The 111,484-nt window shown below is 60.2% G+C and carries 109 protein-coding genes, 2 tRNA genes and 2 pseudogenes (2 of these 113 cut by a window edge); 64 read left to right on the top strand and 49 right to left on the bottom strand.

Features of this window, described 5'->3' with window-relative positions; translation table 11 throughout:
* A protein-coding gene (locus LIY45_RS05995) for a TonB-dependent siderophore receptor (RefSeq protein ID WP_226475659.1) crosses the window boundary here: on the bottom strand, positions 1-1,139 show its 5' portion. 1,117 nt of this gene lie to the left of the window's left edge; only the first 1,139 of its 2,256 coding nucleotides appear in the window; the start codon lies at positions 1,137-1,139; the stop codon falls past the left edge of the window.
* Positions 1,140-1,333: 194 nt separating this feature from the next.
* On the opposite strand from LIY45_RS05995, the gene LIY45_RS05990 reads away from it, so the two are divergent.
* Positions 1,334-2,056, top strand: coding sequence for a tetratricopeptide repeat protein (locus tag LIY45_RS05990; RefSeq protein ID WP_226475658.1), 723 nt, complete (start codon positions 1,334-1,336; stop codon positions 2,054-2,056).
* A gap of 48 nt (positions 2,057-2,104) precedes the next feature.
* On the opposite strand, the gene glpD is transcribed toward LIY45_RS05990, so the two are convergent.
* The 4 genes from glpD to LIY45_RS05970 form a co-directional block, all read right to left on the bottom strand.
* Complete coding sequence (gene glpD / locus LIY45_RS05985) at positions 2,105-3,643, bottom strand: glycerol-3-phosphate dehydrogenase (protein ID WP_226475657.1); 1,539 nt, start codon at positions 3,641-3,643, stop codon at positions 2,105-2,107.
* 173 nt (positions 3,644-3,816) lie between these two features.
* Complete coding sequence (locus LIY45_RS05980; protein ID WP_003208723.1) at positions 3,817-4,572, bottom strand: DeoR/GlpR family transcriptional regulator; 756 nt, start codon at positions 4,570-4,572, stop codon at positions 3,817-3,819.
* Between the two features lie 94 nt (positions 4,573-4,666).
* Positions 4,667-6,172, bottom strand: coding sequence for a glycerol kinase GlpK (gene glpK / locus LIY45_RS05975; RefSeq protein WP_226475656.1), 1,506 nt, complete (start codon positions 6,170-6,172; stop codon positions 4,667-4,669).
* Between the two features lie 81 nt (positions 6,173-6,253).
* Positions 6,254-7,108, bottom strand: coding sequence for an MIP/aquaporin family protein (locus LIY45_RS05970; RefSeq protein ID WP_026078302.1), 855 nt, complete (start codon positions 7,106-7,108; stop codon positions 6,254-6,256).
* 359 nt (positions 7,109-7,467) lie between these two features.
* On the opposite strand from LIY45_RS05970, the gene ybaK reads away from it, so the two are divergent.
* A complete protein-coding gene (gene ybaK / locus LIY45_RS05965) occupies positions 7,468-7,938 on the top strand; it encodes a Cys-tRNA(Pro) deacylase (RefSeq protein WP_017480119.1) in 471 nt (156 codons plus the stop codon).
* A gap of 10 nt (positions 7,939-7,948) precedes the next feature.
* Here ybaK and LIY45_RS05960 read toward each other — a convergent pair whose 3' ends face one another.
* Together LIY45_RS05960 and argF are read right to left on the bottom strand one after the other, a co-directional pair.
* Complete coding sequence (locus LIY45_RS05960; RefSeq protein WP_226475655.1) at positions 7,949-9,058, bottom strand: ABC transporter ATP-binding protein; 1,110 nt, start codon at positions 9,056-9,058, stop codon at positions 7,949-7,951.
* On the bottom strand, positions 9,055-9,975 hold the full coding sequence (gene argF, locus LIY45_RS05955; RefSeq protein WP_226475654.1) for an ornithine carbamoyltransferase: 921 nt from the start codon (positions 9,973-9,975) through the stop codon (positions 9,055-9,057). Before argF ends, LIY45_RS05960 begins: the two co-directional genes overlap by 4 nt.
* Before the next feature lie 444 nt (positions 9,976-10,419).
* On the opposite strand from argF, the gene LIY45_RS05950 reads away from it, so the two are divergent.
* Positions 10,420-12,516, top strand: a complete 2,097-nt coding sequence (locus LIY45_RS05950; RefSeq protein WP_226475653.1) for a molybdopterin oxidoreductase family protein — start codon at positions 10,420-10,422, stop codon at positions 12,514-12,516.
* Between the two features lie 99 nt (positions 12,517-12,615).
* Positions 12,616-12,954, top strand: coding sequence for a Grx4 family monothiol glutaredoxin (gene grxD / locus LIY45_RS05945; RefSeq protein WP_003208710.1), 339 nt, complete (start codon positions 12,616-12,618; stop codon positions 12,952-12,954).
* A gap of 77 nt (positions 12,955-13,031) precedes the next feature.
* On the opposite strand, the gene bfr is transcribed toward grxD, so the two are convergent.
* Positions 13,032-13,502 (bottom strand): bacterioferritin, encoded by a 471-nt coding sequence (bfr, locus tag LIY45_RS05940; protein ID WP_017480123.1) that lies wholly within the window; start codon positions 13,500-13,502, stop codon positions 13,032-13,034.
* A 200-nt stretch (positions 13,503-13,702) separates the two neighbouring features.
* Complete coding sequence (locus LIY45_RS05935; protein ID WP_003208706.1) at positions 13,703-13,921, bottom strand: bacterioferritin-associated ferredoxin; 219 nt, start codon at positions 13,919-13,921, stop codon at positions 13,703-13,705.
* A 244-nt stretch (positions 13,922-14,165) separates the two neighbouring features.
* Here LIY45_RS05935 and LIY45_RS05930 point away from each other — a divergent pair, with 244 nt between their 5' ends.
* Complete coding sequence (locus LIY45_RS05930) at positions 14,166-14,768, top strand: peroxiredoxin (protein ID WP_003172097.1); 603 nt, start codon at positions 14,166-14,168, stop codon at positions 14,766-14,768.
* A 64-nt stretch (positions 14,769-14,832) separates the two neighbouring features.
* On the opposite strand, the gene rnt is transcribed toward LIY45_RS05930, so the two are convergent.
* Together rnt and pyrC are read right to left on the bottom strand one after the other, a co-directional pair.
* Complete coding sequence (gene rnt / locus LIY45_RS05925) at positions 14,833-15,510, bottom strand: ribonuclease T (RefSeq protein ID WP_003208704.1); 678 nt, start codon at positions 15,508-15,510, stop codon at positions 14,833-14,835.
* Positions 15,507-16,553: a dihydroorotase gene (gene pyrC / locus LIY45_RS05920; protein ID WP_226475652.1), complete on the bottom strand. Its 1,047-nt coding sequence runs from the start codon at positions 16,551-16,553 to the stop codon at positions 15,507-15,509. Before pyrC ends, rnt begins: the two co-directional genes overlap by 4 nt.
* A 156-nt stretch (positions 16,554-16,709) precedes the next feature.
* Between pyrC and LIY45_RS05915 the strand changes: the two genes are divergently transcribed.
* The 3 genes from LIY45_RS05915 to LIY45_RS05905 all read left to right on the top strand — a co-directional run bounded on the left by LIY45_RS05915 (position 16,710) and on the right by LIY45_RS05905 (position 20,254).
* Positions 16,710-17,618, top strand: a complete 909-nt coding sequence (locus LIY45_RS05915; protein ID WP_226475651.1) for an OmpA family protein — start codon at positions 16,710-16,712, stop codon at positions 17,616-17,618.
* A 129-nt stretch (positions 17,619-17,747) separates the two neighbouring features.
* Positions 17,748-18,965 carry an argininosuccinate synthase gene (locus LIY45_RS05910; protein ID WP_003208700.1) on the top strand — a complete coding sequence of 406 codons (1,218 nt, stop codon included), beginning with the start codon at positions 17,748-17,750 and terminating at the stop codon, positions 18,963-18,965.
* Positions 18,966-19,621: 656 nt separating this feature from the next.
* Positions 19,622-20,254, top strand: coding sequence for a response regulator transcription factor (locus LIY45_RS05905; protein ID WP_003208698.1), 633 nt, complete (start codon positions 19,622-19,624; stop codon positions 20,252-20,254).
* 71 nt (positions 20,255-20,325) lie between these two features.
* Here the strand turns inward: LIY45_RS05905 and LIY45_RS05900 are convergent, their stop codons facing one another.
* The 4 genes and pseudogenes from LIY45_RS05900 to metG form a co-directional block, all read right to left on the bottom strand.
* On the bottom strand, positions 20,326-20,511 hold the full coding sequence (locus tag LIY45_RS05900) for a hypothetical protein (RefSeq protein ID WP_226475650.1): 186 nt from the start codon (positions 20,509-20,511) through the stop codon (positions 20,326-20,328).
* A gap of 107 nt (positions 20,512-20,618) precedes the next feature.
* Complete coding sequence (gene nth, locus LIY45_RS05895; RefSeq protein ID WP_010170146.1) at positions 20,619-21,257, bottom strand: endonuclease III; 639 nt, start codon at positions 21,255-21,257, stop codon at positions 20,619-20,621.
* 129 nt (positions 21,258-21,386) lie between these two features.
* Positions 21,387-22,226 (bottom strand): annotated as a pseudogene (gene rsxB / locus LIY45_RS05890) (electron transport complex subunit RsxB); the annotation flags it as partial.
* 124 nt (positions 22,227-22,350) lie between these two features.
* A complete protein-coding gene (gene metG, locus LIY45_RS05885; protein ID WP_226475649.1) occupies positions 22,351-24,402 on the bottom strand; it encodes a methionine--tRNA ligase in 2,052 nt (683 codons plus the stop codon).
* Between the two features lie 173 nt (positions 24,403-24,575).
* Between metG and apbC the strand changes: the two genes are divergently transcribed.
* On the top strand, positions 24,576-25,670 hold the full coding sequence (apbC, locus tag LIY45_RS05880) for an iron-sulfur cluster carrier protein ApbC (RefSeq protein ID WP_226475648.1): 1,095 nt from the start codon (positions 24,576-24,578) through the stop codon (positions 25,668-25,670).
* Between the two features lie 496 nt (positions 25,671-26,166).
* On the opposite strand, the gene fdxA is transcribed toward apbC, so the two are convergent.
* Together fdxA and mutS are read right to left on the bottom strand one after the other, a co-directional pair.
* Positions 26,167-26,490: a ferredoxin FdxA gene (gene fdxA / locus LIY45_RS05875; protein WP_226475647.1), complete on the bottom strand. Its 324-nt coding sequence runs from the start codon at positions 26,488-26,490 to the stop codon at positions 26,167-26,169.
* Positions 26,491-26,632: 142 nt separating this feature from the next.
* Entirely contained in the window at positions 26,633-29,224 is a 2,592-nt protein-coding gene (mutS, locus tag LIY45_RS05870) for a DNA mismatch repair protein MutS (RefSeq protein ID WP_226475646.1), read from the bottom strand.
* 197 nt (positions 29,225-29,421) lie between these two features.
* On the opposite strand from mutS, the gene LIY45_RS05865 reads away from it, so the two are divergent.
* From LIY45_RS05865 to recX, 37 genes are all read left to right on the top strand, one after another.
* Positions 29,422-30,156, top strand: coding sequence for an XRE family transcriptional regulator (locus LIY45_RS05865; RefSeq protein WP_226475645.1), 735 nt, complete (start codon positions 29,422-29,424; stop codon positions 30,154-30,156).
* A 595-nt stretch (positions 30,157-30,751) separates the two neighbouring features.
* The gene (locus tag LIY45_RS05860; protein WP_226475644.1) at positions 30,752-31,090 is read left to right on the top strand and encodes a phage holin family protein; all 339 of its coding nucleotides are present in this window, start codon (positions 30,752-30,754) and stop codon (positions 31,088-31,090) included.
* Positions 31,091-31,112: 22 nt separating this feature from the next.
* Entirely contained in the window at positions 31,113-31,628 is a 516-nt protein-coding gene (locus LIY45_RS05855; protein WP_226475643.1) for a hypothetical protein, read from the top strand.
* Between the two features lie 3 nt (positions 31,629-31,631).
* Positions 31,632-32,240, top strand: a complete 609-nt coding sequence (locus LIY45_RS05850) for a phage baseplate assembly protein V (protein ID WP_226475642.1) — start codon at positions 31,632-31,634, stop codon at positions 32,238-32,240.
* A 12-nt stretch (positions 32,241-32,252) separates the two neighbouring features.
* Complete coding sequence (locus tag LIY45_RS05845) at positions 32,253-32,585, top strand: phage baseplate protein (RefSeq protein ID WP_010170122.1); 333 nt, start codon at positions 32,253-32,255, stop codon at positions 32,583-32,585.
* Complete coding sequence (locus LIY45_RS05840; protein WP_226475641.1) at positions 32,582-33,577, top strand: baseplate J/gp47 family protein; 996 nt, start codon at positions 32,582-32,584, stop codon at positions 33,575-33,577. Before LIY45_RS05845 ends, LIY45_RS05840 begins: the two co-directional genes overlap by 4 nt.
* Entirely contained in the window at positions 33,574-34,302 is a 729-nt protein-coding gene (locus LIY45_RS05835; RefSeq protein WP_226475640.1) for a phage tail protein I, read from the top strand. The genes LIY45_RS05840 and LIY45_RS05835 overlap by 4 nt, the downstream gene beginning before the upstream one ends.
* On the top strand, positions 34,299-34,841 hold the full coding sequence (locus tag LIY45_RS05830) for a hypothetical protein (RefSeq protein WP_017480141.1): 543 nt from the start codon (positions 34,299-34,301) through the stop codon (positions 34,839-34,841). The genes LIY45_RS05835 and LIY45_RS05830 overlap by 4 nt, the downstream gene beginning before the upstream one ends.
* Positions 34,842-34,911: 70 nt before the next feature.
* Complete coding sequence (locus LIY45_RS05825) at positions 34,912-35,664, top strand: hypothetical protein (RefSeq protein ID WP_017480142.1); 753 nt, start codon at positions 34,912-34,914, stop codon at positions 35,662-35,664.
* Positions 35,665-35,673: 9 nt separating this feature from the next.
* Complete coding sequence (locus LIY45_RS05820; protein WP_026078306.1) at positions 35,674-35,910, top strand: tail fiber assembly protein; 237 nt, start codon at positions 35,674-35,676, stop codon at positions 35,908-35,910.
* Positions 35,911-35,994: 84 nt separating this feature from the next.
* Complete coding sequence (locus LIY45_RS05815; RefSeq protein WP_003208665.1) at positions 35,995-36,168, top strand: hypothetical protein; 174 nt, start codon at positions 35,995-35,997, stop codon at positions 36,166-36,168.
* Between the two features lie 2 nt (positions 36,169-36,170).
* A complete protein-coding gene (locus LIY45_RS05810) occupies positions 36,171-37,337 on the top strand; it encodes a tail protein (RefSeq protein ID WP_010170109.1) in 1,167 nt (388 codons plus the stop codon).
* Positions 37,337-37,843: a phage major tail tube protein gene (locus LIY45_RS05805; protein WP_093205539.1), complete on the top strand. Its 507-nt coding sequence runs from the start codon at positions 37,337-37,339 to the stop codon at positions 37,841-37,843. Before LIY45_RS05810 ends, LIY45_RS05805 begins: the two co-directional genes overlap by 1 nt.
* A 51-nt stretch (positions 37,844-37,894) precedes the next feature.
* Positions 37,895-38,476, top strand: a complete 582-nt coding sequence (locus tag LIY45_RS05800; protein WP_226475639.1) for a phage tail assembly protein — start codon at positions 37,895-37,897, stop codon at positions 38,474-38,476.
* 128 nt (positions 38,477-38,604) lie between these two features.
* A complete protein-coding gene (locus LIY45_RS05795; RefSeq protein WP_226475638.1) occupies positions 38,605-40,032 on the top strand; it encodes a tail tape measure protein in 1,428 nt (475 codons plus the stop codon).
* Positions 40,032-40,415 carry a phage tail protein gene (locus LIY45_RS05790; RefSeq protein ID WP_017480149.1) on the top strand — a complete coding sequence of 128 codons (384 nt, stop codon included), beginning with the start codon at positions 40,032-40,034 and terminating at the stop codon, positions 40,413-40,415. The genes LIY45_RS05795 and LIY45_RS05790 overlap by 1 nt, the downstream gene beginning before the upstream one ends.
* Positions 40,408-40,620: a tail protein X gene (locus LIY45_RS05785; protein ID WP_063027474.1), complete on the top strand. Its 213-nt coding sequence runs from the start codon at positions 40,408-40,410 to the stop codon at positions 40,618-40,620. Before LIY45_RS05790 ends, LIY45_RS05785 begins: the two co-directional genes overlap by 8 nt.
* A 9-nt stretch (positions 40,621-40,629) precedes the next feature.
* Positions 40,630-41,640, top strand: a complete 1,011-nt coding sequence (locus tag LIY45_RS05780; RefSeq protein ID WP_226475637.1) for a contractile injection system protein, VgrG/Pvc8 family — start codon at positions 40,630-40,632, stop codon at positions 41,638-41,640.
* A gap of 59 nt (positions 41,641-41,699) precedes the next feature.
* Positions 41,700-42,284: a hypothetical protein gene (locus LIY45_RS05775; RefSeq protein ID WP_226475636.1), complete on the top strand. Its 585-nt coding sequence runs from the start codon at positions 41,700-41,702 to the stop codon at positions 42,282-42,284.
* A complete protein-coding gene (locus tag LIY45_RS05770) occupies positions 42,281-42,463 on the top strand; it encodes a DUF2635 domain-containing protein (protein ID WP_017480153.1) in 183 nt (60 codons plus the stop codon). The genes LIY45_RS05775 and LIY45_RS05770 overlap by 4 nt, the downstream gene beginning before the upstream one ends.
* Positions 42,463-43,959, top strand: a complete 1,497-nt coding sequence (locus tag LIY45_RS05765; RefSeq protein ID WP_226475635.1) for a phage tail sheath subtilisin-like domain-containing protein — start codon at positions 42,463-42,465, stop codon at positions 43,957-43,959. Before LIY45_RS05770 ends, LIY45_RS05765 begins: the two co-directional genes overlap by 1 nt.
* A gap of 64 nt (positions 43,960-44,023) precedes the next feature.
* Positions 44,024-44,371, top strand: coding sequence for a phage tail tube protein (locus tag LIY45_RS05760; protein ID WP_010170089.1), 348 nt, complete (start codon positions 44,024-44,026; stop codon positions 44,369-44,371).
* Positions 44,368-44,664: a phage tail assembly protein gene (locus LIY45_RS05755; RefSeq protein ID WP_017480155.1), complete on the top strand. Its 297-nt coding sequence runs from the start codon at positions 44,368-44,370 to the stop codon at positions 44,662-44,664. Before LIY45_RS05760 ends, LIY45_RS05755 begins: the two co-directional genes overlap by 4 nt.
* A 130-nt stretch (positions 44,665-44,794) precedes the next feature.
* Positions 44,795-46,411 (top strand): hypothetical protein, encoded by a 1,617-nt coding sequence (locus LIY45_RS05750; RefSeq protein WP_226475634.1) that lies wholly within the window; start codon positions 44,795-44,797, stop codon positions 46,409-46,411.
* Entirely contained in the window at positions 46,398-47,636 is a 1,239-nt protein-coding gene (locus LIY45_RS05745) for a DNA circularization N-terminal domain-containing protein (RefSeq protein ID WP_093205558.1), read from the top strand. Before LIY45_RS05750 ends, LIY45_RS05745 begins: the two co-directional genes overlap by 14 nt.
* A 3-nt stretch (positions 47,637-47,639) precedes the next feature.
* Positions 47,640-48,677: a phage baseplate assembly protein gene (locus LIY45_RS05740; protein ID WP_226475633.1), complete on the top strand. Its 1,038-nt coding sequence runs from the start codon at positions 47,640-47,642 to the stop codon at positions 48,675-48,677.
* 16 nt (positions 48,678-48,693) lie between these two features.
* Positions 48,694-49,203, top strand: a complete 510-nt coding sequence (locus tag LIY45_RS05735; RefSeq protein WP_226475632.1) for a phage baseplate assembly protein — start codon at positions 48,694-48,696, stop codon at positions 49,201-49,203.
* Positions 49,203-49,601, top strand: coding sequence for a phage GP46 family protein (locus LIY45_RS05730; protein WP_226475631.1), 399 nt, complete (start codon positions 49,203-49,205; stop codon positions 49,599-49,601). Before LIY45_RS05735 ends, LIY45_RS05730 begins: the two co-directional genes overlap by 1 nt.
* Positions 49,591-50,631 (top strand): baseplate J/gp47 family protein, encoded by a 1,041-nt coding sequence (locus LIY45_RS05725; protein ID WP_226475630.1) that lies wholly within the window; start codon positions 49,591-49,593, stop codon positions 50,629-50,631. The genes LIY45_RS05730 and LIY45_RS05725 overlap by 11 nt, the downstream gene beginning before the upstream one ends.
* Positions 50,619-51,218 carry a putative phage tail protein gene (locus LIY45_RS05720; RefSeq protein WP_017480161.1) on the top strand — a complete coding sequence of 200 codons (600 nt, stop codon included), beginning with the start codon at positions 50,619-50,621 and terminating at the stop codon, positions 51,216-51,218. Before LIY45_RS05725 ends, LIY45_RS05720 begins: the two co-directional genes overlap by 13 nt.
* An 11-nt stretch (positions 51,219-51,229) precedes the next feature.
* Positions 51,230-52,444 (top strand): carbohydrate binding domain-containing protein, encoded by a 1,215-nt coding sequence (locus LIY45_RS05715; RefSeq protein ID WP_226475629.1) that lies wholly within the window; start codon positions 51,230-51,232, stop codon positions 52,442-52,444.
* An 8-nt stretch (positions 52,445-52,452) separates the two neighbouring features.
* The gene (locus LIY45_RS05710; protein WP_226475628.1) at positions 52,453-52,830 is read left to right on the top strand and encodes a phage tail protein; all 378 of its coding nucleotides are present in this window, start codon (positions 52,453-52,455) and stop codon (positions 52,828-52,830) included.
* A gap of 17 nt (positions 52,831-52,847) precedes the next feature.
* A complete protein-coding gene (locus LIY45_RS05705) occupies positions 52,848-53,399 on the top strand; it encodes a glycoside hydrolase family 19 protein (protein WP_226475627.1) in 552 nt (183 codons plus the stop codon).
* Positions 53,387-53,899, top strand: coding sequence for a lysis system i-spanin subunit Rz (locus tag LIY45_RS05700; protein WP_226475626.1), 513 nt, complete (start codon positions 53,387-53,389; stop codon positions 53,897-53,899). Before LIY45_RS05705 ends, LIY45_RS05700 begins: the two co-directional genes overlap by 13 nt.
* A gap of 71 nt (positions 53,900-53,970) precedes the next feature.
* Positions 53,971-54,471: a CinA family protein gene (locus LIY45_RS05695; protein WP_003208648.1), complete on the top strand. Its 501-nt coding sequence runs from the start codon at positions 53,971-53,973 to the stop codon at positions 54,469-54,471.
* An 83-nt stretch (positions 54,472-54,554) separates the two neighbouring features.
* A complete protein-coding gene (gene recA / locus LIY45_RS05690) occupies positions 54,555-55,613 on the top strand; it encodes a recombinase RecA (protein ID WP_003208645.1) in 1,059 nt (352 codons plus the stop codon).
* Positions 55,614-55,621: 8 nt separating this feature from the next.
* Positions 55,622-56,089 carry a recombination regulator RecX gene (gene recX, locus LIY45_RS05685; protein ID WP_226475625.1) on the top strand — a complete coding sequence of 156 codons (468 nt, stop codon included), beginning with the start codon at positions 55,622-55,624 and terminating at the stop codon, positions 56,087-56,089.
* A gap of 272 nt (positions 56,090-56,361) precedes the next feature.
* Here the strand turns inward: recX and LIY45_RS05680 are convergent, their stop codons facing one another.
* Both LIY45_RS05680 and LIY45_RS05675 read right to left on the bottom strand, forming a co-directional pair.
* Positions 56,362-57,471, bottom strand: a complete 1,110-nt coding sequence (locus LIY45_RS05680; protein ID WP_226475624.1) for a TIGR00730 family Rossman fold protein — start codon at positions 57,469-57,471, stop codon at positions 56,362-56,364.
* Between the two features lie 375 nt (positions 57,472-57,846).
* Positions 57,847-58,287 carry a PA3611 family quorum-sensing-regulated virulence factor gene (locus tag LIY45_RS05675; protein ID WP_226475623.1) on the bottom strand — a complete coding sequence of 147 codons (441 nt, stop codon included), beginning with the start codon at positions 58,285-58,287 and terminating at the stop codon, positions 57,847-57,849.
* A 206-nt stretch (positions 58,288-58,493) separates the two neighbouring features.
* Here LIY45_RS05675 and LIY45_RS05670 point away from each other — a divergent pair, with 206 nt between their 5' ends.
* The 3 genes from LIY45_RS05670 to LIY45_RS05660 all read left to right on the top strand — a co-directional run bounded on the left by LIY45_RS05670 (position 58,494) and on the right by LIY45_RS05660 (position 60,547).
* Positions 58,494-59,204: a tRNA-uridine aminocarboxypropyltransferase gene (locus LIY45_RS05670; protein ID WP_226475622.1), complete on the top strand. Its 711-nt coding sequence runs from the start codon at positions 58,494-58,496 to the stop codon at positions 59,202-59,204.
* A gap of 254 nt (positions 59,205-59,458) precedes the next feature.
* Positions 59,459-60,109 carry a response regulator transcription factor ErdR gene (erdR, locus tag LIY45_RS05665; RefSeq protein ID WP_003208636.1) on the top strand — a complete coding sequence of 217 codons (651 nt, stop codon included), beginning with the start codon at positions 59,459-59,461 and terminating at the stop codon, positions 60,107-60,109.
* Between the two features lie 75 nt (positions 60,110-60,184).
* On the top strand, positions 60,185-60,547 hold the full coding sequence (locus LIY45_RS05660; protein ID WP_003208635.1) for a diacylglycerol kinase: 363 nt from the start codon (positions 60,185-60,187) through the stop codon (positions 60,545-60,547).
* Here LIY45_RS05660 and LIY45_RS05655 read toward each other — a convergent pair.
* Positions 60,544-61,470, bottom strand: coding sequence for a LysR family transcriptional regulator (locus tag LIY45_RS05655; RefSeq protein WP_226475621.1), 927 nt, complete (start codon positions 61,468-61,470; stop codon positions 60,544-60,546). The genes LIY45_RS05660 and LIY45_RS05655 overlap by 4 nt on opposite strands.
* Before the next feature lie 124 nt (positions 61,471-61,594).
* Between LIY45_RS05655 and fpr the strand changes: the two genes are divergently transcribed.
* Positions 61,595-62,374 (top strand): ferredoxin-NADP reductase, encoded by a 780-nt coding sequence (fpr, locus tag LIY45_RS05650; RefSeq protein ID WP_003189055.1) that lies wholly within the window; start codon positions 61,595-61,597, stop codon positions 62,372-62,374.
* Positions 62,375-62,591: 217 nt separating this feature from the next.
* On the opposite strand, the gene tsaA is transcribed toward fpr, so the two are convergent.
* From tsaA to rimO, 5 genes are all read right to left on the bottom strand, one after another.
* A complete protein-coding gene (gene tsaA, locus LIY45_RS05645; protein WP_226475620.1) occupies positions 62,592-63,287 on the bottom strand; it encodes a tRNA (N6-threonylcarbamoyladenosine(37)-N6)-methyltransferase TrmO in 696 nt (231 codons plus the stop codon).
* 4 nt (positions 63,288-63,291) lie between these two features.
* Positions 63,292-63,753, bottom strand: a complete 462-nt coding sequence (locus LIY45_RS05640; protein WP_226475619.1) for a DUF1456 family protein — start codon at positions 63,751-63,753, stop codon at positions 63,292-63,294.
* 77 nt (positions 63,754-63,830) lie between these two features.
* Positions 63,831-64,541: an rRNA pseudouridine synthase gene (locus LIY45_RS05635; RefSeq protein ID WP_003208627.1), complete on the bottom strand. Its 711-nt coding sequence runs from the start codon at positions 64,539-64,541 to the stop codon at positions 63,831-63,833.
* A gap of 71 nt (positions 64,542-64,612) precedes the next feature.
* Positions 64,613-65,086, bottom strand: coding sequence for a GNAT family N-acetyltransferase (locus LIY45_RS05630; RefSeq protein ID WP_226475618.1), 474 nt, complete (start codon positions 65,084-65,086; stop codon positions 64,613-64,615).
* Positions 65,087-65,189: 103 nt separating this feature from the next.
* Positions 65,190-66,518 (bottom strand): 30S ribosomal protein S12 methylthiotransferase RimO, encoded by a 1,329-nt coding sequence (gene rimO / locus LIY45_RS05625; RefSeq protein ID WP_172834603.1) that lies wholly within the window; start codon positions 66,516-66,518, stop codon positions 65,190-65,192.
* A 313-nt stretch (positions 66,519-66,831) separates the two neighbouring features.
* On the opposite strand from rimO, the gene LIY45_RS05620 reads away from it, so the two are divergent.
* On the top strand, positions 66,832-68,733 hold the full coding sequence (locus tag LIY45_RS05620) for a potassium transporter Kup (RefSeq protein ID WP_017480175.1): 1,902 nt from the start codon (positions 66,832-66,834) through the stop codon (positions 68,731-68,733).
* A gap of 54 nt (positions 68,734-68,787) precedes the next feature.
* Here the strand turns inward: LIY45_RS05620 and LIY45_RS05615 are convergent, their stop codons facing one another.
* The 4 genes from LIY45_RS05615 to LIY45_RS05600 form a co-directional block, all read right to left on the bottom strand.
* Positions 68,788-70,074, bottom strand: coding sequence for an AcvB/VirJ family lysyl-phosphatidylglycerol hydrolase (locus LIY45_RS05615; RefSeq protein WP_226475617.1), 1,287 nt, complete (start codon positions 70,072-70,074; stop codon positions 68,788-68,790).
* The gene (gene mprF / locus LIY45_RS05610) at positions 70,074-72,716 is read right to left on the bottom strand and encodes a bifunctional lysylphosphatidylglycerol flippase/synthetase MprF (RefSeq protein WP_226475616.1); all 2,643 of its coding nucleotides are present in this window, start codon (positions 72,714-72,716) and stop codon (positions 70,074-70,076) included. Before mprF ends, LIY45_RS05615 begins: the two co-directional genes overlap by 1 nt.
* A gap of 280 nt (positions 72,717-72,996) precedes the next feature.
* A tRNA-Met gene (locus tag LIY45_RS05605) sits at positions 72,997-73,073 on the bottom strand.
* A 206-nt stretch (positions 73,074-73,279) separates the two neighbouring features.
* Positions 73,280-73,356 (bottom strand) — tRNA-Met (locus LIY45_RS05600).
* 291 nt (positions 73,357-73,647) lie between these two features.
* Here LIY45_RS05600 and dinB point away from each other — a divergent pair.
* Complete coding sequence (dinB, locus tag LIY45_RS05595) at positions 73,648-74,706, top strand: DNA polymerase IV (RefSeq protein WP_076015374.1); 1,059 nt, start codon at positions 73,648-73,650, stop codon at positions 74,704-74,706.
* A gap of 115 nt (positions 74,707-74,821) precedes the next feature.
* Here the strand turns inward: dinB and LIY45_RS05590 are convergent, their stop codons facing one another.
* From LIY45_RS05590 to LIY45_RS05575, 4 genes are all read right to left on the bottom strand, one after another.
* Complete coding sequence (locus LIY45_RS05590) at positions 74,822-75,775, bottom strand: hypothetical protein (protein ID WP_226475615.1); 954 nt, start codon at positions 75,773-75,775, stop codon at positions 74,822-74,824.
* 20 nt (positions 75,776-75,795) lie between these two features.
* A complete protein-coding gene (locus tag LIY45_RS05585; protein WP_003208614.1) occupies positions 75,796-77,511 on the bottom strand; it encodes a proline--tRNA ligase in 1,716 nt (571 codons plus the stop codon).
* 198 nt (positions 77,512-77,709) lie between these two features.
* Complete coding sequence (locus LIY45_RS05580; protein WP_226475614.1) at positions 77,710-79,242, bottom strand: AmpG family muropeptide MFS transporter; 1,533 nt, start codon at positions 79,240-79,242, stop codon at positions 77,710-77,712.
* A 43-nt stretch (positions 79,243-79,285) separates the two neighbouring features.
* Entirely contained in the window at positions 79,286-79,648 is a 363-nt protein-coding gene (locus tag LIY45_RS05575; protein WP_226475613.1) for an MGMT family protein, read from the bottom strand.
* A gap of 154 nt (positions 79,649-79,802) precedes the next feature.
* Here LIY45_RS05575 and LIY45_RS05570 point away from each other — a divergent pair, with 154 nt between their 5' ends.
* Positions 79,803-80,810, top strand: coding sequence for a DUF481 domain-containing protein (locus tag LIY45_RS05570; protein WP_226475612.1), 1,008 nt, complete (start codon positions 79,803-79,805; stop codon positions 80,808-80,810).
* Here the strand turns inward: LIY45_RS05570 and LIY45_RS05565 are convergent, their stop codons facing one another.
* On the bottom strand, positions 80,811-81,569 hold the full coding sequence (locus tag LIY45_RS05565; RefSeq protein ID WP_226475611.1) for an SDR family oxidoreductase: 759 nt from the start codon (positions 81,567-81,569) through the stop codon (positions 80,811-80,813).
* Positions 81,570-81,644: 75 nt separating this feature from the next.
* Between LIY45_RS05565 and LIY45_RS05560 the strand changes: the two genes are divergently transcribed.
* The 4 genes from LIY45_RS05560 (at position 81,645) to groL (ending at position 85,158) form a co-directional block, all read left to right on the top strand.
* Positions 81,645-82,376 carry a HugZ family protein gene (locus tag LIY45_RS05560; protein WP_226475610.1) on the top strand — a complete coding sequence of 244 codons (732 nt, stop codon included), beginning with the start codon at positions 81,645-81,647 and terminating at the stop codon, positions 82,374-82,376.
* A 66-nt stretch (positions 82,377-82,442) separates the two neighbouring features.
* Entirely contained in the window at positions 82,443-82,919 is a 477-nt protein-coding gene (locus LIY45_RS05555) for an FxsA family protein (protein ID WP_226475609.1), read from the top strand.
* Between the two features lie 248 nt (positions 82,920-83,167).
* Positions 83,168-83,464, top strand: coding sequence for a co-chaperone GroES (locus LIY45_RS05550; RefSeq protein ID WP_003208599.1), 297 nt, complete (start codon positions 83,168-83,170; stop codon positions 83,462-83,464).
* 50 nt (positions 83,465-83,514) lie between these two features.
* Positions 83,515-85,158 carry a chaperonin GroEL gene (groL, locus tag LIY45_RS05545; RefSeq protein WP_003208597.1) on the top strand — a complete coding sequence of 548 codons (1,644 nt, stop codon included), beginning with the start codon at positions 83,515-83,517 and terminating at the stop codon, positions 85,156-85,158.
* 131 nt (positions 85,159-85,289) lie between these two features.
* Here the strand turns inward: groL and LIY45_RS05540 are convergent, their stop codons facing one another.
* The 5 genes and pseudogenes from LIY45_RS05540 to LIY45_RS05520 form a co-directional block, all read right to left on the bottom strand.
* The gene (locus LIY45_RS05540) at positions 85,290-86,717 is read right to left on the bottom strand and encodes a glycosyl hydrolase family 8 (protein ID WP_226475608.1); all 1,428 of its coding nucleotides are present in this window, start codon (positions 86,715-86,717) and stop codon (positions 85,290-85,292) included.
* Positions 86,718-86,802: 85 nt separating this feature from the next.
* The gene (locus LIY45_RS05535; RefSeq protein WP_226475607.1) at positions 86,803-88,098 is read right to left on the bottom strand and encodes an ATP-binding protein; all 1,296 of its coding nucleotides are present in this window, start codon (positions 88,096-88,098) and stop codon (positions 86,803-86,805) included.
* On the bottom strand, positions 88,088-88,786 hold the full coding sequence (locus LIY45_RS05530) for a response regulator transcription factor (RefSeq protein WP_226475606.1): 699 nt from the start codon (positions 88,784-88,786) through the stop codon (positions 88,088-88,090). The genes LIY45_RS05535 and LIY45_RS05530 overlap by 11 nt, the downstream gene beginning before the upstream one ends.
* 74 nt (positions 88,787-88,860) lie before the next feature.
* A pseudogene (locus LIY45_RS05525) lies at positions 88,861-89,126 on the bottom strand (hypothetical protein).
* 63 nt (positions 89,127-89,189) lie between these two features.
* Positions 89,190-91,139, bottom strand: coding sequence for an LTA synthase family protein (locus LIY45_RS05520; RefSeq protein WP_226475605.1), 1,950 nt, complete (start codon positions 91,137-91,139; stop codon positions 89,190-89,192).
* 201 nt (positions 91,140-91,340) lie between these two features.
* Between LIY45_RS05520 and colR the strand changes: the two genes are divergently transcribed.
* The 5 genes from colR to LIY45_RS05495 all read left to right on the top strand — a co-directional run bounded on the left by colR (position 91,341) and on the right by LIY45_RS05495 (position 95,114).
* Entirely contained in the window at positions 91,341-92,024 is a 684-nt protein-coding gene (gene colR, locus LIY45_RS05515) for a two-component system response regulator ColR (RefSeq protein WP_017480190.1), read from the top strand.
* Complete coding sequence (locus tag LIY45_RS05510) at positions 92,014-93,294, top strand: HAMP domain-containing sensor histidine kinase (protein ID WP_017480191.1); 1,281 nt, start codon at positions 92,014-92,016, stop codon at positions 93,292-93,294. Before colR ends, LIY45_RS05510 begins: the two co-directional genes overlap by 11 nt.
* 188 nt (positions 93,295-93,482) lie before the next feature.
* Complete coding sequence (locus LIY45_RS05505; RefSeq protein WP_017480192.1) at positions 93,483-94,163, top strand: class I SAM-dependent methyltransferase; 681 nt, start codon at positions 93,483-93,485, stop codon at positions 94,161-94,163.
* A 4-nt stretch (positions 94,164-94,167) separates the two neighbouring features.
* Entirely contained in the window at positions 94,168-94,884 is a 717-nt protein-coding gene (locus LIY45_RS05500; protein ID WP_026078314.1) for a lipopolysaccharide kinase InaA family protein, read from the top strand.
* Positions 94,884-95,114 carry a hypothetical protein gene (locus LIY45_RS05495; protein WP_008433604.1) on the top strand — a complete coding sequence of 77 codons (231 nt, stop codon included), beginning with the start codon at positions 94,884-94,886 and terminating at the stop codon, positions 95,112-95,114. Before LIY45_RS05500 ends, LIY45_RS05495 begins: the two co-directional genes overlap by 1 nt.
* An 899-nt stretch (positions 95,115-96,013) precedes the next feature.
* Here LIY45_RS05495 and LIY45_RS05490 read toward each other — a convergent pair.
* The 3 genes from LIY45_RS05490 to LIY45_RS05480 are packed head-to-tail and all read right to left on the bottom strand — an operon-like array spanning position 96,014 to position 99,637.
* Positions 96,014-97,111, bottom strand: coding sequence for a DUF1513 domain-containing protein (locus LIY45_RS05490; RefSeq protein ID WP_226475726.1), 1,098 nt, complete (start codon positions 97,109-97,111; stop codon positions 96,014-96,016).
* 2 nt (positions 97,112-97,113) lie between these two features.
* Positions 97,114-98,178 (bottom strand): imelysin family protein, encoded by a 1,065-nt coding sequence (locus LIY45_RS05485; RefSeq protein ID WP_017475628.1) that lies wholly within the window; start codon positions 98,176-98,178, stop codon positions 97,114-97,116.
* 31 nt (positions 98,179-98,209) lie between these two features.
* Positions 98,210-99,637 (bottom strand): di-heme oxidoredictase family protein, encoded by a 1,428-nt coding sequence (locus tag LIY45_RS05480; protein ID WP_226475604.1) that lies wholly within the window; start codon positions 99,635-99,637, stop codon positions 98,210-98,212.
* Positions 99,638-99,776: 139 nt separating this feature from the next.
* Here LIY45_RS05480 and LIY45_RS05475 point away from each other — a divergent pair, with 139 nt between their 5' ends.
* Positions 99,777-100,340 carry an NAD(P)H nitroreductase gene (locus LIY45_RS05475; RefSeq protein ID WP_226475603.1) on the top strand — a complete coding sequence of 188 codons (564 nt, stop codon included), beginning with the start codon at positions 99,777-99,779 and terminating at the stop codon, positions 100,338-100,340.
* A 148-nt stretch (positions 100,341-100,488) separates the two neighbouring features.
* On the opposite strand, the gene LIY45_RS05470 is transcribed toward LIY45_RS05475, so the two are convergent.
* The 7 genes from LIY45_RS05470 to gap form a co-directional block, all read right to left on the bottom strand.
* The gene (locus LIY45_RS05470; RefSeq protein ID WP_226475602.1) at positions 100,489-102,627 is read right to left on the bottom strand and encodes a methyl-accepting chemotaxis protein; all 2,139 of its coding nucleotides are present in this window, start codon (positions 102,625-102,627) and stop codon (positions 100,489-100,491) included.
* A gap of 122 nt (positions 102,628-102,749) precedes the next feature.
* Positions 102,750-103,151, bottom strand: a complete 402-nt coding sequence (locus LIY45_RS05465) for a YbaN family protein (RefSeq protein WP_226475601.1) — start codon at positions 103,149-103,151, stop codon at positions 102,750-102,752.
* Between the two features lie 169 nt (positions 103,152-103,320).
* Positions 103,321-103,929 (bottom strand): biliverdin-producing heme oxygenase, encoded by a 609-nt coding sequence (locus LIY45_RS05460; protein ID WP_226475600.1) that lies wholly within the window; start codon positions 103,927-103,929, stop codon positions 103,321-103,323.
* A 129-nt stretch (positions 103,930-104,058) separates the two neighbouring features.
* Positions 104,059-106,638: a TonB-dependent receptor gene (locus LIY45_RS05455; RefSeq protein WP_226475599.1), complete on the bottom strand. Its 2,580-nt coding sequence runs from the start codon at positions 106,636-106,638 to the stop codon at positions 104,059-104,061.
* 118 nt (positions 106,639-106,756) lie between these two features.
* Positions 106,757-107,725 carry a FecR domain-containing protein gene (locus tag LIY45_RS05450; RefSeq protein ID WP_026077751.1) on the bottom strand — a complete coding sequence of 323 codons (969 nt, stop codon included), beginning with the start codon at positions 107,723-107,725 and terminating at the stop codon, positions 106,757-106,759.
* Positions 107,726-107,786: 61 nt separating this feature from the next.
* Positions 107,787-108,305, bottom strand: coding sequence for an RNA polymerase sigma factor (locus tag LIY45_RS05445; RefSeq protein ID WP_226475598.1), 519 nt, complete (start codon positions 108,303-108,305; stop codon positions 107,787-107,789).
* Between the two features lie 197 nt (positions 108,306-108,502).
* Positions 108,503-109,504, bottom strand: coding sequence for a type I glyceraldehyde-3-phosphate dehydrogenase (gene gap / locus LIY45_RS05440; RefSeq protein WP_003214117.1), 1,002 nt, complete (start codon positions 109,502-109,504; stop codon positions 108,503-108,505).
* Between the two features lie 221 nt (positions 109,505-109,725).
* Between gap and edd the strand changes: the two genes are divergently transcribed.
* Positions 109,726-111,484: the 5' portion of a phosphogluconate dehydratase gene (edd, locus tag LIY45_RS05435; RefSeq protein WP_093205618.1), read on the top strand. Its footprint extends 68 nt past the window's final position; only the first 1,759 of its 1,827 coding nucleotides appear in the window; it begins with the start codon at positions 109,726-109,728; its stop codon lies beyond the right edge, outside the window.

Genomic DNA, 111,484 nt, shown 5'->3' with positions numbered 1-111,484 from the left:
ACCAGCGTGTGGTCGATAAATCCGGTGCTGAAGTGGCTGGTGACGTCGGTCTGGTTGGTGAACATTTTGTTCTGGGTGTTGCGCTCGTTGCCCAATGAGCCACCGCTTGGCTGGAAGTAGCCCGGTTGCAGGCCCGCGGTGCAAGGGGCGCCTGTGATCTGGGTGCCGCTGGCGAGGCAGCCGGTCAGTGCACCCTCGGGGCCCGAGGCACGCAGGTCCTGGCGAACCCGCTCGACGCGGGTGAAGTTGCGCACGGACACGGCATCGTTGAAGTCGTGTTCGAGCTTCAGGCTGAACGAGTCCGAGGTGATTTGTTGGTCATTGATGTTGTGGTAGCCGTAGTAGTCGCTCCAGCCCACCCCCGGCATGGGCTTGCCGTTGTAGATGGGGATGCCGTATTGCGGTGTGTTGTTGTCTTTCTGGTGCTCGAAACTGACGGTGACGCGAGTTGGCGTGCCCATGCCAAAGGCGATAGACGGCGCGATGCCCCAGCGTTCGTAATCTTCATAGTCGCGCCCCGGGACATCGTTGCCGTGGGCCATCAGGTTCAGGCGGAACGCCGTGGTGTCGTTGAGCGTCTGGTTGGTGTCCAGGGTGGTGCGTTTGTAGTGATCGGTGCCGATGCCTGCGCTGATGGTGGTCTTGTCGCGCAATTCCGGCTGCTTGCTCACCAGGTTGATGGTGCCACCGACCGCACCGGAACCGGAGTACACCGAGCTCGCCCCGCTGACGACTTCGACCTGTTCCAGGTTGAACGGGTCGGTGCGGCTGTATTGCGCGCTGTCACGCACGCCGTCCACGTAGATGTCGCCGCTGGCGGAGAAGCCGCGCAGGTTGATGCTGTCGCCATACCCGCTGCCGCCTTCACCGGCGCCGAACGTGATGCCTGGCACGGTGCTGAGCACGTCGCGCAGGGTCAGCAGGTTCTGGTCATGAATGACTTCCTTGGGCACCACCGTGATGGTCTGCGGCGTGTCGCGCAGGGCCTCGGTGTACTTGGGGGATGAAGGAGCCACAGGGTTGTAGACGCTCTGGCTCGGGGCCTGACCTTCGATGCTGGTCGCGCCGAGCTGAATGACACCTGTGTTGTCATCTGGTGCGGTCTCCGCCGCATAACTGAATCCTCCTTGCGCAGCCACTGCCAAACCCACTGCCGACGCGAGCCAATGCCGCGATGAAAGGGGGGCAGAACTGATCCCGGTAGCCATTGAGTAATCTCTTGTGGGTGTTAGTGAGATGCGATCGTAATTGATAAGAGATCTCAAATGTAATACTTTGTAACCAAATAAATCATGAAACTTTTTGCGGTCGTTGATCGCTACTCGGGGCAGTAATGCAGATTGCACAGCCAGGCAGCGAGCCGTCCGACCTCGGTGAAAATCCGCGCGCCTATGTGCGGTGGGTGATGCATGCCGCGCAACTGGGTGATGCCGATGCACAGGCGACCCTGGCCCAGTTGCTGCTTGACGGTCGTGGCGTGCAGAAGGATGAGGCGCTGGCGCTGAGCTGGTTTCGCATTGCCGCACGGCAGCGCCACCCCATGGCGATCAACATGATCGGGCGCTGCCTGGAGAATGGCTGGGGCTGCGAAATTGACGTGGTCGACGCCGCGCAGCATTACCGCAAGGCGGCCGATCTGGGGCTGGATTGGGGCTTGTATAACTATGGCCAGTTGCTGACCCGCGGTCGGGGTGTAGGGCAGGACCTTGTCGCGGCGTATGAGTTGTTCTGCCTGGCAGCGGCAAAGGGGCACGCCAAGTCGATGAACTTGCTGGGGCGGTTCCACCATGAAGGCGTCGTGGTGCCCAAGGATATTCAACTGGCCCGGCAGTGGTATCAGCGTTCCGCCGAGGCCGGGGATTTCCGTGGGCAATACAACCACGCCGCGGAGCTGGCGGAAGACGGCGAAGAGGAGCAGGCCTGCCTATGGCTGGAGCGGGCACTCGCGACGGCTACCCCGGGTTTTCTGCAGGCGGCCTATCCGGTGCTGGTGAGCTCTGTCTTCTCCGGTATTCGTGAAATGGGCCTGCGGTATCAGCGCCATCTCCAGGCATGAAAAAGCCCCTGGACCTTTCGGTGCAGGGGCTTTTTTACAGCGGGGCGATCAAGCGGCTTCGATTTTGCCGCGATTGTGCTCAACCTTGGACAGGTAGCGTTGTACGTTTTCCTGTTCTTCCGGCGTAGTGAACAGGCCCAGCTTGCTGCGGCGCCACAGGATGTCCTGGGGCTGCGTGGCCCATTCTTCAGCGCACAGGTAGTCGACTTCGCGGGTGTACAGGCCGCCACCGAGGTGGTCGCCCATGTCTGCCAGCGATTGCACGCCTTCCAGCAGACGCCAGGTGCGGCTGCCGTACGTGGTGGACCAACGGCGGGCAATCTCGCTTGGCACCCAGTCGTACTTGCTGCGAATCGCATCGGCCAGGGCTTCTGGCGTGCTCATGTTTTCGCCGCCGGGCAGGGTGGCCGTGGCTGTCCAGCTTGGACGCATCTGCGTGAAGTACGGTGCCAATTGCGCCATGGCCGATTCAGCCAGTTTGCGGTAGGTGGTCAGCTTGCCGCCGAACACCGAGAGCAACGGCGCCTCACCCGAGGTGCCGGACAGCGCCAGGGTGTAGTCGCGGGTCACGGCCGACGGGTTGTCGGATTCATCGTTGCACAGCGGGCGCACGCCGGAATAGGTGTGCACGATGTCATCGCGGCTCAGTTGCTTCTTGAAGTGCGCGTTGACCACGTTGAGCATGTAGTCGGTTTCACCTTCGGTAATCGCCACTTTCGCCGGGTCGCCGGTGTATTCGCGGTCGGTGGTGCCGATGATGGTCAGGTGATTCAGGTACGGAATGGTGAAGACAATGCGCTGGTCTTCGTTCTGCAGGATGTGCGCGTGGGCGCCTTCATACAGCTTCGGCACGATCAGGTGGCTGCCCTGGATCAGGCGGATGCCGTAAGGCGAATCCAGCTTCAAGTCATCCTTGATGAACTTGGCGACCCACGGGCCGGCTGCGTTCACCAGTGCTCGGGCGCGGATCGAGAACAGGCTGCCGTCGGCGCGTTCCATGTTCATTTCCCACAGGCCTTTGCTGCGTTGCGCGCTGACGCAACGGGTCTGAGTGTGGATATGTGCACCCTTTTCCCGCGCGGCCATGGCGTTGAGTACTACGAGGCGGGCGTCGTCGACCCAGCAATCGGAGTATTCGAAGCCCTTGGTGATTTCGCTTTTCAGCGGGCTGTCGGGACCGAACTTGAGGCTCTTGGAGCCTTCGAGTTTTTCCCGCTTGCCCAGGTGGTCATACAGGAACAGGCCGGCACGAATCATCCACGCCGGACGCAGGTGCGGGCGGTGTGGCAATACAAAGCGCATCTGCTTGACGATGTGCGGGGCCTTGGCCAACAGCACCTCACGTTCAGCCAGGGCTTCGCGCACCAGGCGGAATTCGTAATGTTCGAGGTAACGCAGGCCGCCGTGGATCAGCTTGCTGCTGGCGGAGGAGGTGTGGCTGGCCAAGTCGTCCTTTTCGCAAAGGAATACCGACAAACCGCGCCCGGCTGCGTCTGCTGCAATGCCGACGCCATTGATTCCGCCACCGATAACGGCGACGTCATAGACTTCGGCAAGCGGTGGGGCAGGCAAGGTAGAAGGGTTCATCGGCTGGCCTCGCAATCTTTTTCGTATTGGAATTCGAACATAAATGTTCATTTGCGAAAATGGTAGCGCATAAACGCAGGCACAGCCACCCCGCTTCGATTGAAAATACTGATCGAAGGGCGAAGAAAGGAAAATTTGTGAACATCAGGGGGCAGGACTCCCCCTGTATAGGCTTACACCACTTCCAGCCGAATCTTGTGCTGATTCAGCAACTGCACCAGTGCCGGGACTGGCTGCTGATCGGTGACTAAACAATCAATCAAGCTGATCGGTCCCAGGCGAATCATGGCGTTGCGCCCGAATTTGCTGGAGTCCGCCGCCAGAATCACCTTGCGCGCATTGGCAATAATCGCCTGGGAAACCCGTACTTCCTGATAATCGAAGTCCAGCAGGCTGCCGTCTTCATCGATACCGCTGATGCCCACCAAGGCAAAATCGACCTTGAACTGGTTGATAAAGTCGACGCTGGCCTGGCCTACCACGCCGCCGTCACGGCGCACGTTGCCGCCGGTCAGGAGTACGTCGAAGTCGTCTTTGGCACTCAGCATCATGGCGACGTTGAGGTTATTGGTGATGATTTTCAGGTGGCTGTGGTTAAGCAGCGCCCGGGCAATGGATTCGGTGGTGGTACCGATGTTGATAAACAGCGAGGCATGATCGGGGATTTGCGCGGCGATGGCTTCGCCGATGCGCTGTTTCTCGTCGCGCATCTGGTCGGCACGCATGGCGTACGCGGTGTTTTCAACGCTGGAATCATAGGCTGCGCCGCCGTGATAGCGGCGCAACAGATTGGCTTCCGCCAGTTGATTGATATCGCGGCGGATGGTTTGCGGGGTGACAACAAAGAGCTGCGCCATTTCCTCGATACTCACATAGCCGCGTTCGCGAACCAGTTCGAGGATTTGTTGCTGGCGGGGAGGCAGATTCATGGTGCGTCCTTTGGGCTGCCGTAAAAAGTGGCCCATGATGACGCAGGAATCTGCTCCCTGCCAGTTACAACCCTATGTGGGTCCAGCGCTTGGCTTATTCAGCGCCTTCGTGGGGTTCCCAGTCGCGGGTGCGGCTGACCGCTTTCTGCCAGCCAGCGTAGAGTTTTTCCTTCGTCGCTTCTTCCAGTTGCGGTTCGAATTGGCGCTCGATCACGGCCTTGCCACGCAATTCGTCCAGGCTGCCCCAGAAGCCGCACGCCAGGCCAGCCAGGTAGGCGGCGCCCAATGCGGTGGTTTCGCGCATTTGCGGGCGCTCAACCTGGGTGCCGAGGATGTCGGCCTGGAACTGCATCAGGAAGTTGTTGGCGACTGCGCCACCGTCTACCCGCAGGGATTTGAGGCGTTCGCCGGAATCCTGCTGCATTGCGTCGAGTACGTCGCGGGTCTGGTAGGCAATCGACTCCAGGGCGGCACGGATGATGTGATCCACATGTACGCCACGGGTCAGGCCGAACAGCGCGCCACGGGCATACGGGTCCCAGTAGGGCGCACCCAGGCCGGTGAAGGCTGGTACCAGGTACACGCCGTTGCTGTCCTTGACCTTGCCGGCGAAGTATTCGGTATCGGTAGCGTCGGCGATGATCTTCAGCTCGTCACGCAGCCACTGCACGGTGGACCCACCGTTGAATACGGCACCTTCCAGGGCGTAGGCCACTTCGCCACGGGGGCCGCAAGCGATGGTGGTGAGCATGCCGTGCTTGGACTTCACGGCCTTGTCGCCGGTGTTCATCAGCAGGAAGCAGCCGGTGCCGTAGGTGTTTTTCGCCTGGCCCGGTTCTACGCACATTTGGCCGAACAGCGCCGCCTGCTGGTCACCGGCAATACCGCCGATGGCGATACCGCTTTTGGTGCGACCGTAGATTTCCGAGGACGACTTCACTTCCGGCAGCATTTCCCGCGGCACGTCGAGAATCTCCAGCATCTTCGAATCCCACTCGAGGGTGTGGATGTTGAAGAGCATGGTGCGCGAGGCGTTGGTGTAGTCGGTGACGTGGGTTTTGCCGCCGGTAAATTTCCAGATCAGCCAGCTGTCGATGGTGCCGAACAGCAGTTCGCCGTTACGCGCACGTTCGCGGCTGCCTTCGACGTTGTCGAGGATCCACTTGAGCTTGGTGCCGGAGAAGTACGGGTCGGTGACCAGGCCAGTGGTGTCATTGATGTATTGCTCGTGGCCGTCGCGCTTGAGCTGCTGGCAGATCTCGGTGCTGCGGCGGCATTGCCAGACGATCGCGTTGTAGATCGGGCGGCCGGTGACTTTGTCCCAGACCACAGTGGTTTCACGCTGGTTGGTGATACCGATGGCCGCGACCTGGTCATGGTGCAGGCCGGCTTGTGCCAGGGCCTCGACCATCACCGCGCTCTGGGTGGCGAAAATCTCCATCGGGTCATGCTCAACCCAACCGGCTTGCGGGTAATGCTGGGTGAATTCACGCTGGGCGGTGCAGACCACGTTGGCGTCACGATCAAAGATGATCGCCCGGGAACTGGTGGTGCCCTGATCGAGGGCAATGATGTAGTTCTTATTCTGAATGTCGGTCATGTCGATTGCCTTGGACGGAGAATAGGGGAGTCAAGTAAACAGCCTGGACCGCAAAAGGGCAGTGCGGCCCAGGCTATCGCATCAGGAAGTACGGGTTTTGCCGCTGGCGGCCGCTTCGGTTGCATCAGTTGTAGCAGGTGCTGCGGTGGGCAGATGACGGGCAATCAGCCCGCGATACGCGGCAGCACCGAGGCAGGCACCGACAATCGGTGCAAAAATCGGAATCAGGAAGTAAGGAATGTCGCGCCCGCCGGTGAAGGCCATTTCACCCCAACCGGCGAAAAAGGTCATCAGCTTGGGACCGAAGTCACGGGCCGGGTTCATCGCAAAGCCGGTCAGCGGGCCCATGGCGCTGCCGATCACGGCGATCAGCAAACCAATCAGCAGCGGCGCCAATGGGCCACGGGGCAGGCCGTTGTTGTCATCGGTCAGTGCCATGATCACGCCCATCAGGATCGCGGTGATGACCACTTCCACCAGGAACGCCTGGGCTGTGCCCAGCAGCGGATGTGGGTAGGTGGAGAACACTGACGCCAATTCCAGGCTGGCCTGGGTGCCACGAATCATGTGGTGGGTTTGTTCGTAATCGAAAAACAGGTTGCTGTAGAGCGTGTAAACCAACGCTGCCGAGCAGAAGGCGCCGGCGACCTGGGCGATGATGTAGAACGGGAGTTTGCGCTTTTCGAAATCGGCAAAAATGCACAGGGCGATACTGACGGCTGGATTGAGGTGCGCTCCGGAAATACCGGCGCTCAGGTAGATCGCCATGCTGACGCCGATCCCCCAGATGATACTGATTTCCCACAAGCCAAAGCTGGCGCCCGCGACCTTGAGGGCAGCAACACATCCGGTACCGAAGAAGATCAACAACGCAGTGCCCAGGAATTCGGCCATGCATTGACTTGAGAGTGAAGGCTGTTGAAGAGCAGTTGTCATGGAAAACCTCTGTTTTTGTTGTTGTCTGGCGTTTTGCCGCAACGGCAAGCTGCGATTTTCACCGTGGCGAGGATCCCCATCCTCTTCGCGGCTTACTGCTGCGAATCCGTAGCGCTATTCCTACAGTATTCGTAAACGAAAAAATATAGACAAGAATGACGGCTGTCAAAGGTCGAAAGTGAACGATCGGTCATTTTGTAATTATTGGTGTGGTGAATGATCGCGCCGTGGGCGCGAGGAGTTGCAGGAAAGGAGCGCGCGGGCTCGTGGCAAAGGGCTTCGGACTAGAGCCTTTTACCTTCTGTTGGCCTAGAATTGGCCGTCTGTTTTTTCACCGTTTTGCCAAGCCTGGAGCCCTCATGACGCCCGCATTGGACCTGTTGAAAAAAGTTCGTGCCGAACATCGAATCCACAGTTACGAACATGACCCCAAGGCAGCCTCTTATGGTCTGGAGGCCGCGGAAAAGTTGGGGCTTGATCCCGCGCAGGTGTTCAAGACCTTGCTGGCCAGCAGTGAAAAAGCTGAACTGCTGGTGGCCGTTGTGCCGGTCGTCGGAAGTTTGGATTTAAAGGCGTTGGCACACGCGGCGGGGGTGAAAAAGGTCGAGATGGCGGACCCGGCTGCGGCGCAGCGGGCCACCGGTTACTTGCTGGGCGGCATCAGCCCGCTGGGGCAGAAGAAACGCCTGCGCACCTTTGTCGATGTGACGGCGCAGTCGTTTCCGACAATTTTTATCAGTGCGGGAAGAAGGGGGCTTGAGGTGGAGTTGGCAGCAGCGGTGCTGGCCGAGCACACCCAGGCCAAGTTCGCGGAAATTGGCCGGGTGTGATGTGCTGAGGTCAGGTGGCGGTGCTGTAGCGGCGAACGCCTGATTCGACGTGGGGAATGTGCGCCGCTGTGCTGCCCGAGGCCTGGAACAACACCAGGTGTTCGGCTGCCACGCGAATGCCCACATCGGCACCGACCAAGTGATCGGCGTGGCTGGGGAAGATCGATTCCAGCTGCGCACCTGTAGGCAGTTGCAAGCGATACAGGGTCGATGCCCCGAGGAACGTCTTGCCGACAATCCGCGCTTTCAAGGCGCTGTCCGGCGCATAAACGATGTCGTCCGGGCGCAACAACACATCCACCGCGCCGCCGGTGGGCCAGCTGTAGGCACGATTGCCGCGCAACTCGCCCAGTTCGGTGGTGACCGATTCCGGCGTGTTCAACTGCCCGCGAATGAAGTAACCCTGGCCAATAAAGCTGGCGACAAAGGGGGTCAGTGGCTCGTGGTACAGGTTGTAGGGCGTATCCCACTGCTCCAGGCGACCCTCCTTGAACACGCCGACATGGTCACTCACCGCGAAGGCTTCTTCCTGGTCATGGGTCACCAGAATTACACTGGTGCCCCGGGCCTTGAGGATGTCGCGCACTTCATGGCTGAGCTTGCGCCGCAGTTCGCCGTCGAGGTTGGAGAAGGGTTCGTCCAGCAGCAACAGTTGTGGTTCCGGCGCCAAGGCGCGGGCCAGGGCGACGCGCTGTTGCTGGCCGCCGGAAAGCTCATGGGGGAAGCGCTTGCCCAGGTTCTTCAGGTTCACCAGCTCCAGCAATTCGGCGACCACCCGCTCTTTTTGCGGGTGCTTGCGAATACCGAAGGCGATGTTGTCGGCCACGCTGAGGTGTGGAAACAGCGCGTAGTCCTGGAACACCATGCCGATCCGACGTTTCTCCGGGGCCAGTGTGAAACCAGCGCTGGAGATGACTTCGCCCGCCAGGCTGATCTCGCCTTCGTGCACCGGCTCAAAGCCGGCAATCGCTCGCAGGGTGGTGGTCTTGCCGCAGCCCGAGGAGCCCAGCAAGCAACCGATGTCACCGGCGTTGAGGTGCAGGTTAAGGTTCTGCACCACCCGTTGGTCCTGATAACCGCATGCCAGATTGCGTAGGTTCAGCAGTAAAGGCTGGCTCATGCAGGGCGGTACGCCGGCGCAACTAAAAACTCCAGCAGGGCTTTTTGCGCGTGCAGGCGGTTTTCTGCCTGGGCCCAGGCCACCGAACGTGGGTCGTCCAGCAGGTCGAGGCTGATTTCTTCGCCACGGTGGGCTGGTAGGCAGTGCATGAACAGCACGTCCGGCGCGGCCAGGTCGAGCAGTGCGCGGTTGACCTGGAACGGTGCGAACAGCTTGAGGCGCTTGGCGGTTTCTTCTTCCTGGCCCATGGAGGTCCAGACGTCGGTGCTCACCAGGTGCGCGCCGATGACGGCCTCACGCGGGTCGCGGACGATGGTCACGCGGTCGCCGGCCTGGGCCAGGAATTTTGCGTCCGGCTCATAGCCTTCGGGGCAGGCAACGCGCAATTGGAAGTCGAACTGGATCGCCGCCTCTATATAGCTGTTGCACATGTTGTTGCCATCACCGATCCAGGCCACGGTCTTGCCCTGGATCGAGCCGCGCTGTTCGAGGAAGGTTTGCATGTCGGCCAGCAACTGGCACGGGTGCAGGTCATCGGACAGGCCGTTGATCACGGGCACTCGGGAGTTGGCGGCAAATTCGGTCAGGGTGCTGTGGGCGAAGGTACGGATCATCACCGCATCCAGCATGCTCGACATCACGATCGCGCAGTCGCTGATCGGCTCGCCACGGCCCAGTTGAGTATCGCGAGGTGACAGGAAGATAGCCTGGCCGCCGAGCTGAATCATGCCGGCCTCGAAAGACACACGGGTGCGGGTGGACGACTTCTCGAAAATCATCCCGAGCACGCGGTTTTTCAAAGGCTCGAACAGTACGCCGCGGTTACGCAGGTCTTTAAGCTCAATGCCTCGACGGAGCACGCTGACCAGCTCTTCGGGCGTGCAATCCATCAGGGAGAGAAAGTGCCTTGCGCTCATCATTAACTACCTTTTTGCAACAGACCGCAGATACTCAAAGCCTTGTTTATTTTGAAAACGGGCGAGACCTGCGGCGAAAGCCGCACGGGGCGACGAAATAGGGGAAGGCGCGATCTTATAATTAAATGTCGCGTCTTACCAATAGGGCTACAGTTTTTAGGGGAGTTCAAGGACGCGGGGAGGGCGCTTTTGAAGCCTGTTTCCTGACAGCAGCGGGTCATTTGTACACTGGCGCTGCGCCACATTGCAATGCGAGAAGGCGGGCGCAGGCCGGGGCGCGTCGGTTTCAGAGGGCTGCCGGAGGGCGCTGAAACATTTCATGATGTTTCCTCATGACCCGGCCTGATGCCGTTGGATTCACACGACGAACGTTGCTGGCGCTGCTGCCGGCGGCGGGCCATAGTTTTCGTCCGAAGCGCTCAGCCCACAATAAAGAGACTGGCCATGACCAAGACTCTCCACCACCGTGCCTGCCATCTGTGCGAAGCCATCTGCGGCCTGACACTGGAAACCACCCAGGGTGAAGACGGGAGCCTGGCGATCACCTCGATCAAGGGCGACCCGCTGGACACGTTCAGCCGTGGCCATATCTGCCCCAAGGCCGTGGCCCTGCAGGACATCCAGAACGACCCGGACCGCCTGCACCAGCCCATGTTGCGGGTGGGCAGTGAATGGCAGCCAATCCCGTGGGAAGACGCCTTTACGCTTGTAGGCGAGCGCCTGGCGGGCATCCAGGCACGCCACGGGCAGAATGCGGTGGCGGTGTACCAGGGCAATCCGAGCGTGCACAACTATGGCCTGATGACCCACAGCAATTACTTCCTGGGCCAGCTCAAGACCCGCAACCGCTTTTCCGCCACGTCGGTGGATCAGTTGCCCCACCACCTGACCAGTCACCTGATGTATGGGCACGGCCTGTTGCTGCCGATCCCGGACATCGACCATACCGACTTCATGCTGATCCTCGGCGGCAACCCGCTGGCGTCCAACGGCAGCATCATGACCGTGCCGGATGTGGAAAAGCGCCTGAAGGCTATCCAGGCGCGCGGTGGCAAAGTCGTGGTGGTGGATCCGCGGCGCAGCGAGACGGCGGCGATTGCCGACCAACATCTGTTTGTGCGCCCGGGCGGCGATGCGGCGTTGTTGTTCGGTTTGCTTAATACGCTGTTTGCCGAGAACCTGACCCGTGACAGTCATCTGCCGGTCGATGGCCTGGATGAAGTGCGCCAGGCCGTGGCGGGGTTCACCGCCGAAGCGATGAGTCGTCAATGCGCGGTGCCCGCCGAGCAGATCCGCCAGTTGGCGCGGGACTTCGCGGCGGCCGACACAGCGGTATGTTATGGCCGCATGGGCGTGTCGACCCAGGCGTTTGGCACGCTGTGCCATTGGCTGGTGCAGTTGATCAACCTGGTGACGGGCAATCTGGATCGGAAGGGCGGTGCCTTGTGCACCACGCCGGCAGTCGACCTGGTGGCTTCCACCTCCGGCGGGCACTTCAATCGCTGGCAGAGCCGGGTTTCCGGGCGACCGGAGTACGGTGGCGAGCTGCCGGTGTCGGCACTGGCCGAAGAAATGCTCACCGAGGGCGAAGGACAAATCCGTGCGCTGGTGACGGTGGCAGGGAATCCGGTGCTCTCCACGCCTAACGGCCGGCAGTTGGAACAGGCGCTGGATGGCCTGGAGTTCATGGTCAGCATCGACCTGTATATCAACGAAACCACGCGCTATGCCGATCTGATCCTGCCGTCTACCTCGGCACTGGAAAACGATCACTACGACACCACCTTCAATATGTTCGCGGTGCGCAACGTCACCCGCTTCAATCGCGCCATCCTGCCAAAGCCTGACGGCGCGTTGCATGACTGGGAAATCTTCGTCGGCCTGGCCCAGGCGTTTGCCGCGAAGACGGGTAATGCACTCAAACCGACCATGCCGCCGGCGCAGATGATCGATTTCGGGCTGCGCGCCGGACCTTATGGCGATACCTTGTCCATTGCCGCGCTGGCTGATTATCCCCACGGTCTAGACCTTGGGCCGCTGAAGCCCAACCTGGCGGGCCGCATGAAAACCGCCAACGGCCATTTGCAGGCTGCGCCGCCGGTGATCCTCGCAGACTTGGCGCGCTTTGCCGCGCAACCAGTGCCTGGGCTGAATGAGTTGTTGCTGATCGGGCGTCGCCATGTGCGCAGCAACAACTCGTGGATGCATAACTACCATCGGTTGGTGAAGGGCAAGCCCCGTCATCAGTTGCTGATGCATCCCGATGACCTGGCCCATCGCAAGTTGAGTGACGGGCAACGGGTGCGGGTCAGTTCTCGGATCGGCATGATCGAAGTCGAGGTCTTGGCCAGTCTCGACATGATGCCCGGCGTGGTCAGCCTGCCCCACGGCTGGGGGCACGGTCGCCCGGGCGTACAGATGACCATCGCCAGCGGGCAGCCGGGAGCGAGTGCGAATGACCTGACGGATGAGCGGCAATTGGATGAGCTGTCGGGCAATGCGGCGTTGAACGGCGTGCCGGTGCAGGTCGAGGCGGCGTAAGGATTGTCTGTCGGGGAGTCCGAGCGTCACGCTAGGCTTTGCGTTACAATGCGCCACCGTGCCGACCCATGAGTCGGAAAGTTCCAGCCGAGGTGTTCCATGGATATCATCGAAACGATCAAAGAGCAGATTGCCAACAACACTATTCTGCTTTACATGAAGGGCGCACCTAACGCGCCTCAGTGTGGCTTCTCCGCAAAGGCTTCCCAGGCAATCATGCAATGTGGCGAGAAGTTCGCCTACGTGGATATCCTGCAGAACCCGGAAATCCGCGCCAACCTGCCGAAGTATGCCAACTGGCCAACTTTCCCACAGCTGTGGGTTGCCGGTGAGCTGGTCGGCGGTAGCGACATCATTACCGAAATGGCGGCTGATGGTTCGTTGCAGGCACTGATCAAAGACGCAGCGGCCAAAGCTGCGGCGAAAACCGAAGCCTGACTTTTTCCAGGCTGCGGCAATAAAAAGCCCCGCTTCTCGAAAGAGAGCGGGGCTTTTTAGTGGCCGGGAATTAAGGGTTATTCACCCATCTGCGATTGCAGGTAATTCTCGATAGTCACTTTGTCGATCAGGCCGATCTGGGTTTCCAGCCAGTCGATGTGTTCTTCCTGGTCTTCAAGGATATCTTCCAGCAACTCGCGGCTGCCGAAATCACTCTTGATTTCGCAATGAGCAATGGCGGCCTTGAGGTCGGTGTGGCTCTTGCGTTCGAAGTTCAGGTCACAGTTGATCATTTCCTGGGTGTGCTCGCCGATGTTCAGCTTGCCCAGGTCCTGCACGTTCGGCAGGCCTTCCAGGAACAGGATGCGCTTGATCAGCGCATCGGCGTCCTTCATGGCCTTGATGGATTCTTTGTATTCACGCTTGCCCAGCTTTTCCAGGCCCCAATCGTCATACATGCGTGCATGCAGGAAGTACTGATTGATCGCGACCAGTTCATTGGCAAGGATTTTGTTGAGTTGCTGGATGACTGTAATGTCGCCTTTCATGATTGGGGTCCTGCCCTGTATTAGCTGTATATAAGGCGGAGTTTGAGCTGCGCATTTACTACTGTCAAACCTAAGTTATTGAATAATAAATGAAAATTAATCGGAATAAGAATGTTTGTGTTCCGCGTCTTGGCGCTAACTGTTTGAATTCCGGGCATAAAAAAACCGGACACTAAGTCCGGTTCTTTAAAACACACCCTTCAGGCGTGTGTAAATTCTGCTGAGTAGGGGATCGCCGCCTGGGCAGTTTGCAGCTGCGTCAGGGTTTCCCGTACCACTTGCTTGGCGAGGCAGGCGCATTTGCCGCATTGGCTGGCGACGCCGGTGGTTTCACGTACTTCCTTGTAGCTGCAGCAACCTTCATAGATTGCTTCGCGGATTTGTCCGTCGGTGACGCCAGTGCAGAGGCAGACATACATAAGGGAGAACCATCGCGGTTTAAGGCTTAAGTGCGACGGATCTTAATGTTAACGAGAATGATTGTCAAAGTAGTTTCTTGCTTGTTTGAAACAGATTGATCACCCACTGACGAACGGTTTTTTCCTGAGCCGTGTATGATGGCCGGTCTTCACGAAGCGTGATCCCGTCACAGGGCTGTCGTTTACCCACGGCACACTGGAAGGGATCCTTTTACTTCAAGTCACCACCATCAGGAGATACCCTATGAGCGTACTCGTCGGCAAACAAGCCCCGGATTTCGACGTACCAGCCGTCCTCGGCAATGGCGAAATCGTAGACAGCTTCAAACTGTCTGAAGCCATCAAAGGCAAATACGGCCTGGTGTTCTTCTACCCGCTGGACTTCACCTTCGTCTGCCCTTCGGAGCTGATCGCCCTGGATCACCGCATGGACGATTTCAAGGCCCGTAACGTTGAAGTGGTAGCCGTTTCCATCGACTCCCATTTCACCCACAACGCCTGGCGCAACACCGCCATCAATGATGGCGGCATCGGCAAAGTCAAATACACCATGGCTGCCGACATGAAGCACGACATCGCCAAGGCCTACGACGTTGAGTCCGAAGGCGGCGTGGCGTTCCGTGGCGCGTTCCTGATCGACGACAAGGGCGTTGTGCGCTCGCAGATCATCAACGACCTGCCGCTGGGCCGTAACATGGAAGAGCTGATCCGTCTGGTCGACGCTCTGCAATTCCACGAAGAGCACGGCGAAGTGTGCCCTGCTAACTGGAAAAAAGGCGACAAAGGCATGAACGCTTCGCCAGAAGGCGTTGCGGCTTACCTGACCGAGAACGCTGGCAAGCTGTAAGCCAGATTCGCGGCACAAAAAAACCGGCCTGAGAAGGCCGGTTTTTTATGCGCGGGATTCGGCTTCAGTCGCCGAAATCTTCCCAGCCGCCCATCTGTTTCCAGCGGTTGACGATGCCGCAGAACAGCTCGGCGGTCTTCTCGGTGTCATAGCGGGCCGAGTGGGCCTCACGACCGTCGAAGTCGATACCGGCCGCCTGGCAGGCTTTTGCCAGCACAGTCTGTCCATAGGCCAAGCCAGCAAGGGTCGCAGTGTCGAAACTGGAGAACGGGTGAAACGGGTTGCGCTTCATGTCCAGGCGCGCCACGGCGGCGTTAAGGAAGCCCAGGTCGAAGCTGCTGTTGTGACCCACCAGGATCGCGCGTTTGCAGCCATTGGCCTTCAAGGCCTTGCGCACACCACGGAAGATGTCGGTCAACGCTGCTTCTTCACTGACCGCCATGCGCAACGGGTGATCGAGCTTGATCCCGGTGAACTCCAGGGCGGCCGCTTCGATGTTGGCGCCTTCGAACGGCTCGACGCGGAAGAAGTGGGTGTGTTCCGGGAACACAAAACCCTGTTCGTCCATGCCGATAGTCGTAGCGGCGATTTCCAGCAATGCGTCAGTGGCGCAATTGAAACCGCCGGTTTCTACGTCGATGACAACCGGCAGGTAGCCACGGAAACGCTCGGCCATCGGGTGACGGGAACCGCCACCACCGCCGCCGTGTTCTTGGTCGTCGTCGTAATGGTCTTCACTCACGGGTGTTCCTCCAGCAGGCGCCAGCGCAGTGTTTCACCGGCGCGCAGCGGGATAACGGTCAGCTCGCCAAACGGCAGGCTGGTGGGGGCGGTCCAGTCTTCACGGACCAGGGTAATGCGGTCGGTATTCGCCGGCAGGCCGTAGAAACGCGGGCCGTTGAGGCTGGCGAATCCTTCAAGCTTGTCCAGGGCGTTACGTTGTTCGAACGCTTCGGCATACAACTCGATCGCCGCATACGCGGTGTAGCAACCGGCACAACCACACGCGGCTTCCTTGGCGTGTTGAGCGTGAGGCGCGGAGTCGGTACCGAGGAAAAACTTCTCGTTGCCACTGGTGGCGGCATCGAGCAGCGCCACCTGGTGCGTGTTGCGCTTGAGAATCGGCAGGCAATAGAAGTGCGGCCGAATCCCGCCCACCAGCATGTGGTTGCGGTTGTACAGCAGGTGATGCGCGGTGATGGTCGCGCCGACGTTGGCCGAAGCCTCGGTGACGAACTGCACGGCGTCGGCGGTGGTGATGTGTTCGAACACGACCTTCAGGGCCGGGAACAACTCGACCACACGACGCATGTGCTCGTCGATGAAGATCTTTTCACGGTCGAATACATCGACATCGCCACGGGTGACTTCACCGTGGATCAGCAACGGCATGCCCACTTCCGCCATGGCTTCGATGGCCGGCAGGATCTTGTCGATACTGGTGACGCCGGAATCGGAGTTGGTGGTCGCGCCGGCCGGGTACAGCTTGGCGGCGTACACGAAACCACTGGCTTTAGCCTGGCGAATTTCTTCGGGCTGGGTGCGGTCGGTCAGGTACAGCACCATCAACGGTTCGAAGCGGCTGCCGGCCGGTCGTGCAGCGAGGATGCGCTGGCGATAGGCATCGGCTTCCGCGGCGTTACGCACCGGAGGTACCAGGTTAGGCATGATGATGGCGCGGCCAAACGTGCGCGCTACATCAGCCACGGTTTGGGGCAACGCAGCACCATCGCGAAGATGAATATGCCAGTCGTCGGGACGCAGCAGGGTCAGGCGGTCGGACATTGGGGATTCCAGGCGGGTCAATCTGGTGGGAATGCTACCGGAAAAGACTCTTGCAGGCACTCGCTATCAAGTTTTGCAGGATACGACCGATATCCCTGGGTATGCCTTAACGATGTATGACGCCTTGATGTGTTGTAGAAACCAGTGGAGCCTCCCGTGCGCCAGCATTATCTAGCCCTGCTCAGTGTGTTCGCCAGCCTGCCCGCGATGGCCCTCACGTTCCAGACACGTCTGGAGAATATTGAGTGGAAAGTGGAGGGCGATAAATTCGAGTGCCGCTTGAGCCAGCCGATCACTGATTTCGGCTCGGGCGAGTTCGTGCGCCGGGCCGGCGAGCAGGCGACGTTTCGTCTGAAAGCCTTTAATGGTTCGTTGGGTGCCGGTTCCGCAACGCTGCTGGCGGCCGCTGCGCCGTGGCAGCCGGGACGTGGTGATATCAACCTCGGCGCGGTGCGCGTCGGCAATGGTGATGTGCTGTTTAACAGCTCCCAGGCCCAGGCCGGGCGCTTGTTCACCGGCTTGCTCGAAGGTCGTAGCCCGACGGTGCGGCACTATGGGCGCGAAGGTGGATACTCCGAGATTCGCCTGTTGCCGGTGAAGTTCAACAAGGCCTACAACGACTATCAGCTGTGCACCGCCAAATTGCTGCCGATGAATTTCGAGCAGGTCAAACAGACCGAGGTGGGCTTCCCGGGGGGCGGAATCGAACTGGACGCGGCGGCGAAGAAAAAGCTGTCGGTGATTCTCGAGTTCATGAAAGCCGATCCGACGGTTAACCACATCGAGTTGAACGGCCACTCCGACAACAGTGGCAATCGCCTGACCAATCGTGATGTCTCCCGGCGCCGCGCCTTGGCGGTGATGGACTACTTCAAGGCCAATGGCATCGATGAATCGCAGATCACCCTGCGTTTTCATGGTGAAAGCTACCCGTTGGCGCCGAACACCAGCCCGGCCAACCGGGCGAAAAACCGTCGGGTGAATATTCAACTTGAACGGGTGGCAGCCCCCGAGAAACCGGCGCCCCAAGCCAAAGCGCCAGGTAGCGCCGCCGCGACCTCATAAGAGGCGGCGTTTCGTCGCTCGCTCGACATAATCTGTCGCTTTATCTTCATTTGCTGTCGCGCCTCTGTAATTTCACGGTTTTGGTCGGTAGAATCGACGCCTTTCCGTACAACCCCGTGGAGTGATGGCATGGCCGACGTAAACAAGGTCGTTCTCGCGTATTCCGGCGGCCTGGACACTTCGGTGATCCTCAAGTGGCTGCAGGATACTTATAACTGTGAAGTGGTGACCTTCACCGCTGACCTGGGTCAGGGCGAAGAGGTCGAACCTGCACGTGCCAAGGCGCAAGCCATGGGCGTGAAAGAGATCTACATTGACGACCTGCGCGAAGAGTTCGTCCGCGATTTCGTTTTCCCGATGTTTCGCGCCAATACTGTCTACGAAGGCGAGTACCTGCTGGGTACTTCCATCGCACGTCCGCTGATCGCCAAGCGCTTGATCGAAATCGCCAACGAAACCGGCGCTGACGCCATTTCCCATGGCGCCACCGGCAAGGGCAACGACCAAGTGCGTTTCGAGCTGGGCGCCTATGCCTTGAAGCCAGGCGTAAAAGTGATTGCTCCGTGGCGTGAATGGGACCTGCTGTCCCGTGAAAAGCTGATGGACTACGCTGAAAAGCACGCCATCCCGATCGAGCGTCACGGCAAGAAGAAGTCCCCGTACTCCATGGACGCCAACTTGCTGCACATCTCCTATGAAGGCGGCGTGCTGGAAGATACGTGGACCGAGCACGAAGAAGACATGTGGAAATGGACCGTCTCCCCGGAGAACGCTCCTGACAAGGCCCAGTACCTGGAACTGACCTACCGCAACGGCGACATCGTCGCGCTGGACGGCGTCGAAATGACGCCGGCCACCGTCCTGGCGACCCTGAACCGCATCGGTGGCGAACACGGTATCGGCCGCCTCGACATCGTCGAGAACCGTTACGTGGGCATGAAGTCCCGTGGCTGCTACGAAACCCCGGGCGGCACCATCATGCTGCGCGCTCACCGCGCCATCGAGTCCATCACCCTGGACCGTGAAGTGGCTCACCTCAAAGACGAGCTGATGCCCAAGTACGCCAGCTTGATCTACACCGGCTACTGGTGGAGCCCGGAGCGTCTGATGCTGCAACAGATGATCGACGCTTCCCAGGTCCACGTGAACGGCGTTGTGCGCCTGAAACTGTACAAGGGCAACGTGATCGTGACCGGTCGCAAGTCCGACGAGTCGCTGTTCGATGCCAATATCGCCACCTTCGAAGAAGATGGCGGCGCCTACAACCAGGCAGACGCGGCAGGCTTCATCAAGCTGAACGCATTGCGCATGCGCATTGCGGCCAACAAAGGTCGCAAGTTGTTCTGAGTGTTTTAAGTTGCAATAAAAAATGGCCCCGTTAGGGGCCATTTTTTTTGGCTGGAAATACACCTGGAATCCTTGGGGGCGATGCAGTGTTTATTGTTCAGTTCAAAAAAAGCCATGTGCCTAAGGCGGAGGTGTGGAGTGTTTATGCTTTTGCAGGGGCAATGTTTATTAATTTCGCTCGATAAGTGGTGCATTGTTGAAAGTGGGTTTTTTTCTTGTATGCAGGAACTATGTACTACAGAAATTTCACTCAGAAATGTACCGAGAATATGTCAGATGCTGACATGCCTGTAGGATTTATGGAGCGTAATTAATTATGTCGAATGGAACTTTTAGAAGGTGCTTTTCAGCCCGCGTTCACAGGTCTTCTCATAAGGCACAAGGGGCATTTCCTGAAACTGTTGTGCGGCACGTTTACCCCGCCCCCCGTAATCCTGGGAATTTTCACTCAAAATATGTTTGTACTCGGAAAGTTCTGAAAGCCTCAACAAAACTGCACACCTCCACACTGGCGTTTTTTTGTAGGTTAAATCCTATGTCTTTGTGGGTTGGGTCTCTGCTTGCTGTTGCTTGGGGGGGAGCGCTATGCCAAGCGGGAAACGACTAGGCTATTGTGCTTGCTCTTAATAATTCGAACAGCGAAATTGGACTTGCCCATGAATAAAGTGCTGATCGTGGATGATCATCCCGTCATTCGTCTTGCTGTGCGTATGCTAATGGAACGTCATAGTTATGAGGTCGTTGCCGAGACCGATAACGGTGTCGATGCCTTGCAACTTGCACGGGAGCATATGCCGGACATAGTCATACTGGATATTGGAATTCCCAAACTCGATGGCCTGGAAGTTATATGCCGGCTGTCGTCGACCAAACAGGCCCATCCCTTCAAAGTGCTGGTGCTGACGTCCCAGGCGCCCGGGCATTTCTCCATGCGGTGCATGCAGGCGGGCGCCGCTGGCTACGTGTGCAAACAGCAGGACCTCACCGAGCTATTGAGCGCGGTCAAGGCGGTGCTGTGTGGGTACAGCTACTTCCCCAATCAGGCGCTGAACTCGGTGCGCTCCACAATGGGGAACGCCAGCGAAGCGGACATGGTCGAGCGCTTGTCCGGCCGGGAGATGATGGTGCTGCAGCAACTGGCCCGCGGTAAAACCAACAAGGAGATCGCCGATGGCATGTTCCTGAGCAACAAAACCGTGAGCACCTACAAGACGCGCTTGCTGCTCAAGCTCAACGCACGCTCCCTGGTGGACTTGATCGAGCTGGCCCAGCGCAACGGGTTGGTGTAGACCGGCCGCACACTTACATGCAGTCAGAAAAAAGCCTCCGTAAGGGAGGCTTCTGTTTTTCGTTGGGTCGATTAGAGATCGAAGTCGTAATCGGCCAACTGTTTTTGCAGGCGCCGCTCTTCCAGAAGGTTGTCGATGGTGCGGCGTTTGCTCAAATTGGTCTTGGCCACCTCTACCGGTGTTTCTGCTGCGTCATCGTCGGATTCAGCGCCAACAACGTCGTCTTCTACATCCAGTTGTTCTTTGCCAGTGCTCATAAGGTTAACTCCAGGCTAAGACTGCCGTTGGCGCTCCTTATAACGATAATCCAGAGCCTGGTAAAAAAGATTTTTTCAATCGACTCATCAATAAAAGCAATGATGGCTCAATCGTCGGAAGTCTTTTCCTTGTATTCACACAGGTCTTCGATGCGGCAACTGCCACAGCGCGGCTTGCGAGCCTGGCAGACATAGCGTCCGTGAAGGATCAGCCAGTGATGTGAATCCAGCAGATAGGGCTTGGGCACAAACTTCATCAATTGTTTTTCCACCTCCACCACGTTCTTTCCGCGGGCAATCCCGGTGCGGTTGCTGACCCGAAAGATGTGTGTGTCCACGGCCATGGTCAATTGGCGAAATGCCGTGTTGAGCACTACGTTGGCGGTTTTGCGACCTACGCCTGGAAGCGCTTCAAGGGCCTCCCGAGTCTGCGGCACTTCGCTGCCGTGCAACTCCACCAGCAGCCGACAGGTCTCGATGACATTCTTCGCCTTGCTGTTATACAGGCCGATGGTCTTGATGTACTCGGACAACCCTTCAACCCCAAGCGCGTAGATCGCCTCCGGAGTATTGGCTACGGGATACAACTTGGCAGTGGCCTTGTTGACGCCGACGTCTGTGGACTGGGCCGAAAGAATCACGGCGATCAGCAGCTCGAACGGCGAGGAATAGGCCAGTTCGGTTTTCGGTTCCGGGTTGTCTTCGTGAAGCCGGCGGAAAATTTCCAGGCGTTTTGCGGCGTTCATGGGGCGAGCGGTTCCTTGCAGACAGTCAGTGTGGTTACGAAAAACGGGCCCAATAACCCGAGCAGGATAAACGCGGCGGGCACCAGCAGTACACGCTTCATCACGTGCGGCCGGTGCTCAAGGTGTTCAAGTGCGGGCATCGGACGCCGCCAGCGCCGCAAGCGCCTGCTCGGCTGTTTCGAAATGCTGTTGCAGGACGATCAACTGCGACTGCTGTTCAAAGGTCGGCGGGTGGCCGAAAGCTTTCAGGGATTTGTGCAATTGGGCACGGCTCATGGCCAGATTGATCTTGGCCTTCTTCAAGGCAGCGTCCATCGCGGCGGCTTTTTGTGCACGAACCCGCTCAATGGCGGCCTGGACCGGGTTCTCCGAGGCTGCAATCACCGGGGCGGCGCGCTGGGTGCGTGCCAGGCGTTCGGCGAGTTTCTGTTCCTCTTCGCGTTGCAGCCGCGCGTTGCGTTGTTCAAACCGCCGCCTGGCCCGATCGCGCTTGAGGCTGCGTGCCTGGCGCTCGTGATCGCTGGAGGCCAGCCCGCCGACAATCGGCACCACCGTGGTCAACGGACGCATTTCGATGCAATCAACCGGGCAAGGTGCCACACACAGGTCGCAGCCTGTGCACTCGTCGATAATCACCGTGTGCATCAATTTGGCAGCACCGACGATAGCGTCCACCGGGCAGGCCTGGATGCATTTGGTACAGCCGATGCACTCCGCTTCACGGATAAACGCGATCTGCGCGGGCGCCTCGCCTCGGGACGTGTCCAGTTCCAGCGCCGGAAGCTTCAACAGTTGCGCCAGGCCTGCGATGGTTTCCTGGCCGCCCGGAGGGCACTTGTTGATCGCCTCGCCTTGGGCAATGCCTTCTGCGTAGGGCTTGCAGCCAGGATGCCCACATTTGCCACATTGGGTTTGCGGCAGCAGGGCGTCGATACGTTGAATCAGGCTCATGGTTTGATCATTGCGTTGGAACCCGGAAAAGCCACGGCCGGCAACGGGCCGACAGCAAACAGAGTCCGATTATCCGGCAAGCGAGGAGGGGGGACTAGCTGAAACCGCCCCATGGCCGAGACCATGAGGCAGTCAGCCGTTGTTACTTGATGCGCTGACCCGGCTTGGCGCCGCTGTCGGGGCTCAACAGGTAGATCTCTTCACCGCCAGGGCCGGCCGCCATCACCATGCCTTCGGAGATACCGAACTTCATTTTCCGTGGCTTGAGGTTGGCGATCATCATGGTCAGGCGACCATCGAGCTTGGACGGATCCGGATAGGCACTCTTGATCCCGGAGAACACGTTGCGTTGCTCGTCACCGATGTCCAGCGTCAGGCGCAGCAGCTTGTCGGCGCCTTCCACGGCTTCGGCCTTGATGATCAGGGCCACCCGCAGGTCCACCGCAGCGAAGGCGTCGAAGTCGATTTCTGGCGACAGTGGATCTTTCGCCAGCTCGCCATTGCCCGCAGGTGCTGCATCGCCGGTGTCAGTCTTGCTGACCTCGAGGTCTTCTTTCGAAGCATCGGTCATGGCCTGGACTTTTACCGGATCGATACGGGTCATCAGCGGCTTGAACTCATTCAACTGATGGTTGCTGAGCAAGGTTGCATGATCGTTCCAGGTCAGCGGCGGCACGTTGAGGAACGCCTCGGCGTCGGCCGCCAGCAGTGGCAGTACCGGCTTGAGGAAGATCACCAACTGGCGGAACAGGTTGACGCCCGTGGCGCAGATGGCCTGGACTTCAGCTTGCTTGCCTTCCTGTTTGTTCAGCGACCACGGCGCCTTGTCGGCGATCCACGCGTTGGCACGGTCGGCCAGGCCCATGATCTCGCGCATGGCGCGGGCAAAGTCGCGGGCTTCATAGGCGTCGGCGATGCTCGGGGCAGCGGCCAGGAACGCGTCGGTCAGCTCCGGCGCGGCGTTTTCCGCCACCAGCACACCGGCGTTGCCCTTGTGGATAAACCCGGCGCATCGGCTGGCGATGTTGACGACTTTGCCCACCAGGTCCGAGTTGACCTTCTGTACGAAGTCTTCCAGGTTCAGGTCCAGGTCGTCGACGCCACGGCCCAGTTTGGACGCGTAGTAGTAGCGCAGGTATTCCGGCGACAGGTGGTCCAGGTAGGTGCGCGCCTTGATAAAGGTGCCACGGGACTTGGACATCTTCTGGCCATTGACCGTCAGGTAGCCGTGAACCGCGATGCCGGTCGGCTTGCGGTAGCCCGAACCTTCGAGCATCGCCGGCCAGAACAGCGCGTGGAAGTTGACGATATCCTTGCCGATGAAGTGATACAGCTCGGCGGTGGAGTCCTTGGCCCAGAACGCGTCGAAGTCCAGCTCCGGCGTACGGTCGCACAGGTTCTTGAAGCTGGCCATGTAGCCAATCGGCGCGTCCAGCCACACATAGAAGTACTTGCCTGGCTCGCCCGGGATTTCAAAACCGAAGTACGGCGCATCGCGGGAGATGTCCCACTGCTGCAGGCCGGCGTCCAGCCATTCGGCGATCTTGTTCGCCACGGCGTCCTGCAGGGTGCCGCTGCGGGTCCAGGTTTGCAGCATTTGCTGGAAATCCGGGAGCTTGAAGAAGAAGTGCTGGGAATCCTTGAGCACCGGGGTGGCGCCAGAGATCGCCGACTTGGGATCCTTCAGGTCGGTAGGCGCGTAAGTGGCGCCGCACTTTTCGCAGTTGTCGCCGTACTGGTCCTCAGTGCCGCATTTCGGGCAAGTGCCCTTGATGAAGCGGTCGGCCAGGAACATTTTCTTTTCGGGGTCGAAATACTGGGTGATCGAACGCGTGGCAATGTGCCCGGCGTCCTTGAGGCGCAGGTAGATCTGGCTCGACAGCTCGCGGTTTTCTTCGGAGTGGGTCGAGTGGAAGTTATCGAAGTCCACCAGGAACTCGGCAAAGTCGGCGCTGTGTTCAGCCTGGACATTGGCGATCAGTTGTTCCGGGGTGATCCCTTCCTTCTCGGCGCGCAACATGATGGCCGAACCGTGGGCGTCGTCCGCGCAGACATAAATGCATTGATTGCCGCGATGCTTCTGGAAGCGCACCCACATATCGGTCTGGATGTACTCAAGCATATGGCCAAGGTGGATAGAACCATTGGCATAGGGCAGGGCGCTGGTGACGAGGATCTTGCGTGGCTCGGACATGGGGCTCGGCTACTTGATGAAACGGAGGTCGGCCACTATAAAGCGCCGGGAAATTTATTTCACCCCGTGCAGCTGTTTCAGGAGTTTCCCGACGGCCGAAAGCGTGCCGCTAAGGCGCTGGAACGGTTAGGATAGCCGCCTGTTTTAGTCAGTCTTTTTTTCGGGAGTAGCCCATGAGCGCCGTCAATCGCGCAGCGGTGGAAGCCGTTCTTCGCCAATACACCGACCCCTACCTGAACCAGGACCCGGTCAGCGCCGGGTGCGTACGCGCCATCGACGTGCAGGGTGACAAGGTTTCGGTCCAGCTTGAGCTGGGCTATGCCGCCGGGCTGTTCAAGAGCGGCTGGGCGCAGATGCTGCAAATGGCCATCGAAGGCCTGGACGGCGTCAGCTCGGCCAAAGTCGACATCCAGTGCGTGATCGCCGCGCACAAGGCCCAGGCGCAGATCCCGGGCCTGGCCAACGTCAAGAACGTGGTGGCCGTGGCCTCCGGCAAGGGCGGCGTGGGCAAATCCACCACCGCCGCCAACCTGGCCCTGGCCCTGGCCGGCGAAGGCGCGCGCGTCGGGATTCTCGACGCCGACATCTATGGCCCGAGCCAGGGTGTGATGTTCGGTATCGCTGAAGGCACCCGGCCGAAGATCAAGGATCAGAAATGGTTCGTGCCGATTGAGTCCCATGGCGTGGAAGTGATGTCCATGGCCTTCCTGACCGACGACAACACGCCGATGGTCTGGCGCGGCCCGATGGTTTCCGGTGCATTGCTGCAACTGGTCACCCAGACCGACTGGGGCAACCTGGACTACCTGGTGATCGATATGCCACCAGGCACCGGTGATATCCAGCTGACCCTGGCGCAGAAAGTGCCGGTGGCCGGCGCGGTGATCGTCACTACGCCGCAGGACCTGGCGCTGCTGGATGCTCGCAAAGGCGTGGAGATGTTCCGCAAGGTCAATATCCCGGTGCTGGGCGTCGTGGAGAACATGGCGGTGCACATCTGCTCTAACTGCGGTCACGCCGAGCATCTGTTCGGTGAAGGCGGCGGCGAGAAGCTGGCGACCCAGTACGGGGTTGAACTGCTGGCGTCGTTGCCGCTGTCCATGGGGATTCGAGAGCAGGCTGACGGTGGCAAGCCGACCGTGGTTGCCGAGCCCGATGGCCAGATTGCCATGGTCTACCAGGAGCTGGCCCGTCACGTAGGGGCGCGGATCGTACTCCAGGAAGCTGAGGCTCAGGCGATGCCGACCATCACTGTCAGCGACGACTGATCCACCTGACGGGAAAGAAGCCTCGACTGTGTCGGGGCTTTTTCTTGCCTGGCGAACACTCAGGGTTCTCTTGTTACCCTTTTACGTAATTGCTGGTGTAAGCATTCGCTTACTTTGTCGTAAGCGTTTGGGTTTTTTCGCCGGTACGGACGTCTTGAATTGATTGCCTATATTTCTATCTGTTTGAAATATAACAATTATTTTTTATTGAACGAGCGTGCAATCCTATGGTTTCGCGATTTGGATCCCGTTGAACTTCGCCGGGAACTCTCTAAGATCAGCCCTGTGTCCACGGATTGACACAGTCATCACGGAACGATGACTCAGGGAACCTCGCAGGATGCGATTCATCAGGATGATGAAAAGGAACACAGGGACTAGGGAAAAAATGTGGGCGGGTCATACCGCCCCTTTTTTTTGCCCGTAGAAAAGTGAACCCCGTCCCGCAGAAATGCAAAAAGGCCCGCAAGGGGCCTTTAAGAGGGCATCGACGCTATCAGCGCTCGAGGTGTTCAATCTTGCCTTTCTTGCCATCCCACTCCGCCGCATCCGGCATCGGGTCTTTGCGCTCAGTGATATTCGGCCAGATTTCCGCCAGCTCAACGTTCAACTGAATAAATTCCTGCATCTCTGTCGGGACTTCGTCCTCGGAGAAAATCGCGACGGCCGGGCATTCTGGTTCACACAGGGCGCAGTCAATGCACTCGTCCGGGTGGATGACCAGAAAGTTCGGGCCTTCGTAAAAGCAGTCCACCGGACACACTTCTACGCAGTCGGTGTACTTGCACTTGATGCAGTTGTCGGTGACGACGAAGGTCATTTCTAATTTTCTCCTCAGGCGGCGGCAGCGAAACCCTTTGTGGCAGGGCTCGCGAGGTTCGGGAGCGATAGTCTGCAGGCCAGGCTAAAAGCCCGCAGCATCCCAAACCGCGCGAGAGTCTACCAGCTTGCACGCGTCTGCGTTATATCCGAGTCTTCAGTGCATATAACATTTCGAGCGCTTTTCGCGGGGTCAAGTCGTCCACGTCAAGCTTAGCCAATTCATCCAGCACCGGATGAGGCAGGCTGGCGAACATGTCGCTCTGGTGTGGCGCGCTGGGTTTGCTGCTGGCTTTGGCCGGGCTGGCCACGGGAATCTCGTGGGGCAGGGCGGTTTCTTCCAGGCGGCTGAGGTGTTCGCGGGCGCGAGTGATCACCTCACTTGGTACGCCCGCCAACTGCGCCACGGCCAGGCCGTAACTCTGGCTCGCCGGCCCGGGCAACACATGGTGCAGGAACACGATGCGCTCGTTGTGCTCGGTGGCATTGAGGTGCACGTTGGCCACCAGCGGCTCGTTTTCTGGCAGCACGGTCAGCTCGAAGTAGTGCGTCGCGAACAGCGTATACGCCCGCAGGTGTGCCAATCGCTCAGCCGCCGCCCACGCCAGGGACAACCCGTCGAAGGTGCTGGTACCGCGGCCCACTTCGTCCATCAGCACCAGGCTGCGTTCGGTGGCGTTGTGCAGGATGTTGGCGGTTTCGCTCATTTCCACCATAAAGGTCGAACGGCCACCGGCCAGGTCATCGCTGGAGCCGATCCGGGTAAAGATGCGGTCCACCAGGGACAGTTCGCAACTGGCCGCCGGCACGAAGCTGCCGATATGCGCCAGCAGTACGATCAATGCGGTCTGACGCATGTAGGTGGATTTACCGCCCATGTTCGGACCAGTGATCACCAGCATGCGAGTATCGTCGTCCAGCGACAGATCGTTGGCGACGAACGGCGTGGTCAGAACCTGCTCCACCACCGGGTGGCGACCTTGCTCGATGCGCATGCACGGCTCGCTGACAAAGCGGGGGCAGTTCAGGTCAAGGTTCAGGGCGCGCTCGGCCAGGTTGCTCAGCACGTCCAGCTCGGCCAGGGCGGCGGCGGTGTCCTGGAGCGGTGCCAGCTTGCCGATCAAGTCTTCGAGCAAGGCCTCGTAGAGCATCTTCTCTCGAGCCAGGGCGCGGCTTTTGGCCGACAGTGCCTTGTCTTCGAACGCTTTAAGTTCCGGGGTAATAAAGCGCTCGGCACCCTTGAGGGTCTGGCGCCGCTGGTAATCGATCGGCGCCTGCTCGGCCTGCTTGCTCGGCAACTCGATAAAGTAGCCGTGCACGCGGTTGTAGCCGACTTTCAGGTTGGCCAGGCCGGTGCGGGCTTTTTCGCGGGCTTCCAGATCGATCAGGAACTGCCCGGCGTTCTCGCTCAGGGATTGCAGTTCGTCCAGCTCGGTGTCGTATCCGGTCTTCAACACGCCACCGTCACGGATGATCGCGGGCGGGTTGTCGATGATGGCTTTTTCCAGCAGCGCCGCCAGGTCCGGGTAGGTGCTGGTGGTGACGGCAAGCTGCTGCAGGTGCGGCGCTTCCAGTTCAGTCATCGCTGCTTGCAGTTGCGGCAGGGCGCCGAGGGCATCCCGCAGGCGTGCCAGGTCGCGGGGCCGCGCGTTGCGCAGGCCGATCCGCGCCAGGATCCGCTCGATATCCCCGATTTCCTTGAGCTGCGGCTGCAGCTTTTCAAAACGGTATTGATCCAGCAGGCACGTAATAGAAGTTTGACGGGCTTGCAGCACGGTCAAATCCCGCAGCGGACGGTTCAACCAGCGGGTCAGCAAGCGGCTGCCCATGGCGGTCTGGCAACGGTCGACCACCGATTGCAGGGTGTTGTCGCGACCGCCCGCCAGGTTGGTGTCCAGTTCCAGGTTGCGGCGGCTGGCGCCATCGAGCACCACGGTGTCGTCCAGGCGTTCATGACGCAGGCTGCGCAAGTGGGGCAGGGCGGTGCGCTGGGTTTCCTTGGCGTAGCTGAGCAGGCAACCGGCGGCGCCGATGGCCAGGGTCAGGGACTCGCAACCGAAGCCCTTGAGGTCTTGCACGGAGAATTGCTGGCACAGGCTTTTCAGTGCCGAATCCCGCTCGAAATCCCACGGCGCGCGACGCTTGGTCCCACGGCGACGTTCCGCCGGCAGATCCTTTGGCCAGTCATCTGGAATCATCAGCTCCACCGGGTTGACGCGCTCCAGTTCCGCCAGCAGGTTTTCCCAGCCTTTGATTTCCAATACCGTGAAATTGCCACTGGTGATGTCCAGCACCGCCAGGCCGAACAGCCGCTCATCCCCCAGCACCGCCGCGATCAGGTTGTCGCGACGCTCATCCAGCAGCGCCTCATCACTTACCGTACCCGGCGTGATAATGCGCACTACTTGACGTTCAACCGGGCCCTTGCTGGTGGCCGGGTCGCCGATCTGCTCACAGATCACCACCGACTCGCCCAGCTTCACCAGCTTGACCAGGTAACCTTCCAACGAATGATAAGGAATCCCGCACATCGGAATCGCCTGCCCGGCCGACTGTCCGCGCGCGGTCAGGGTGATGTCCAGCAACTTGGCGGCCTTCTTTGCGTCTTCATAGAAGATCTCGTAGAAGTCGCCCATGCGGTAGAACATCAACTGATCAGGGTGCTGGTTTTTCAGGCGCCAGTACTGCTGCATCATCGGGGTGTGGGAGGACAGATCGGAAGTGTTTTTACTCATTGGATAGTTAGCAAATTCGTTGAAAGTGATGGGGCAAAGGGGGCGCTTGGCCCAGCATTTTTTGCAATGGGCGCAAGGTTAACACGCGAGGTCGGGGCTTCGCAGTTCACAAACGGTCAGGTAAATCTTGGAATCAATGCATTAAATATGCAAATTAGCATTTGCCAAGCATCAAAACTGCCTGCACTATCCGCGTTATGCAAAAACGCAACGTTTCTATCGTCTTAAGAGAGCTGCTGGACCGCGACCGGATCTCCCCCACGGAGCTTCACCGGCGTACCGGCGTGCCTCAATCCACATTGTCCCGGATCCTCAGCGGCAAGATCGTTGATCCGTCGGACAAGCACATCTCACGCATCGCCGATTACTTTCAGGTCAGCACCGATCAACTGCGCGGGCGCGCAGGGCTGGTGCCGGCGCGGGCGGACGAGCGTGACCCGATGCATTCGGAACTCAAGGACATAAGCCTGTGGGACGACGACACGCCCGTTAATGATGACGAGGTGTCGATCCCCTTTCTGCGCGAGGTTGAATTGGCTGCTGGATCAGGAAGATTCGTCATCGAGGAAAGCGAGAAGGCCAGCCTGCGATTCGGCAAGCGCAGCCTGCGGCATAACGGGGTGCAGTTCGACCAGGCCAAGTGCGTCACGGTGCGTGGCAACAGTATGTTGCCGGTGCTGCGTGACGGCGCGACCGTCGGCGTCAACGCCGGCAAGTGCGGGATTGGTGACATCGTCGACGGCGACCTGTATGCCATCAATCACAATGGCCAACTGCGGGTGAAACAGCTCTACCGCCTGCCGTCGGGGATTCGCCTGCGCAGCTTCAACCGCGATGAACACCCGGATGAGGACTACAGCTTCCAGGACATCCAGGATGAGCAGATCAGCATCCTCGGTCACGTCTTCTGGTGGGGCATGTACGCCCGCTAACCTTTCTTCGTAAGACAAAGCCCGCCAATGAGCGGGCTTTTTTTCGTCCGTGCAAAACCACCAAACCCTTTGCCCATAAGGCTGCAAATGCATCCGTGCATATGCGCCGCAAAAATAAATGCATTTGTGCATTGACTGTATATGCATACATGCATATTCTTCGTCTCAAGCCAGCCAAGAAGGCCTGGTGGAGGCGGCAAGGATGCTGCCAAGGAAGACAAGGACGTTACGCAACACCGGCAAGGACGCCATCGAAGCGATGGCACGGATGCCAGGCAACACCGGCAAGGATGCCGACGCTCTTTAGTTTCAAACCGCTTCAAGAACAGGCAGCGATGAACCGGCCTTAACGGTTCAGAGGGTTGGCAACTGGCCCGGGTGTGCAGCGTAAAGCACCAGAAGCAGTTATCCGGCAGACAGGGATCGTGGTCGGAAAAACATTGAGGAAAGAACCGTACCGCGCCAGTAGCGCCGAAAGTTCGAGGAAATCATTACTGAAAAGCCCGGGCAACCGGGCTTTTTGGAATGCCTACCTATAAATGGAATTACCCAAAACCCGGCACTGCGCCGGTAATGCTCAGCCAGGAGGCGTGACATGACAAACGAGCAGCAAGCGTTAGCGGAAATGCCTATCTGGTTGGTGATCGCACTGGCCCTGATCGGCGGTGTATCCGGAGAAATGTGGCGCGCCGACAAGGAGGGCGCCCGCGGTTGGTCGCTGGTGCGGCGCCTGGCCCTGCGTTCCGGGGCCTGCATGGTGTGCGGGGTATCCGCCCTGATGCTGTGCTACGCCGCCGGCATGTCGATCTGGACGGCCGGCGCCATTGGCTGCCTGACCGCCATGGCCGGTGCCGACGTGGCCATCGGCCTTTATGAACGCTGGGCGGCCAAGCGCATCGGCGTCAACGAAGGCACCGGCCGGGACCCGCAGTAACCGTTGCAAGGACGCTACTTAAATGACACTCATCGAAAAACCTTCCCAACTGCCCCAGGCCATCAACGAGGCGTTGCGCGTTGCCTTTCCGAATCTGAAGGTCGGCAATCATCAGGACTTCCAGGGCACTGCGGATAACACCGGTGTGTTGATCACGGTCGAAGGCAATGGCCCGGGCATTCGCTCCCGCGAAGGGCGCAAGGCCCACGCCCTGGGGATTTCACTCAAGGCCATGGTTGCTCCGGGTGCCTTGCCCTTTGATGCCTGCGACCTGGCCAGCCAACTGATGGACCTGGTGCTGGATAACCGCTGGAACCTGCCGCAGGAGCAGTGCGACCTGCCGACCCATATCGTCGCTGCACCCTCAATAGGCACCACCGCAGAAACGGACTACGACACCTGGACCGTCAGCTTCACCCAAACCCTCTATATCGGACCGCCGCTGCTCAATGATCCCACAGGCCAACCGCTGTTCGCCTGCACCTGGGAAGTCTCGAACATCGACGACCCCGACCAATACAAGCCGCTGGCGGAGTAGCCCATGTTCGACGCGATGTTACGCATGCAACTGGGACCGATTGTCGAGCGACTGGCGGAAATGGAAAGCCAGCTCGAAGACCTGTATCGACGCGCCGAAAGTTTTTGCCGCATCGGCGTGTGCCAGGAGGTCGACGCGGCCAGCAATACCTGCAAGGTCAGCCACGGTGAACTGCTCACGCCGGCGATCCGCTTTTTCAACCCCAGCGCCGGTGCGCAGACGGAAACCCGCATCCCGTCAGTGGGCGAACAATGCTTGCTGCTCAACTACGGCGGCGGGGAGGGCGGGGCACAATCGGTGGCCTTGTTCGGCTTGAACAGCGACCGTTTTCCGCCGGTCTCCAGTGTTCCGACACTGACCCGGCGCCGCCATCAAGACGGCACACAAAGTGACTACGACGACGCCAGCCACACTTTCAACTGGGTCAACGGCCCGACGACGTTCATCGGTTCCCGCGAACAGGTCGACGTCAAGGTCGGCGCCGCCAGCCTGACGATGAGCGCCGAGGGCATCACGCTGCAAGTTGGCGGTACAAGCCTGTTGCTGGACGCCGGCGGTGCGCACTTCAGCGGCCCGGTGGTGGATCACCAAGGTCGACTCATCAGCCCCTGATAAGGACATCCCATGATCGGAATCGATAGAAACACCGGGGCGGCGGTCGATGACTGGCTGCAATTCGTCCAGCGCGCCACCCGAGCGCTGACGACGCCCTTGGGCACTCGCCAGAAGCGTCCGCTGTACGGCTCGATGATCCCGCAGCTGCTCGGGCAAAACCTCGGCGATGACCTGCTGATTCTCGCCCAGAGCCATGCCGCCCAGGCGTTCTACAACCCGCAGAACGGCATCGCCGACTTCGAACCGCAAGTCATCGTCGCCAACCGCCAGGGCGCCGGCCTGTTGCTGCGCTTCGCCGGCACCTGGAAAAACCGCAAACAAACCTTCGAGGTGGTGACATGAGCATGCTGATACCCGGCCAGAACCAGTTGGCTGAGCCAGCGATCATTGCCGTCGATGAGTTCGAGCCACTGTTGGCGGAGTTCAAGGCGTTTGTCGTTGATTACGTCGCCACTCGTGCGCCGGAAAATGCCGCGAAACTGAAGGTCAGCCTGGAGAACGAAAGCGAACTGCTGACGCTGGCATTGGAAGCTTTCTGCGTTCGCCTGCAAACCCACGAGCGTAAATACAACGCCCGCATCAAGCAGATGCTGGCGTGGTGGGCCACCGGCAGCAACCTCGACGCACGCCTTGCCGACATGGGCCTGGAGCGTCAGGTGCTCGACCCTGGTGACCCGGCGGCTTTCCCGCCCGTGCCGCCGACGTTGGAGAGCGACGACGATGCCCGGTTGCGTTATTACCTCGCGCCTCACGCTCCGGCGGCGGGTTCGCGGATGCAGTATCGGCGGGAGGTTTTCACCCTCGGTGAACGTCCATCAGTGAAAGTGCAAAGTGCTACGCCGGGTGTGGTGACGGTCACTTATACCTTCGACCCGGACGGCTACGCGGCGCGGGTCAAGGATGGCAACGGCCGTCGCACCGCACCTGGCGAAGTGATGGTCACGGTCCTGTCCCGAGACGGGGATGGCACACCCTCTGCGGATCTACTCGACGGTATACGCCGGCATTTCGCCCGGCCTGATGTGCGACCGGAAACGGATCTCGTCACGGTGCAGGCGGCTCAGATCCTGCGTTACAAAATCCGCGTGGTGGCGAAGATCAACGCTGGCCCGGATTCCGGGCTCACTCAAGTCGCCGCCCAGAAACTGCTGCAAGACTATGCAGAATCTTGTCATCGCCTAGAAGGGCGGGTGGACCCGAGCTGGATCGACTACGCCATCCACTCGGCGGGCGCTGCGCAACTGCACATTCTTGAGCCGCTGGAGCCGATCGTCACCACGGCATTCCAGGCCCCGTATTGCATGGGTGTCGAGGTGGAGGTGCGCACGCTATGAACGAGCCAAAAGGCAGCTTGCTGCCCGCCAACAGTTCGCCGTTGGAGAAGGCACTGGACTTGGGTTTTGGACAGTTACTCGACCGAGTCACACCACCCTTTCCCGCCTTGATGAACCCGCTGCAAACGCCGGTTGAGTTCCTTCCCTACCTGGCCGCTGATCGCGGCGTCAGTGAATGGGACGCCGCTGCCAGCGAGTCGGAGAAGCGCCTCACTGTGGCCTTGTCCTGGCAGATCCAACGTCAGGCCGGTACGCCCAAGGCGCTGAGCTATGCGGTCGAATCGCTGGGGTTCACCCCCAATATCAGCGCCTGGTATCAACAGCGGCCAACTGGTCTGCCTTACACCTTTGATGTGCAGGCAATCATCGGTCGCAGTTGGTCCAGTGGCGATCACAACCGTTTGATCCGCCGCATCAACGCGGCCAAGAGCGAGCGGGACCTGGCCACCATCACCATCGTGCACGAGACCTCCCAGGGCTTACGTGTTGCCGCAGCCGCTGATCCAGGGTTGAGCATCGGCGATGAGAGCCAGCCCGGGGCATTACCCGAGGTGAAGCTGCACGGGGTACTTGCTTGCAGCAGCGTGGCGCACACACCACTCAGCGATGGCGAGTTGCAGCTGTGCGGCGTACTGCCTGAATTCGGGCTGGCGGCCCGGCTTAACAGTGCCGGGGTAGCCCGGCACTACACCATTAACGACTACGACCTCAGGGCGCAGCCATGACAGATGAAATTACACGCCTGGTGCGCTTCACCTCCAAGGGATTGGATGAAGTGCTGCAGGCAAAGAACCAGGGCTTGAAAGGCGAAATCACCCACATTGGCGCCGGTACTGGCCGCTACAACCCCGACGGCACCGAAGTGGCCCTGCGTGACGAGCGCCAACGGGTCGCCATTGTGGACTACGAGGACTTGGGCGACCGACAACTCAGGATGGCGGCGCTGTTTGATGGCGAGGCTGAGTATGAGATAGGCGAGTTCGGTTTTTACCTCGCCAGTGGAACCTTGTTGGCGGTGTATTCCGTGGCAGGGAAGTTGCTGACGTATAAAGCGGCGGCGGCTCGGGTGCTGCAGAAGTTCACGTTGGATATTTCGCCGTTGCCGGCGGACAGCGTGACGATTGTGGTGGGGAGTGAAAATCTGAATGTGTTGTTGGTCGATGAGCTGGCGACATTGGCCGCTGCCAGTGTCGATAATATGGCCAGGGGGGTCGGGCTCTTGCTTCGTGTGATGCAACTTGAGAGTAAAGATAGCGCTTTTTAGATGTAAGGTTTATTTGGTTTTGACCAGTGAGGTTTTACTAAGTGATCAAAGAAGATAAGGAGATCGTATTTTGAGTACAGAACAGCAACTTGCTGCAGTCGTCAACGCAGCGAATAGTCTTACCAACGTAGTTACTGGCAAGGTCGGGGAAATTGATAAAGCGATTGCAGAAGCTCGGCGCGCCTATGATGCACAATTGCTGGATCTTAAAAGCCGCTTGCCAAGGCTTGCGGTGACTAAAAATTTCAATTTGTATCCCAGTGCTGACGGAAAGTTGATCGATAATTGGGGGATTCATGGGGAGGTTACGTGCAATAAGCTTCGTTCAATCACCACCGTCTCTCAAGCCACTGGCCGTCCGCAGGCTGATGTGGATTTCATGCTTCAAGTTCAAGCAGACGTGCGTGAGCAGTTTCCGGGTTTTGATATCAGGGCCAGTGAATATTGGCGAACTATTGTAAACGTTTGGCAGTTGAAATGGGCAACCGCAGACGTCAGTCCCTGGCTCGCTTTTCCTTATACGGTTGACACGGCGCTTGCTAATGGCACAGGCGCGGTGCCACTAAATTCCTATATCACATTGGGCGCTTTTGTCCGTGTCTTGGAGGGGTCAATTTCCGGTGCATGGAGTGTAGGGGCAGAAAAGGGTAAGTGGCGCTGGTGTTCGACGGTTGTCGCCCCCACTGAACTGTTTGGCGCCTATTATCACCTTCATCCAATGCGCACTTCCGCTTCCGGTATTGTCGAAGTGATGTTGGCAGGTGCGTGCACCGGTGTGGTTACCAGTCCCGGCGACTGGGGAACTATGTTGGCTTTGAGCTAAGGAGAAATTATGAAACCAATTTTTGTGCCTGCTGAACTTCATCCTCTTATTAAGTGGCAAGTAATTCGTAGCGCTCGTGATCAGGATCTATCCGCAAGTGATTATGCGGCTATGCCCGACTATCCAATGTTGGATAAAAATAAAGCGACATTCGTGGCCTACCGCCAGGGGCTGCGAGATATTCCTGATCAAGGGAGCGATCCTGATGCCGTCGTATGGCCCCCTAAACCTGAGTTTCTGAAGTAACCCACCGCGAAAGCGGTTTTTTTTCGCCCGCACAAAGCCCCTCTCGCAGGGGCTTTGGCGTTTTTCACCCGGAGAATTCCACTCATGTTTAACCGCCAAACCTACACCGTCCTCATTCCATTCCCCACCGGCAACGGCCACTGGTCTACCGCCGGCGAGGAACTGGAACTGCTGGACGTCGAAGCATCCGCCCTGCGCACCGCTGGCCGCCTGGAACTCACCAGCGTCCTCAACTCCACCCCGAAGAAGGCTGACTGATCATGGCTGAGGTTTTGAACTTCGAGCACAACGGCATCACCGTGAATGCCACCGAATCCCCCGAGGCTATGGGTGGCCTGGGCGATAACGTCATCGGCCTGGTGGGCACTGCCCCCAACGCCCACGCGTCGATCCCTAAAAACGCCCCGTTCCGCATCAACAGCTTCACCACCCAGGCGCTGCTGGACCCTACCGGCGCTGAAACCGGCACGCTGTTCCACGCCGTGTACCAGATCCTCAAAGTGGTCAAGGTGCCGGTCTACGTGGTGATCGTCGACGAGGGCACCACCCCGGCCGACACCCTCAATAACGTAATCGGCGGTGAAGAGCCGGTCACCGGCCGCAAACTGGGCCTCGCCGCCCTGGCCAGCGTCCCCGAAGACCTGACCATCATCGGCGCCCCGGGATTCACCGGCACCAAAGCCGTGGCCGGCGAATTCGCCTCCTTCGGCAAACGTATCAAGGCCCGTGTGGTGCTGGATGGCAAGGACGCAACCGTCGCCGACCAGGTGACCTACAGCGGCGAACTGGGCGGTGCCGACCTCGGTTTCGACCGTTGCCTGCTGGTGCACAACATGCCGTCGGTGTACTCCAAGGCCGCGAAGAAAAATGTGTTCCTGGCCCCGTCGTCCCTGGCCATCGCTGCACTGGCCAAGGTCAAGCAGTGGGAAAGCCCGGGCAATCAGGTGACCTTCGCCGAAGACGTTTCCCGCGTGGTTGAGTACAACATCCTGGACACCTCCACCGAAGGCGACCTTCTTAACCGCTACGGCGTGAGCTACTACGCCCGCACCATCCTCGGCGGTTTCTCGCTGCTGGGTAACCGCTCCATTACCGGCAAGTTCATCAGCTACGTGGGCCTGGAAGATGCGATCAGCCGCAAGCTGGTCAAGGCCGGCCAGAAAGCCATGGCCAAGAACCTCACCAAGTCGTTCATGGACCAGGAGGTCAAGCGCATCAACGACTGGCTGCAAACCCTGGTGGCCGACGAAACCATTCCTGGCGGCAGCGTGTACCTGCACCCGGAATTGAACAGTGTCGAGAAGTACAAGAACGGCACCTGGTTCATCGTCATCGACTACGGCCGCTACGCGCCGAACGAACACATGATTTATCAACTCAACGCCCGCGATGAAATCATCGAGCAGTTCCTGGAGGACGTTCTCTAATGTTTACCAACCGTGTAAGACAGGCCATTGCGGCCACCCTTCAAGGCCTGCCGTTGTCCGCAACCGTGGAAGAATTCACTCCGCCGAAGATTGAGTTCGAGATGGAAGCCATGGCCGGCGGACGCTTTATCGCCGAGGAAATGGCCAAGAGCGCCAAGGTGCTGAATGCCAAGCTGATCCTGCAAGGCGCCGGCCCGGAAATCATGCTGGCCTTGGGCGTGCGCCTGGGTGACGACATTCTGCTGAACGTGCGTGAAGCCGGCCAGGACCAGGATGGCCGCACCTATTTCACCTATCACACCGTCGGCGGCAAGCTCAAATCCCTGGAGGAAGCGAAGCTGAAGATGGGTGAGAAGGCGACCACCACCCTGGAGCTGTCCTGCCGCACCTACAACCGCCTGGAAAACGGCATCCCGGTAATCGACATCGACGTGCGTACCCAGAAGTTCGTGCTCAACGGCGTCGACATTCTCGGCGATGCCCGCCGCGCGGTACTGATGCCGTAAGCCCCCGGGAGCGGGTTTGCCCGCTCCCATACTTCACCAAGGAATTGACTCATGGCCTGGATGCCTCCGCTGCACCTCCTGCTGTCGCCGATCACCGCCGACACTGGCGCGACGATCGAGCAAATTCAACTCAAGCCGTTGTTCTACGCCGCGCAAAAAGACGCGCTGGCCCGGGCCGGTGATGACGAGGACGACCAGTTTTTCGAACTGGCAAAACTCGCCACCGGCCTGTCGGAAAAAGAACTCGACCAACTCAAGCGTCCGGACTACGTGACCATCGCGCAATACGTGCATGACATGTCGACCCGCCCGGCCTCGTTCTTCATGGACGAGTCCCGCGAGCCTGGCGACTCCAGCATCACCGAACAGGTGAAGCTGCTGCTGCCGCTGAACGCAGCGGGCCGGACCCTGACCGACGTGACCCTGGAAATGCCTGCCCTGCGCGCCACCAAAGTGATGAAAAAACTCACCACGGCCAAGGAGCGCGCCGAATTCATCACTGCCCATTGTTCCGGCCTGATGATCCCCGACCTGGCGGACCTGACCGTGCCCGACTGGACCGAACTGCAGGAGCGCATCGACGATTTTTTAAATCAACCGGCGGCCTTCTTTCGGAGCGCGACATCGAAGTAATCCTCGACGTCGTGCCGCTGGTTTACTCGGTGAACGAAGCGGAAATCCTGGACTGGGAAGTCGGAAAAGCATTGCGCCGCTACGACATCGCGATCACTCGCCTTGGCGTCAAACAGGAGTAGAGCGGGATGCAGATTAACTATGCGCTGGCATTTGCCGGGCAAACGTACGACCGAGGGCTTTCGGGGGACTTGTCACCGGCGGCCGAGGATTTGACCGGGCCTTCCTCCCTGGATGCGGTGCCTGCCGCACTGACGGATCTTAGCCTGGCGCTGGCCAGTGCCAGCCTCGAAATCAATGGCCTGACCCTGGAGCAGGTGCGGCTGCGCGAGACCCTCGAAACGCTCAACAGCACGTTGTTCATTAACGGCCACTCGCTGGAGACCAAGACGGTCGATGTCGCCGCTGGCGCACCGAAGGGCGAGCAAAAGGACCCAGCAACGGCCTCCGATTCCTGGGTGGACAAGGGCCTCAAGGCCGGGGCCGATATCGGCAAGGATTTGGCTTCGAGCCTGTTGGATACGATCAAGACCCGAGTGATTGGCAATCTGGTCGATGTGACGTTCGGCAAGATCCCCGGAGTAGGGAAACTGTTCAAGGACGGGGGGCTTGATAAAGACAAGGACAAGGGCGGCGACAAGCAATGTTGCCCTGGCACCGCCGGCCCACTTGAAACGGCGGCCGCACAGCTACCCGAAAGCGTTGGAGAGACGGTCCGCAAGAAAGGCAAAGCTCGTACCCCCGGGAATAGGAAGAAGCAGCGCGTCAAGCTTCCCACACCCGGCCAAACGGTTCCGCGTGAACCGAAGGCAGCCGTCGATGGCAAAGCCGCAGATCTCAAACCTCTTCGTCTTCCCGCCTCGGCAAAGGCCACACCCCAGCTCAATGCGATGGGCCAGCCGCCTGTTCCGCTCTCTGCCAAACAGGCCGCCCAGGCGTCGACCAACCTCCCTGGTAATTCGTTTGCCTCCTACGCAGCGCCGTCGGCAAACCGCCGTGTGGCGCGCGGTGCAGGCAAAGGCCTGGCCGCGAGTTTATCGGGAGCGTTTGCCAAACTGGAATCGGTAGGCACCCGCCGCCTTGGCCCGTTGAAGTACGTCGACACCGCCATGGATGTGGTGCAGGGCGTGCGCAATGGCGACGCAAAAGCGGTCGCCTCCGGCCTCAGCACTGTCGGCGGCGCCTGGGCGGGAGCCTCCGCCGGCGCCGCTATCGGCACCCTGATTTTTCCCGGTGTCGGCACTGCTGTCGGCGGCGCCATCGGTGGTTTGCTGGGCAGCGAGGCGGGAACCTGGCTCGGTGACAAGTTGTTCGGCCCAAGTGATCGTCTGCCATCACCCAACACGGTAAGCAAGGAACTCAGTAGCGCCAGCACCGACAACCTGCAGATCACCATCGCGCCAAGCATTCAGATCAGCGGTGTAAGTCTTGCCGATGCCCAACCCATCATCGATGGCGTGATTCAGGCGCTGCAATACCAAACCTTACCGATACTGACCGACGCCTTGAGCGTGCGGCGTAACGCATCGCTGACTGATTTAAGGGGATATGCCTGATGCGACAGCAAATGGTACTGGGGGATTTTATTTTCGGGTTGTCGCGCGGGTTTGCCTATTCCGGTCTCAACCGCCTCACGGACGGTGGCTGGGCGAATCTGGAGATTATTGCCAGCAAGCCGCAGTCGCGGCAGAAAGGGCAAAACCTGGAAAAGCTCACGTTCACAGGCAAAGCCGCGTACGCCGTGGGCATGCAACGACTGGACGAGCTGCGCGCCCTGCAGAACGGTCGGGCGCCGCTGCCATTGGTGGACGGTATCGGTCGTAACTGGGGACTGTGGCGCATCACCTCGGTCACGGAAGATCAGTCCTGTGTGATCGATGACGGCACAGCTCTGGTGATCGGCTGGACACTGGTGCTGGAGGAGTTCGTCAATGCGTAGAGTGCGAAGTATTGCCGGTGACTCGGTCAACCTGCTGCTCTACCGCGAGCTTGGCCGCTGCGATGACATGGCTGAAGAAAACCTCTGGCGCTTGAATCCCGACCTTGCCGAGCAGGGCCCGGTTTTGCCGGCGGGTGTTTGGGTAATCGTGCCCGAAGTGGAGTCGCGACCGGCTGCGGTGCGCCCGGTGTCGGCCTGGGATTAAGGAGGTTTCATGGCAATGGGATTTACCCCGATCGTCGAGTTCTACGGCGCCAACGCGGCCCTGCTCAACGAGCGAATCATGCAATGGAGCCATACGGATACCACCGGTATTGAATCTGACCAGTTGGAACTCACCCTCAACATCGAAGGCCTGGAAGGCTTGCCGAGCCTGAGCGGGAAGATCGGTTTTCGGGCGGGCTACCTGGAGACGGGGCTGGTGGAAAAGGGCGAGTTTGTGGTTACCCATCTAACGCCGTTCCTGTTTCCCATGCGCCTGGTGGTGGGAGCCACCGCAGCTCCGTTCAGTGTGCAGGATCAAACCGGCTATCGGCAGCGCCGGTCCGCCAGTTACGGGCCGACGACCCTGGGGGCGCTGTTCCGCCAACTGGTGACCCGCCACGGCTTTTCACCCCGTGTTGCGCCGAGCCTGGAAGGTATTTTCATTCCCCATATCGATCAGTCCAATGAAAGCGACATGGCCTTTATCACCCGGCTTGCCGGGAAGTACGGTGGGGTCAGCAAGCCCTTCAACGAGCTGTATGTATTGGCTGACAGGGGGCAGGTCAAAACGCTTTCTGGCCAGATGCTGCCGGAGGTAAAACTCTCTGTGACCCAGAACAACCGCCCCGGCGACCAGGCATTTATCAGCGCCAAGTTTGAGGAGAAAGCCCGCGCTAAATACGCAGGCTGCCAAACCAGTTGGTGGGATGCGGCGGCCGGCAAGCTGCGGGTAGTCCAGGTCGGGGTTGCCCCGTTCACCGTCCTGCGCCAGCGCTATCAGAGCGAAAATGAAGCCCGGGTGGTGGCGGAGCGCGAGTTGGGCCGGGCCAGCCTTAAAGGACGAACGCTGACCATTGATTGCCCAGGTAACCCATTGCTGGCGGCCGAAGGTCTTTTGCTGCTGGACGAGACTTGGCCGACGTACATGCAAGGTCGATGGTCGATCAAAACGGTGACGCATAGCGGGGTGCCGAAGACGGGCTATCGCAGTTCGATTGTCGCCAGTGGTTTGACGGTCTAGCCGCGCCCCCTTTAACCAAGCCCGCTCCCGAGCGGGTTTTTTATTGCCCGGTGACCCCCATGAAGATCACCCCGTTACTGACTCACCTGCGTGATCACTGCCCCGGTTTCAACCAACAGGTGCACGCGGGCCTCGATCTCGATGCCCTGCAAACCCTGCCCGGTGCACCCGCTGCGGTCGTTACGCCGATCACTGACGCAGCCACCGCGAACAGTTCGCAAAACACCACCCGGCAAACTATCCGCGAGCATTTTGGCGTGGTGCTGGTACTCGACCTGGTGGACGGCCAACAAGCCCTGGCCATGGACCAACTCCACGCCCTGCGCGCCGAAGTCTGGCGCGCCCTGGTGGGATTCAAGCCCGAGCGCTTCTACGAGCCCATCCAATACGAAGGCGGCGACTGGCTGCTGCTGACGAAGACAAGGGGGCTCTACCGGCTGCGCTTTTTCGCCGAGTTCCAACTGGGACGCAACCTCAGCACACAGCCAGCGGAAACCTGGCTCGAGCTTGAGCTGGACGCTCTGCCGTCCTTCAACGGGGTGACGGTGCGGGTCGATGCCATCGACCCGGCCGACCCCAATCTGCAACGCCCAGGCCCCGACGGGCGCCTGGAAATGACGTTTTCTGCCGAGGTAAAACCATGAGCAAACGCATCACCGTACTGCCGGTTGCCGGCCGTGCCGTACCTGACCCGGAGGCGGGCGATCTGTTGCCGGCCGAAGGTCGCGAAGTCCCGGACAACGCCTGGTGGCGTCGACGTCTGGCCGATGGCGACATCACAACCAAAGCCGTCAAGGCGGCAAAACCACAGGGAGCCAAATAATGGCGATTGGATTCAGTCATATTCCGGCGGACATTCGTGTGCCGCTGTTCTACGCCGAGATGGACAATTCGGCAGCCAATAGTGCGTCGTCGGCCTTGCGTCGGTTGATCGTGGCCCAGGTCAACGACAACGTCACCAGCCCGGAAATCGGCAGCCTGGTGCTGGTGTCGAGCGCGGCCATGGCCAAGCGTATCGGTGGCCAGGGTTCGATGCTGGCGTCGATGTACGAGACGTTCCGCAAGAGTGACCCGGTGGGCGAGATCTGGTGCCTGCCGCTGCACAGCACCGAAGGCAGCGCGGCCAAGGCCGAGCTCAAGCTGACCGGCACCGCCACCCAAGGTGGCATTCTCAACCTGTACGTCGGTGGCACCCGTGTTCAAGCCACCGTGATCAATGGCGCGACCGCTGCCGTTGCCGCCACCGCCCTGGCACTGAAAATCAACGCCAGTGCCGACCTGCCGGTCAGTGCGGTAGCCGCCGATGGCACTGTCACCTTGACCGCCAAATGGACCGGTGACAGTGGCAACGACATCAGCCTGCAACTCAACCGCCTGGGCCAGAGCAACGGTGAACAACTCCCTGACGGCCTGACCGCTGTCCTCGGCAAAATGGCCGCGGGCGCCGGTGTACCGGACCAACTCACGGCGCTGGCTGCGCTGGGTGACGAGCCGTTTGAATTCATCTGCATGCCCTGGGCCGACACCACCAGCCTCAACGCCTGGCAAGCGGTGATGGATGACAACAGCGGCCGCTGGTCCTGGGCCAAGCAACTGTTCGGCCACGTCTACACCGCCAAGCGCGGCACCATTGGCACCCTGGTGGCTGCCGGGCAAGGGCGTAACGATCAGCACGTGACCATCCAGGCCATGGAGCCGGGCGTGCCGCAACCGTTCTGGGTCCAGGCAGCAGCCTTGGCCGCACGCACGGCGGTATTTATCTCCGCCGATGCCAGCCGTCCGACCCAGAGCGGCAGCCTGCCAGGCCTCGACCCGGCCGACGCCAGCGAGCGCTTCACCCTGACCGAGCGCCAATCGCTGCTCAACTACGGCATCGCCACCGCTTACTACGAAGGCGGTTACGTGCGCATCCAGCGGGCGATCACCACCTACCAGAAGAACGCTTTCGGCCAAGCGGACAACTCCTACCTGGACAGCGAAACCCTGCACCAGTCGGCCTTTATCGTGCGCCGTCTGCAGAGCGTGATCACCAGCAAATACGGGCGCCACAAACTCGCCGCTGACGGCACACGTTTTGGTGCCGGCCAGCCGATCGTCACCCCGAGCACTATCCGCGGTGAGCTGATCGCCCAGTACGCCAAGCTGGAACTGGAAGGCCATGTGGAGAACGCCGAGCTGTTCGCCGAGCACCTGATCGTCGAGCGCGACAGCCAGGACCCGAGCCGGGTCAACGTGCTGTTCCCGCCGGATTACGTCAACGGGCTGCGGGTGTTTGCGCTGCTCAACCAGTTCCGCTTGCAGTACGACGCGGCGGTATAAGCCCCGCGCTTTTCGCAACTGATTCCAGCCCGCCGAGTGCGGGCTTATTTTTGGGAGAAACATCATGGGTCAACTGATTGCGGGCACCTGCTACGTCAAAGTGGACGGCGCTCAACTGACCATCAACGGTGGCTGCGAAGCACCATTGATGGCCGTCAAGCGGGAAACCGTGGTGCCGGGTTTCTACAAGGAAACCGACATCACCCCGTCCTTCAAAGTCACCGCGCTGCACACGCCGGACTTTCCATTGAAGCAACTGATCGCCGGCACCGACATGACCGTCACCTGCGAATTCAACAACGGCAAGGTCTACGTGCTGGCCGGTGCCTACCTGGTGGAAGAGCCGGTGGCCAAGGGCGACGACGCTGTGATCGAGCTGAAATTCGAAGGCATCAAGGGGACCTGGCAATGACCGATACGGTGAAGCTGCAAGTGGCCATCGAGGCCCACGGCGAACCACTGACCGAACTCACCCTGCGCCGCCCGACGGTGCAGGAGGTACGGGCGATCAAGGCGCTGCCGTACAAGATCGACAAGGGCGAAGACGTGAGTCTGGACCTCGACGTCGCCGCCAAGTACATCGCGGTGTGCGCGGGTATTCCGCCGTCGTCGGTCAACCAGCTCGACCTGGTGGACTTCAACGCGCTGAGCTGGGCCGTCGCCGGTTTTTTCATGAGTGCGGCGCAGGCTCCGTCGCCGAGCTGATTGCGGTGGCCTATGACCTGGCCTGGTTCTGGAAGGTTGACCCCGAACAGATGCTGGCCAGGCCTTTGGATACGCTCCGGGAGTCCCTGGAGCATGCGCAACGGATCAATGCGATGCAGCAGGTGCAGTGATGGCAGAAGCTCAGAAAGTAGAAAGTACCGCCGTGCGCCTGACCGGGATCGACCAGCTGTCGCCCAAGCTCGCTGCGCTTCAGGCCACGGTCGGGCGCTTCAGGCAGAACCTGGAACAGACGGGCCTCGGCAAGCTGGATATCGCCGGTTTGGTGAAGGGCGGCGGGCTGGCGGCACCGTTTGTCAGCGGTATCAAATCGGCGTTGGCGTTCAAGGCTGAGGTCGGCGAAGTGAATGCCGCCGTGGGGCAGGGCGTTACCGAAACGGCGGCGCAGGGCCTGAAGGATTTCAACGCCTCGTTGGACAAGGTATCAGTGGCTTTCGGTACCGCGCTGTTACCCGCCGTCACGGCGGTGGTGGTCGGGCTGGAGCCGTTGCTGACCTCGGTGGCCCAAGTGCTTACCGAGAATCCGCAACTGGTGCAGGGCCTCGCAGCGGGTGCGGTGGCGTTTACCGCCATTCAAGCGGCTGTCACCGGCGTGTCCCAGGCGCTGGGGCTGATGCAACTGGCGCTCAGCGCCAACCCGATAGTGTTGGTGGCCGTGGGCATTGCCGTGGCGGCGGGATTGATCGTTGCCAACTGGAAGCCGCTTTCGGCGTTTTTTGTCGGGCTCGGCGCGCGGGTGATGGCGGCGATTGGAACGATGGGCGAGTTTTTTCAGACGGTCTTTGCGTTTCGTCCGCTGGAGCAAGTGATGCGCCTGTGGGGGCCGATCACTGGTTTTTTTGCAGGGTTGTGGACGTCGTTGAAGGTGATGGCGCAGCCTCTGGTCGGCTTTTTCACCACACTGTTTTCCTGGTCGCCAATGGGGTTGATCGTCAACAACTGGACGCCGTTGAGCGGCTTTTTTGCGGCCCTCTGGGATTTGCTCAAAGCACTGAGCGTGCCGGTGGTCGAGTTCATGAAAAGCCTGTTCAGTTGGTCACCCGAAGGGCAAATCATTGCCAACTGGGGCGTGATCAGTGAGATGTTTGCGGCGATCTGGACTGACTTCAAACTCACTGCGCTGGCGGCTTTTACCATCGTCAGCAGTTACTTCGATTGGTCGCCCCTGGACAAGATCTCTGCCGTCTGGGGTAGCGTCAGCGGCGCATTTGCCTCGATCTGGAGCGATCTCAAGTTGCAGGCCCAGGACGCCTTTGTGGTGTTGAGTGGCCTGTTCGACGACTGGCATCCGATGGAGCAACTGGAAGCCATGTGGGCCCCGGTACTGAGTTGGTTCACGGCGCTGTCGGAGAAGCTTGCGGTGATCACCGCGCCGATTCGCAAGTTGTTCAACGGTGGGCTGGGTGAAGTGATCAACCAGGCGACCGGCAGTGTGGTGGAGTTGACCACCGAGCAACAGGAACGCAATGCCGAAAGCGCGCGCAATCCCTCCTGGTTCCGCAAGGGGCCTGGCTTGGTATCACCCCTGGCGTCCAGCGCCAGTTCGCTGCTGCAACAAACCGCTGCCAACAACCGCACGCAGCTCAACGGCGACTTGCGGGTGAGCTTCGACAACGCACCGGCCGGCCTGCGGGTCGACCAGCCCCGAACCAACCAGCCCGGCCTGAGCGTCACCCCACGTGTCGGCTACCGTTCCCTGTCCCTTGGAGGCTCCAATGAGCTGGCGTGATCGTTTGTTGCCGGCGTCGTTTCGTGGCGTCGGGTTTTGGGTCGACCAGGCAAAAGTCCCGGTCGGCAAGAAGGGCCAGTTGCACGAATACCCTCAGCGCGACCTGCCGTTTTTTGAAGGGCTGGGCCAACAGTCCAGAGTGCATGAGCTGACGGCATTTGTAGTGGGCGAGGACTGTCTTGAGCAACGCGACAAGTTGCTCAAGGCCCTGGAGGAGGGCGCCGGCGAGCTGGTGCACCCGTGGCTTGGCCGGTTGCAGGTCAAGGTCGGCGAATGCGAGATGACCCAAACCCGCCAGGACGGCGGGCTGGTGACCTTTGCCCTGAAGTTCTATCCCGACGAACCCTTGAAGTTTCCCACTACGGCGGTCAATACCCGCCAGCTGTTGCTGGTGTCAGCCGACAGTTTGCTGGGGTCGGCGGTGCTGCGTTTTGAGCAGGCCGTCGCACTGGTGAAGCAGGCGCGGGTGGGTATCCAGGCGTTGCGCAATGGCCTGGCAGAGGTTTACCAGGTGATTGAGCAGCAGTTTGCCCCACTGATTCAGTTGTATGGCGACCTGAATGCCTTGGTCAAAGCCATCAAGGAAGTGCCCAAGGAATTGAGCGCCGAGTTCAAGGGCTTGCTCGGTGATGTGAAGGAGTTGAAGGCATTTGCCCGCAGCGGCTATCGCGGCATGCTGGCCAACCTCTCGCAGCAGGTGGAAGCGGCTCGGAATATCGACGTGCCAAAGCTGACCACCGGCAAGGACAGCGTGGCCGCCGTGCAGGCCACTGCCAACCTGGTACAGGACGCGTTGTGGGTAAAGATCGCCCATTGGCTGGCGGACGTACCGGTGGCGACCAAGGCGGTGACCCTGAGCACCACGCCGTCCCTGGCGCAACAGGCGGCGCAGCCGGTGCAGCGCCGCGAAGTGCCGGTGGCTGACGATGTGCTGGTACTGCGTGACCTTCTGAACGAAGCCATGTGGCAAGCCGCATTGAAGGCCGATGCCGGGCACTACGTTGCGCTGAACGACCTGCGCCAACAGATGTTCACGCATCTGACGGCGGTGGCATCGTCCGGTGTACGGCTGGTCAACCTGACGCCAATGCGCAGCATGCCGGCCTTGCTGTTGGCGTATCAGCGTTTCGGTGACGCGACGCGAGTGGGCGAGGTGGTGCAGCGCAATCGGGTGGCCCATCCGGGCTTCCTGCCACCGGCGGACCTGCAAGTGGTCAGGGAGTAACCCATGAATGAGCTGGACAATGCCGTCACCCTGACCGTGGATGGCCTGGATTATGGCGGCTGGAAAAGCGTGGAAATCAGCGCCGACCTGGAGCGTCAATTTCGCACCTTTACCCTCAACGTCACCTGGCAATGGCCCGGGCAAACCCTGACAGCGCCGATCAAGCCCGGCGCCCGTTGCCAGGTGCGCATCGGTTGCGATCTGGTGCTCACCGGCTTTGTGTTCAAGGCGCCCATCACTTACGACGGCCAGCAGATCAGCCTGAGTATTCAAGGCGGTTCAGTGACGCAAGACCTGGTGGACTGCGCAGCGATCAACCAGCCCGGCCAGTGGCGCGGGCAAAACTTGCTGAGCATCGTCCGTGCGCTGACGGCCACCTATGGCGTCGAGGTGCACAGCGAGATTGCCGAGACCACACGTTTGCATACCCACAGCATCGTGCCCGGGGAGACGGTATTCCAGTCCATCGACCGCTTGCTGACGCTGTATCGGGTGTTTTCCACCGACGATGCGGACGGACGCCTGGTGCTGGCATTGCCCGGTAGTGCAGGGCGTGCGAATGACAGCCTGGAGCTGGGCAAGAACATCCTTTCTGCCAATGCACCGATGGACTTTGGCTCGGTGTTTTCCGAGTACCGCGTCATCGGCCAACACAAGGGCGATGATCAGAAAAGTGCAGCGGCGGTCAGTGAGGTTTCAGGGATTTCCCGGGATGAAAAAGCCGCGCGAAAACGCGTCACGGTGATCAGCGAACCGACGCAGTTGACCCCTGAGCTGGCCCAGCAACGCGCCGACTGGGAACGTGCTACCCGTACCGGAAAAGCCCTGACGACTACTTACACCGTGCAAGGCTGGCGGCAGTCCAACGGCGACTTGTGGCGCCACAACCTGTTGGTGCGGGTGATCGATCCGGTGCTGGGATTTGACCAGGACATGCTGATCTCCAAGGTCACCTGGTCGCTCTCCGACCAAGGTTCGATTACCACCCTGCAGGTGGCGCCGCCGTCCACCTTTGATGCCAATCCGTTGCCATCCGCTTAACCATCAAGGAATTTCCATGAGCCTACTGACTCGCCTGCTGGCGCGCGGCACTGTCGTGCTCGCCCACTCGGCCACCAAGCTGCAATCGCTGCAAATGCGCCTGACCGCAGGCGAAGTGAACGACGACATGGAGCACTTCGAACCCTACGGTTTTACCAGCAACCCGCTGGCGGGGGCGGAAGGCATCGCCACGTTCCTGGGCGGTGATCGCTCTCACGCCATCGTGCTGGTGGTGGCTGACCGTCGCTATCGCTTGCAGTCCCTGGCGCCGGGTGAAGTGGCGATCTACACCGATGAAGGCGACAAGGTTCACTTCAAGCGCGGGCGGGTGATCGACATTGAAACCGGCACCTTGAATATCCGCGCCAGCCACGCTGTGAACATCGATACGCCGACCCTGACCCAGAGCGGCAAGATCATCTCCCAGGGCGACCAGATTGCCGGCGGCGTCAGCCAGATCCGGCACGTGCATGTGGGCGTGCAGCCCGGCAGCGGCCAGACCGGCGCGCCGACGGGAGGCCAGTGATGTTTATTTCCGACAACCTGAAAAAGGCCCTGACCCGTTCGGTGCTGATCAGCCTGTTCACCTGGCGCCGTGCTGCGCCGGATGACGCCGTTGACGATGACGAGCGCTTTGGCTGGTGGGGCGACAGTTTCCCCAGCGTGGCCGACGACCGTATCGGCTCAAGGCTGTGGTTGCTGCGCCGGGTCAAGCTGACCCGCCAGACGCAACTGGACGCCGAATTCTATGCCCGCGAAGCCTTGCAATGGCTGATCGACGACGGGCATTGCAGCGCCATCGAAGTCCTCAGTGAACGCCTCGACGCCCAGCGTCTCAACTTGCGCACGCAGCTGACCCTGGCTGATGGCGAGCGCCTGGACATCAACCCTGATAACAGCTGGCAGGTGATCTATGCCGTTTGAAACCCCTTCGCTGCCGGTGCTGATCAAGCGCACCCAAAGCGACCTGGCCAGCGATTCGCTGCGCCAGTCCGATGCCCAGGTCCTGGCGCGCACACTCAGTGGTGCGGCGTTCGGCCTGTACGGTTATCTCGATTGGATCGCTGAGCAGATCCTGCCGGATACCGCGGATGAATCCACCCTGGAGCGCATCGCCGCGCTGCGTTTGAACCAGGCTCGCAAGGCGGCGGTGGCCGCCAGTGGCAGCGTGAGTTTTACCGCAGCGGCGGGCGCGGTGCTGGATGTGGATACGGTGTTGCAAGCCAGCGATGGTCGCAGCTTCAAAGTCACCGCTGCGGGCACCACCCATGTCGGCCTCAACACCGCCACGGTGCAGGCGATAGATGCCGGCGCCCTGGGCAACGCTGACGCGGGGCTGAGCCTGATCGCGGTGCAACCGCTGCAAGGTATTGGTTCGACGTTTACCGTGCTGGCGCCGGGGCTGACCGGCGGTGTGGAGCGAGAAACCCTGGAATCGCTGCGGGCGCGGGTGATTCGTTCCTATCGCGTTATCCCCCAGGGCGGTTCAGCACAGGATTACGAGACCTGGTCCCTCGAAGTGCCCGGCATTACCCGCGCGTGGTGTCGCGGCAATTACCTGGGGCCGGGGACGGTGGGGGTGTTCGTGATGCGTGACGACGACCCGCAGCCGATCCCCAATGCCGCGCAGCTGGCGCAGGTTCAAGCCCATATCGAGCCGCTGCGGCCCGTCACCGCTGATGTGTATGTGTTGGCGCCCGTGATGAAACCGGTGGCTTACCAACTGCGCCTGACCCCCGACACCAGCGCCGTGCGCGCGGCTGTCGAGGCCCAACTGCGTGACCTGCACAACCGCGAGGCCGGCTTGGGCGACACCTTGTTGCTGACCCATATCGCCGAAGCGATCAGCACGGCGACCGGCGAGACCGATCACACCCTCACAAACCCGTTGGCGGACGTTACAGCGGCGACGAATCAGTTGCTGGTGTTCGGAGGTATCACATGGCTGGAGTAAGAACCGCCGGCCAGTATCAAGAGCAACTGATCGCCTTGTTGCCCAGCGGTCCGGCCTGGGATCTGGAGACCGTGCCGCAGTTGGAGACGGTGCTCAAAGGCATCGCCGAAGAACTCACGCGCATCGACGCCCGGGCCTGCGACCTGCAAAACGAAATGGACCCGGCGACCGTCAGCGAACTGGTGCCGGAGTGGGAAAGGGTGATGCAACTGCCCGATCCCTGCCTGGGCTTGAGCCCGCTGTACGACGACCGTCGCCTGGCAGTGCGTCGACGCCTGTTGGCGGTGGGCAGCCAGCGCGCCGCCTACTACATCGAAATCGCCCGCAGCCAGGGTTATCCCGACGCCAGTGTCACTGAACATCGCGCCCCGCGCATGGGCCGCTCACGGTTTGGCGCCGCGCATTTTGGCACCTGGCAGGCGCACTTCATGTGGACGCTCAACACCGGCGGGCGCCAGCACCTGGGGCGGCGGTTTGGGGCGAGTTATTGGGGCGAGCGGTTTGGCGTCAATCCGGGGAACGCCCTGGAGTGCCTGATTCATCGCAGCGCACCTGCTCATACGCAGGTGCACATCAATTATGACTAGAGGGTAGAAGCGTGGATTATCCAAAGAGTGTGCCCAGCGTTGGGCTGGTGAATGGCAAGTTTGTGGATGAGAACCCGGTTACGGGGACGCCGGGGAGTTTGATTCCGGCGGCTTGGGGGAATGGGGTTACGCAGGAGATCGTTAACGCAATTACTGCGGCCGGTTTAGTACCGAACGAGTCCCAAAACAATCAGCTGGCGTTGGCGATTAAAGAGTTGGCAAAGCTGGACCCGCAGCAAAATTTTCCGGTTCAGGTTTATCGCAAGAATCTGGTTATCAATGGCGGGTTTGATATTTGGCAGAGAGGTGTAGTCAATGCTGGGCCCAATGTAGGCGGGTTTCTCGCCGACCGATTTCGCTGTGATTGGGACGGTGCTGCCGGGGTGAACCTCTCTCGGCAGAGCTTTGTACCTGGTCAGACTGATGTACCCAACGAACCGCGGTTTTTCTTGCGCTGGCAGCAGGTGGTGGCCGGTTCGGGCGCAACCACTCATAAAATTTCGCAAAAAATTGAGTCGGTAAGAACGCTGGCTGGAAAAGTGGCGACGGTTTCGTTTTGGGTCCGTGGTGATGCGCCGCGTCGTGTGACTTTTTCGATTACGCAGTACTTCGGCAATGGTGGATCTCTCCCGGCCACTACGCTGGTTAACTCGTTTCAGGTGACGAATGGCTGGACGAGGTGTCAGGCGACGTTTCAGGTTCCGTCCATTGCTGGCAAGACGTTGGGCGCTGGAGACAGCGATTGCCTGCGGATTGAGTTTGATCTTGCGCTGAACTCACTGCAAACGATCGACTTGGCTCAGGTGCAGTTGGAGGAAGGGCCCGTAGCCACTCTCTTTGAGCGAAGAACCAACGGGGAGGAGTTGAGCCTTTGTCAGCGCTACTACGAGAAAACCTTTAGTCAAGATGTTGCACCTGGTGACTCGACGGGATCTACGGCGGGTTCGCTGATTTCAATTGTTATGCAAGGGCAGGTGGCTTCTTCGGGGCAGCCGGCGACTCAGTGGTCTTTCAAGGTCGAGAAACGTGCTATCCCCAGCACAACGCTCTACCGTGCGCTTGGCACTGGGGCCCCCGGCCAATGGCGATCTGGCAGTGACCTGGTCTCATCCGGCAATGCGCGAACCTATACCGCATCCACTCGGTCCGTCTGGGTGGACAACTCGGATGTCAGTTTGGGCACGCAGTCCTATTACATCCACGCAGCGGCTGATGCCGAACTTTAGGAGGGCTTATGAGCTATCAGTTGACACATGATCCAGATACCGTTTTACGCTTGGTCGATAGAGCAACGGTTCCGCGTTCTCACCGTTTCTGGGCCGAATATGAGCAGTGGCTGGAGGAGGGCGGAATTCCCGTACCTCAAGACGGGCCAGTTACGCAGAGTCTGGAACGCGATTGGCGGAACTCTCAGATTGAGAGCATCAAATGGCTACGCGAACGCCATCGAGATGAAGCCGATATGGCAGCAAATACGACGCTGAGTAGCGCGCAGTTTTTTGAGTTGCTTACCTATTTGCAACAACTTCGAGACTGGCCCCAGGCTGTGGAGTTTCCGGCAATGGACAAGCGTCCAAAGGCTCCAGGCTGGATTTCACAGCAGGTGGAGTAATGCCTGACGGAGTTTTTATGCAAATTTCGCAGCTTCAGGCAATTTTGCCCGGCGCCGGCCTTAGAGCCGGCGTTTTTATATCTGCTTTAAACGGTGCCATGGCCCACTACCAGATCACCACCCCCAAACGCATCGCCGCCTTTCTCGCCCAAATCGGCCACGAATCCGGCGAACTGCGCTACGTACGTGAACTGGGCAGTGATCAATACCTGAGCAAATACGACACCGGCACCCTGGCCGCCCGCCTGGGCAACACCCCCGAAGCCGATGGCGATGGCCAGAAATACCGTGGCCGTGGCCTGATCCAGATCACCGGCCGACGCAACTACCTGGCGTGCAGCCAGGCGTTGTTCGGCGATGAGCGTCTGTTGCAGCAACCGGAGTTGCTGGAGCAACCGCAATGGGCCTGCGAATCCGCCGCGTGGTTCTGGCAGAGCAATGGCTTGAACGAACTGGCTGACAAGGACCAGTTCACCACCATCACTCGGCGCATCAATGGCGGCCTCAACGGTCTGGAGAACCGCATGCAGTTGTGGGCCCGGGCGAAGGCGGTGTTATGGGCCTCCTGACGTCGTATCGCCTGCTTGGCTTTTTCCTGTTGGTGGTGGTCTCGGCGGGTATTGCCTGGCAGGTACAGGCTTGGCGGTATGGCATCCAACTTGAGCGCCTGGAGGCGCTGCACGCCGAAGCGCTCAGCCAACAAAGCCTGTCGGCTCAGCGTCAACAACAGGTGGAACAGGACAAACGGCTGGCACTGGAGCAACAACTCAGCGCCAGCGACCAACAACACACCCGGGAGCTTTCCGATGCACAGCGCGATCAGGCTCACCTGCGGGATCGCCTGGCCACTGCTGATGTGCGGTTGTCAGTCCTTCTCGACACCAGCGACCCAACCAACGGCTGCCCAATGCCAGCCCCCACCCCCTCCGGCAGCGTGGTTCATGCAGCCCCGCGAGCCCGACTTGACCCGGCGCATGCTCAACGAATTATCGGCATCACCGACGACGGTGATAACGCCATGATCGCCTTGCGCGCCTGCCAGGCGTATGTCCGGGCCGTCGCGCGTTAGTCTCTTGTAACTTGCATGGCCCATGGGCTCCTGTAGGGTAGGCAAACGCCCGTCCACTCCAGGAGATGACCGTGAAGGAAATTACTCAACTCGCCGCTGAACTTGGTCGACGTTTGCAGGTGCTCAATGCCCACGTCACTACGGCCGAGTCGTGCACCGGCGGCGGTATCGCCGAGGCCATCACGCGGATTCCCGGGAGTTCGGCCTGGTTCGAGGCGGGCTATGTCACGTATTCCAATCGCCAGAAGACCCGGCAGCTGAATGTGCCGGAAGCGCTGTTCCCCAAGGTCGGGGCCGTCAGTCGCGAAGTTGTAGAGGCGATGGTGCGGGGTGCCCAGGAGAAAAGCCTGGCGCGTTTTGCCGTAGCGGTCAGCGGCGTCGCGGGGCCGGATGGCGGTTCGCCGGACAAGCCGGTGGGCACCGTATGGCTGGCCTGGGGCGTGGGCGATGAGGTTACCGCCGAGCTTGAACACTTCCCTGGGAACCGTGACGAGGTCCGCCGACAAACGGTAAAGGCCGCGCTAGAGGGCTTGTTGCGACGAGCTGCAGCAGAAATAGAAAATCAGGGGTAGGCGATCACGGATCTTTGTGGAACAATACTGTCTACTTATACAGGTGTTGGCCGCCAGGCCTTATTGATTACGTGAGGACTTTAATGGACGACAACAAGAAGAAAGCCTTGGCTGCGGCCCTGGGTCAGATCGAACGTCAATTCGGCAAGGGTGCCGTAATGCGTATGGGCGATCACGACCGTCAGGCGATCCCGGCTATCTCTACTGGCTCTCTGGGTCTGGACATCGCGCTCGGCATTGGCGGCCTGCCAAAAGGCCGTATCGTTGAAATCTACGGTCCTGAATCTTCCGGTAAAACCACCCTGACCCTGTCGGTGATTGCCCAGGCACAAAAGATGGGTGCCACTTGTGCGTTCGTCGATGCTGAGCACGCCCTGGATCCTGAATACGCCGGCAAGCTGGGTGTCAACGTTGACGACCTGCTGGTTTCGCAACCGGACACCGGTGAGCAAGCGCTGGAAATCACCGACATGCTGGTGCGCTCCAACGCCATCGACGTGATCGTGGTCGACTCCGTGGCAGCCCTGGTACCGAAGGCTGAAATCGAAGGCGAAATGGGCGACATGCACGTGGGCCTGCAAGCCCGCCTGATGTCCCAGGCGCTACGTAAAATCACCGGTAACATCAAGAACGCCAACTGCCTGGTGATCTTCATCAACCAGATCCGGATGAAGATCGGCGTGATGTTCGGCAGCCCGGAAACCACCACCGGTGGTAACGCGCTGAAGTTCTATGCTTCGGTCCGTCTGGACATCCGCCGTACTGGCGCGGTGAAGGAAGGTGACGAGGTTGTCGGTAGCGAAACCCGCGTTAAAGTCGTGAAGAACAAGGTAGCTCCGCCATTCCGTCAGGCCGAGTTCCAGATTCTCTACGGCAAGGGTATCTACCTGAACGGCGAGATGATCGACCTGGGCGTGCTGCACGGCTTCGTCGAGAAGTCCGGTGCCTGGTATGCCTACAACGGCAGCAAGATCGGCCAGGGCAAGGCCAACTCGGCCAAGTTCCTTGCGGATAACCCGGATGTTGCCGCGACGCTCGAGAAGCAGATCCGCGACAAGCTGTTGACCCCGGCACCTGACGTCAAGGCCGCCGCCAACCGCGAACCTGTTGAAGAAGTAGAAGAAGTCGACACTGACATCTGAAGCAAACGATGAGTGTTGTCCTGGATACACCCGTCGCCGTAAGGCGCACTGCAATGGACCTGCTCGCACGTCGCGAGCACGGTCGAGTCGAGCTGACGCGTAAACTGCGTCAGCGCGGCGCAGATCCTGAGATGATCGACGCAGCCCTGGACCGCTTGACGGAAGAAGGACTGCTGTCGGAATCCCGTTACCTCGAAAGTTTTGTGTCTTACCGAGCCCGATCCGGCTATGGCCCTGCGCGAATTCGTGAAGAGCTAAGTCAGCGTGGCCTGCAGCGTGTTGATATCGAGCTCGCGTTACGTGAGTGCGGTATCAACTGGCAGGCGCAATTGGAAGATACCTGGCGTCGCAAGTTTGCCGGGCATCTGCCTATTGATGCGCGGGAGCGAGCGAAGCAAGGTCGCTTCCTGAGTTATCGGGGGTTTTCGATGGAGATGATCAGCCGCCTGTTGAGCGGTCGAGATATGGATGACTGAAGGCTGCGCCTGTAAATGGTTGCTCTGATTATTGCGGGGCTTGGTGTGGCGAGGGAGCTTGCTCCCGCTGGACTGCGCAGCGGCCCAACCGGCGCATCGTTCTACCTGACACAACCCAAAAGGCCCGCTATGAAAATAGCGGGCCTTGGTGTGGCGAGGGAGCTTGCTCCCGCTGGGCTGCGCAGCGGCCCCAACCTGCGCATCGTTCTACCTGACACAACCCAAAAGGCCCGCTATGAAAATAGCGGGCCTTTTTGCGTTTCAAGGGCAAATCACGCCGTCTCCGTCACCCGCTGCTGCGTTTTTCCCTGAGCCTGGGCCCAGTTTTCCGGCAAGTTGATGTAGTCCACCAACTCCCGCAACCGTCCCTGGTCACGCCCGTTGAAGTTGAATACCAGGCGTGTCAGATGGCTGAAGCTTGGCTCGTCATGCTCCTCGCCGGTGTACGCAATTTGTTGGAAGTCGCCACTGAGGCGAAGACTGGCAAATGCCTCCTGCAGGTGGGCCAGTGCACGGTCACTCAATGGATGATTCATGCGAATCACAAATTGGCGCTTCAGCCAGCGGGTGGAATGGAAGTTGGCGTAGAACTGATTGATCTCTTCCACCGCCTCCTCAGCGCTGTACACCAGGCGCACCAGCTTGAGGTCAGTGGGCAAGATGTAGCGATTGGCTTCAAGCTGGCTGCGGATAAAATCCAAGGCGCCTTGCCAGAAGCTACCGCCCGGTGCATCCAGCAGTACCACTGGGACCAGCGGGCTTTTGCCGGTCTGGATCAGGGTCAGCACTTCCAGCGCTTCATCCAGGGTGCCGAAACCGCCTGGGCACAGGATCAAGGCGTCGGCCTCCTTCACGAAGAACAGCTTGCGGGTAAAGAAGAAGTGGAAGGACAGCAGGTTCTCGGTGCCATCGATGGTCGGGTTGGCGTGCTGTTCAAACGGCAGGGTGATGTTGAACCCCAGGCTGTGTTGCAACCCAGCCCCTTCGTGGGCCGCCGCCATGATGCCGCCGCCACCGCCGGTAATCACCATCAGGTCCGAGCGGGCCAGGACCGCGCCCACTTCCCGGGCCAAGGCATACAGCGGGCTTTCCACCGGCGTGCGCGCCGAACCGAACACCGTAACTTTGCGTCGGCCCTTGAACTGTTCGAGCACCCGGAAGGCGTGGTCCAGTTCGTGGATTGCCTGCAAGGTGATCTTGGCGTTCCAGCGGCTGCGGTCGTCCTGGGCCATGCGCAACACGGTGAAGATCATGTCGCGATAAAGGGGGATGTTCGGGCTGTTGGGCGCAATCAGGTGGAGTTGCGCGTCGACCTGCTGCGTGAGGTCAGTGCCGTTTTCTTGAAATTGACGGATCAGGAGTTCATTCGGTTCGTAAGGCATTCAACTTCTCCTTCTTCACAGAACCCTGGGTGCCGGCGAGAAATTCGTCGGGACCACGACACTGCATGTGTCGTTGCCTCTGATTAACAAAGTGGGCGAAACCGGTTCTGTATGTTCCTTATGTTTAAAAACCTTTGCATTGCACGCACAGGAGGGCAACCCTCTTTTGCCCTGAAAATGTTACAGAACGGTGTGAAAACCCGATGTTCCAGGCTTTCAGGATGAATTGATCATGAGCCTATAAAGTCTTGGCTGGCAACCGCTTATTGATCACATCTGAGGGAGTTTAGACGTTGCCGAGAGCGGGCACTTGCGGATAGTTCGGTGGGGCATATTGCGCGCCGCTGATCAGCGGCGCGCGACAGGAGGCATCGCTTACTTTTTCTTCTTCGCAGCAGCCGGTGCGGGGCAGTCTGCTTCCTGGAACTTCACAGACGCTACCGGGCGGTTGGTTTTGTTCTCGGTGATGTCATAGCGCATGATCGCGCCCTTGGCCATCAGCTCGCGATAACCCGTGTTCAGGCACACGCTTTGACCCAGTTGGAAGTACACGGCCTTGGGATTGGCGCGCATTTGCTCGGCACGGTCTGGCAGTACGCTGAGATGATCAATCAGTTGCAGGCCTTCAACGGTGTAGGCCACTTCCAGGGTTTTATCGTCAATTTCCCGAGGCAAGTTCTTGTTGCTTTCCTCTGCGACGCTTTGCAGCTTCCTGTTCAGTTGAGCCTCCAGCAACGAGGCCGCTTGGGCACCCAGAGGCAACACCAACGCAAGGGCGACGGACGGAACTACAAGGCGTGGCATAAGACGCAGCATGAAACTCTCCTGATTCGGTTACTGGTGCATAGACCAGCCACTGCGCTGTGCGTTCAGTGGCGCGGGATTATAGGTGACCGCTTGCCACTACGGCCAGCGTATTACCGGGAAGTGCAGGTGGGCGCGGGCGCCTCTGGTAAACTGCGGCAACTTTTGCCTTCCCGAGTTCTATCCGTGTCGATTTCCACTTTCCGGCGGCGCACCCGATGAGCCATGCCGTTTCCCGTCTGCGCACCCAGCGCCTGGCCCGCGCCGTCAAGCCGTTTGTTGCGCGGGGCTCCCGGGCCGAGCGCTGCCCCGACTGCCGGGTGATTCCCGAATATTGCCTGTGTGCCTGGCGGCCCAAGGTCCAGGCCAAATCCGGCATGTGCCTGCTGATGCATGACGTCGAGCCGATGAAGCCCAGCAACACCGGCTGGCTGATTGCCGATGTGATCGACGACACCACCGCATTCCCCTGGTCACGGACTGAAGTCGAGCCTGAGTTGCTCGCCTTGCTGGCCGACCCGCAGTGGCAGCCTTATATCGTCTTTCCCGGCGAATTCGTGACGCCGGAGCGGGTGGTCAACCAGGTCAGCCTGGAAGAGGGCAAGCGCCCGCTGTTCATTCTGCTGGACGGTACCTGGAGTGAGGCGCGCAAGATGTTCCGCAAGAGCCCGTACCTGGAGCACTTGCCGGTGCTGAGCCTGGCTCCCGAGCAACTCTCGCGCTACAAACTGCGCCGCTCCAAGCGTGATGATCATTTCTGCACCGCCGAAGTGGCGGCCCTGTGCCTGGAGCTCGCTGAAGATCAGGCGGCCAGCGAAGTGCTCGACGCCTATCTGGACGTGTTCAGCACCCACTACCTGGCCGCCAAGTTTCAGTTGGCGCTGGACCCGGCCGATGTCGTCCATACTCGTCTGGCACCTTATCTATAGGGGTCATGGCCAGCCGACCTTTGCATGATGGCCGCGCAAACACGCAGGCCGCTAGAATGGCCACGGGCGTAGCGCTTGACCACCCAGGCTGCGCTGGGCATGCTTGGCGCCGATTGGGGCGCTGTCACAGATTGGATACGTCGTCTTTTGACGTTGAGCGCGCCCTTTGGTGACTGCTGGCCTGGCAGCCACCTTGCGTGTTGGCGAGCACTGAACCCATCAGTGCCCCCATAAAAAACAGGATCATTTAATCAATGGCCACATACGAAATCCTGATTGCCGATGACCACCCGCTGTTTCGCAGCGCGCTGCACCAGGCGGTCACGCTGGGCCTGGGGCCAGATGTACGCCTCGTCGAAGTCGCCAGCATTGCCGAGCTGGAAACCCGCCTCACCGAAAAATCCGACTGGGACCTGGTCCTGCTGGACCTGAACATGCCGGGTGCCTACGGCTTTTCCGGGTTGGTGCTGCTGCGCGGGCAATACCCACAAATTCCGGTGGTGATGGTCTCGGCGCAGGAGGAGGCGTCGGTGGTGGTGCGCTCCAAGGAGTTCGGTGCCAGTGGTTTCATTCCCAAGTCCAGCTCCATGGAAGATATCCAGAAAGCTGTGCGCACGGTGTTGGATGGCGATGTCTCCTGGCCGCCCCAAGCCTTTGAAGAGATCAATGTCTCCGACGAAGCCAAGGCCGCCCGTGATGGCCTGGCCAGCCTGACGCCCCAGCAGTTCCGCGTGCTGACCATGGTCTGCGAAGGCCTGTTGAACAAGCAGATTGCCTACGAGTTGAGCGTGTCGGAAGCGACCATCAAGGCCCATGTCACGGCGATTTTCCGCAAACTGGGTGTGCGTACGCGAACCCAGGCTGCATTGCTGCTGCAACAACTTGAGTCAATTTCGCAGCACTAAGATGCTGTTCATTCACGTTTTTTTGACTTTGCTTGCTCTAGTTTCCCCACACCTTTTTGCTCAGTTGCCTACTCTATGTCGCCTTTCAAAGGTCAAACCGGTATCAAACGTATCTTCAACGCGGGGGGCTATTCCCTGGATGGCCTGCGTGCGGCTTTCACCGGCGAGGCGGCTTTTCGTCAGTTGGTGTTGCTCAATGTCATCCTGATCCCGCTGAGTTTCTTCCTGAACGTCAGCCGGGTAGAGCGGGCGCTGCTGATTGCCGTGTGCCTGCTGGCGTTGATCGTCGAGTTGCTCAACTCCGCTGTCGAAGCGGCGATTGACCGGATTTCCCTGGACCTGCACCCCTTGTCGAAAAACGCCAAGGACATGGGCAGCGCCGCACAGTTTGTCGCGCTGACCATGATTACCCTGGTGTGGGCCGTGATCCTGATCTAGGCAATGGTCGGCAGCACAATCTCGTCGCTGCGCTGCACCCCGGCAGTGAAGGAACGGCACAGCTCGAGGAATTCGCGCATGGCCGAGGTCTGGTACTTTTGCTTGTGCCAGATGAAGTAGAACTGCCGGGCCAGGTCCAGGTCCGGGGTTTCCACCGGTACCAGGCTGCCGCGCCGGAAGGCGTCGCGCAGCGCCAGCCGGGAAATGCAGCCAATCCCCAAGCCTGATTCCACCGCGCGTTTGATCGCCTCGGTGTGTTCCAGCTCCAGGCGGATATTCAGCGCGCTGCGGTGATGCCGCATGGCCTGGTCAAAGGTCAGGCGGGTGCCGGAGCCTTGTTCCCGCAGGATCCACGCCTCATGGGTCAACTCTTCCATGGTGGCCTGGCCGCGTTTGGCCAAGGGATGCTGGGGCGCACAGAACACCACCAGTTCGTCTTCTACCCAGGTTTGCACCTCGATGTCCGGGTGGCTGCAGTCGCCTTCGATTAGACCCAGATCAATTTCGTAGTGCGCCACCTGATGCACGATATGCGCAGTGTTCTGCACATGCAGCTTCACCTGGCTCTCGGGATGTTGTTGCATGAAGCTGCCGATCAGCAACGTGGCCAAGTAATTGCCAATGGTCAGGGTGGCGCCGACGGCCAGGGAGCCGAAGCCCGACTTGCCGTTGAGCAGGTCCTCGATCTCCTTGGCCTGGTCCAGCAGTGCCACCGCCTGGGGCAATAGCTGGTGGCCCAGGGCGTTGAGGCTCAGGCGTTTACCCGCGCGGTCGAATAATTGGCAGCTGGATTGGCGCTCCAGCTCGGTAATCGAGGTGCTCGCGGCGGATTGAGATAAGGCCAGAAGGCCAGCAGCGCGCGAGACGCTTTCCTGCTGGGCGACGGCGACGAAGACTTGCAGTTGACGTAGAGTAAATCGCATATCGATATAACCGATAACCCTTATCTTAATAATCCAGTTAACAGATATTGTCGCCGCCATTAGAATGCTGTGCAATTGCGCATCCATCATTTGGCGCAGACCCATTTCCAGGAGTCCCCCGTACATGAGCAACATGAACCACGAGCGTGTCCTCAGTGTTCATCACTGGAACGACACTCTGTTCAGCTTCAAGTGCACCCGCGATCCGGGCCTGCGCTTCGAGAACGGTCAGTTCGTGATGATCGGCCTGCAACAGCCTAATGGCCGCCCGCTCATGCGCGCTTACTCCATTGCCAGCCCGAACTGGGAAGAGCATCTGGAGTTCTTCAGCATCAAGGTGCCTGATGGCCCGCTGACTTCCCAATTGCAGCACTTGAAGGAAGGCGACGAGATCATCATCAGCAAAAAACCGACGGGCACCTTGGTGCTCGACGATTTGAAGCCGGGCAAACACTTGTACCTGCTCAGCACGGGTACTGGCTTGGCGCCGTTCATGAGCGTGATCCAGGACCCGGAAACCTACGAGCGTTTCGAAAAAGTGATCCTGTGCCACGGCGTGCGTTACGTCAACGAAGTCGCCTACCGCGAATTCATCACCGAGCACCTGCCGCAGAACGAGTTCTTCGGCGAGGCCCTGCGTGACAAGTTGATCTACTACCCGACCGTGACCCGTGAGCCGTTCGAAAACGAAGGCCGCCTGACCGACCTGATGCGCAGCGGCAAGCTGTTCAGTGACATCGGCCTGCCGCCGATCAACCCTGAAGACGACCGCGCCATGTTGTGCGGCAGCCCGAGCATGCTGGATGAAACCAGCGAAGTGCTGAACAGCTTCGGTCTGAAGGTTTCCCCGCGTATGCGTGAACCGGGTGACTACTTGATCGAGCGTGCGTTCGTCGAGAAATAAGCGAACCGATTTGCTTTTGTGGCGAGGGAGCTTGCTCCCGTTGGACTGCGAAGCGGTCCTGGCGAGGCCACCTGGTTGTTCCAGATAAAATGGGGTATCAGGTTTTGGGGCCGCTGCGCAGCCCAACGGGAGCAAGCTCCCTCACCACATGAATTTGGTGCGACTAAAAAGCCCGCGTTGCCTTCACAGGCAGCGCGGGCTTTTTCGTTTCCGGGATTTACTTGGCGGCAATCACTTCCAGCACACAAATCATCCCGGCTTCGGGATAGTGCCACCGCACGTCCACGTCCCAGAACTGCGCCCCGTATTCTCGCTCCGGCCCCGGCGTCTGGTACGCCGGCCGTGGATCCTGCGCCAGGCACTGTTCGATCAACGCCACCAACGGCTCGTCAAGGCGCTGAGCGTGGCCTTCTGCCTGTTGCAGCGCAGTCTTCAGCCACTGCACGGGAATCAGCTGTGGCGCAGCGCTGGCGATGCTGTTGGTCGCGGTGTCAACGATGTCTGCGTACGGCACGTACGGCTTGATGTCGAGAATCGGCGTGCCATCCAGCAGGTCGATGCCGGATATCCACAGGCGGCCGTCTTCCACCTTGTCCAGCTTGACCACCGATTGGCCAATGCCATTCGGCCGGTGGGTCGCGCGGGTGGCGAACACGCCCATGGACGTGTTGCCACCGAGGCGAGGCGGGCGCACTTTCAGCCGGGGTTTGTCTTCCAGCGCCTGATGGAACAGGAACAGCAACCACACATGGCTGACCTGCTCCAGCCCCTGCACCGCCTCACCCTGGTCGAACGGCGCCACCAGTTCCAGCACGCCCCGGGCGGCAGGCGCCAGTTGTGGCTGGCGCGGGATGGCGAACTTCTCCTTGAAGCAGGAGCGGACAAAGCCGATGGGCGAGACGCTGTAGCTCACGGGCTTAGGCGCGAACGCGCAGGGTCAGGCCCTTGAGGAAGTTGCGCAACAGCTGGTCACCACAGGTGCGGTAGTTGGTGTGGCCGAACTTGCGGAACAGCGCGCTCAGCTCTGGCTTGGACACCGGGAACTCGGAAGCCTTGAGGATCGCGTGCATGTCGTCTTCTTTCAGTTCGAAGGCCACGCGCAGTTTCTTCAGGACGATGTTGTTGGTCACCGGCAGTTCGATCGGCTGCGGTGGACGGCTTTCGTCCTTGCCGCGCTTGAAGATCACCAGGCCATCGAGGAAATGCGCCATGACGTCGTCCGGGCAGAACACGAAGCCTTCTTCCTCGTCTTTCTTGAGGTAGGTCAGCAGGTCGTCCTTGGTGACTTCCATGCCGCCGAGCTTGATGATCTCGACCATCTTGTTGTCGCTGATGTCGAGCATGTAGCGCACGCTGCGCAGTACGTCATTGTGAATCATGGTGGGCAATCCTGGTCATTCAACTGTGGACACCGCCCAGGCAGGCGGTGTCGAGAGATTCGGCGGCGAAAAAAGTCTTAGAACTTTTCTTTGCCGGACAGATAGCGCCATTGGCCTACCGGCACTTTGCCGATGGAGACTCCGCCAATGCGGATGCGTCGAATGGCGACGACTTTCAGGCCAACGGCTTCGCAGAACAAGGCAATCACACCCGGTTGCGGGTTTTTCAACGCAAAGCGCAGGCGGTTCTCGTTCTGCCAGCTGGCTTTCACCGCTGGCAATTCCTTACCTTTGTAGGTCAGGCCGTGGTTGAGGCGGTTCAGGCCGTGGGCGACCATGTCGCCGGACACTTCCACCACGTATTCCTGTTCGATCTTGTTCGCGTCAGCGGTCAGCTTGCGCAGGATCTTCCAGTCCTGGGTGAACACCAGCAGGCCGCTGGCCTTGGCTTGCAGGTCACTGCTGGCGGTCAGGCGCAGGAAGTGGCCTTTGAGCGGGCGCTTGCTGAAGCGGTGTTCTTCCGACAGGGTCTCGGCGTTGATCGACGCCATGGCCGTCTCGGCATCCACACCGGCGGGGGCGTGGAACAGGATGGTCACCGGCTCCGGCGCAGTGGCCTTGGCCTCAGGGTCAAGCTCGACCTTCTGGGTGGTGACCTTGAACTGCGGCTCGTCGATCACTTCGCCGTCCACCGTGACCCAGCCGCCTTCGATGAACAGCTCGGCCTCCCGACGGGAGCAACCGACCAGTTCGATGAGGCGTTTGGAGAGGCGTAGGGGTTCAGTCATGACAAGGGCCGAAACAAAAGGGGGCGGCTATTGTACCTGTGTGGCGCCGGTTAATCCCGGCTCCATTTCATTTAGCCGCGGCGGGCCTGTTGCTGGGCCTGGCGCAAACGCATGTGCAGCAACGGATAAGGCTGGCCCATGCCGTCGTGGTCCGTGCGTCCGATTACCTCAAAGCCCTGCTTGAAGTAAAAGCCCAGTGCCTGCGGGTTCTGTTCGTTGACGTCCAGTTGGTCGGCGTTCATGGACTCGACGGCATAGCGCAGCAATTGTCGGCCCAGGCCCTGGCCACGGTGTTCGGGGTCGATAAACAGCATCTCGACCTTGCCCGCTGCTACTCCGGCAAACCCGGTGATGCGCTGGCGCGAGTCCTTGGTGCAGATCAGCATCACGGCGTCGAGGTAGCGGGTTAGCACCAGGTTTTTCAGCAACTGGATGTAACTGTCCGGCAGGAAGTCATGGGTGGCACGCACCGAAGCCTCCCAGATGCGGGTCAGTTCCTGATAGTCGCTGGATCTGGGTGTATGGATAACCGAATGCTGACGCATGCCCGCTGCCCCTTGCTGATGTTTGGCGCTGATGGGCAAAACGATAGACCTAAAAAAGCCCCGCATCTTGTCCAGAAGCAGGGCTTTTTCAATTCTTTACACCTTATGCGCGCTTTTCAGCCCACAGGTCGTACTCGTCGGCGTCGGTCACGGTGCACCATACCTTGTCGCCGGGCTTCAGGCCGCTGGCGTCGTCGATGAACACGTTGCCGTCGATTTCCGGCGCATCGAAGAAGCAGCGGCCAACCGCGCCTTGTTCGTCGACTTCGTCGATCAGGACTTCGATCTCGCGGCCGATGCGCAGTTGCAGGCGTGCCGAGCTGATGGCCTGCTGGTGCGCCATGAAGCGCTCCCAACGGTCCTGCTTGACGTCGTCTGGAACGATGGCAGCGTCCAGCAGGTTGGCCGGAGCACCTTCCACCGGCGAGTACTGGAAGCAGCCGACGCGGTCCAGCTGGGCCTCGGTCAGCCAGTCCAGCAGGTACTGGAAGTCTTCTTCGGTTTCGCCGGGGAAGCCGACGATGAAGGTGGAACGGATGATCAGGTCCGGGCAGATCTCGCGCCAGTTCTTGATGCGCGCCAGGGTCTTGTCTTCGAAGGCCGGGCGTTTCATGGCCTTGAGGATTTTCGGGCTGGCGTGCTGGAACGGGATGTCCAGGTACGGCAGGATCTTGCCGGCGGCCATCAGCGGGATCAGCTCATCGACGTGCGGGTACGGATAAACGTAGTGCAGGCGAACCCACACGCCGAGGCTGCTCAGGGCTTCGCAGAGTTCGGTCATGCGGGTTTTCACCGGCGCGCCGTTCCAGAAACCGGTGCGGTACTTGACGTCGACGCCATAGGCGCTGGTGTCCTGGGAGATCACCAGCAGCTCTTTCACGCCGGATTTCACCAGGCGCTGGGCCTCGTCCAGTACGTCGCCCACCGGGCGGCTCACCAGCTTGCCGCGCATCGACGGGATGATGCAGAAGCTGCAGCTGTGGTTGCAGCCTTCGGAAATCTTCAGGTAGGCGTAATGGCGCGGCGTCAGCTTGATGCCTTGCGGCGGCACCAGGTCGATCAACGGGTTGTGGTCCTGGCGCGGCGGCACTACGTCGTGCACGGCGTTGACCACTTGCTCGTACTGCTGCGGGCCGGTCACGGCCAGCACGCTCGGGTGCACGTTGCGGATGGCGCCTTCTTCCACACCCATGCAGCCGGTGACGATCACCTTGCCGTTTTCCTTGATGGCTTCGCCGATCACTTCCAGGGACTCTGCCTTGGCCGAGTCGATGAAGCCGCAGGTGTTGACCACCACCACGTCCGCGTCCTGGTAGGTGGACACGACGTCATAGCCTTCCATGCGCAGTTGCGTAAGGATGCGTTCGGAGTCGACCAGAGCCTTTGGGCAACCCAGGGATACAAAGCCGACCTTGGGGTTGGCTTTTGCGATGGTGGTGGACATGTCTAACCTCGGTATTGAATGACGCCGCCCGTCGTGCACGAAAGGCTGCGGATGGGCGCTTAGTGCGCCTCTGATCAAAAAGTGCGCAATTCTAGCGACGGGAATCGCTCTTGACCAGCTTTATGCAGGGAAATACGACGAGTGCTGCGCTATGCTTCGCGCCGTTGCACCTGAGTGAATTTCCTCGGTCAATAAATCGTCTGTAACGAGAAGTAAAACAGCGCATGCTGTGGACAGCATAGGCGCCCGCAGCAGGCGCGCTGTTTATAAAAGACCGCAGGTCAAAGGGCAGGAGTGGTTGATGGGTCAGGCAAGTAGTCAGGCAGCAGGTGCCGAGCATTCCAACGCAAAGCCGATCGGCATGCTGGTGGCGGCAGTGGGGGTGGTTTACGGCGATATCGGCACCAGCCCGCTCTACACCCTTAAAGAGGTGTTTACCGGTGGGTATGGGGTTCCGGTCAATCATGATGGGGTCTTCGGGATCCTGGCACTGATTTTCTGGTCGTTGGTCTGGGTCGTTTCGATCAAGTACGTGCTGTTTATCCTGCGCGCCGACAACCAGGGCGAGGGTGGCATCATGGCCCTGACGGCACTGGCCCGGCGGGCGGCGTCGCCTTATCCCAAGTTGCGTTCGGTGCTGGTGATTCTCGGCCTGATCGGTGCGGCGCTGTTTTACGGCGACAGCATGATCACCCCGGCAATCTCGGTATTGTCGGCGGTGGAAGGCCTGGAGTTGGCCTTTGATGGCCTTGAGCGCTGGGTCGTGCCGCTTTCGCTGGTGGTGCTGGTCGGGCTGTTCCTGATCCAGAAACACGGCACTGACCGCATCGGCAAATTGTTCGGGCCGGTGATGGTGGTGTGGTTCCTGGTGCTGGGCGGCTTGGGTGTGCACGGCATCAGCCAGCACCCTGAAGTGCTCAATGCGCTGAATCCGGTGTGGGGCGTGCGCTTCTTCACCGCTCATCCTGGCATGGGCGTGGCGATTCTCGGCGCGGTGGTGCTGGCACTGACCGGTGCTGAAGCGCTCTACGCCGACATGGGCCACTTCGGGCGCAAGCCGATTGCCCGTGCCTGGTTCGCCCTGGTGCTGCCGGCTTTGGTGCTCAACTACTTTGGCCAGGGTGCGCTGCTGCTGGAAAATCCAGAGGCGGCCCGTAACCCGTTCTACCTGCTGGCACCGGATTGGGCGTTGATCCCGCTGGTGGCGCTGTCGACGTTGGCCACCGTGATCGCCTCCCAGGCGGTGATCTCCGGGGCGTTCTCCCTGACCCGCCAGGCAATACAGCTCGGTTACATCCCGCGCATGCATATCCAGCACACTTCCAGCGCCGAACAAGGCCAGATCTACATTGGCGCAGTGAACTGGTCGCTGATGGTGGGTGTGATCCTGCTGGTGCTGGGCTTCGAATCTTCCAACGCCCTGGCCTCGGCCTACGGTGTGGCGGTGACGGGCACCATGCTCATCACCAGCATCCTGGTATCGGCAGTGATGCTGCTGCTGTGGAAATGGCCGCCGGTACTGGCGATCCCCGTGTTGATCGGTTTCCTGCTGGTGGATGGGCTGTTCTTCGCCGCCAACGTGCCCAAGATCGTGCAGGGCGGTGCCTTTCCGGTATTGGCGGGGATTGTGTTGTTTATCCTCATGACCACCTGGAAGCGCGGCAAGGAGCTGCTGGTGGACCGGCTGGACGAAGGTGGGCTGCCGCTGCCGATCTTTATCAGCAGTATCCGTGTGCAGCCGCCTCATCGCGTCCAAGGCACGGCAGTGTTCCTGACCGCGCGCCCGGATGCCGTGCCTCACGCCTTGTTGCATAACCTGCTGCATAACCAGGTGTTGCATGAACAGGTGGTGTTGTTGACGGTGGTCTACGAAGACATCCCCCGTGTACCCGCCCAGCGTCGGTTCGAAGTTGATTCCTATGGCGAGGGTTTCTTCCGGGTGATCCTGCACTTCGGTTTCGTCGACGAGCCGGACGTGCCCGAGGCGCTGAAGCTGTGCCATCTGGATGACCTGGACTTCAGCCCGATGCGCACCACCTACTTCCTCAGCCGCGAAACCGTGATCGCCTCCCGCATCAAGGGCATGGCGCGCTGGCGTGAAGGGTTGTTCGCCTTCATGCTCAAGAACGCCAACGGCAACCTGCGCTTCTTCAAGCTGCCGGTTAACCGGGTGATCGAGCTCGGCACTCAAGTAGAAATGTAAGCCCAACAAAAAGCCCCCGGTGCCTTGCGGCAGCGGGGGCTTTTTTGTGGGCGCTTATTCGGCCGGGGTCTTGCCCTGGCGCTTCTCGATGATATCGACCAAACGCTTGGCCAGCGCCGGGTAGTTCTCGTCGAAGTGATGGCCGCCAGGCAGCTTCACGGCTTCGCCGACTGCGGTCTTATCGGTGCAGCCGCTCTCGTCGACTTCCTCGGCACCGTAGATGCACACAACCTTGGCAGGCGGCAGCTTGGCCATTTCCGGGCCGGTAGCCGCTTCTTTACCGGCGTTGCCCAACCAGCCTTCCACTTCGATCTCGAAGCTGCCGGTGCGGGCAAAGGCCAGCAGGATGATCGCGTCTACACGCTGCTGCTCGTTTTCCGGCAGGCGGTTGTAGATGGCCGGCAACACGTCGGCGCCGAACGAGTAACCGGTCAGCACAAAGCGCTTGGTGCCCCATTTCTGCCGGTAGTGCTGCATCAGCTCGGTGAGGTCCTTGGCGCTTTGTTCCGGGGTCTTGTGCTGCCAGTAGTAGCGCAGGGTGTCGATGCCGACCACCGGGTAGCCGATCTTGGCCATTTCACCGGCCACGTCGCGGTCCAGGTCACGCCAGCCGCCGTCGCCGGAGAGGAACAGGGTGACCGTGTCCTTGGCCTGGCCAGCCGGCACTTCGACCACCGGGATCGCCAGGCCGCCGTTGTCCGAACCCACCAGTTGCTTGCGCAGTTCGTTGTTCAGCACTTGCGGGTAGTGAACGTCGTAGTCGCTGATGCTGGTGGTGGCGCGCGGCGTGTCGCGTACGAAACTGGCGGCATCGTCGTCAGGGTTATCGTTCCAGGCCACCAGCCAGCTGCCGTGGGCCGAGGTTTTCGGCAGCGGGTCGTTGCAGCCCGGCTGCGCCAGCGCGAAGCCGACGGAGATGGCATTGGCCTTGTCGTCGTTCTGTGCGGCCAGCCAGCGCCAGGCCAGCGATGCGCCAGGGCCGATGCCGCTCACCAGGGTCGCCGGGCCGGCAAGCTGGCCCAGGGCGGTTTGCAGGGCCTGTTCCTGCAGCTTGCAGTCGTCCTTGGGCAAGATCACCTGGACGATCTGCGCTACGCCGCCCTGGCTGAGGGCAATCAGTTGGCTGTCGGTCAGGGTTTCATCGGCCAGCACGGCCACGGCCACCCGGGCTTTAGGTGCGGTGCCTGGGGTTACGCGGGTCAGGACCGTGCCATCGGCCTGGGGCAGTTGTTCCAGAGTCGGTTGCGGTGCAGGGCGGTTCCAGTACCAGTAACCGCCACCGAGGATCAGTGCCAGTACCACCAAGAATGCCAATACATACCGCCAGGAGCGTCGAATCATCAGCGTTTCACCAATCCAGTCAAGCCACCCGCAATCAGGGCGGCGGTGTCGGCCAGTGCCACCAGCGGATCAAGTCCTGCGGGCACGGCCATATAACGGGGTTCCCAGTCAGGCTGGAACTTGTCTTTGAAGCGGCGCAAGCCTTGGAAGTTATACAGTTGCTCGCCACGGCGGAACACCATCGAGCCCAGGCGCTGGGTCAGCGGGGCGCCACGTCGTGGTTGCAGGCCCGACAACGGCACCATACCGAGGCTGAAGCGGGCGTAGCCATGGTTCTTATAATGTTGAATCAGGCCGACCATCATGAACTCCATGGTCAGTTTCGGCGCGTCCGGGTGCGCACGCATCAGGTCGAGACTGGCCAGGTCGTGGCTGTAGGTCTCAAGCAGGTTCGCAAACGCTACCGGGTGCCCTTCGAAGCGAATGATCGCAATACGAAAGTGCTTGAGGTAGTCGTCGCTGAATCGTCCGAGGGAAAAGCCTTTTTCCCGCACGTTCTTGCCGGTCAGCCACGCGTCGGAGATGACTCTCAGCTCCTCCATCGGGGCCTGGCCGGGTTCGTGGATCTCCAGGGACAAGCCATCACGGGTCCCGCGGTTCCAGGTGTAGCGCAGGTCCTTCATCTCTTTGCCCTTGGCTTCCAGGTCAAAGCGTTTCAGGTCGACCCGGGCTTCTTCACCCAGCTTGATCGCGGTCAGGCCGATGTCCATGTAATACGGCAGGTTCTCGGCGCGCACCTGGTAGAACACCGGGCGGGCGTGGTGAATGTCGCACAGGTCGCGGAACTGCCAGATCATTTCGGCCCGTTGCAGGGTGGGGCCGATCGGATCGTACAAGGCCACCAGGCTGCGACCGCGACGAGCGTACATCAGGAACGCCTCGTCGTTGGGGTGAAACAGCAGGGCTTTGTCGCCGGTCAGTGCCAGGCCGCCATCGGGTTGCGCCGAGTTCATCAGGATCTTGGTGGCGCGCTCCAGTTCCTCAGGCGTTGGCAGGTGGATGATCGGGCGCGCGGTACGCAGCAGCCAGGTCAGCGACACCACCACCAGCACCACGGCGGCGCCCAGCAGCGAGCGCAGGCCGCGCGGGGCGTTGGCGTCGAGGGTGAACTGCCACCACAGCTGATGGCTATAGGGCACGTCCTGGTAGGCGAACAGCAGCAGCCAGATCGACGCACCGAGCACGCATACGCTGGCCACCAGGTACAGCGGCGAGAACGGCAGTTCGGTCAGGCGGCTGGCGCGATAGAACGAGCGCCGAAAGATCGCCAGCAGCACCGCCGTCATGGTCATCAGGCTGGCTTCTTCCCAGTCGAAACCCTTGAGCAAGGAGAGCAGGGCGCCCGTCAGCAGCAGCACCATGGTCAGCATCCACGCGGCGGACAACCGGCGACGCAGGCCCTGGGCCAACAGAAGGCAGAGCACGCCGATCAGGCTGGCACCAAAGTGCGAAGCGTCAATCAGGCGATGAGGAATCAGGAAGCCGATGTTTTCCAGGCGTGAGTCGATTTCCGGGGTTGCGCCGGAAAACAGCAGGACCACGCCTGACAAAAAAACCAGTACGGCCAGGATCGGCGCAGCGAGGCCCGAGGCCGCGCGCAGGCTTTGTTGCGTATGGAACAGGCGCTGGGCTTCATTGACCAGCAGGAACACACAGGCGATCAACAGCGGCAGCACCACGTAGATCATCCGGTACAGCAGCAGTGCGGCGGCCAGTGGCGCGGCGCCGAGCTTGTCGGCAAAGGCGGCCAGCAGGATTGCTTCGAACACCCCGACGCCGCCCGGTACATGGCTGAGCACACCGGCGGCCAGGGCCAGCAGGTACACCAGCAGGAATGGGCCAAAGGGTGGCGCTTCCGGCAACAGCATATACAGCACGGTGGCAGCCGCGGCGACGTCGAGGGCGGTGATGATCAGTTGCAGGAAGGTCAGGCGACGGCCCGGCAGCCGCAAGGTGCGGCGCCCGGCCTTGACCAGCAGGTTGTCCGGATAAGGTTGTTCCGGCAGGCGGCGGCGATAAATGCCGATGCACAGTGCCGCCGTCAACAGCAATACAGCGCCGGCGATACCGCCGAGCAAGCTCGCGGGCAAATGCAGCGCGTTGGATGCAGCGGGCAGGTTGCTCAGGGTGGCCAGCGCAGCCAGTGGCGGCAGTGCACAACCCAGGGCCAGGCTGGCAAACACGGTCATGCGGGCCACTTCCGAAGCGCCGATGCCATACCGTGCATAGAGACGGTAGCGCACCGAACCGCCCGAGAGCATCGACAGACCAATCGCGTTGCCGATGGCGAAAGCGGTAAAGCCGCCGTAGGCCAGGGTCTTGGCCGGCAGTTTCACGCCGGCATAGCGAGCGCCGGAAAATTCATAGCCCAACAGAATGATGAAACCGGTGACAGCGGCACCGAATGCGCCGAGCAGTGCAGGCTTCGGCACTTCCAGGATCGAATCGTGGAGCGCGTACAGGTCCAGCTCAAGCAGCAGGTGACGACAGGCAATAAGGGCGATTGCGAACAGCAGCAAGGTGACGGCCAGCCCAATGGGTTGGCGGTATTTGCTCAACAGATCCAGCCAGCGTAAGCGGGTGGGAGTGATCGGTTGTGTCGCTGTGACAGGGTCTTGTGGTTCAGACGAGTTGGCGCGCATCAATCACCTCGTGGATTGTGCGCGACAGGATGGAGGTATCCAGCCAAGTTACCAATCCCTATGTACAAAATAATTACAAATATTAACGCGTATCGCGCGGTGCGGCGACAGCGCCCAATGGTCGTAGAAGGACAGTGCTTGAAGACTTAGCATAGCTTGCAATGAGATGGACTCTACAAACCGTGTACGGTTTCATGAAAGATGCCATACCATTGTTTCAAAAGGACTTTTTCGTCAGATACAAAAAAGGCCACTCTTTCGAGCAGCCTTTTTTGATGTTTGGTTGCGGGAGCCGGATTTGAACCGACGACCTTCGGGTTATGAGCCCGACGAGCTACCAGACTGCTCCATCCCGCGTCTGTGTGGCGGCATTCTACAGAGCAACGGCGGGGTGTCAACCGTTAATCGAACGATGGGTCAAATAAGTGCAAATTAGCGTCGGATTGTCACGCCCCAGTGGTAAGTGCGCGATTGAGAAAGGATTTTTGTCAGACAATCGAAAAGGCGGGTAAAACAGACAGGCACAAAAAAGGCCACTCTTTCGAGTAGCCTTTTTTGATGTTTGGTTGCGGGAGCCGGATTTGAACCGACGACCTTCGGGTTATGAGCCCGACGAGCTACCAGACTGCTCCATCCCGCGTCTGTGTGTCGGCATTCTACAGAGGAACGCGAGTGTGTCAACCGCTGATTCAAAGAAAAGCGCTTGTGGTTCAATCGGTTAGCTCTCCAAGCTGGCCCCTTGATCGGGCTCGGGGCCAGTCTGGCCAAGGCTTTCAGCTCTATTGGGGGGTGTGTTTCGATTGAGAAAATGAATTCATCTACGAATTTTCCTACCGCTTAGGCGGAAGATTCAAACTACTGGTGCTATATACAGGTGTGAGTGAGATACTGCCTGCCTGTTCGTTTTCTGCCCAGAACCACTGCCTTATATATGACGCAGCGCAAAATCATCCACGTTGACTGTGATTGCTTCTACGCCGCCATCGAGATGCGCGACGACCCGACCCTGGCGCAAAAGCCCCTGGCGGTTGGCGGCTCGGCAGACCGTCGCGGGGTGATCGCTACCTGCAACTATGAAGCACGGGCCTACGGTGTGCGTTCGGCCATGTCGTCCCGGCACGCCTTGAAGCTGTGCCCGGACCTGACCATCGTCAAGCCGCGCATGGATGCCTATAAAGAAGCCTCCAAGGAAATCCAGACGATCTTTCGCGACTACACCGACCTGATCGAGCCGTTGTCCCTGGATGAAGCCTACCTGGACGTCTCCGACAGCCCGCATTTCGGCGGCAGCGCCACGCGCATTGCCCAGGACATTCGCCGGCGGGTCTCCAACCAATTGCACATCACCGTTTCCGCGGGCGTGGCGCCGAACAAGTTTCTCGCCAAAATCGCCAGCGACTGGAAAAAGCCCAACGGACTGTTTGTGATCACCCCCGATCAGGTGGAAGACTTTGTCTCGGCGCTGCCGGTGAAAAAGCTCCATGGCGTGGGCAAGGTAACGGCCGACAAGCTGACGCGGCTGGGGATCGAAGACTGCCTGCAACTGCGAGAGTGGAACAAGCTGGCGCTGGTGCGTGAATTTGGCAGCTTCGGCGAGCGGCTTTGGAGCCTGGCCCGTGGGATTGATGACCGTGTGGTGCAGAACGACAGCCGCCGGCAATCCATCAGCGTGGAAAACACCTACGATGTCGACCTGCCGGATTTGCCCAGTTGCCTGGAAAAACTGCCGGAGCTGATGGACACCCTGGCCGGGCGCATGGCGCGCATCGACAGCAGTTACCGGGCGGGCAAGCCGTTCGTCAAAGTGAAGTTCCACGACTTTACCCAGACCACGCTGGAGCAGGCCGGGGCAGGGCGGGATCTGGAGAGTTACCGGCAGTTGCTGACCCAGGCGTTCAATCGTGGCGGCAAGCCGGTGCGATTGCTGGGAATAGGGGTGCGCTTGCTGGATTTGAGTAGCGGCAACGAGCAGCTTCAATTTCCCTGGTAGAAACTGCAAACCAAATGTGGGAGCGGGGTTGCTCGCGAATGCGGCGTGTCAGCCAGCACATGCACCAGCTGGCACACCGCATTCGCGAGCAAGCCCGCTCCCACATTTAACGGCTTCAGCGTGCCTCAGGGTCCGCCACCAGGCGACCCGCATCCTTGGTCAAGGCCTGCAAGAACTCCTGCTGCAACTCGGGATCATTGCGGGTCAGTTCGATCAGGCTTTGTTCCAGCTCGCTGGCTTCTTCTTCCAGGCCCAGCTCCGACAGACGCTTGACCCGGTGTACCCACTCGTTGACTTCGTCGTCTTCCAGGTCGTCGTAGATCAAGGCGTGGGCTTCGAGCAGTTTGCTGCGCAGCGTGCCGCTGACGGCCAGGGACGAGTCCGAGTGCACATCGTCCTGGGCATCTTCCACACTGATCTTCAGGGTGTTGATGCGGTTCAGGTCCTGCTCGGCAAACGGGCTGTCCAACAGGTTCAGGCGCAGCACGCCGTTACGGTCGGTGGTCAGCTCATGGGTTTGCTTGCCGGCGGTCACCTGCACCGGGCGTTCGCTCCAGGGCAGGCTTGAATACTCCACGCGCTTGTCGCGCTGGACTTCATCGATACCCGCCAGGTTCTGTTGCGCCCGACCGTTGGATTGCACGTTCATGAACGGGTTGATCCCGTCCACGCCGTAGGTGAGCCAGTCGCGGGTCATGCTGGAAGGCAGGTTGCCCAGGGCAAAGACATTCGCCACGTTAGCGCCGACGCCCGCCACAAGCGCGACCGCGCCAAAGGGTATCTCGTAGAGTTTGCGCCAAGGCTGGTAGGGCGTGTAGCGGTCGTAACGACGGGTGACTTCGAATTCGGTGACCTCAAAGGTCTTTTGCTCGTGAATGCGAACCCGGCGTTGCGGCAGCTCCAGCACCTTGGGTTCGCCCACGTCGATCTGCAGGCTGTGATCGAGCAATTTGCGCTCGATACGTTCCTCGTGTTCGCTGCGTTGCGACATTTGGTTGGCGCAGCCGCTGACCAGCAGGGCGCCACATAACGTGGCGCCCCCCAGGGCTATGGTGTTTCGCTTGAACATGACGACTCTTGATCTGGTTTTCAGCGACGAATACGCGCCTGAAGGAAAGACAGCACGTCAGCCACCGGCAACGGTTGGGCTTCGGCTTCGGTCCGGCTCTTGTATTCCAGGTTGCCATCGGCCAGGCCGCGGTCACTGACCACGATCCGGTGTGGGATGCCAATCAGTTCCATGTCGGCGAACTTGATGCCCGGGCTGGTTTTCTTGTCCCGATCATCCAGCAGCACCTCAAAACCGGCCGCCGTGAGTTCGGCATACAGTTTGTCGGTGGCTTCGCGTACTTGCTCGGTTTCGTAGCGCAGGGGTACGAGGGCAACCTGGAAGGGCGCCAGGGCGTCGCTCCAGATGATGCCTTTCTCGTCGTTGTTCTGCTCGATGGCAGCCGCAACCACGCGGGAAACACCAATGCCGTAGCAGCCCATTTCCAGGGTGATCGGCTTGCCGTTCTCGCCCAGCACTTCGCACTTCATCGCCTTGCTGTACTTGTTGCCCAGCTGGAAGATGTGCCCGACTTCGATGCCGCGCTTGATTTCCAGGGTGCCCTTGCCGTCCGGGCTCGGGTCGCCGGCCACCACGTTGCGCAGGTCGGCCACGGTTGGAACCGGCAGGTCACGTTCCCAGTTCACGCCGAAGTAGTGCTTGTCATCGATGTTCGCACCGATGCCGAAGTCGCTCATCAGCTCAACCGAACGGTCGATGATGATGGGCAACGGCAGGTTCAGCGGGCCCAGGGAACCCGCACCGGCGCCAATGGCGTCGCGCAGCTCGGAGTCGGTGGCCATGACCAGCGGGCTGGCAACGCCAGGCTGCTGGGCGGCTTTGATTTCGTTGAGCTCGTGGTCGCCGCGGATTACCAGGGCAATCAGCTTGCCTTCTTCCTCGGCGCGCACGATCAGGGTCTTGATGGTCTTTTCAATCGGCAGATTGAATTTCTCCACCAGGGCCGCGATGGTCTTGGTCTCAGGTGTGTCCACCAGGCGCAGCTCTTCGCTTGGCGCAGGGCGCGACGTTTCCCGTGGCACGGCTTCGGCTTTCTCGATGTTCGCCGCGTAGTCGGAGCCGTTGCTGAACACGATGTCGTCTTCACCGGATTCGGCCAGCACGTGGAATTCGTGGGAGCCGGCACCGCCGATGGAGCCGTTGTCCGCTTCAACCGGGCGGAATTTCAGGCCCAGGCGGGTGAACACGTTGCAGTAGGCGGTGTGCATGCGGTCGTAGGTGACCTGCAGAGACGCCTGGTCAGCGTGGAACGAATACGCGTCCTTCATGATGAATTCGCGGCCACGCATCAAACCGAAGCGTGGGCGGATTTCGTCACGGAATTTGGTCTGGATCTGATACAGGTTGAGGGGCAGCTGCTTGTAGCTGCTCAACTCGTTACGCATCAGGTCGGTGATCACTTCTTCGTGGGTCGGGCCGGCGCAGAAGTCGCGGCCATGACGATCCTTGAAGCGCAGCAATTCAGGGCCGTACTCTTCCCAGCGCCCGGATTCCTGCCACAGCTCAGCCGGTTGGGTGCTCGGCATCAACACTTCCAGAGAGCCGGCAGCGTTCATTTCTTCACGAACGATGGCTTCGACCTTGCGCATCACCTTCAAGCCCATGGGCAGCCAGGTGTACAGGCCCGAGGCCAGTTTGCGGATCATGCCGGCGCGCAGCATCAGCTGGTGGCTGATCACGACCGCGTCGGAAGGCGTTTCTTTCTGTGTGGCGAGCAAATATTGACTGGTGCGCATGGTAGGCCGTTGTCGGTTGCTTGGACTTGAAATGACTTGGGATTGTACGGGCGCTTGCCGCCGACGTACAGGCATCTGGTTGCTGGAGCAGGGCTTCTGTGGGAGCGGGCTTGCCTGCGATGCAGGCAACACGGTGTGTCAGTTACACCGCGGTGATGCAATCGCAGGCATGCCCGCTCCCACATTGACCGCGTGTTTTCAGTCTTCTTTGGTTGGATTCAGCCGAATCCGCCGGCTTTCCTGGAACCAGTGCAAGGCAATCAGGATCAGCGTCGGCACACCCAGCAGGCAGGTGATCAGGAAGAAGTTGTGGTAGCCGAACTTCTCGACCATCACCCCCGAATACCCGCCGATCAAGCGCGGCAGCAGCAACATGATCGAACTGAGCAACGCGTATTGGGTGGCGGAGAACTTCAGGTTGGTCAGGCTCGACAGGTACGCGACAAACGCCGAGGTCGCCATGCCGGAACTGAAGTTATCCAAGGAGATGGTGAAAATCAGCATCTGCAGGTCCGGGCCCATGTCGGCGAGCATCACGAACAGCAGGTTGGTGCCGGCCGATGCAATGCCGCCGATAAACAGAATCGGCAGGATCCCGAAACGCACGATCAGCAGGCCGCCCATGCCGGCACCCAGCAGGGTCATGATCAAGCCGAAGATCTTGCTGACGCCAGCGATCTGGTCCTTGGTGAAACCCTGGTCGATATAGAACACGTTGGCCATGACGCCCATTACCGTGTCCGACATGCGATAGGTGGCAATCAGCCCCAACAGCAGCAGGGCCTGCCAGCGGTAGCGCAGGATAAAGTCGTTGACCGGTGTGAGCACTGGCGCCAGGCCCCGGCGGCCCATGGTCGACAGGCACAGGGTGGTGAGGATGATATAGAGGATGGCCCGCAGGAACGCGCGGTCTTCCAGCAGCAGATCCAGCAGGCTCACGCCCTGGAACAGCACGCTGGCGAAGTCAGTGTTGTACAGCTGGGTGAACATCGCCGGTACCGAGACCAGCAGCACGATCAACACGAACACCGAGACTAACTGGTGAGCAAAGCTGTAGCGCCCGGCCTGCAGTTGGGTGCGCAATGGCACATTGGGTTCGCGCATCAGCAGCGTGGTCAGCAGCGCAGGCACCATCAGCACACCAAACAGCACATAGGTGCCGGTCCATGCCGAGTGCTTGTAATTGAACCCGGTGGAACCGAAGCCTTCAGCAAAAAACAGGGCGCCTGCGGTGGCCAGCAGGGCGGCCACGCGATAACCGGACATATAGCTGGCGGCGAGCGCGGCCTGCTGGCTGTCGTCGGCGATTTCCAGGCGGTAGGCGTCGACCGCGATATCTTGGGTGGCGGAAGCGAAGGCGACGATAACCGCGATAGCGATCAGCCAGGACAGGTGTTTTTGCGGATCGCAGAACCCCATGCCGATCAATCCGAGGATAACCAGCGTCTGGGACAAGACTAACCAGGATCGACGACGTCCGAGCTTGCCGAGCAATGGCAGGCGCCATTGGTCAAGCAAGGGCGACCAGACCCACTTGAAGGCATAGGCCAGGCCGATCAGGCTCGCGTAACCGATGGTTTCGCGGGCCACACCGGCCTCACGCAACCACACCGAGAGCGTCGAGAACACCAACATGTAAGGCATGCCGGCAGCAAAGCCGAGCAACAGCAGCACTAACGTCGAGGGGCTGGCATAGGCGGCGAGCGCGGCGCGCCAGGTTTTACGGGGCATGGGCTGGAGTCTGCCTCAGAATTACGCAAATAAAGCGCGCACTCTAACCGCTGTGCTCTACCGGGCGCCAGCCATGACGCTGAATATCAACGCGATTGTTCAGGATACTGACACCTTCAGCACGTAAACGCGCACGTTGCTCGTCCCCTGAGGCACTGCCCACCGGCAGACTTATCCGACCACCGGCACCCAACACGCGGTGCCAGGGCAATTTGGTGTCCTCGGGCAGTTGGCTCAGGGTGCGGCCCACCCAGCGTGCGGCACGACCCAAACCGGCGAGGTGCGCCAGCTCTCCGTAGCTGATTACGCAGCCTTCAGGTACTTGGGCAAGGGTCAGGTACAGCACGGTGCGGCGCATTTCGGCCGGGCTTTGCGGAGCGTCGGTCGTTGTGTTCTCGGTGGGCATATCCGATGAAAATATCCGTCTGTTCGTAGGAAATGTCTGCAAATGTAAGGCTGGGAACGGAACTCGATACAAATACCCGAGTCAGTCCTTGCTAAGAAGTTATCCAACCCGATAATGCCCGTTTTTTCCGCCAAACTTGAGCCTGTATTCGCTTATGTTGTCCAGAACCCTGCTATGCCTTGCTGTTTTCAGCGCCTCCACCCCGCTGCTCGCCGATACCGTCTGGTTGAAAAATGGTGACCGCCTGACCGGCAAGATCAAGGTTTTCGACGGTGGCAAACTGCTGATCCAGACTGATTATGCCGGTGCCATCCCGGTGGACTGGAAGCAGGTTAAAACCCTGGAAAGTGATCAGGAGCTGCTGGTCAAACAGGACGCCTACATCGGCGAGAAAGCCAAATCCCTGAAGGCGGCCGATGACGGCAAGGTCACCCTGGCCAACGGTGAGGCGCCCAAGACTGTCGAACTGGCGAGCATCCAGCAGATCATCAAGCCCAAGCCTGTGATCGAAGACTTGGTGTGGAAGGGCAATGTCGACATGGCGCTGGACTACAAGCGCGCAGAAAAAGACACCAACGATTACGACATCGACTTCAAGACCACCGCCCGCCATGGCCAGTGGCGCCATACCGCCCAGGGCGAATACAACCGCGAATTCCAGGACGACGTGACCACCACCGACAACTGGGGGCTGGAGTACGACCTGGACCGCTTTTTCACCGAACACTGGTTCTGGCAGGGGCGCTTGACCTACAAGCGCGACAAAGTCGAAGACCTGTCTCGCCAGCGCACCGTGGGTACCGGCCCGGGCTACCAATTCTGGGATGACGAACTGGGCGCGTTCTCCCTCGGTTCGTTGGTCAACCGCACCGACTATGAATACCAGGATGGCGGCAAGGACAACTTCTACTCGCTGGCGATGAAGTGGAACTACAACCGCTACCTGGTGGGCAAGTCCGTCGAGTTCTTCACCAATGGCGAGCTGGGCAAGCCGCTGGCAGGGCCATCCAACTATTCCCTGGATGCCGAAATGGGCTTGCGCTACAAAGTCACCGAGTGGGCTTCCCTCAACCTCAAGGCCGAGCGCGACATTATTAGTGGCGACTCGGAAAGCGCGCTGAGCAAGACCCGCTATACCGCAGGGTTCGGCGTCACCTGGTAATTAAAGGCGCAACCCGCCGTCCATTTCCAGGATCCGCCCGGTGTAGTAGTCATTCTCGAAGATATACGCCGCTGAATGGGCAATCTCCTCGGGCCGCCCCATGCGCTTGAGGGGAATGCCCGACGTCATCTTCTCCAGGGCCTCGGGCTTCATGCCCAGGGTCATCTCCGTTTCGATAAACCCCGGTGCAATGCCCGCCACGCGAATGCCGTAGCGCGCCAGCTCCTTGGCCCAGGTCACGGTGGCGGCCGCTACACCGGCCTTGGCGGCGGAGTAATTGGTCTGGCCGACGTTACCGGCCCGGGAGATCGACGAGATGTTGATGATGGCGCCCTGGTTCTTCAGCTCCACCATTTTTGCCGCCACTTCGCGGGTGCACAGAAACACGCCGGTGAGGTTCACGTCGATCACCGCCTGCCACTGGGCCAGGCTCATCTTGGTCATCTCGCCATCCTTGACCTTGAGCAGCAGCCCGTCGCGCAAAATTCCTGCGTTGTTGATCAAGCCGTTGATCGCGCCGAAGTCTTCGGCGATCTGGGCCACGGTCTGGGTCACCTGCTCTTCATTCGCCACGTTGCACAGGTAGGCTCGAGCCTGCACGCCATGGGCCTGGCAGGCGGCCACGGCTTGGTCGAGTTTTTCCTGATTGAGGTCCACCAGCGCCAGATGCGCGCCCTTGGCTGCAAAATACTCGGCCATGGAACGGCCCAAACCCTGGCAACCGCCGGTGATAATGATTACTTTGTCGTTGAGATCCATTCGCAAGTCCTGTGGGCAGAATTAAGCGGCTATCCAAGTTTGTTTTTTGACGGAATTTATCAAAGGAGTCATAAGTTGAGCGCGCACGTTGCCAAGAATGCCCGAGAACTACTGCTCAAGGAATACCGTGGGGCACTCGCCACCTTGTCCAAGGCCATGCCCGGTTTTCCGTTTGGCTCAGTGGTGCCGTACTGCCTGGACGCTGAGGGCCGGCCGCTGATCCTGATCAGCCGCATTGCCCAGCACACCCATAACTTGCAGAAAGACCCCAAGTGCTCACTGCTGGTAGGGGAGCGTGAGGCGGACGACGTTCAAGCGGTAGGGCGCCTGACCTACCTGGCCGAGGCCGAAAAGCTCGAAGACAGCGCTGAGATTGAAGGCGCAGCGGAGCGTTATTACCGCTATTTCCCGGATTCGGCCAACTACCACAAGGCCCATGATTTTGACTTCTGGGTGCTCAAGCCGGTGCGCCACCGTTATATCGGCGGGTTTGGCGCGATCCACTGGGTCGACCAACTGACCCTGGCCAATCCGTTCGCTGGCAAGGCCGAACTGAGCATGATCGAACACATGAACAGCGACCATGCCAAGGCCATTGCCCATTACGTCGAACTGGCCGGCTTGCCGACCACCGAGCCTGCGCAACTGGCGGGCATCGACAGTGAAGGCATGCACCTGCGCATTGGCCAGGCACTCTACTGGCTGCCCTTTGCCGAGCCTTGCAACACGCCGACACAAGTACGCGAAGCCTTGGTTTTCCTGGCTCACGCCGAGGTGTGGCCGAAAAAAGCAGCCGCTGAAGCTTGAATTCACGAAACGGCGACGTCATCTAAGGTGAAGTAGCAAGGCATTCTTGCGTTGAGGAACCATTTGATGCGCCCTTTTTTGTTGCTTTTTTTGTTGTTTCCGGTGCTGGAGCTGTTCGTATTCGTACAAGTCAGCGGGGCCATCGGGTTTTTCCCGGCGCTGCTGCTGATCATTCTCGGCTCGATGCTCGGCATTCTGGTGCTGCGCGTCGCCGGCCTGGCCACGGCGCTGCGTGCCCGTGAAAGCCTGAATCGCGGCGAACTGCCGGCCCAGACCATGCTCGAAGGCCTGATGATGGCATTGGCCGGTGGCCTGTTGATCCTGCCGGGCTTCATCAGCGATGTGGTCGGCCTGGTGATGCTGCTGCCGTTCACTCGCAAGCTGCTGGCGGGCAAGATGCGCCAGCGGGCCGAAGAGGCTGCCATTCGCCAGCGCGCCTTTGCCGACGACCTGCAACCCCGTGGTGGCCCGGCCCCGCGCCAGCCCCTGGGGCGTGAAGGTGACGTGATCGAAGGCGAGTTCGAACACCGCGACCCCAAGTAATCCCCTCACTGTCACGGCACCTGCGGGTGCCGTGCGGCTTTTGAAGCCTCCTCTGACACAAAAAATTTCATCTTGGCACCCTTGTAATAAGCATATGCGCCCTTATGTAACGGTCACCGCAAGGTTTCTGGTGGCGACACCAGACAGACTTCCGCGTTTCGCGCCGCGAACCGCGACCGGCACCGCCGGAATTTAACCTGCCGGAATTGACACCGGCTGATGAAAAACACAATTAGGAGAGATCGACAATGAGCAAGCTTCGTCCTCTGCATGACCGCGTCGTCATCCGTCGCAGTGAAGAAGAAAAGAAAACCGCTGGCGGTATCGTGCTGCCAGGTTCGGCTGCTGAAAAAGCCAACCACGGTGTGATTCTCGCTGCTGGCCCAGGCAAGACCCTGGAAAACGGTGAAGTACGTGCGCTGGCTGTGAAAGTGGGTGACAAGGTTGTTTTCGGCCCTTACTCCGGCAGCAACACTGTGAAAATCGACGGCGAAGACCTCCTGGTAATGGCTGAGAACGAGATTCTCGCTGTTCTGGAAGGCTGATTTCCCCGCTCATCTTCCCGTTACTACAAAGTATTTAAGGAATATCGATCATGGCTGCTAAAGAAGTTAAATTCGGCGATTCCGCCCGTAAGAAAATGCTCGCCGGTGTCAACGTCCTGGCTGACGCAGTAAAAGCGACCCTGGGCCCTAAAGGCCGTAACGTGATCATCGAGAAGAGCTTCGGCGCTCCGACCATCACCAAGGACGGCGTGTCCGTCGCCAAAGAAATCGAGCTGAAAGATCGCTTCGAAAACATGGGCGCGCAGCTGGTCAAAGACGTTGCCTCCCGTGCCAACGATGACGCAGGCGACGGCACCACCACCGCTACCGTTCTGGCTCAGTCGATCGTCAACGAAGGCCTGAAAGCCGTCGCTGCCGGCATGAACCCGATGGACCTGAAACGCGGCATCGACAAGGCGACCATCGCCATTGTCAAAGAGCTGAAGTCCCTGTCCAAGCCATGCGCTGACACCAAGGCAATCGCTCAGGTCGGCACCATCTCGGCCAACTCCGACAGCTCCATCGGCGACATCATTGCCGAAGCCATGGAAAAAGTCGGTAAAGAAGGCGTGATCACCGTTGAAGAAGGCTCGGGCCTGGAAAACGAACTGTCGGTTGTTGAAGGCATGCAGTTCGACCGTGGCTACCTGTCCCCGTACTTCGTCAACAAGCCAGACACCATGACCGCCGAGCTCGACGGCCCGCTGATCCTGCTGGTTGACAAAAAGATCTCCAACATCCGTGAACTGCTGCCAGTTCTGGAAGCTGTTGCCAAGGCCGGCCGCCCACTGCTGATCGTTTCCGAAGACGTTGAAGGCGAAGCCCTGGCGACTCTGGTTGTGAACAACATGCGCGGTATCGTGAAAGTGGTTGCTGTCAAAGCACCTGGTTTCGGCGATCGTCGCAAGGCCATGCTGCAGGACATCGCTGTTCTGACTGGCGGTACCGTTATCTCCGAAGAGATCGGCCTGAGCCTGGAAAGCGCTACCCTGGAACACCTGGGTAATGCCAAGCGCGTCACCGTGACCAAGGAAAACACCACCGTGATCGACGGTGCTGGTGTTGAAGCTGACATCCAGGCACGTGTTACCCAGATCCGCGCTCAAGTGGCTGATACCACTTCCGACTACGACCGTGAAAAACTGCAAGAGCGTCTGGCCAAGCTGTCCGGCGGCGTTGCAGTGATCAAGGTTGGCGCGGGTTCCGAAGTTGAAATGAAAGAGAAGAAAGCCCGCGTTGAAGACGCCCTGCACGCTACCCGTGCAGCCGTTGAAGAAGGCGTGGTACCTGGCGGTGGCGTGGCACTGGTTCGCGCTCTGCAGGCTATCTCCGAGCTGAAAGGCGACAACGCTGACCAAGACGTCGGTATCGCTCTGCTGCGTCGTGCGGTTGAAGCACCTCTGCGCCAGATCGTTGCCAACTCCGGCGACGAGCCAAGCGTAGTCGTTGATAAGGTCAAGCAGGGTTCGGGTAACTTCGGTTACAACGCTGCTACCGGCGAATACGGCGACATGATCGAAATGGGCATTCTGGACCCAGCTAAAGTGACTCGTTCGGCTCTGCAAGCGGCTTCGTCGATTGCCAGCCTGATGATCACCACTGAAGCAATGATCGCCGAGATCAAAGAAGATGCTCCAGCTGGCGGCGGTATGCCAGACATGGGCGGTATGGGTGGCATGGGCGGCATGATGTAAGCCAGCCTTACCCCGATACTGAAAAAACCCGCCTGCAGCGATGCAGGCGGGTTTTTTTTTGATTGATCGTTCCCACGCTCTGCGTGGGAATGCCGCCAGGGACGCTCCGCGTCCCGCTTTATGCGCACGCTTCAACTGACGCCGCGACGCCCCAGGAGCTTCTTGAACATAAAGCCACGAGCCAGCATCAGCTGCGAGGCAGCCTGCAAAGATGCCACGGGTCCCGGTGCCGCAGTGCCGGATGACGGATGGACAGGCACGTTTGCGGTTTTTTTGAGTGGCGCCGGTTGGGGCCGCTCCCAGTGGCCGGACATGACGACCATGCCCAGCAGTTTGAGGGTGTTGCCGTAGTAATCATGGTCCCGAATGGACCGGTGTTGCAGGTTGTCCCAAATGTTATTGAGCCACAGCTGATTGTCGGGGTTGATCATTGCGCTGACCCCCAGTGCCGCCACAAAGGCCGGCTCATTGTGCGCTTGCTCGATGGCACTGCCGTCGATTCGGTAACCGCTGTTGAAGTTGCCCGGCTCATCGTGGGTGGTGGCGCGTGCCCAGCGGTTGAAGGTGGTCAAGGTGTACAGCGCGCGAGGGTCACCGTACATCAGGTAATCCAGGCCGATGCGCCATGGGTAACGGGCCGCGTTCCACGAGTAGCCGCCGTCGTATTGACCTTCCACCAGTTCAGGCCGTGCAGGTGTGAGCGAAGTGTCCAAGTGGCTGATGAAGTCCGGCACCAAAGCACTTTTGGCACTGTAGCGCTGGGTAAAGTCGCTGATGATCGAATAGGTCTTGTCGCGCACCGCCTGCCAGCGTTTATCCCCGGTCATGGCGAAAAAGCTGTAGAGGTGCGACTGCATGAAATCCGAGCTGCGGGTGGTGTACTCAAGCTCCGCGTCGCCGTCGGTGCCGGCCCAGTCGCCGAGCATCAGGTGCTGGGTCCTGGGGTGCACCTCGTGTTTCAAGATCGCCGCCATCACCGTGTTGGCCTCGCTGCGATAGTCAATGGTGCCCTCGCTGCCCCATTTCTGGTCGGCCAGCAGCAGGGCGTAGGCGATGTCCAGGTCGCCGTCGGTGGCACTGACGTCGCCACGGAAAGGGTCGGTGGAGTCGCCGCAACCTTCTATCTGGTTCCAGGCCATCAAGCCGGGGTCGGAGGCTGCCGGGTGATCCTGGAAGTAGCGCACCATGCCGTCGAAGATTTTTTGGGCATCTTCATCGTAGTCCGCCATCATCACCGTGAGCAGCATGCCGTAGCCATGAGCCTCGGACACCGTGATGGTGTTGGGCGCGGCGCCACCGCCCACGGGTTTGTGGTCGGCGTTGACCTTGACGAAATACCGGCCGCTGCCGCATTCCCCCGAGAGATACACCGCCTTCCAGTCCTTGTAGAACGTGACCAACTGCTGATCCATGATCGCCTGGGGCTGGCGATTGGGCAGGATGGTGCCGGGGTAGTAGGGCGCGTGAGCACTCTGGGCTGCGCTGCTGACTGACCATGAGCTGGCGGCCATGCACAGTGATAACAGCAGCGTGGGCAGATGCCATCTAGGGTGACGCATGAACTGACTCTCCAACCTGATCCAAAGGGCAAGGTCGCGAGGTTAGCGGCAGCGCGGATGTTCCACTGTCACAGGCTGTAACAGCCTAACCCGGGCGCAGCGCCAGGGTCAGGGTCAGGCGTGCGCCGCCCAATGGGCTGCGGGTGATCGACAGCTCACCACGGTGCCAATGGGTGGCGCGCTTGGCCAGCGCCAGGCCCAGGCCAAACCCGCTGGGCTCGTCGCCGCCCATGGCCAGGCGCACGAAGGGCTCGAAGATCTTTTCACGGTTTTCCGGCAGCACGCCGGGGCCATCATCGTCCACATGCAGCACCAGGTGCTGGTCCTGGCACACAGCGCTGACGCTCACCCGTTCGCGGGCGTAAGTGATGGCGTTGCTCAGCAGGTTGCGCACGATCAAGTGCAGCAGGGCGCGGTCGCCGATCAGTTCGAGGTCGGCGGGGTCGGTGTCCAGGGTCAGCAGGCGATGGTGCCCATCCAGCAGGGCAAACTCCTGCTGTAGCCAGTCATGGATATTGATCGGCTCATGCTGCAGGTCGCTGGGTGCATCGGCCAGCCGGGCAAAGGCGAGGCTGGCGCGAACCAGTGACTCCAGCTCTTCGATGTCGGTTTGCAGGCGCTCTTGCAGGCGGGTGCGGGTGTCGGGGTCGGCGCTTTTACTCAGCAGCGCCAGGGCAAAGCGCATCCGGGCCAATGGCGTGCGCAGTTCGTGGGACACCGCCTGGGAAACCTCCCGGTGGCGCTCGCCCATCGAGGTGATGTCCTGGGCATGCTTGCGCAAGGTCTGCAGCAGCGGCGCCCATTCCTGGCTCATCGCCGGCAGCAGCGTGTTGGGTGTGCGGGCGAGGGCAGTGAGACTGGCGTTGAGGGTGTTGAGGTCGTGGGTGTATTTGCGTCGGGCACGCAGGGCGATCCAGAGAAACAGCAATACCGGCAGGCCGGCGACACAGGCGGTCACCCAATACACCGGATATTGCAGCAGGTCCTTCACTTCGGCGGTTCCCCACAAGGGGCCGAATTGAATCACCGTGTCATCGTCCAGCGGGAAGTAGGTGACGTCCTCGTCACTGTTCTGCGCCGGTTGATGGTGGTCGAGCATGACAATGGCTTCCGGCGGCAGCTCGATATCGTCCTTTTTCACCAGGCTCACCGGGTATTGAAAGCGCGCTTGCAGCGACTCGATGCGCGCCTCCCGTTGTTCGGCGGGCAAGGCCTTGAGTTGCTCGGCAACCAGATAACCCGGCCCGGCCATCAGGCGCAGAAAGCTGTAGTCGCCGATAAACACCGCAGCGTTCGTGCACATCCACAGCAGGTAAAGGGTGAGGACGGCCCAACTGGTGCCGGCCGCGATGGCCATCCAGGGGCGCACTTTAGACAGCATGTTGACCCCCGTTCGGGATTTCGACGAACAGGTATCCCTGCGCCGTGATGGTCTGGATGGTCACGGGGCATTCAAGGCTCATCAGTTTCTTGCGCAAGCGCGACACCCGCATATCAATCGAACGGTTCAGGCCGTCGTACTCCAGGCCCCGCAGGCGCTGGAGCAGTTTTTCCCGGGTGAGCAATACGCCGCAGTGACGGGCGAAGATGGCGAGCAACTCGAACTCGGCCACCGAAAACTGCAAGGGCGCCTCGCCAAGACAGGCGAAGTGGTTGTTCAGGTCCAGGCGAAAAGCGCCCCACTGATAGAAATGGCGGGGCGCCTGGGGATGGCGGCGCAGCAGTGAGCGGATCCTCGCGAGCAACAGTTGCGGGTCGATCGGCTTGACCACGTAGTCGTCAGCCCCGGCGGCAAACCCCACCAATTGTTCGGCGTTCTCGTCCAGGGCCGTCATCATCAGGATCAGCCCGGGGTAGTGGTCGCGAATCTGTCGGCACAGGGTAAAGCCGTCGATGCCCGGCAGCATCACATCGAGGATCAACAGCGCGGGCTGTTCATCGCGGATGCGTTGGGCGGCGCGGTCGCCTCGGTGTTCCACGGCCACGGTAAACCCTTCGGCACGCAGGAACTCGGCGGTGAGTGCCGCCAGGGGCAGGTCGTCTTCGATCAGCAGCAGGGTATCGGACATGGCTCAGCGGGATCGTTGCCAAAAAAGTGCGCAGAGTGTTGCGCCCTTGCCCCCGGCGAGGCAAGGGCTGTTCATCAAGGCGTTGCGGGCTGCTTCTGGAAGGCGGGCTGCGGTGCTTTCACCGGCTGGTACAGCAAGAAGTAATAGGCGCCCAAACAAATCAGCCAGCTGAAAATCGCCGTCCACACGTTATTGGAAAGAAAGTGCGCCCCATGCCCGCCCGGCCCACAAAGTCGCCTTCGCAGGCGTTGTAAAACAGCTTGGCGATGTCCATGTCCAGGGACGTCAGCTCCAGCAACGGCATGGCCACCGCCAGCACGGCAGGCACACCGAGGCACAGCCAGAAGTTGAGGGGTTGGGATCCTAAAAAAAGCCCCGGTCAGACCTGGCCGGGGCATTTTGGTTAGCGCGTACTCACTTTGGGAGCCTCGTCCTTGGGAACCCTCCAGCTCAGCAACTGTTGTTTGTAGCCATAACTGGCGCCCTGGTAGTAAGTAATGGCTCGCTGAATCAACGGGTCATCGCTGCCCACACGGGATTCGTGGCTGTCGCCCAGTGCCTGGTCATGGCGGCGCAGGCCTTGGCGTGGGCTGAGAATCGCCAGGTCATTGCCGTCGAACAACCCCAGGTACTGGTAATTGCCCACCACTACCCGTGGCGGCAACGGGTTGTCTTGCAGCAGGTTGCGGCCGAAAAACGTCGACTCGTAGCTCAGGTTCAGCAAGCCCAGCAGTGTTGGAGCCAGGTCGATCTGGCTGGCCAGCTTCGCGTTCTCGCCGGCGTCCACCAGCTTGGGGGCGTAGATGAACAGCGGGATCTGGTAGTTCACCATCGGCAGGTCTTCCTTGCCCGCGCTGCCGGCTGTGTGGTCGGCGACGAAGATAAAGATCGTGTTGTCGAACCATGGCTTCTGGCGGGCCGCCTCCAGGAACTGGCCGATGGCATGGTCGGTGTACTTCACCGCACCGTCGCGACCGTCGCCGGATTTGATATCAATGCGGCCTGCCGGGTAGGTATACGGGCGATGGTTGGAAGTGGTCATCAGTTGCAGCAGGAACGGTTGCTGCTTGGCGTAGTCGGCATCTGCCAGTTTCAGCGTCTGTTTATAGAGGTCTTCGTCGGCCATGCCCCAGGCGTTTTTGAAGCTGATTTCCGCTTCAGGCACGCTGCTTTGGTCGACCACGCGGTAGCCGTTGCCACTGAAGAACGCGTTCATGTTGTCAAAGTAGCCACGGCCGCCGTAGACAAACACGCTGTCATAGCCGATGGCATTGAGCTGTTGGCCCAGGCTGCCGAAACCGCTTTCCCGGCCGATGCGCTTGACGATGGAGCGCCCGGGCGTTGGTGGGATAGCCAGGGTGATAGCTTCCAGGCCACGGTCGGTGCGGGTGCCGGTGGCGTAGAAGTTATTGAAGTACAGGCTCTGTTTGCGCAGCGCGTCGAGGTTGGGTGTCAGGTTATTCGGGTCGCCGTTGCTGCCCATGTATTTGGCACTGAAGCTTTCGATGGTCACCAGTACGATATTGGGTTTGCGCAGCGTGCCCGGGTTGGTAATGGCGCGACGGATATCCAGCGGGTCCGTGCCGATAAACCGTGCGTTGGGTTCGCTGAGTTCGGCGCGCAACTGCTTGGCGACGACATCGGTTGGCAGGCTCTTGTAGAACTGGTTGTAGTCCAGTTCGTTATTACGGAAGGCGGCGAAGAACTGATAAGGACCGTTGCTGGCCAGTTCGTTGTTGTAGGCGTTACCGCCCTGGCTGCGCGGGCTGTCCTGATTGATCAGTTGCAGGCTCAGGCCGGCCACCACCAACAAGCCAAGGGCGTTGAGCAGCCGTTTGCGCATTGCCGGCAACGGTGAATTCATCGCTGCGTTGAACGGTTTACGCAAGGCCAGGCTCAAGACTATCGCCAAGACTGCCAGCAGGCTCAGCAGCTTGCCGATCGGATAAGACTCCAGCAGGTTGTTCAGCACCTCTTTGGAGTAAACCAGGTAATCCACGGCAATAAAGTTGAAGCGCACGCCGAACTCGTCCCAGAACAACCATTCGGCCACGCTGGTGAAGAGCATGGCGAACAGGCTGACGGTCAGTACCCCTTGCAGGAACCAGCGATGGCCGCGGCGACGCCACAACCCTGGCGGGCACAGCAGCAAATACAGGCCCAGGGGCAGGGCGGCGTAGGCGAGGAAACCGAGGTCATAGAGCAAGCCCACGCCGAACACCGGCAGCAGGTTACCGCTCACTTCATCCAGATGGGTTACCAGCAGCAGAATGCGGGTTAGTAGAAAAACAACCAGCCATGCACCGGTCACCAACAGCAAATAGCGCATTGGCGCCGTTTTTGGGAAACCCATGTCGATGTTCCTTATTTTCGATGGGCGCGATCTTCGCGCTGACACTGTAGTCAGGTTGTGAACCTATAGTGAAAAACTCGTTAAGTCTCGCAATCGGTTGAAAAGAGTAATGGACACGGCCCTCAGGCCTAGCCCTGAGTCCTACTTGGCCTTAAGCTGCGCGAGCCAACACGGCCGTTACCGCGTACGGAGACACTGCCCATGCGAATTTTATTGGTTGAAGACAACCGCGATATTCTGGCCAACCTGGCCGATTACCTGGGGCTGAAGGGCTACACCGTGGATTGCGCGCAGGACGGCTTGTCAGGCCTGCACTTGGCTGCCACCGAACATTACGACCTGATCGTGCTCGACATCATGCTGCCCGGCATCGACGGCTACACCCTGTGCAAACGCCTGCGCGAAGACGCCCGCCGCGACACGCCGGTGATCATGCTCACCGCCCGCGACCAACTGGATGACCGGCTGCAGGGCTTCAAGTCCGGCGCCGATGACTACCTGCTCAAGCCGTTTGCCCTGTCGGAATTGGCCGCGCGTATCGAAGCGGTGCTGCGCCGTGCCCAGGGCGGCGGTCGCCGGACCCTGCAGGTCGGTGATCTGAATTACGACCTCGACACCCTGGAAGTCACCCGCGAAGGGCGCCTGCTCAAGCTCAACCCGGTTGGCCTGAAGCTGCTGGCGGTGCTGATGCAAAAGAGCCCTCACGTATTGCGCCGTGAAATTCTCGAAGAAGCCCTGTGGGGCGATGACTGCCCGGACAGCGACAGCTTGCGCAGCCATGTCCATCAACTGCGTCAGGTGATTGATAAACCCTTCGCCAAACCGTTGCTGCAAACGGTGCACGGTGTGGGTTATCGCCTGGCCGAGGGTCGTGATGGAGTTTAAGCAAAGCCTTGCCCAGCGGATCATCATCGCCTTCGCCTTGATGAGCGCGTTGGTGGCGGGGGCCTTCGCCATGGGCATCGTCGCTACCGTGCACCTGGTGGAAGAAAAGCTCATTTCGGCAGGCCTGGGCGGTGACTTGCAGCGCCTGCTGCTGATGGACAGCGTCGAGGACTGGAACCACCGTCCCGAGCCAGACCAGTTGTTCTACTTCAGCGGCGGCCCCGGCGATTTCGAGCTGCCCAAGGACCTGCGCCATCTCGACGCCGGTTTCCATGAGGTATTTCGCGAGCAGCTTTCCTACCACGCGATGGTCGAAATCGTCGACGGTCGCCGCTATGTGCTGCTGCAAGACCAGAGCGACTTCGAAGAGCGCGAGCGCGTGCTGTTCGCCGTGGTGCTGGTGGGGTTTGTGCTCAGCCTGGCGTTGGCGGTATTCCTCGGCTGGGTACTGGCGCGCAAGGTCATGGCCCCGGTGGTCCGCCTGGCCCGCCAAGTGCGTCATCGCGACCAGTTACTCGGCCTGGCGCCGCCCCTGGCCCCGGATTATGCGGCGGATGAGGTCGGTGAACTGGCCGTGGCCTTCGACGCGACCCTGGGCCGCTTGCGCCAGGCGTTGTCCCGGGAGCAGTTGTTTACCAGTGACGTCAGCCACGAGTTGCGCACCCCGCTGATGGTGCTCGCCAGTTCCTGCGAACTGTTGCTGGAGAACCCGGCGATTGACCAGCGCGGCCGTAACCAGGTCGAACGCATTGCACGGGCCTGTGAAGAAATGCGCGAACTGGTACAGACCTTCCTGATGCTGGCCCGTGCCCAGCGCGAGGAGGCGGGCATGTCGCCCCAAGCCAACCTGGCCCAGGTGGCCGACGATCTGCTGGGGATCTGGCGTGAGCCGATCGAGCGCAAAGGCCTTGAGCTGATTTATCAGCCCGGCGCGCCCTTGGATACCCGTTACAACGCGACCTTCCTGCACGCGGTGATGGGCAATCTGCTGCGCAACGCACTGCATTACACCGAACATGGCTTTATTCGCCTCACCCTGGAGCCGAGCGGCTTTGTGGTGGAGGACTCCGGTGTCGGGATTCCTGAAGACAAGCGCGAAGCGATGTTCGAGCCGTTTGTACGCGGCAGCGAGAAGCGTGGCGAAGGCCTGGGGTTGGGGTTGTCCCTGGTTCAGCGTATCTGCGAGAACCAAGGCTGGAGCGTCAGCCTCAGTACCATGGAGCCCAATGGCTGCCGCTTTCATGTGGAGTTGAGTCAGGTCAAAGCTTAGTACCTGTTCTGCCGCTAACCTGCGGCAGACTTCCTCATTTTCGCCGAAGATGGCACCATGCTATGACTTGTATCTGCAAAGTTTTGTAATGTATACGATTCGACAGGACAAGTTTTTCACAATGTGTTGACCTGTTGATCACGGGACGCTTCTTAAGGTTGTAGGCATCAGTAACTGGAGACCCGGTGATGCCTACCCCGATCAAGCTCGAATTTTCCGAAAAGTACGACGATCAACACGCGCAGAATTATTTGCTCAAACATCAGGACAATCTGGCTCGCCGGTTGTCCCACAAACGCGACGAGCAACTGGCACGTGGTGCGTTGGCCATGGCGGGTGAGCCTGGCCTGGTGCTGGACTTGCCATGTGGGGCTGGGCGTTTCTGGCCTTTGCTGGCAGAAAAGCCCAACCGCGTGATCATCGGTGCGGACAATTCAGAGTCGATGCTGAAGATCGCCACGGTCGCCCAACCGGCGGATGTGGTGAAACGGGTACGGCCCTTGCAAACATCGGCGTTTGATATCGATTTGCCGGATAACGCGGTCGACAGCATTTTCTGCATGCGCTTGATGCACCACATCGGTGATCCCGAGCACAGGCTGGCAATACTGCGCGAATTTCAGCGTGTTACCCGCGACAGCGTGATTATCTCGTTGTGGGTGGACGGCAACTTCAAGGCCTGGAAACGCAAGCGTGCCGAAGTGCGGCGTCGCAACAAAGGTGAGCAACAAGGTTACCAAAATCGGTTCGTGTTACCGGCTGCTACTGTTGAGGCAGAGTTTGAACAAGCCGGTTTCCGTGTTCAGGAATCTCTGGACTTCATACCGCTCTACGCCATGTGGCGAGTGTATGTATTGCGCAAGAGGTAACAGGATGGCTGTCGAGTGTTTAGCAGGTAGTGAAGTAGCTCCCGAGGAGCGATTTGATTATTTCTGGCGCCAGCAGGGCGAGTGGGTCGAAGAGCCCAATCGTCGTCGCGGCGGTGAAAGTGGTGTGCAACGGGTGATGGGCACCAATGGTCGTTTGCTCTATAGCAAGCGCCAAACGGGCCATATCTACCGCAGTTGGCTCCATCCTTTTGGACGCCCCACTGTGTTACGTGAACGTGATGCCCTCAAGGGCCTGCGTTTGCTGGATGTACGCGTGCCGGAACTGGTGTTCTGCGAAGCCCGTCGTGACCCTGAGCACCAATGGAAGGCCTTATTGGTGACGGCGTCGCTGGACGGTTTCGACGAGATCGAAAACTGGTACGCCGCGGGTGGTCGTGAGCAGTATGGCGAGTTGGTGCATGAGCGTTTGCTCAAGGAACTCGCGGGTACGTTGGCTCGGATGCACAAGGGCCGCTGGCAGCATGGTTGCCTGTATATCAAGCACATCTTTGTGCGGGTGACGGGTGAGGGTGACGCGGCGAAGGTTGAAGTGGCGTTGCTGGACTTCGAGAAGTGCCGCCAGCGTTTGACGGCGTTGCAGGCGGCCCGGCATGACATGTTGCAGTTGCGCCGCCATTCGTCGTGGAATGCTACAGACTGGCAGAAACTCAGCTACTTTTACGAGACGGCGTTTGGCAGCGCTATCAAAGGTTTAACGTAATGAAGCTAGAAATTGCACGAGGTTTGTTTCTGTTGGGGGCTTTGGGCATAGCGGCCCTGGCCCTGGCTGCCTGGGAGCAGCCCCGGACACAAGTCCTCAGTGCGGTGCAGGGTGTCGGGCAGCAATGCCCGATGCCGCGGATCGCCAAGGTCGGTGTCGCGGCCAAGCCTGATCATGAGTTGTTGTTGTTCATGTTTGGGATGTCCCAAGGGATGAGGCCACAAAGTTGAAGAGATTGAAGCCCAAATAAAAGGCCTCGTTAGTTCGAGGCCTTTTATTTGGGCTTGGGTTTTGGGTTGGTTGGTTGATCGTGTACATATCCGTTTCTTCGGTAACGGCCGCCTATGGTTCCGCTCTTACAGCGGGTCACTTTTGGCAAACGCCCCAAAAGTAACCAAAAGGTCTTTGCCCCACCACTCGGTGCCTCGCTTAGGCTCGGCATGCCCGCACTCCGGCACGGCTCCGCGGGCCGCCGCGACGGGCCATCCATGGCCCGGCGCGGGTAAATCGGCATCCCTGCCGATTTACCCGCTCCACCGTGCCTACTTGCGGCCATCGTGGTTAACGGGGCCCGCAGATCAAAATCAAAAGCAAGAGCACAGCGGCCTCCCGGCCGGCTTGAGTGTTAAAAGCAGAGGCAAGATCCAGAGCGAAAACAAAGCTGCTTTTCTGTGGGAGCTGGCTTGCCTGCGATGCAGACAACTCGGTACATCAGACACACCGAGTCGATGCTATCGCAGGCAAGCCAGCTCCCACATTTGACCGTGCCCGCTTTTGATTTGGCTTTTGCTTTTGCTCTTCAACACTCAAGCCGGCCGGGAGGCCGCTGTGCTTTTGCTTTTGATCTTGATCTTAGGCGCCCCGTTAAACCACGCTGGCCGAACGCAGGCTTTGGAGCGTGGGTAACCCGGCAGGACGCCGGGTTAGCCGTCCTGGGCCAAGGATGGCCCATGACGGCGGCCCACGGTCCAAAGCCGGAGTGAGGGCACTCCGAGCCTAGGCGAGGAGCCGAGTGGTGGGGCAAGAGCGTTTTGCTTACTTTTGCGCTTTTCAAAAGTGAGCCGCTGTAAGAGCGGAACCAATAGCAGCCATAACCGCAGCAACGGATATGCCCCCAATCAGCCCCCAATCAAACCAGATGCAAATGGTTATCCCAAAGCCCCGCCGGCAACTCCAGCGGCTTGGCCACCAACGGCACCTGTCGACAATCATAAAACCGGCAACGCCCCTGCCCGGAAGTCACCACAAACCCGTCAGCCACCGCACCCACCCCGGCACAATCCGGCAACGGCCCGTCCAGCAGCAACTGCGCGCTGTCGATGTTCCAGATAAAGAACCGATTCCCCCGAGGCGCCGTCAGCGCCACCAGCCGCAACTCACTGTGCACCGCAACGCTGGCCGTGTAATGCCCCATGGCCTGCAACTGCTCATCCGCCACCGGAAACGCCACAAACGGCTGCCCCGGTCGCTTGATCGCCAGCAGTTCCGACCGCTCATGAGACGCCCCCATGAACTGCTGCCCCGCGAGGATCGTACCGTCGCTGGCAATCCCCATATGCCGCACACTGTTCATCTGCTGGCCCAAGGTCTCCTTGCTCAGCAGCGTACCGTCGCGTTGCATCAGGACCAGGCTCGGCTCCATGGCATTCAGGTTCATCTCGACCCGGCTCTCAGCCTCGGTGCGAATCCCGCCGTTAGCCACCACCAGCGTCTCGCCATCAGGCATCCACGACACCTGGTGCGGTCCAATCCCATGGGTAGAAATCTCCCCGGTGTGCACCAACCGCTCACCCTCGAACCGATACACCCCAAGCAAGCCACGGCCCGGATCAGACGTGTCGTTCTCCGTGGCATACAACCACTCGCCATCCTTGTGCACCACCGCATGCCCATAAAAGTGGCGATTGGCCTTGGAGGTGATGGTCTGCAGCAACGCCCCGTCGCGCAAGTCGATCAGGTAGCTCTCGGTGCCCGGCCGGCGGGCGACAAACAGCGCAATCGGCAGCGTCGGGTGGTTGATGATGTCGTGACAGCGCTGGCCGACCTGGGTGGCAAACACCTGCTTGCCGTCCAGGTGGAAGCCGACGGCGTAGTGCTTGCCATCACTGTCATCACGCGCCGAGAGCAGCAGCGGGCTTTTGCCCTTCTGCTTGAACAGTGTCCAGCCACCCAGGGTGATTGCACTGAGCAGCACGCTGCCGAGGGCCAAAGCCTGTCGCCTGAGCATCATCAGTCACCGTCGTTGGCGTTAAAGCCCAGTTGGATGCCCAGCGCTTTGGCCAGATCGCCTTCGTGCAGGCGGTGGACCACGTTGAGGCTGTCGTAGAGATCGTTGAGTTGCTGGCGCCCGGCATCGTCGGCCAGCAGTTCATTCAGGGTACGCTGGTTGCTGGCGAACAGTTTCAGGGACGCCGCATACGCGGCGTCGATCTTGTCAGCCAAGGGCTTTTGATCGGCAGGCAACAGGCCGCGCAGGCCTTTGTTGTCGACGCCGACCCAGACGGTCTGGGCGGCCGCCAGGCTGGCTTCCAGGCTTTGCAGGGACGACTGGCTGCGCCAGGCATCCGCCTGGAACGGTTGCGGGATGCCCTTGGTCTGGCGGCCCATCGGGGTGCCGAGTTTTTTCTTCAGGGTGTCCAGCGCGGTGACTTGTACCCGCAGCAGGTCGGCGATGGCTTCGTGGGAATCGGCGTAGCGCTGGTTAGGAAACTTGGTCATCTGCGCCAGCATGCCGTCGGTGCTGTTCCAGCTCGAGAGGATTTCTTCGGCGAGCAGTTTCTGGCGTTCGCCGATGGCTACCAGCAACGGGCAGTAACGGGCTTTTTGTGTCTCGTCCGCCAGGTCGGTCTTGGCGTCGTAGAGGATGTATTCGTAGGCCGACAGGCCCTGCACCACAACACTGGATTTGGCCAGGGCGGCGGCATCGATCTGCGGCTGGGCGGTCACCAGTTGCTCGACCTGGCGGCCCACCAGGTTTTTCTTGTCCGGCCAGAACTGCACCTGCCACGAGCGGTTGCCCTCGGCCAGCGGGCCGATCAGCAGCGGTTGCAACTCGGCCCAGGCTTTTTGTGCGTGCAGGAAGTCGGCACGGGCGGTCTCCAGGCTTTCCTTGCCCTGGCAGTAGGCCAGGGCGCTGACGGCCAGTTGGCGGTCGGCTTCAACCCAGCGGCTGTAGGTGGGCAGGATCACTTGCTTGGCGATGGCCGCCGAGGTCACCGCTTGCGGGTCCTGGGGCGAGCACGCACCGAGGGCGAGGGCGGCCAGGCTGGTGAACAACAACTTGGGACGGAACATGTCGAGCTCCCTTCTGTAATTAGGACAAAGCTTATAAAGAATTCAGAAATGCCAGCAACGCGGCGCGCTGCTCGGCATTGAACGACAACACATGCTGCTGCGCCGCCTGGGCTTCACCGCCGTGCCACAGCACGGCCTCCATCAGGTTACGGGCGCGGCCGTCATGTAAAAACTGGGTGTGGCCACTGACGGCTTGCGTCAGGCCAATGCCCCACAACGGCGGCGTGCGCCAGTCGCGGCCACTGGCCTTGAATTCGCTGCGGTTGTCGGCGAGGCCGTCGCCCATGTCGTGCAGCAGCAAGTCGCTGTAGGGGCGAATCACTTGGTTGGCCAATTCAGGTTCGGCGGCCGTTGGCGCCGTGGTGAACTGCGGTGTGTGACAGCCCTGGCATCCAGCCTGGTAGAACAGGTTTTTTCCGGCCAGCACCTGCGGCGCGTTGACGTCGCGTCGGGCCGGGACGGCCAGGTTGCGGGTGTAGAACAGCACCAGGCGCAGGATGTTGTCGCTGACCTCAGGCTCGCCGTCCGGGCCATTGCCGTTGGGCGCCTGTTTGCAGGCCACTTGTGCATCGGTGCAGTCATCGAAGGGTCTCAGGGACGTGGTGAGGCCCATATCACCAGAAAACGCGTGAACATTTTGTTGATTGAGGTTCGGTTGCCCGGCTTTCCAGCCAAATCGACCGAGGACGGTCTTGTGTTGCGCGTCGTCCCAGACCCAATTAGCGCGTCCGACGATGGCTTCCTTGTCGGCGGTTTTCGGGTCGGTGTTGCGCAGGATATCGGCGTCCGGGATGGCTTCCAGCAACCCCAGGCCGATCATCGGCGGTGCAACCCGGGCCGAGAAGCGCGTGTCGGGGTGCATTGGGCCATAACCCAACTGGGTGATTTGCAGCGCCGGCTTGCGCAACTCGACGACGGTGCCGTCCTTGAAGCTGACGTTGACCGGTGTGTAGTCGACCCGCACCTTGCCTTCCGGGGCGACGCCGGGCACGGCCATGTCCTGCAATTGCCCACCGTAGACCGGCTCGGGGACGACACCCAGTTGCTCGATGACCTTCGCATAGGGCGGCGCATCGGGAATCGACAGGCGTACCAGCATCGACACCGCGTTGGGCGCATCGGGCAACGGCGGATGACCACGGCCATCCTTGATATGGCAGTTCTGGCAGGCATTGGTATTGAACAGCGGCCCCAGCCCGTCGCGGGCCGTGGTGGTAGACGGAGCAATCACCCAGGGGCTGCGGAAGAAACTGTTGCCTACGCTGAAGTCCAGGCGCCGGGTCGGGGACAGGTTGGCCGAGGGCAGCGAGAAGGCGTTCTGGTCGGTCTTTCTCACTGTTGTCGCGCCACCCGCGCGCGCTTCGCCCGGCTCCGCTTTGGTGAATCGCGGGGCGTCATCGCAGGCACTCAGGCTCAAGGCCATCAACCATGCAGACAGGCGAAGGGGCGAACGGGGCATCAGTCTTCCTGAGCGTAGGCTGAAAATAAGGCCGCAAAGTCTAACAGGGCAGGGCGGATTGAATAAGAGCAATTATCGTTTGGTAGTATCCGATTCATTCCCGCTAGAATGACCGCACATTTTTCTCTGGAGGTGGCCAATGCAGGCTCTCGACGCTTTGCTCAACCGTGTTTCCGTGCCGCGATTGCTGGACCCGGCACCGACCCAGGAGCAGCGCGACCTGCTGTTCGCCGCCGCCATGCGCGCGCCCGACCACGGCCAGCTACGGCCTTGGCGCTTCCTGACGGTGGAAGGTGCGGCACGTGAGCGCATGGGCACACTGCTGGCCGAAGCCGCCCGCCTGCAGGACGCCGAGGCGCCCCAGGCCGCGATCGACAAGGCGCAGAACGGCCCGCTGCGGGCGCCGTTGGTGGTGGTAGTGATTGCCCGCCTGCAAGAACATTTCAAAGTGCCAAAATCCGAGCAACGGCTGGCGGCGGCCTGTGCAGCCCACGGGATTCTGCTGGCGGCTTATGCTCAGGGGATCGGCGCCGTGTGGCGTACAGGTGAGTTGTCGTACTCGGCCCATGTCGCCAAAGGCCTTGGGCTGGAGGCGGATGAGGAAGTGATTGGCTTCCTCTACCTGGGCACCCCACAAAACCCGCCGCGTACCGCGCCGAAAGAAGACCTGGCGCCGTTTGTAGCTGCCTGGACGGGTCAATAAAGCACCGCAACGCTAATGTGGGCGGGCTTGTGTGGGAGCGGGCTTGCTCGCGAATGCGCTGGGTCAGTCAGCACATGTACCGACTGATCCACCGCATTCGCGAGCAAGCCCGCTCCCACATTGGGTCCTCATGGGTTTCAAGCTTGGGTCAAACCCGAAACTGATCCATCAGCTTCATCTGTTGGCTGGCCAGGGCATTGAGCTGGCTGCTGATGGCTGCCGATTCGGTGGCTTGGCCGGTGAGGGTTTCGGTCACCGTGCGGATCGCCGAGACGTTGCGGTTGACCTCCTCGGCCACCGCACTTTGCTGCTCGGCGGCGCTGGCGATTTGCAGGTTCATGTCGCTGATCACCGTCACCGCGTCGCTGATCTTGCCCAGGGCCTGTACCGCCTGATGAATCTGCCCGGCATTGTTCTGCGCCTGGGTCTGGCTCGAGTGCATGGTCGCCACCACCCCACGGGTGCCGGTCTGGATGCGCTCGATCACCAGGCGAATCTCCTCCACGGAATCCTGGGTGCGCTTGGCCAGGTTGCGCACCTCGTCGGCCACCACCGCAAAACCTCGCCCGCTTTCCCCGGCCCGTGCTGCTTCAATTGCGGCGTTCAGGGCCAGCAGGTTGGTCTGTTCGGCGATGCTGCGGATCACTTCCAGTACCGAACCGATCTGCTCACTGTTCACCGCCAGGGCTTCGACTTCGGTCACGGCCTTGCTGACTTCTTCGGCCAGGGTGGTGATGTCGCGGGTGCTGCGCTCAATAATCTGCATGCCTTCACGGGCGGACTGGTCAGCGCCTCGGGCAGCGCTGGCGGCGTTGGAGGCGCTGTTGGCCACGTCGTGGGCGGTGGCGCTCATTTCATTCGAGGCCGTGGCCACCTGGTCGATCTCACGGAACTGCACCTGCATGCCCTCACTGGTCTGGCGCGCGATTGCCGAAGACTGGTCGGCGGTGCCACGGGCTTCGGTGATGCTTTGCTTGATCTGCGCGATGGTCGGCTGCAGCTTGTCGAGGAAGCGGTTGAACCAGTTCACCAGTTCCCCCAGTTCATCCTTTTTCCCGTAGGCCAGGCGCTGGGTGAGGTCACCGTCGCCGCTGGCGATTTCCTTGAGCATGGCCGCCACGCTGTTGATCGGCCGGGTTACGCCGGTGGCCGTCAGCCAGATCAGCAACAGGCCCAGCAGGCCGGCGGCTGCGCCCACCAGCAACGCCTTGACGGTGCCACTGGCCTGGGCCTTGTCGAGCACGGCCTGAAGTTTCAGTGAGTCTGCCAACAACACTTGTTTCGGCAGCTTGATCACCACCCCCCAGGATTTGGCGTCGGCGATCGGCTTGACCGGGTACACGGCGCGAATCGTGCCGTCTTCCTCGCGGATCTTGCGGGTATCGCTGGCCAACAGCTGCACGATCTCTTTGCCTTCGGCGCCGAGGGTATCCACCAGGTTTTTGCCGACCTTGGCCGGCTCGCCGCTGTAGCCGGCGATCAGGCCGTTACCGGAGAGTATTTCGAGAATCCCTGCACCGTTGAACAGTTCTTTTTGTGCCGCATCGGTGGCCGCTTGAAGGGCGTTGAGGGCGAGGTCGATCCCCACGACGCCGATCACTTTGCCGTCGACCAGCAGGGGCAGGGAAATGGTGGTCATCAACACCGGTTTGCCGGCCACGGTGTCTTCGTACGGGTCCAGCAGGCAGGTGTTTTTGGTGTCCCGTGGGCAGGTGTACCAGATGTTGTAGGGCGTACCGCTGAGGTTGAGGGTGGTCTTGGTCAGGTCATCCTCGACCATCACCGTGTTCAGGCCTTCACCACCGGCGCGGCTCCAGTAGCTGGAAAAACGGCCTTTTTCGTTGGACACACGGGCGGCGTCGTTGACGAATTCGCTGTCTTTGCCGTCCAGGGCGTTGGGCTCGAACGACAGCCAGATACCAAGCACCTTGCTGTTGCGGTCGAAGGCGGTTTTCAGGCTGTGGTTGAGTTCTTCACGCAAGGCCCCGGCGTCCATGGAACGCTTGCTGGCCAAGGTACGCAGGTCTTTGATCTGGTCGGCAAGGGCGGTGACCACCAACAGGCTTTCACCGAAGGTCTTTTGCAGTTGCACCGCTTGTTCAGCGGCCTTGGCCTGCAGCAGGTTCTGTACGCTGTCGGTGAGCATTCGCGAGCTTGAATCGTTGATCAACTGGTCGTTCTGACTGGTCTGGTAGAGGTTCATGCCGACCACCAGGGCGATTACCCCCAGCAGGCAGAGACCGGACAACAGCACGATTTTCAAGCGAATGGAGAGGGTGTCGAGCATAGGTGTACCCGCGAATGGACTTATTAGTATGCAAGCTCAGGCGAGTCCATTCGGCGCTATACCCGGAATATCGGCTTGGGCCGGCAGTTCATGAGCGGCAGCCGATAGGTGGTAGGCGGTTGTCAGGTCGGTTGCGGGAGGCGTTCCGGCCGAGACCAGATCCACAGGTTGCCCATGCTCATTCCGACGATGGCCAGGTAGATCGGCCAGCCGTGGTCAAGCATCACCAGCATCAAGCCGGCGCACAGCAACATGCTCACGGTGGCACTGACTTTGGCCCGGCGGGCGATGATCTTGCCGTTGCGCCAATTGAACAGGATCGGCCCGAACAGCCGGTGGTGTTCCAGCCAGGCACTCAGGCGCGGTGAGCTTTTGGTGGCGGCCCAGGCGGCCAGCAGGATGAATTCGGTGGTGGGCAAGCCCGGTACCACAATCGCAATCAAACCGATGCCCAGGCTGACGTAGGCCAGCAGGCCGAACAGGACGCGGGCGATTTTGGATGAGGATTGGGTTTTGCCGGTCATTTTAGTGGGGCTTGCAGGGTGGAGTGGGGGCAGATTATAGGGACTGAAACCCGATCAAATGTGGGAGCTGGCTTGCCTGCGATGCAGGCAACTCGGTGCATCAGCTACACCCAGTTGAGGCTATCGCAGGCAAGCCAGCTCCCACATTGATTGGGTTTCTACAGAAGAATCAGGCCAGCTCAGGGGCGCTAGCGTACGCCTGTTCCAGCAACACGGTGAAGCGCACGAACGCATCAATCGCGCCTTTCTCCACTGCGGCTTCTTCTTCAGCGGTGAATTCCAGTGCGTCGAGGGTGCGGGTGAAGCGCTTCCAGCCTTCAGCGCGACCACCTGCCGGCTCGCCCAGGTGACGGGCACCGAAGGTTTCGCTCAGGCCCAGGCCCACGGCACGCTTGATCAGGAACGCGGCGCCCAGCTTGGAGCCCTCAGACACGAACAGCCAGCCCAGGGCTTCGGCCTTGCTCGGGTTTTTCACTGCGCCGGCGACTGGTGCCGGTACTTCGGTGTCCAGGTCGCCCAGGTCCAGCTTGGCCGCTTCGGCACGGCAGCGTTCGGCCAGGTCGGGGACGATCTTGATCAGTTCTGCATCGTTGTACAGCGCCACCAGTTCCGATTGGAACAGGTACTGCGCAACCACGAAGCGGGCGAAGTTGGCCTGGGTTTCAAACGGTGCATGGGCCTTTACCAGCGCGTCGAGCTTGGTGTGCGGCTCGTTGGTGATCTGGTTCAGGCGCTGGGAGCGCAGGGCGGCACGTTCTGCGGTAGGAGAGGCGGTCATCGGGGAGTCCTTGAGAAGAGAAAGCGTCTGGTTGCCAGGCTGTTATGAACTAGACGAACCAGAAGACGCGTCACAGTAAAAAATCCTCACCCCGCCGAAGATAAAATCCGGCGGGGGAGGCTCCATTGATCAGATGTCCCAGATCAGGTTGATCGCAAAGTTGCGGCCCGGTTGGGTCAGGCGGTCCAGGTTGGCCGGGCCGGTCACACCGGCTTCGCCGACGCTGTCGTAGCTGCGAACGTCGTCCCAGTCCCAGTACTTTTTGTCGGTCAGGTTGTACAGGCCACCGTTGAGGGTCACGTCGTTGGTGACTTTGTAGAAGCCGGTCAGGTCCACGATGCCGAAGCCCGGGGTCTTGAACGGGCCGTTGGCGCTGTTGCCGTCGGGGGCGAAGAAGGTGGTGCTGTCGACGCGATTCTGTTTCTTGACCAGGGTCCAGCTGACCAGGGCACCGTAGTTCTGCTGGTCGTAACCCAGGCCGAACACGCCCTTGAGTGGGTTGACGCTGTTCAGCGGTTCGCCGTTGTCGTCATTGCGCCCGTAGGTGTAGGCAATCGAGCCTTTGGTGTACAGGCCCTGCGGTGCGCCAAATGCGTCGAGGTTCAAGCGGCCCTTGGCTTCCACGCCCTTGATGGTGGCGTGCTTGATGTTGTTGGCTTCGAACTGCTGGACCGTGCCACCGGCGACCGAGGCATCTTCGTTGATGAAATCACGGTACTTGTTGTAGTACACCGCCACGTCAAACGAGCCCGAGTCGAAGTTGCCGCGAATTCCGGTTTCGACACCTCGGCTGCTTTCCGGCTTGAGGTCCGGGTTGGGTTCGACGGTGTAGCCTTGTTGCAGGTTTTCAAAGCGGCCATACAAGGCTTTGGCCGACGGCGTGCGATAGCCTTCGGCGTATTGGCCGAACCAGGTGTATTGCTCGGTCAGTGCGTAAGTCACGCCGAATTTTGGCGTTACACGGTGCCAGTTCTTTTCCGAATTGCTGTGGTCGTAGATGCGTGTCGGGTCAACGGTGTTGAGGAATTCCTGAGTCAGCTTGGGTTTGAGCTGGATGTAGTCGTAACGCAGGCTGGGCAGGAAGGTCCACTTGTCCCAGGCAATCTGGTCCTGGGCAAACAGCGCGTAGGAGTTGATGGTCGGATCCGGGAAATCGCTGGCCTTTTTCACGCTGTCGGCGGCCGACGGGCTGGGTGCGCCGATGGCGGTGCAACCGCTGCCAACCGCCAGGCAGGTCGCGGAACCTTCACGGGAACCGGTGACTTTCTGTTGTTTGAGGGTGGTGCCGTAGGTCACTACGTGATCGGTTTCGCCGAGGCTGAAAGCCTTGTCCAGCTGCGCGTCGAATACCCACTGTTTCTCTTCGTAGAGGGTGTCACGGGTGCGCAACACCTTGCGCGATGGCTGGTAGATCTCTGCGGTGGTCTGGTCGGTCTTGGCGATCTGGTAGTTGAGGCTGGTCTTGATGTGATCGGCAATCGGCGAGTTAAGGACGAACGTGTTTTCGATGCCGAAACGCTCGCGGGTGATGGTGTCGTTGCCCGTACGGCCGCGGTAGAAGTTGAAGCCCTGGCCACCGACGAACGGGCCGCCCACCGCGTTTTTCAGGTTGGTGTCGCGATCATCCTTGAACTTCTCGTAGGTCAGGCCCAGGCGATTCTCCTCACCATAATTCCAGCCCAGCTTGGCCAGGATGTTAGTGGTGCGCGCATCTTCCGGGTTGGCGCCGGTGCGGGCCAGGCCGGTGGCGTTATTACCGTCGTAGGACTCCATTTCATGGCCGTTGCGCTGGCTCAGGTGCAGCAAGCCATCGAAGTCCTGTACGCGACCGGCGACGGTGCCGGAGGTCAGCCAGCTCTCGTCGGCGGAGCTGTAGCCGGTCTTCAGGCGGGCGCCGTAGTCCTGGCCAGGCTTGATGATGTCGTCCGGGTCGAGGGTGAAATAGCTTACGGCGCCGCCGATGGCGCTGCTGCCGTACAACGCCGAGGCCGGGCCGCGGAGGATTTCCACACGCTTGACGATTTCCGGGTCGACGTAGTTGCGGCGAGTCTTGGCGTAGGGGCCGTTGAAGAAGTTGTCCGGGACTTCGACGCCGTCCACCTGGGTCAGGATGCGGTCACCGTCGATGCCGCGAATGTTGTAGCCGGCGTTCCCGGAGCGGGTACCGGCACCCCCCACCGAAACCCCCGGCTCATAGCGCACCAGTTCGCGGATGGTGTTGACGTTCTGGCGGTCCAGTTCTTCGCGGTCATGCACGGTCACGGTACTGGGCACGCTGTCTACTGCCTGTTCCTGGCGGGTGGCACTGATGGTCATTTGTTGCAGGGTGATAGCGCTGCCGGGGGCGCGTTTTTCCAGGACGATGTTGTTGTTGCTCAGTTTGCGATAGCCCAGGTTGGTCCCCACCAACAGCCGGTCCAGGGCTTTATCTGCCGGCAACGCGCCACGCACGCCAGGGGACGACACACCCTGGCCCAGTTCGGCGGGCAGGCCGACTTGCCAGCCGGTCACTGCGGTAAAGGCATTCAGCGCCGAGACCAGGGATTGTTGCTCGATGCTGAAGCTGTAAGTGCCCTGACTGCGGGTGGCAGGCTCGGCAGCGGTGGCGGCCATAACGGGCGCACCGGCCAACAGGATTGCGGCTGTCAGCAGGGACACGCCGTGGCGGCGAACGGGCGAAGAGGGCCGGCGGTTGAAACGAGAGGACATCGAGAGCGCTCCGGAAGGTACGAATCTTATAGTTGCGACACTGAATCAAATAGGAATCAGTTGCATTGGCTATAACGAGACGAACCATCGCTGGCTATCGAGTAAAAATAATTCTCATTTAGTTCAGGATCACCAGCGCCGGGTATTCCGAGAGCTTGGCGGACGTGATGTGGGCCAGGGAGCGCACCACGTCCAGCGGCTGGTCGAGGCGGTAATTGCCGGTCACGGCCACGCTGGCGAGCTTGTCGTTGTTGTTGACGATCCAGCCGGGGTAGTAGCGACGCAATTCGGCCAGCACTTCGCTCATCGGGCAGTTTTCGAAGATCAGCCGACCGTCGACCCAGGCCAGGTCCTTGGTGGTGTCCAGCTTGGCCGGTTGTCCGAAGCCCTTGGGGCCGATGCGGATACTTTCACCGGCGCTCAGGCGTACCCGCGCATCGTCAAAGGTGTTGCTCAGGTCGACATCGCCGCGCTGTACCTGAACCTGGGCCTCACCATTCAAATAGCGCACGGCGAAGGACGTATCGCGCACGCTGGCGCGCACCGGGCCGGCGTCGATCTCCAGGGGCAGGCCACGACTGGGCAGCACTTCGAAAAACGCTTCGCCCTGATACAGGCGGGCGATGCGCTGGTGATCCTTGATGCTGCTGGAAAAGGCGGAATTGGTGTTCAGCAGCACTTTCGAGCCATCGTCCAGTTGCAGGCGCTGGCGTTCGCCCACCACCGTCAAGTGGTCGGCCTGCAGGCGCATCGGCAGGTTGCTGAAGCTGAACAGGCCCAGCAACAACACGGCGGCAGTGGCCAGGGGTTTCCAATGCGGTTTGATACGACGCCACGCGCTGGGTTTGCGCGGCGCATTCAGGGCGACGGCAGCGCTGTGCACCGGCGCGCCGCCCCAGGCGGTCTGGGCCTTGATGAAGGCTTCGGCGTTTGACGGGTCGCTGGCGAGCCAGGCTTCAAACTCCGCCTGCTGCCCGGGTTGCGGGCACTGCAAGGCGATCAGCCAGTCGAGGGCTTGGTCCATAGCCGTGTCTTGCAACACCTCCTGAGCCAGCTCATGAGGGTGCAGCTTATTCGGATCCGTCACGGTGTTCCTCGGGTCTTCGCCACGTTTTAATCAATAGTCCTACAGACTGTGCCGACAAAGCTTAAGGGCGATCCAGTCTTTCGGCCACACCTATGCAGATGGCCATGATCAATTTCAGTTCCTTTTGCACGGTGCTCAGGGACACGTCGAGCTTGTCGGCAATCTCCTGATAACTGCAGCCGTGCAGGCGGCTGAGGATAAAGATCTGCTGCTGGCGGGCGCTCAACTGGCCGAGGCTGATACTCAGGTGCTCGAGCAATTGCTCGGCCTGTGTCGCGTCTTCGGGGGTACTGAGGGGGGAGGCGACGCTTTGCAGCACGTCCAGCGGTACATCTTCCTGCAGGGTGCGGGCTTGAATCCTGCGGGCGCGCAGGTGATCCAGCGCCAGGTTGCGTGCCGTCTGGTAGACGAAGGGTTCGAGGTGGTCGATCGGCCGTTCGCTCAAGGCCCGGGTCACGCGCAGGTAGGTTTCCTGCAGCAGGTCCTCGGCGGTGCTGTGGTTATTCACCATCCGCTGCAAGGTGCGCAGCAGAATCACCCGCTGGGTGAGGAAGACTTGATTGAAGCGAGATTGGCTCACAGTGATACCAGACCGATTTGCAGCGAATGATAATGCTTATCATCAACGCAAATGGCAAGTGGCTATTTTTGAGCATGAAGCAAGACCCTGTGGGAGCCGGGCTTGCCCGCGATGCAGTCAATACGGTCCGTCAGATGGACCGCGTTGACTGCATCGCAGGCAAGCCAGCTCCCACAAGAGAGGTCAGCACCGCGGGTTTATTCGGCGTTGCACAACGCCAGGCAGTTATCCAGCATGCGGTTCGAAAAGCCCCACTCGTTGTCGTACCAGGCCAGCACTTTCAGCAGTTTGCCGCTGACCTTGGTGTGATTGGCGTCGAAAATCGACGACAGCGGGTTATGGTTGAAGTCACTGGAAACCAGCGGCAGGGTGTTGTAGCCGAGGATTTTCGAGTGCTGGCTGGCTTCTTTAAGCAGGGCGTTGACCTGCTCGGCACTGGCTTCTTTTTTCAGTTGCACGGTGAGGTCCACCAGCGACACGTTGATCACCGGTACCCGCACGGCCATGCCGGTCAGCTTGCCTGCCAGTTCCGGCAGCACCAGGCCCACGGCTTCGGCAGCGCCGGTCTTGCTCGGGATCATGTTCTGGGTGGCCGAACGCGCACGGTACGGGTCGGTGTGGTAGACGTCCGTCAGGTTCTGGTCGTTGGTGTAGGCGTGGATGGTGGTCATCAAGCCGCTTTCGATGCCCAGCTCGCGGTGCAGCACTTGGGCCACCGGTGCCAGGCAGTTGGTGGTGCAGGAAGCGTTGGAGATGATCTGGTGGGATTGACGCAAAATGTCATGGTTTACGCCATACACCACGGTGGCATCGGCGCCCTTGGCCGGGGCCGAGATGATTACCTTGCGCGCGCCGGCGGTAATATGAGCGGCAGCCTTGTCACGGTCGGTGAACAGACCGGTGCATTCGAACACCACGTCTACCTTGTGGGCAGCCCACGGCAGGTCGGCCGGGTTGCGAATGGCACTGACGGCAATCCGGTCACCGTTGACGGTCAGGCTTTCCTGATCGTGGGCGACCTCTGCATCGAAAGTACCGTGGACGGTGTCGTATTTAAGCAGGTGGGCATTGATCGAGCTGTCGCCGAGATCGTTGATGGCGACGATCTGCAAATCCTGGCGGTAGCCTTGGGTATAAAGTGCGCGCAGGACATTTCGGCCAATACGGCCAAAACCATTGATAGCGATACGTAGAGTCATTGGAAGGTGCCTGTCGTCGATTTGTTGTAAGAATTACAAGATTATTCGCATAAAAATAGAAAACAAGCCTTTTTAGTGGCAATATTTTGTTCAATCTACAACGAGTGACCTGAATCAACTGGTCCGATTGGTCAAGCAACACCCTGCCAACCTCTTCGCGGCGGGCGTTTGACCAGCATAGACTCTCAGGTCGCCACATCCGTTAGCCTGGAGTTCTATACATGCATCCCCGCGTACTTGAGGTCACCGAACGGCTTATCGCCCGCAGCCGTGCAACCCGTGAGGCATACCTTGCGCTCATTCGCGGCGCTGCCAGCGACGGTCCGATGCGCGGCAAGCTGCAATGCGCCAACTTTGCCCACGGCGTGGCCGGGTGCGGCACCGAAGACAAAAACAGCCTGCGCATGATGAACGCCGCCAACGTGGCAATTGTTTCGTCATATAACGACATGCTCTCGGCCCACCAGCCGTACGAACATTTCCCCGAGCAAATCAAAAAGGCCCTGCGTGAAGTCGGTTCCGTTGGCCAGTTCGCCGGCGGCACTCCTGCCATGTGCGACGGCGTGACCCAGGGTGAGCCGGGCATGGAGCTCAGCCTGCTGAGCCGCGAAGTGATCGCGATGTCCACGGCGGTAGCGCTGTCCCACAACATGTTCGACGCCGCGCTGATGCTCGGCATCTGCGACAAGATCGTCCCCGGCCTGATGATGGGCGCCCTGCGCTACGGCCACCTGCCGATGATCTTTGTGCCGGGCGGGCCGATGCCGTCGGGGATCTCCAACAAACAGAAAGCCGACGTGCGCCAGCGCTACGCCGAAGGCAAGGCCACCCGCGAAGAGCTGCTGGAATCGGAGATGAAGTCCTACCACAGCCCGGGCACCTGCACCTTCTACGGCACCGCCAACACCAACCAGTTGCTGATGGAAGTGATGGGCCTGCACCTGCCGGGCGCTTCGTTCGTCAACCCGTACACGCCGCTGCGTGACGCCCTGACCCGCGAAGCCGCGCATCAGGTCACGCGCCTGACCAAGGCCAACGGTAACTTCACGCCGATCGGCGAGATCGTCGATGAGAAATCCATCGTCAACTCCATCGTCGCCCTCAACGCCACCGGCGGTTCCACCAACCACACCCTGCACATGCCGGCCATCGCCATGTCGGCGGGCATCATCCTCACGTGGCAAGACATGGCCGACCTCTCCGAAGTCGTGCCGACCCTGTCCCACGTCTATCCAAACGGCAAGGCTGATATCAACCACTTCCAGGCGGCGGGCGGCATGTCGTTCCTGATTCGCGAACTGCTGGAAGCCGGCCTGCTCCACAACGACGTCAACACCGTGGCCGGTCACGGCCTGAGCCGCTACACCCAGGAACCGTTCCTGGTGGACGGCGAGCTGGTATGGCGTGAAGGCCCGATCGAAAGCCTCGACGAAACCATCCTGCGCCCCGTGGCCCGTGCGTTTTCCCCGGAAGGCGGCTTGCGGGTAATGGAAGGCAACCTCGGCCGTGGGGTGATGAAAGTCTCCGCCGTGGCCCTTGAGCATCAAATCGTCGAAGCCCCGGCCGTGGTGTTCCAGGACCAACAAGACCTGGCGGATGCGTTCAAGGCCGGCCAGTTGGAAAAAGACTTCGTCGCAGTGATGCGCTTCCAGGGCCCACGCTCCAACGGCATGCCGGAATTGCACAAGATGACGCCGTTCCTCGGCGTGCTGCAGGACCGTGGCTTCAAGGTTGCCTTGGTAACAGACGGGCGCATGTCCGGCGCGTCGGGTAAGATTCCCGCCGCGATTCATGTCAACCCTGAAGCCCAGAGCGGCGGGCCACTGGCACGCGTGCGCGATGGCGATATCATTCGCGTGGATGGCGTCAAAGGCACCTTGGAGCTTAAGGTGGACGCCGAAGAATTTGCTGCGCGTACGCCTGCCACGGGCCTTTTGGGCAATAACGTGGGGGCCGGTCGCGAGCTGTTTGCGTTTATGC

This window comes from Pseudomonas sp. MWU16-30323 (assembly GCF_020515595.1).
Classification (GTDB): Bacteria; Pseudomonadota; Gammaproteobacteria; order Pseudomonadales; family Pseudomonadaceae; genus Aquipseudomonas; species Aquipseudomonas yamanorum.
This window is presented reverse-complemented; position numbering and strand designations above follow the sequence as displayed.

Excerpts from the sequence above, each read along its gene's own strand:
- LIY45_RS05990 (WP_226475658.1), top strand. The coding sequence starts at position 1,334 with ATGCAGATTGCACAGCCAGGCAGCGAGCCGTCCGACCTCGGTGAAAAT.
- glpD (WP_226475657.1), bottom strand. The coding sequence starts at position 3,643 with ATGAACCCTTCTACCTTGCCTGCCCCACCGCTTGCCGAAGTCTATGAC.
- LIY45_RS05980 (WP_003208723.1), bottom strand. The coding sequence starts at position 4,572 with ATGAATCTGCCTCCCCGCCAGCAACAAATCCTCGAACTGGTTCGCGAA.
- glpK (WP_226475656.1), bottom strand. The coding sequence starts at position 6,172 with ATGACCGACATTCAGAATAAGAACTACATCATTGCCCTCGATCAGGGC.
- LIY45_RS05970 (WP_026078302.1), bottom strand. The coding sequence starts at position 7,108 with ATGACAACTGCTCTTCAACAGCCTTCACTCTCAAGTCAATGCATGGCC.
- ybaK (WP_017480119.1), top strand. The coding sequence starts at position 7,468 with ATGACGCCCGCATTGGACCTGTTGAAAAAAGTTCGTGCCGAACATCGA.
- LIY45_RS05960 (WP_226475655.1), bottom strand. The coding sequence starts at position 9,058 with ATGAGCCAGCCTTTACTGCTGAACCTACGCAATCTGGCATGCGGTTAT.
- argF (WP_226475654.1), bottom strand. The coding sequence starts at position 9,975 with ATGAGCGCAAGGCACTTTCTCTCCCTGATGGATTGCACGCCCGAAGAG.
- LIY45_RS05950 (WP_226475653.1), top strand. The coding sequence starts at position 10,420 with ATGACCAAGACTCTCCACCACCGTGCCTGCCATCTGTGCGAAGCCATC.
- grxD (WP_003208710.1), top strand. The coding sequence starts at position 12,616 with ATGGATATCATCGAAACGATCAAAGAGCAGATTGCCAACAACACTATT.
- bfr (WP_017480123.1), bottom strand. The coding sequence starts at position 13,502 with ATGAAAGGCGACATTACAGTCATCCAGCAACTCAACAAAATCCTTGCC.
- LIY45_RS05935 (WP_003208706.1), bottom strand. The coding sequence starts at position 13,921 with ATGTATGTCTGCCTCTGCACTGGCGTCACCGACGGACAAATCCGCGAA.
- LIY45_RS05930 (WP_003172097.1), top strand. The coding sequence starts at position 14,166 with ATGAGCGTACTCGTCGGCAAACAAGCCCCGGATTTCGACGTACCAGCC.
- pyrC (WP_226475652.1), bottom strand. The coding sequence starts at position 16,553 with ATGTCCGACCGCCTGACCCTGCTGCGTCCCGACGACTGGCATATTCAT.
- LIY45_RS05910 (WP_003208700.1), top strand. The coding sequence starts at position 17,748 with ATGGCCGACGTAAACAAGGTCGTTCTCGCGTATTCCGGCGGCCTGGAC.
- LIY45_RS05905 (WP_003208698.1), top strand. The coding sequence starts at position 19,622 with ATGAATAAAGTGCTGATCGTGGATGATCATCCCGTCATTCGTCTTGCT.
- LIY45_RS05900 (WP_226475650.1), bottom strand. The coding sequence starts at position 20,511 with ATGAGCACTGGCAAAGAACAACTGGATGTAGAAGACGACGTTGTTGGC.
- nth (WP_010170146.1), bottom strand. The coding sequence starts at position 21,257 with ATGAACGCCGCAAAACGCCTGGAAATTTTCCGCCGGCTTCACGAAGAC.
- metG (WP_226475649.1), bottom strand. The coding sequence starts at position 24,402 with ATGTCCGAGCCACGCAAGATCCTCGTCACCAGCGCCCTGCCCTATGCC.
- apbC (WP_226475648.1), top strand. The coding sequence starts at position 24,576 with ATGAGCGCCGTCAATCGCGCAGCGGTGGAAGCCGTTCTTCGCCAATAC.
- fdxA (WP_226475647.1), bottom strand. The coding sequence starts at position 26,490 with ATGACCTTCGTCGTCACCGACAACTGCATCAAGTGCAAGTACACCGAC.
- mutS (WP_226475646.1), bottom strand. The coding sequence starts at position 29,224 with ATGAGTAAAAACACTTCCGATCTGTCCTCCCACACCCCGATGATGCAG.
- LIY45_RS05865 (WP_226475645.1), top strand. The coding sequence starts at position 29,422 with ATGCAAAAACGCAACGTTTCTATCGTCTTAAGAGAGCTGCTGGACCGC.
- LIY45_RS05860 (WP_226475644.1), top strand. The coding sequence starts at position 30,752 with ATGACAAACGAGCAGCAAGCGTTAGCGGAAATGCCTATCTGGTTGGTG.
- LIY45_RS05855 (WP_226475643.1), top strand. The coding sequence starts at position 31,113 with ATGACACTCATCGAAAAACCTTCCCAACTGCCCCAGGCCATCAACGAG.
- LIY45_RS05850 (WP_226475642.1), top strand. The coding sequence starts at position 31,632 with ATGTTCGACGCGATGTTACGCATGCAACTGGGACCGATTGTCGAGCGA.
- LIY45_RS05845 (WP_010170122.1), top strand. The coding sequence starts at position 32,253 with ATGATCGGAATCGATAGAAACACCGGGGCGGCGGTCGATGACTGGCTG.
- LIY45_RS05840 (WP_226475641.1), top strand. The coding sequence starts at position 32,582 with ATGAGCATGCTGATACCCGGCCAGAACCAGTTGGCTGAGCCAGCGATC.
- LIY45_RS05835 (WP_226475640.1), top strand. The coding sequence starts at position 33,574 with ATGAACGAGCCAAAAGGCAGCTTGCTGCCCGCCAACAGTTCGCCGTTG.
- LIY45_RS05830 (WP_017480141.1), top strand. The coding sequence starts at position 34,299 with ATGACAGATGAAATTACACGCCTGGTGCGCTTCACCTCCAAGGGATTG.
- LIY45_RS05820 (WP_026078306.1), top strand. The coding sequence starts at position 35,674 with ATGAAACCAATTTTTGTGCCTGCTGAACTTCATCCTCTTATTAAGTGG.
- LIY45_RS05815 (WP_003208665.1), top strand. The coding sequence starts at position 35,995 with ATGTTTAACCGCCAAACCTACACCGTCCTCATTCCATTCCCCACCGGC.
- LIY45_RS05810 (WP_010170109.1), top strand. The coding sequence starts at position 36,171 with ATGGCTGAGGTTTTGAACTTCGAGCACAACGGCATCACCGTGAATGCC.
- LIY45_RS05805 (WP_093205539.1), top strand. The coding sequence starts at position 37,337 with ATGTTTACCAACCGTGTAAGACAGGCCATTGCGGCCACCCTTCAAGGC.
- LIY45_RS05800 (WP_226475639.1), top strand. The coding sequence starts at position 37,895 with ATGGCCTGGATGCCTCCGCTGCACCTCCTGCTGTCGCCGATCACCGCC.
- LIY45_RS05795 (WP_226475638.1), top strand. The coding sequence starts at position 38,605 with ATGCAGATTAACTATGCGCTGGCATTTGCCGGGCAAACGTACGACCGA.
- LIY45_RS05790 (WP_017480149.1), top strand. The coding sequence starts at position 40,032 with ATGCGACAGCAAATGGTACTGGGGGATTTTATTTTCGGGTTGTCGCGC.
- LIY45_RS05785 (WP_063027474.1), top strand. The coding sequence starts at position 40,408 with ATGCGTAGAGTGCGAAGTATTGCCGGTGACTCGGTCAACCTGCTGCTC.
- LIY45_RS05780 (WP_226475637.1), top strand. The coding sequence starts at position 40,630 with ATGGCAATGGGATTTACCCCGATCGTCGAGTTCTACGGCGCCAACGCG.
- LIY45_RS05775 (WP_226475636.1), top strand. The coding sequence starts at position 41,700 with ATGAAGATCACCCCGTTACTGACTCACCTGCGTGATCACTGCCCCGGT.
- LIY45_RS05770 (WP_017480153.1), top strand. The coding sequence starts at position 42,281 with ATGAGCAAACGCATCACCGTACTGCCGGTTGCCGGCCGTGCCGTACCT.
- LIY45_RS05765 (WP_226475635.1), top strand. The coding sequence starts at position 42,463 with ATGGCGATTGGATTCAGTCATATTCCGGCGGACATTCGTGTGCCGCTG.
- LIY45_RS05760 (WP_010170089.1), top strand. The coding sequence starts at position 44,024 with ATGGGTCAACTGATTGCGGGCACCTGCTACGTCAAAGTGGACGGCGCT.
- LIY45_RS05755 (WP_017480155.1), top strand. The coding sequence starts at position 44,368 with ATGACCGATACGGTGAAGCTGCAAGTGGCCATCGAGGCCCACGGCGAA.
- LIY45_RS05750 (WP_226475634.1), top strand. The coding sequence starts at position 44,795 with ATGGCAGAAGCTCAGAAAGTAGAAAGTACCGCCGTGCGCCTGACCGGG.
- LIY45_RS05745 (WP_093205558.1), top strand. The coding sequence starts at position 46,398 with ATGAGCTGGCGTGATCGTTTGTTGCCGGCGTCGTTTCGTGGCGTCGGG.
- LIY45_RS05740 (WP_226475633.1), top strand. The coding sequence starts at position 47,640 with ATGAATGAGCTGGACAATGCCGTCACCCTGACCGTGGATGGCCTGGAT.
- LIY45_RS05735 (WP_226475632.1), top strand. The coding sequence starts at position 48,694 with ATGAGCCTACTGACTCGCCTGCTGGCGCGCGGCACTGTCGTGCTCGCC.
- LIY45_RS05730 (WP_226475631.1), top strand. The coding sequence starts at position 49,203 with ATGTTTATTTCCGACAACCTGAAAAAGGCCCTGACCCGTTCGGTGCTG.
- LIY45_RS05725 (WP_226475630.1), top strand. The coding sequence starts at position 49,591 with ATGCCGTTTGAAACCCCTTCGCTGCCGGTGCTGATCAAGCGCACCCAA.
- LIY45_RS05720 (WP_017480161.1), top strand. The coding sequence starts at position 50,619 with ATGGCTGGAGTAAGAACCGCCGGCCAGTATCAAGAGCAACTGATCGCC.
- LIY45_RS05710 (WP_226475628.1), top strand. The coding sequence starts at position 52,453 with ATGAGCTATCAGTTGACACATGATCCAGATACCGTTTTACGCTTGGTC.
- LIY45_RS05705 (WP_226475627.1), top strand. The coding sequence starts at position 52,848 with ATGCAAATTTCGCAGCTTCAGGCAATTTTGCCCGGCGCCGGCCTTAGA.
- LIY45_RS05700 (WP_226475626.1), top strand. The coding sequence starts at position 53,387 with ATGGGCCTCCTGACGTCGTATCGCCTGCTTGGCTTTTTCCTGTTGGTG.
- recA (WP_003208645.1), top strand. The coding sequence starts at position 54,555 with ATGGACGACAACAAGAAGAAAGCCTTGGCTGCGGCCCTGGGTCAGATC.
- recX (WP_226475625.1), top strand. The coding sequence starts at position 55,622 with ATGAGTGTTGTCCTGGATACACCCGTCGCCGTAAGGCGCACTGCAATG.
- LIY45_RS05680 (WP_226475624.1), bottom strand. The coding sequence starts at position 57,471 with ATGCCTTACGAACCGAATGAACTCCTGATCCGTCAATTTCAAGAAAAC.
- LIY45_RS05675 (WP_226475623.1), bottom strand. The coding sequence starts at position 58,287 with ATGCTGCGTCTTATGCCACGCCTTGTAGTTCCGTCCGTCGCCCTTGCG.
- LIY45_RS05670 (WP_226475622.1), top strand. The coding sequence starts at position 58,494 with ATGAGCCATGCCGTTTCCCGTCTGCGCACCCAGCGCCTGGCCCGCGCC.
- erdR (WP_003208636.1), top strand. The coding sequence starts at position 59,459 with ATGGCCACATACGAAATCCTGATTGCCGATGACCACCCGCTGTTTCGC.
- LIY45_RS05660 (WP_003208635.1), top strand. The coding sequence starts at position 60,185 with ATGTCGCCTTTCAAAGGTCAAACCGGTATCAAACGTATCTTCAACGCG.
- LIY45_RS05655 (WP_226475621.1), bottom strand. The coding sequence starts at position 61,470 with ATGCGATTTACTCTACGTCAACTGCAAGTCTTCGTCGCCGTCGCCCAG.
- fpr (WP_003189055.1), top strand. The coding sequence starts at position 61,595 with ATGAGCAACATGAACCACGAGCGTGTCCTCAGTGTTCATCACTGGAAC.
- LIY45_RS05640 (WP_226475619.1), bottom strand. The coding sequence starts at position 63,753 with ATGATTCACAATGACGTACTGCGCAGCGTGCGCTACATGCTCGACATC.
- LIY45_RS05635 (WP_003208627.1), bottom strand. The coding sequence starts at position 64,541 with ATGACTGAACCCCTACGCCTCTCCAAACGCCTCATCGAACTGGTCGGT.
- LIY45_RS05630 (WP_226475618.1), bottom strand. The coding sequence starts at position 65,086 with ATGCGTCAGCATTCGGTTATCCATACACCCAGATCCAGCGACTATCAG.
- LIY45_RS05620 (WP_017480175.1), top strand. The coding sequence starts at position 66,832 with ATGGGTCAGGCAAGTAGTCAGGCAGCAGGTGCCGAGCATTCCAACGCA.
- LIY45_RS05615 (WP_226475617.1), bottom strand. The coding sequence starts at position 70,074 with ATGATTCGACGCTCCTGGCGGTATGTATTGGCATTCTTGGTGGTACTG.
- mprF (WP_226475616.1), bottom strand. The coding sequence starts at position 72,716 with ATGCGCGCCAACTCGTCTGAACCACAAGACCCTGTCACAGCGACACAA.
- dinB (WP_076015374.1), top strand. The coding sequence starts at position 73,648 with ATGACGCAGCGCAAAATCATCCACGTTGACTGTGATTGCTTCTACGCC.
- LIY45_RS05590 (WP_226475615.1), bottom strand. The coding sequence starts at position 75,775 with ATGTTCAAGCGAAACACCATAGCCCTGGGGGGCGCCACGTTATGTGGC.
- LIY45_RS05585 (WP_003208614.1), bottom strand. The coding sequence starts at position 77,511 with ATGCGCACCAGTCAATATTTGCTCGCCACACAGAAAGAAACGCCTTCC.
- LIY45_RS05580 (WP_226475614.1), bottom strand. The coding sequence starts at position 79,242 with ATGCCCCGTAAAACCTGGCGCGCCGCGCTCGCCGCCTATGCCAGCCCC.
- LIY45_RS05575 (WP_226475613.1), bottom strand. The coding sequence starts at position 79,648 with ATGCCCACCGAGAACACAACGACCGACGCTCCGCAAAGCCCGGCCGAA.
- LIY45_RS05570 (WP_226475612.1), top strand. The coding sequence starts at position 79,803 with ATGTTGTCCAGAACCCTGCTATGCCTTGCTGTTTTCAGCGCCTCCACC.
- LIY45_RS05565 (WP_226475611.1), bottom strand. The coding sequence starts at position 81,569 with ATGGATCTCAACGACAAAGTAATCATTATCACCGGCGGTTGCCAGGGT.
- LIY45_RS05555 (WP_226475609.1), top strand. The coding sequence starts at position 82,443 with ATGCGCCCTTTTTTGTTGCTTTTTTTGTTGTTTCCGGTGCTGGAGCTG.
- LIY45_RS05550 (WP_003208599.1), top strand. The coding sequence starts at position 83,168 with ATGAGCAAGCTTCGTCCTCTGCATGACCGCGTCGTCATCCGTCGCAGT.
- groL (WP_003208597.1), top strand. The coding sequence starts at position 83,515 with ATGGCTGCTAAAGAAGTTAAATTCGGCGATTCCGCCCGTAAGAAAATG.
- LIY45_RS05540 (WP_226475608.1), bottom strand. The coding sequence starts at position 86,717 with ATGCGTCACCCTAGATGGCATCTGCCCACGCTGCTGTTATCACTGTGC.
- LIY45_RS05535 (WP_226475607.1), bottom strand. The coding sequence starts at position 88,098 with ATGCTGTCTAAAGTGCGCCCCTGGATGGCCATCGCGGCCGGCACCAGT.
- LIY45_RS05530 (WP_226475606.1), bottom strand. The coding sequence starts at position 88,786 with ATGTCCGATACCCTGCTGCTGATCGAAGACGACCTGCCCCTGGCGGCA.
- LIY45_RS05520 (WP_226475605.1), bottom strand. The coding sequence starts at position 91,139 with ATGGGTTTCCCAAAAACGGCGCCAATGCGCTATTTGCTGTTGGTGACC.
- colR (WP_017480190.1), top strand. The coding sequence starts at position 91,341 with ATGCGAATTTTATTGGTTGAAGACAACCGCGATATTCTGGCCAACCTG.
- LIY45_RS05510 (WP_017480191.1), top strand. The coding sequence starts at position 92,014 with ATGGAGTTTAAGCAAAGCCTTGCCCAGCGGATCATCATCGCCTTCGCC.
- LIY45_RS05505 (WP_017480192.1), top strand. The coding sequence starts at position 93,483 with ATGCCTACCCCGATCAAGCTCGAATTTTCCGAAAAGTACGACGATCAA.
- LIY45_RS05500 (WP_026078314.1), top strand. The coding sequence starts at position 94,168 with ATGGCTGTCGAGTGTTTAGCAGGTAGTGAAGTAGCTCCCGAGGAGCGA.
- LIY45_RS05495 (WP_008433604.1), top strand. The coding sequence starts at position 94,884 with ATGAAGCTAGAAATTGCACGAGGTTTGTTTCTGTTGGGGGCTTTGGGC.
- LIY45_RS05490 (WP_226475726.1), bottom strand. The coding sequence starts at position 97,111 with ATGCTCAGGCGACAGGCTTTGGCCCTCGGCAGCGTGCTGCTCAGTGCA.
- LIY45_RS05485 (WP_017475628.1), bottom strand. The coding sequence starts at position 98,178 with ATGTTCCGTCCCAAGTTGTTGTTCACCAGCCTGGCCGCCCTCGCCCTC.
- LIY45_RS05480 (WP_226475604.1), bottom strand. The coding sequence starts at position 99,637 with ATGCCCCGTTCGCCCCTTCGCCTGTCTGCATGGTTGATGGCCTTGAGC.
- LIY45_RS05475 (WP_226475603.1), top strand. The coding sequence starts at position 99,777 with ATGCAGGCTCTCGACGCTTTGCTCAACCGTGTTTCCGTGCCGCGATTG.
- LIY45_RS05470 (WP_226475602.1), bottom strand. The coding sequence starts at position 102,627 with ATGCTCGACACCCTCTCCATTCGCTTGAAAATCGTGCTGTTGTCCGGT.
- LIY45_RS05465 (WP_226475601.1), bottom strand. The coding sequence starts at position 103,151 with ATGACCGGCAAAACCCAATCCTCATCCAAAATCGCCCGCGTCCTGTTC.
- LIY45_RS05460 (WP_226475600.1), bottom strand. The coding sequence starts at position 103,929 with ATGACCGCCTCTCCTACCGCAGAACGTGCCGCCCTGCGCTCCCAGCGC.
- LIY45_RS05455 (WP_226475599.1), bottom strand. The coding sequence starts at position 106,638 with ATGTCCTCTCGTTTCAACCGCCGGCCCTCTTCGCCCGTTCGCCGCCAC.
- gap (WP_003214117.1), bottom strand. The coding sequence starts at position 109,504 with ATGACTCTACGTATCGCTATCAATGGTTTTGGCCGTATTGGCCGAAAT.